The sequence below is a fragment of the Pseudoclavibacter helvolus genome (assembly GCF_049707175.1).
GTDB classification, from domain to species: Bacteria; Actinomycetota; Actinomycetes; order Actinomycetales; family Microbacteriaceae; genus Pseudoclavibacter; species Pseudoclavibacter helvolus_A.
In genome coordinates this window covers 1-112004 of the sequence record NZ_JBNAFM010000011.1, presented here as the reverse complement: position 1 = coordinate 112004, position 112004 = coordinate 1, and the positions used below count along the sequence as shown (strand labels likewise).

The 112004-nt window shown below is 69.8% G+C and carries 103 protein-coding genes, 1 pseudogene and 2 riboswitches; of the genes and pseudogenes, 71 read left to right on the top strand and 33 right to left on the bottom strand.

Annotated elements, in window-relative coordinates; all coding sequences use genetic code 11:
- The first annotated feature begins 272 nt into the window (after positions 1-272).
- The 5 genes from ACPYN9_RS10670 to ACPYN9_RS10650 all read left to right on the top strand — a co-directional run bounded on the left by ACPYN9_RS10670 (position 273) and on the right by ACPYN9_RS10650 (position 6180).
- Positions 273-1418 carry an amino acid ABC transporter permease gene (locus tag ACPYN9_RS10670; RefSeq protein WP_424466412.1) on the top strand — a complete coding sequence of 382 codons (1146 nt, stop codon included), beginning with the start codon at positions 273-275 and terminating at the stop codon, positions 1416-1418.
- The gene (locus ACPYN9_RS10665; RefSeq protein ID WP_424466410.1) at positions 1415-2233 is read left to right on the top strand and encodes an amino acid ABC transporter ATP-binding protein; all 819 of its coding nucleotides are present in this window, start codon (positions 1415-1417) and stop codon (positions 2231-2233) included. The genes ACPYN9_RS10670 and ACPYN9_RS10665 overlap by 4 nt, the downstream gene beginning before the upstream one ends.
- 104 nt (positions 2234-2337) lie before the next feature.
- Positions 2338-3360 carry an ABC transporter substrate-binding protein gene (locus tag ACPYN9_RS10660; protein WP_424466409.1) on the top strand — a complete coding sequence of 341 codons (1023 nt, stop codon included), beginning with the start codon at positions 2338-2340 and terminating at the stop codon, positions 3358-3360.
- Positions 3361-3374: 14 nt separating this feature from the next.
- Positions 3375-4856, top strand: a complete 1482-nt coding sequence (locus ACPYN9_RS10655; RefSeq protein ID WP_424466407.1) for an MFS transporter — start codon at positions 3375-3377, stop codon at positions 4854-4856.
- A 133-nt stretch (positions 4857-4989) separates the two neighbouring features.
- The gene (locus tag ACPYN9_RS10650; RefSeq protein WP_424466405.1) at positions 4990-6180 is read left to right on the top strand and encodes a hypothetical protein; all 1191 of its coding nucleotides are present in this window, start codon (positions 4990-4992) and stop codon (positions 6178-6180) included.
- A gap of 54 nt (positions 6181-6234) precedes the next feature.
- On the opposite strand, the gene ACPYN9_RS10645 is transcribed toward ACPYN9_RS10650, so the two are convergent.
- On the bottom strand, positions 6235-7281 hold the full coding sequence (locus ACPYN9_RS10645) for an alpha/beta hydrolase (protein WP_424466403.1): 1047 nt from the start codon (positions 7279-7281) through the stop codon (positions 6235-6237).
- Between the two features lie 96 nt (positions 7282-7377).
- On the opposite strand from ACPYN9_RS10645, the gene ACPYN9_RS10640 reads away from it, so the two are divergent.
- The 8 genes from ACPYN9_RS10640 to ACPYN9_RS10605 all read left to right on the top strand — a co-directional run bounded on the left by ACPYN9_RS10640 (position 7378) and on the right by ACPYN9_RS10605 (position 15149).
- Complete coding sequence (locus ACPYN9_RS10640) at positions 7378-8010, top strand: hypothetical protein (protein ID WP_424466401.1); 633 nt, start codon at positions 7378-7380, stop codon at positions 8008-8010.
- A gap of 52 nt (positions 8011-8062) precedes the next feature.
- Complete coding sequence (locus tag ACPYN9_RS10635) at positions 8063-8764, top strand: lysophospholipid acyltransferase family protein (RefSeq protein WP_424466399.1); 702 nt, start codon at positions 8063-8065, stop codon at positions 8762-8764.
- On the top strand, positions 8761-9954 hold the full coding sequence (locus ACPYN9_RS10630; RefSeq protein ID WP_424466398.1) for a glycosyltransferase: 1194 nt from the start codon (positions 8761-8763) through the stop codon (positions 9952-9954). The genes ACPYN9_RS10635 and ACPYN9_RS10630 overlap by 4 nt, the downstream gene beginning before the upstream one ends.
- A gap of 68 nt (positions 9955-10022) precedes the next feature.
- Positions 10023-10856, top strand: a complete 834-nt coding sequence (locus ACPYN9_RS10625; RefSeq protein WP_424466396.1) for a hypothetical protein — start codon at positions 10023-10025, stop codon at positions 10854-10856.
- 139 nt (positions 10857-10995) lie between these two features.
- On the top strand, positions 10996-11754 hold the full coding sequence (locus ACPYN9_RS10620) for a copper resistance CopC family protein (RefSeq protein ID WP_424466394.1): 759 nt from the start codon (positions 10996-10998) through the stop codon (positions 11752-11754).
- Positions 11755-11803: 49 nt separating this feature from the next.
- Positions 11804-12409: a copper chaperone PCu(A)C gene (locus ACPYN9_RS10615; RefSeq protein WP_424466392.1), complete on the top strand. Its 606-nt coding sequence runs from the start codon at positions 11804-11806 to the stop codon at positions 12407-12409.
- Complete coding sequence (locus ACPYN9_RS10610; RefSeq protein WP_424466390.1) at positions 12409-13650, top strand: Dyp-type peroxidase; 1242 nt, start codon at positions 12409-12411, stop codon at positions 13648-13650. Before ACPYN9_RS10615 ends, ACPYN9_RS10610 begins: the two co-directional genes overlap by 1 nt.
- Entirely contained in the window at positions 13608-15149 is a 1542-nt protein-coding gene (locus tag ACPYN9_RS10605) for a PepSY-associated TM helix domain-containing protein (RefSeq protein ID WP_424466388.1), read from the top strand. The genes ACPYN9_RS10610 and ACPYN9_RS10605 overlap by 43 nt, the downstream gene beginning before the upstream one ends.
- Here the strand turns inward: ACPYN9_RS10605 and ACPYN9_RS10600 are convergent.
- Complete coding sequence (locus tag ACPYN9_RS10600) at positions 15136-15585, bottom strand: MSMEG_6728 family protein (RefSeq protein ID WP_424466386.1); 450 nt, start codon at positions 15583-15585, stop codon at positions 15136-15138. The genes ACPYN9_RS10605 and ACPYN9_RS10600 overlap by 14 nt on opposite strands.
- Positions 15586-16068: 483 nt before the next feature.
- Here ACPYN9_RS10600 and ACPYN9_RS10595 point away from each other — a divergent pair, with 483 nt between their 5' ends.
- The 11 genes from ACPYN9_RS10595 to ACPYN9_RS10545 all read left to right on the top strand — a co-directional run bounded on the left by ACPYN9_RS10595 (position 16069) and on the right by ACPYN9_RS10545 (position 33413).
- Complete coding sequence (locus ACPYN9_RS10595; protein ID WP_424466384.1) at positions 16069-17766, top strand: ABC transporter substrate-binding protein; 1698 nt, start codon at positions 16069-16071, stop codon at positions 17764-17766.
- Between the two features lie 5 nt (positions 17767-17771).
- A complete protein-coding gene (locus ACPYN9_RS10590) occupies positions 17772-18746 on the top strand; it encodes an ABC transporter permease (RefSeq protein ID WP_424466382.1) in 975 nt (324 codons plus the stop codon).
- Positions 18743-19741 carry an ABC transporter permease gene (locus tag ACPYN9_RS10585; protein WP_424466380.1) on the top strand — a complete coding sequence of 333 codons (999 nt, stop codon included), beginning with the start codon at positions 18743-18745 and terminating at the stop codon, positions 19739-19741. Before ACPYN9_RS10590 ends, ACPYN9_RS10585 begins: the two co-directional genes overlap by 4 nt.
- Positions 19738-20622 carry an ABC transporter ATP-binding protein gene (locus ACPYN9_RS10580; RefSeq protein ID WP_424466378.1) on the top strand — a complete coding sequence of 295 codons (885 nt, stop codon included), beginning with the start codon at positions 19738-19740 and terminating at the stop codon, positions 20620-20622. Before ACPYN9_RS10585 ends, ACPYN9_RS10580 begins: the two co-directional genes overlap by 4 nt.
- Positions 20619-21515 (top strand): ATP-binding cassette domain-containing protein, encoded by an 897-nt coding sequence (locus tag ACPYN9_RS10575; RefSeq protein WP_424466376.1) that lies wholly within the window; start codon positions 20619-20621, stop codon positions 21513-21515. The genes ACPYN9_RS10580 and ACPYN9_RS10575 overlap by 4 nt, the downstream gene beginning before the upstream one ends.
- On the top strand, positions 21512-22804 hold the full coding sequence (locus ACPYN9_RS10570; RefSeq protein ID WP_424466374.1) for an alpha/beta fold hydrolase: 1293 nt from the start codon (positions 21512-21514) through the stop codon (positions 22802-22804). The genes ACPYN9_RS10575 and ACPYN9_RS10570 overlap by 4 nt, the downstream gene beginning before the upstream one ends.
- Positions 22801-24276, top strand: coding sequence for an aminopeptidase P family protein (locus tag ACPYN9_RS10565; RefSeq protein ID WP_424466372.1), 1476 nt, complete (start codon positions 22801-22803; stop codon positions 24274-24276). The genes ACPYN9_RS10570 and ACPYN9_RS10565 overlap by 4 nt, the downstream gene beginning before the upstream one ends.
- Complete coding sequence (locus tag ACPYN9_RS10560; protein ID WP_424466370.1) at positions 24269-26425, top strand: alpha-galactosidase; 2157 nt, start codon at positions 24269-24271, stop codon at positions 26423-26425. Before ACPYN9_RS10565 ends, ACPYN9_RS10560 begins: the two co-directional genes overlap by 8 nt.
- A gap of 27 nt (positions 26426-26452) precedes the next feature.
- Positions 26453-29398, top strand: coding sequence for a beta-L-arabinofuranosidase domain-containing protein (locus tag ACPYN9_RS10555; RefSeq protein WP_424466368.1), 2946 nt, complete (start codon positions 26453-26455; stop codon positions 29396-29398).
- Positions 29395-31446 carry a glycoside hydrolase family 127 protein gene (locus tag ACPYN9_RS10550; protein ID WP_424466366.1) on the top strand — a complete coding sequence of 684 codons (2052 nt, stop codon included), beginning with the start codon at positions 29395-29397 and terminating at the stop codon, positions 31444-31446. Before ACPYN9_RS10555 ends, ACPYN9_RS10550 begins: the two co-directional genes overlap by 4 nt.
- 320 nt (positions 31447-31766) lie before the next feature.
- Entirely contained in the window at positions 31767-33413 is a 1647-nt protein-coding gene (locus tag ACPYN9_RS10545; RefSeq protein WP_424466364.1) for a DUF222 domain-containing protein, read from the top strand.
- Positions 33414-33864: 451 nt separating this feature from the next.
- On the opposite strand, the gene ACPYN9_RS10540 is transcribed toward ACPYN9_RS10545, so the two are convergent.
- A complete protein-coding gene (locus ACPYN9_RS10540; protein ID WP_424466362.1) occupies positions 33865-34818 on the bottom strand; it encodes a manganese catalase family protein in 954 nt (317 codons plus the stop codon).
- A gap of 116 nt (positions 34819-34934) precedes the next feature.
- Positions 34935-36341 carry an APC family permease gene (locus ACPYN9_RS10535; RefSeq protein WP_424466360.1) on the bottom strand — a complete coding sequence of 469 codons (1407 nt, stop codon included), beginning with the start codon at positions 36339-36341 and terminating at the stop codon, positions 34935-34937.
- 171 nt (positions 36342-36512) lie between these two features.
- Positions 36513-36579, top strand: a riboswitch (guanidine-III (ykkC-III) riboswitch).
- A gap of 10 nt (positions 36580-36589) precedes the next feature.
- Here ACPYN9_RS10535 and ACPYN9_RS10530 point away from each other — a divergent pair.
- The 3 genes from ACPYN9_RS10530 (at position 36590) to ACPYN9_RS10520 (ending at position 38221) form a co-directional block, all read left to right on the top strand.
- Positions 36590-36904 carry a DMT family transporter gene (locus ACPYN9_RS10530; protein ID WP_424466358.1) on the top strand — a complete coding sequence of 105 codons (315 nt, stop codon included), beginning with the start codon at positions 36590-36592 and terminating at the stop codon, positions 36902-36904.
- 2 nt (positions 36905-36906) lie between these two features.
- Positions 36907-37260, top strand: a complete 354-nt coding sequence (locus ACPYN9_RS10525; protein ID WP_424466357.1) for a DMT family transporter — start codon at positions 36907-36909, stop codon at positions 37258-37260.
- 298 nt (positions 37261-37558) lie between these two features.
- Positions 37559-38221, top strand: coding sequence for a lytic transglycosylase domain-containing protein (locus ACPYN9_RS10520; protein ID WP_424466355.1), 663 nt, complete (start codon positions 37559-37561; stop codon positions 38219-38221).
- A gap of 22 nt (positions 38222-38243) precedes the next feature.
- Here the strand turns inward: ACPYN9_RS10520 and ACPYN9_RS10515 are convergent, their stop codons facing one another.
- The 3 genes from ACPYN9_RS10515 to ACPYN9_RS10505 form a co-directional block, all read right to left on the bottom strand.
- Positions 38244-38567 (bottom strand): ATP-dependent DNA ligase, encoded by a 324-nt coding sequence (locus ACPYN9_RS10515; RefSeq protein ID WP_424466353.1) that lies wholly within the window; start codon positions 38565-38567, stop codon positions 38244-38246.
- A gap of 100 nt (positions 38568-38667) precedes the next feature.
- Positions 38668-39249: a hypothetical protein gene (locus ACPYN9_RS10510; protein ID WP_424466351.1), complete on the bottom strand. Its 582-nt coding sequence runs from the start codon at positions 39247-39249 to the stop codon at positions 38668-38670.
- 112 nt (positions 39250-39361) lie between these two features.
- Positions 39362-40630, bottom strand: coding sequence for an ammonium transporter (locus tag ACPYN9_RS10505; protein ID WP_424466349.1), 1269 nt, complete (start codon positions 40628-40630; stop codon positions 39362-39364).
- A 244-nt stretch (positions 40631-40874) separates the two neighbouring features.
- Between ACPYN9_RS10505 and ACPYN9_RS10500 the strand changes: the two genes are divergently transcribed.
- The 9 genes from ACPYN9_RS10500 (at position 40875) to ACPYN9_RS10460 (ending at position 48413) form a co-directional block, all read left to right on the top strand.
- A complete protein-coding gene (locus ACPYN9_RS10500) occupies positions 40875-41738 on the top strand; it encodes a DUF1684 domain-containing protein (RefSeq protein WP_424466347.1) in 864 nt (287 codons plus the stop codon).
- Positions 41735-42835 (top strand): LLM class flavin-dependent oxidoreductase, encoded by a 1101-nt coding sequence (locus ACPYN9_RS10495; protein ID WP_424466345.1) that lies wholly within the window; start codon positions 41735-41737, stop codon positions 42833-42835. Before ACPYN9_RS10500 ends, ACPYN9_RS10495 begins: the two co-directional genes overlap by 4 nt.
- Entirely contained in the window at positions 42832-43929 is a 1098-nt protein-coding gene (locus ACPYN9_RS10490) for a GNAT family N-acetyltransferase (RefSeq protein WP_424466343.1), read from the top strand. Before ACPYN9_RS10495 ends, ACPYN9_RS10490 begins: the two co-directional genes overlap by 4 nt.
- A gap of 232 nt (positions 43930-44161) precedes the next feature.
- Positions 44162-44554, top strand: coding sequence for a hypothetical protein (locus tag ACPYN9_RS10485; RefSeq protein WP_424466341.1), 393 nt, complete (start codon positions 44162-44164; stop codon positions 44552-44554).
- A 62-nt stretch (positions 44555-44616) separates the two neighbouring features.
- Positions 44617-45180, top strand: coding sequence for an orotate phosphoribosyltransferase (pyrE, locus tag ACPYN9_RS10480; protein ID WP_424466339.1), 564 nt, complete (start codon positions 44617-44619; stop codon positions 45178-45180).
- Positions 45181-45191: 11 nt separating this feature from the next.
- The gene (locus ACPYN9_RS10475) at positions 45192-45734 is read left to right on the top strand and encodes a hypothetical protein (RefSeq protein WP_424466338.1); all 543 of its coding nucleotides are present in this window, start codon (positions 45192-45194) and stop codon (positions 45732-45734) included.
- A 23-nt stretch (positions 45735-45757) separates the two neighbouring features.
- Entirely contained in the window at positions 45758-46183 is a 426-nt protein-coding gene (locus ACPYN9_RS10470) for an SRPBCC family protein (RefSeq protein ID WP_424466336.1), read from the top strand.
- 103 nt (positions 46184-46286) lie between these two features.
- Positions 46287-46413: riboswitch (FMN riboswitch) on the top strand.
- Positions 46414-46514: 101 nt separating this feature from the next.
- Positions 46515-47324 carry an ABC transporter permease gene (locus ACPYN9_RS10465; protein WP_424466334.1) on the top strand — a complete coding sequence of 270 codons (810 nt, stop codon included), beginning with the start codon at positions 46515-46517 and terminating at the stop codon, positions 47322-47324.
- Between the two features lie 30 nt (positions 47325-47354).
- Entirely contained in the window at positions 47355-48413 is a 1059-nt protein-coding gene (locus ACPYN9_RS10460; RefSeq protein WP_424466332.1) for an ABC transporter substrate-binding protein, read from the top strand.
- Here ACPYN9_RS10460 and ACPYN9_RS10455 read toward each other — a convergent pair.
- The 4 genes from ACPYN9_RS10455 to ACPYN9_RS10440 form a co-directional block, all read right to left on the bottom strand.
- Positions 48385-50694 (bottom strand): beta-glucosidase family protein, encoded by a 2310-nt coding sequence (locus ACPYN9_RS10455; RefSeq protein ID WP_424466330.1) that lies wholly within the window; start codon positions 50692-50694, stop codon positions 48385-48387. The genes ACPYN9_RS10460 and ACPYN9_RS10455 overlap by 29 nt on opposite strands.
- Positions 50691-51602: a carbohydrate ABC transporter permease gene (locus ACPYN9_RS10450; protein ID WP_424466328.1), complete on the bottom strand. Its 912-nt coding sequence runs from the start codon at positions 51600-51602 to the stop codon at positions 50691-50693. The genes ACPYN9_RS10455 and ACPYN9_RS10450 overlap by 4 nt, the downstream gene beginning before the upstream one ends.
- A gap of 1 nt (position 51603) precedes the next feature.
- Complete coding sequence (locus tag ACPYN9_RS10445; RefSeq protein WP_424466326.1) at positions 51604-52518, bottom strand: carbohydrate ABC transporter permease; 915 nt, start codon at positions 52516-52518, stop codon at positions 51604-51606.
- A 61-nt stretch (positions 52519-52579) separates the two neighbouring features.
- Positions 52580-53905 carry an ABC transporter substrate-binding protein gene (locus tag ACPYN9_RS10440; protein ID WP_424466324.1) on the bottom strand — a complete coding sequence of 442 codons (1326 nt, stop codon included), beginning with the start codon at positions 53903-53905 and terminating at the stop codon, positions 52580-52582.
- 121 nt (positions 53906-54026) lie between these two features.
- On the opposite strand from ACPYN9_RS10440, the gene ACPYN9_RS10435 reads away from it, so the two are divergent.
- The 3 genes from ACPYN9_RS10435 to ACPYN9_RS10425 are packed head-to-tail and all read left to right on the top strand — an operon-like array spanning position 54027 to position 56744.
- Positions 54027-54689, top strand: coding sequence for a GntR family transcriptional regulator (locus tag ACPYN9_RS10435; protein ID WP_424466323.1), 663 nt, complete (start codon positions 54027-54029; stop codon positions 54687-54689).
- A complete protein-coding gene (locus ACPYN9_RS10430) occupies positions 54682-55611 on the top strand; it encodes a dihydrodipicolinate synthase family protein (RefSeq protein WP_424466321.1) in 930 nt (309 codons plus the stop codon). Before ACPYN9_RS10435 ends, ACPYN9_RS10430 begins: the two co-directional genes overlap by 8 nt.
- Positions 55608-56744: a mandelate racemase/muconate lactonizing enzyme family protein gene (locus ACPYN9_RS10425; RefSeq protein ID WP_424466319.1), complete on the top strand. Its 1137-nt coding sequence runs from the start codon at positions 55608-55610 to the stop codon at positions 56742-56744. Before ACPYN9_RS10430 ends, ACPYN9_RS10425 begins: the two co-directional genes overlap by 4 nt.
- On the opposite strand, the gene ACPYN9_RS10420 is transcribed toward ACPYN9_RS10425, so the two are convergent.
- Both ACPYN9_RS10420 and ACPYN9_RS10415 read right to left on the bottom strand, forming a co-directional pair.
- Complete coding sequence (locus tag ACPYN9_RS10420) at positions 56741-57397, bottom strand: TMEM175 family protein (protein WP_424466317.1); 657 nt, start codon at positions 57395-57397, stop codon at positions 56741-56743. The two genes, ACPYN9_RS10425 and ACPYN9_RS10420, sit on opposite strands and share 4 nt — an antisense overlap.
- 41 nt (positions 57398-57438) lie before the next feature.
- The gene (locus tag ACPYN9_RS10415) at positions 57439-58017 is read right to left on the bottom strand and encodes a sugar O-acetyltransferase (protein ID WP_424466316.1); all 579 of its coding nucleotides are present in this window, start codon (positions 58015-58017) and stop codon (positions 57439-57441) included.
- Positions 58018-58072: 55 nt separating this feature from the next.
- On the opposite strand from ACPYN9_RS10415, the gene ACPYN9_RS10410 reads away from it, so the two are divergent.
- Complete coding sequence (locus tag ACPYN9_RS10410; RefSeq protein WP_424466314.1) at positions 58073-59059, top strand: DNA-methyltransferase; 987 nt, start codon at positions 58073-58075, stop codon at positions 59057-59059.
- 123 nt (positions 59060-59182) lie between these two features.
- Here ACPYN9_RS10410 and ACPYN9_RS10405 read toward each other — a convergent pair whose 3' ends face one another.
- From ACPYN9_RS10405 to ACPYN9_RS10380, 6 genes and pseudogenes are all read right to left on the bottom strand, one after another.
- Positions 59183-60094 carry a DUF805 domain-containing protein gene (locus ACPYN9_RS10405; protein WP_424466313.1) on the bottom strand — a complete coding sequence of 304 codons (912 nt, stop codon included), beginning with the start codon at positions 60092-60094 and terminating at the stop codon, positions 59183-59185.
- Between the two features lie 40 nt (positions 60095-60134).
- A complete protein-coding gene (locus ACPYN9_RS10400; protein WP_424466311.1) occupies positions 60135-61301 on the bottom strand; it encodes a cysteine desulfurase family protein in 1167 nt (388 codons plus the stop codon).
- A 1-nt stretch (position 61302) separates the two neighbouring features.
- Entirely contained in the window at positions 61303-62211 is a 909-nt protein-coding gene (gene nadC, locus ACPYN9_RS10395; RefSeq protein WP_424466309.1) for a carboxylating nicotinate-nucleotide diphosphorylase, read from the bottom strand.
- Positions 62211-64049, bottom strand: coding sequence for an L-aspartate oxidase (locus ACPYN9_RS10390; protein WP_424466307.1), 1839 nt, complete (start codon positions 64047-64049; stop codon positions 62211-62213). The genes nadC and ACPYN9_RS10390 overlap by 1 nt, the downstream gene beginning before the upstream one ends.
- 1 nt (position 64050) lies before the next feature.
- A complete protein-coding gene (nadA, locus tag ACPYN9_RS10385; RefSeq protein WP_424466305.1) occupies positions 64051-65349 on the bottom strand; it encodes a quinolinate synthase NadA in 1299 nt (432 codons plus the stop codon).
- Positions 65350-65371: 22 nt separating this feature from the next.
- Positions 65372-66061: pseudogene (locus ACPYN9_RS10380) on the bottom strand (NUDIX hydrolase); the annotation flags it as partial.
- Between the two features lie 67 nt (positions 66062-66128).
- Here ACPYN9_RS10380 and ACPYN9_RS10375 point away from each other — a divergent pair.
- Positions 66129-66776, top strand: coding sequence for a TrmH family RNA methyltransferase (locus ACPYN9_RS10375; protein ID WP_424466303.1), 648 nt, complete (start codon positions 66129-66131; stop codon positions 66774-66776).
- Here the strand turns inward: ACPYN9_RS10375 and ACPYN9_RS10370 are convergent.
- Complete coding sequence (locus ACPYN9_RS10370) at positions 66773-67411, bottom strand: TetR family transcriptional regulator (RefSeq protein ID WP_424466301.1); 639 nt, start codon at positions 67409-67411, stop codon at positions 66773-66775. The two genes, ACPYN9_RS10375 and ACPYN9_RS10370, sit on opposite strands and share 4 nt — an antisense overlap.
- 68 nt (positions 67412-67479) lie before the next feature.
- Between ACPYN9_RS10370 and ACPYN9_RS10365 the strand changes: the two genes are divergently transcribed.
- Positions 67480-68118: a biotin transporter BioY gene (locus ACPYN9_RS10365; RefSeq protein WP_424466300.1), complete on the top strand. Its 639-nt coding sequence runs from the start codon at positions 67480-67482 to the stop codon at positions 68116-68118.
- A gap of 12 nt (positions 68119-68130) precedes the next feature.
- On the opposite strand, the gene ACPYN9_RS10360 is transcribed toward ACPYN9_RS10365, so the two are convergent.
- Entirely contained in the window at positions 68131-69117 is a 987-nt protein-coding gene (locus ACPYN9_RS10360) for an NAD(P)H-binding protein (RefSeq protein ID WP_424466298.1), read from the bottom strand.
- Between the two features lie 342 nt (positions 69118-69459).
- Between ACPYN9_RS10360 and ACPYN9_RS10355 the strand changes: the two genes are divergently transcribed.
- From ACPYN9_RS10355 to ACPYN9_RS10330, 6 genes are all read left to right on the top strand, one after another.
- Positions 69460-69549: a potassium-transporting ATPase subunit F gene (locus tag ACPYN9_RS10355; RefSeq protein WP_424466296.1), complete on the top strand. Its 90-nt coding sequence runs from the start codon at positions 69460-69462 to the stop codon at positions 69547-69549.
- Entirely contained in the window at positions 69549-71231 is a 1683-nt protein-coding gene (kdpA, locus tag ACPYN9_RS10350) for a potassium-transporting ATPase subunit KdpA (protein WP_424466295.1), read from the top strand. The genes ACPYN9_RS10355 and kdpA overlap by 1 nt, the downstream gene beginning before the upstream one ends.
- Before the next feature lie 2 nt (positions 71232-71233).
- Positions 71234-73357 (top strand): potassium-transporting ATPase subunit KdpB, encoded by a 2124-nt coding sequence (gene kdpB, locus ACPYN9_RS10345; RefSeq protein WP_424466458.1) that lies wholly within the window; start codon positions 71234-71236, stop codon positions 73355-73357.
- A 92-nt stretch (positions 73358-73449) separates the two neighbouring features.
- Positions 73450-74106 carry a potassium-transporting ATPase subunit KdpC gene (gene kdpC / locus ACPYN9_RS10340; protein ID WP_424466293.1) on the top strand — a complete coding sequence of 219 codons (657 nt, stop codon included), beginning with the start codon at positions 73450-73452 and terminating at the stop codon, positions 74104-74106.
- 3 nt (positions 74107-74109) lie between these two features.
- The gene (locus ACPYN9_RS10335) at positions 74110-76683 is read left to right on the top strand and encodes an ATP-binding protein (RefSeq protein WP_424466291.1); all 2574 of its coding nucleotides are present in this window, start codon (positions 74110-74112) and stop codon (positions 76681-76683) included.
- Positions 76680-77369 (top strand): response regulator transcription factor, encoded by a 690-nt coding sequence (locus ACPYN9_RS10330; RefSeq protein WP_424466289.1) that lies wholly within the window; start codon positions 76680-76682, stop codon positions 77367-77369. The genes ACPYN9_RS10335 and ACPYN9_RS10330 overlap by 4 nt, the downstream gene beginning before the upstream one ends.
- Before the next feature lie 12 nt (positions 77370-77381).
- Here the strand turns inward: ACPYN9_RS10330 and ACPYN9_RS10325 are convergent, their stop codons facing one another.
- Together ACPYN9_RS10325 and ACPYN9_RS10320 are read right to left on the bottom strand one after the other, a co-directional pair.
- Positions 77382-77675 carry a hypothetical protein gene (locus ACPYN9_RS10325; protein ID WP_424466287.1) on the bottom strand — a complete coding sequence of 98 codons (294 nt, stop codon included), beginning with the start codon at positions 77673-77675 and terminating at the stop codon, positions 77382-77384.
- Positions 77676-77825: 150 nt separating this feature from the next.
- Complete coding sequence (locus tag ACPYN9_RS10320) at positions 77826-77972, bottom strand: hypothetical protein (protein ID WP_424466285.1); 147 nt, start codon at positions 77970-77972, stop codon at positions 77826-77828.
- 140 nt (positions 77973-78112) lie between these two features.
- Between ACPYN9_RS10320 and ACPYN9_RS10315 the strand changes: the two genes are divergently transcribed.
- The gene (locus tag ACPYN9_RS10315) at positions 78113-78553 is read left to right on the top strand and encodes a GNAT family N-acetyltransferase (protein WP_424466283.1); all 441 of its coding nucleotides are present in this window, start codon (positions 78113-78115) and stop codon (positions 78551-78553) included.
- Positions 78554-78558: 5 nt separating this feature from the next.
- Here the strand turns inward: ACPYN9_RS10315 and ACPYN9_RS10310 are convergent, their stop codons facing one another.
- A complete protein-coding gene (locus tag ACPYN9_RS10310; RefSeq protein WP_424466281.1) occupies positions 78559-79173 on the bottom strand; it encodes a LysE/ArgO family amino acid transporter in 615 nt (204 codons plus the stop codon).
- 70 nt (positions 79174-79243) lie between these two features.
- Between ACPYN9_RS10310 and ACPYN9_RS10305 the strand changes: the two genes are divergently transcribed.
- Together ACPYN9_RS10305 and ACPYN9_RS10300 are read left to right on the top strand one after the other, a co-directional pair.
- Positions 79244-80161, top strand: a complete 918-nt coding sequence (locus ACPYN9_RS10305; RefSeq protein WP_424466279.1) for a LysR family transcriptional regulator ArgP — start codon at positions 79244-79246, stop codon at positions 80159-80161.
- 129 nt (positions 80162-80290) lie between these two features.
- Entirely contained in the window at positions 80291-81757 is a 1467-nt protein-coding gene (locus tag ACPYN9_RS10300) for an ice-binding family protein (RefSeq protein WP_424466277.1), read from the top strand.
- 150 nt (positions 81758-81907) lie between these two features.
- Here the strand turns inward: ACPYN9_RS10300 and ACPYN9_RS10295 are convergent, their stop codons facing one another.
- Positions 81908-82441, bottom strand: a complete 534-nt coding sequence (locus ACPYN9_RS10295; protein ID WP_424466275.1) for an SRPBCC family protein — start codon at positions 82439-82441, stop codon at positions 81908-81910.
- Positions 82442-82569: 128 nt separating this feature from the next.
- Between ACPYN9_RS10295 and ACPYN9_RS10290 the strand changes: the two genes are divergently transcribed.
- Positions 82570-82851 carry a hypothetical protein gene (locus tag ACPYN9_RS10290; RefSeq protein WP_424466274.1) on the top strand — a complete coding sequence of 94 codons (282 nt, stop codon included), beginning with the start codon at positions 82570-82572 and terminating at the stop codon, positions 82849-82851.
- Between the two features lie 27 nt (positions 82852-82878).
- On the opposite strand, the gene ACPYN9_RS10285 is transcribed toward ACPYN9_RS10290, so the two are convergent.
- Together ACPYN9_RS10285 and ACPYN9_RS10280 are read right to left on the bottom strand one after the other, a co-directional pair.
- The gene (locus ACPYN9_RS10285; RefSeq protein ID WP_424466272.1) at positions 82879-83889 is read right to left on the bottom strand and encodes an LLM class flavin-dependent oxidoreductase; all 1011 of its coding nucleotides are present in this window, start codon (positions 83887-83889) and stop codon (positions 82879-82881) included.
- A 69-nt stretch (positions 83890-83958) separates the two neighbouring features.
- On the bottom strand, positions 83959-84600 hold the full coding sequence (locus tag ACPYN9_RS10280) for an SRPBCC domain-containing protein (protein ID WP_424466270.1): 642 nt from the start codon (positions 84598-84600) through the stop codon (positions 83959-83961).
- Positions 84601-84710: 110 nt separating this feature from the next.
- Between ACPYN9_RS10280 and ACPYN9_RS10275 the strand changes: the two genes are divergently transcribed.
- Entirely contained in the window at positions 84711-86387 is a 1677-nt protein-coding gene (locus ACPYN9_RS10275) for a bifunctional 3'-5' exonuclease/DNA polymerase (protein ID WP_424466268.1), read from the top strand.
- Positions 86388-86396: 9 nt separating this feature from the next.
- Here ACPYN9_RS10275 and ACPYN9_RS10270 read toward each other — a convergent pair whose 3' ends face one another.
- The 4 genes from ACPYN9_RS10270 to ACPYN9_RS10255 form a co-directional block, all read right to left on the bottom strand.
- Positions 86397-87503 carry an AAA family ATPase gene (locus ACPYN9_RS10270; protein ID WP_424466267.1) on the bottom strand — a complete coding sequence of 369 codons (1107 nt, stop codon included), beginning with the start codon at positions 87501-87503 and terminating at the stop codon, positions 86397-86399.
- A gap of 39 nt (positions 87504-87542) precedes the next feature.
- The gene (locus ACPYN9_RS10265) at positions 87543-89708 is read right to left on the bottom strand and encodes a hypothetical protein (RefSeq protein ID WP_424466265.1); all 2166 of its coding nucleotides are present in this window, start codon (positions 89706-89708) and stop codon (positions 87543-87545) included.
- Between the two features lie 12 nt (positions 89709-89720).
- The gene (locus tag ACPYN9_RS10260; RefSeq protein WP_424466263.1) at positions 89721-90380 is read right to left on the bottom strand and encodes a response regulator transcription factor; all 660 of its coding nucleotides are present in this window, start codon (positions 90378-90380) and stop codon (positions 89721-89723) included.
- 237 nt (positions 90381-90617) lie between these two features.
- Complete coding sequence (locus ACPYN9_RS10255; RefSeq protein WP_424466262.1) at positions 90618-91988, bottom strand: NAD-dependent succinate-semialdehyde dehydrogenase; 1371 nt, start codon at positions 91986-91988, stop codon at positions 90618-90620.
- A gap of 186 nt (positions 91989-92174) precedes the next feature.
- Here ACPYN9_RS10255 and ACPYN9_RS10250 point away from each other — a divergent pair, with 186 nt between their 5' ends.
- The 10 genes from ACPYN9_RS10250 (at position 92175) to ACPYN9_RS10205 (ending at position 101223) form a co-directional block, all read left to right on the top strand.
- Positions 92175-93758, top strand: coding sequence for an AAA family ATPase (locus tag ACPYN9_RS10250; protein ID WP_424466260.1), 1584 nt, complete (start codon positions 92175-92177; stop codon positions 93756-93758).
- Between the two features lie 160 nt (positions 93759-93918).
- A complete protein-coding gene (locus ACPYN9_RS10245; protein WP_424466259.1) occupies positions 93919-94494 on the top strand; it encodes a MarR family winged helix-turn-helix transcriptional regulator in 576 nt (191 codons plus the stop codon).
- A 77-nt stretch (positions 94495-94571) separates the two neighbouring features.
- Positions 94572-94757, top strand: a complete 186-nt coding sequence (locus ACPYN9_RS10240; RefSeq protein WP_424466257.1) for a hypothetical protein — start codon at positions 94572-94574, stop codon at positions 94755-94757.
- Positions 94758-94798: 41 nt separating this feature from the next.
- Complete coding sequence (locus ACPYN9_RS10235) at positions 94799-95242, top strand: PaaI family thioesterase (protein ID WP_424466255.1); 444 nt, start codon at positions 94799-94801, stop codon at positions 95240-95242.
- Between the two features lie 84 nt (positions 95243-95326).
- Positions 95327-95764 carry a DUF3151 domain-containing protein gene (locus ACPYN9_RS10230; RefSeq protein ID WP_424466253.1) on the top strand — a complete coding sequence of 146 codons (438 nt, stop codon included), beginning with the start codon at positions 95327-95329 and terminating at the stop codon, positions 95762-95764.
- 157 nt (positions 95765-95921) lie between these two features.
- Positions 95922-97208, top strand: coding sequence for an adenylosuccinate synthase (locus tag ACPYN9_RS10225; RefSeq protein ID WP_424466251.1), 1287 nt, complete (start codon positions 95922-95924; stop codon positions 97206-97208).
- A 203-nt stretch (positions 97209-97411) separates the two neighbouring features.
- Entirely contained in the window at positions 97412-98182 is a 771-nt protein-coding gene (locus ACPYN9_RS10220; RefSeq protein WP_424466456.1) for an alpha/beta fold hydrolase, read from the top strand.
- 376 nt (positions 98183-98558) lie between these two features.
- A complete protein-coding gene (locus tag ACPYN9_RS10215) occupies positions 98559-98969 on the top strand; it encodes a DoxX family protein (protein ID WP_424466250.1) in 411 nt (136 codons plus the stop codon).
- A gap of 116 nt (positions 98970-99085) precedes the next feature.
- Entirely contained in the window at positions 99086-100639 is a 1554-nt protein-coding gene (locus ACPYN9_RS10210) for a CHAD domain-containing protein (protein WP_424466248.1), read from the top strand.
- Positions 100639-101223: a pyridoxamine 5'-phosphate oxidase family protein gene (locus ACPYN9_RS10205; RefSeq protein ID WP_424466246.1), complete on the top strand. Its 585-nt coding sequence runs from the start codon at positions 100639-100641 to the stop codon at positions 101221-101223. The genes ACPYN9_RS10210 and ACPYN9_RS10205 overlap by 1 nt, the downstream gene beginning before the upstream one ends.
- Positions 101224-101266: 43 nt before the next feature.
- On the opposite strand, the gene ACPYN9_RS10200 is transcribed toward ACPYN9_RS10205, so the two are convergent.
- Entirely contained in the window at positions 101267-102454 is a 1188-nt protein-coding gene (locus ACPYN9_RS10200; RefSeq protein WP_424466245.1) for an ROK family protein, read from the bottom strand.
- 168 nt (positions 102455-102622) lie between these two features.
- Here ACPYN9_RS10200 and ACPYN9_RS10195 point away from each other — a divergent pair, with 168 nt between their 5' ends.
- The 5 genes from ACPYN9_RS10195 (at position 102623) to ACPYN9_RS10175 (ending at position 108752) form a co-directional block, all read left to right on the top strand.
- A complete protein-coding gene (locus ACPYN9_RS10195) occupies positions 102623-104152 on the top strand; it encodes a sugar ABC transporter ATP-binding protein (RefSeq protein WP_424466243.1) in 1530 nt (509 codons plus the stop codon).
- Positions 104149-105243 carry an ABC transporter permease gene (locus ACPYN9_RS10190; protein WP_424466241.1) on the top strand — a complete coding sequence of 365 codons (1095 nt, stop codon included), beginning with the start codon at positions 104149-104151 and terminating at the stop codon, positions 105241-105243. The genes ACPYN9_RS10195 and ACPYN9_RS10190 overlap by 4 nt, the downstream gene beginning before the upstream one ends.
- Positions 105244-105341: 98 nt before the next feature.
- Positions 105342-106415: a substrate-binding domain-containing protein gene (locus tag ACPYN9_RS10185; protein ID WP_424466240.1), complete on the top strand. Its 1074-nt coding sequence runs from the start codon at positions 105342-105344 to the stop codon at positions 106413-106415.
- 87 nt (positions 106416-106502) lie between these two features.
- Positions 106503-107738 carry a Gfo/Idh/MocA family protein gene (locus tag ACPYN9_RS10180; protein WP_424466238.1) on the top strand — a complete coding sequence of 412 codons (1236 nt, stop codon included), beginning with the start codon at positions 106503-106505 and terminating at the stop codon, positions 107736-107738.
- A gap of 3 nt (positions 107739-107741) precedes the next feature.
- The gene (locus ACPYN9_RS10175; RefSeq protein WP_424466236.1) at positions 107742-108752 is read left to right on the top strand and encodes a sugar phosphate isomerase/epimerase family protein; all 1011 of its coding nucleotides are present in this window, start codon (positions 107742-107744) and stop codon (positions 108750-108752) included.
- A gap of 42 nt (positions 108753-108794) precedes the next feature.
- Here ACPYN9_RS10175 and ACPYN9_RS10170 read toward each other — a convergent pair whose 3' ends face one another.
- Positions 108795-109295 (bottom strand): Lrp/AsnC family transcriptional regulator, encoded by a 501-nt coding sequence (locus ACPYN9_RS10170; RefSeq protein ID WP_424466234.1) that lies wholly within the window; start codon positions 109293-109295, stop codon positions 108795-108797.
- A 90-nt stretch (positions 109296-109385) separates the two neighbouring features.
- On the opposite strand from ACPYN9_RS10170, the gene ACPYN9_RS10165 reads away from it, so the two are divergent.
- The 3 genes from ACPYN9_RS10165 (at position 109386) to deoC (ending at position 111798) form a co-directional block, all read left to right on the top strand.
- Positions 109386-110003, top strand: coding sequence for a YitT family protein (locus ACPYN9_RS10165; RefSeq protein ID WP_424466233.1), 618 nt, complete (start codon positions 109386-109388; stop codon positions 110001-110003).
- 677 nt (positions 110004-110680) lie between these two features.
- Positions 110681-111106, top strand: a complete 426-nt coding sequence (locus ACPYN9_RS10160) for an organic hydroperoxide resistance protein (protein WP_424466232.1) — start codon at positions 110681-110683, stop codon at positions 111104-111106.
- Positions 111106-111798 carry a deoxyribose-phosphate aldolase gene (gene deoC / locus ACPYN9_RS10155; protein ID WP_424466231.1) on the top strand — a complete coding sequence of 231 codons (693 nt, stop codon included), beginning with the start codon at positions 111106-111108 and terminating at the stop codon, positions 111796-111798. Before ACPYN9_RS10160 ends, deoC begins: the two co-directional genes overlap by 1 nt.
- Positions 111799-112004: the final 206 nt, after the last annotated feature.

The window sequence follows — 112004 nt, the reverse complement described above, 5'->3', positions numbered from 1 at the left end:
CCACCCCACAGGGGCGCTGAGACTGCTCTGCAGTGTCGCTGCGAGTGCACTGGACGGGCGTTGTGCGCGCACGCCCGCGCACCGCATCCGCTGGCCCCGCACCTGGCGACGGCGTGACGGAATGTGACGCAGAGCGGCGCCGCGCGACCGTCTCGGAAGTTCCGTGAACAGGGCGCATCGCCCGCGCATCCGTGTGCCCCTACCTTCTCGACATGCCCTCATATCTGAGGGCGAGCCCCTCGGACCCGAGGGTCCGCCGAGAGGAGAACGCGATGTCACAACTCGACACCGCACCAACCACCGACAGCACCTCGTCGACACCACCGGACGACGCCAAGCCGTTGAAGAGCCATCGCGTGCAGACGCTCGGCCCGGGCGAGCATCTCAAGGTCGTGCACCCGAAGCACTGGGTGCTGTGGATTCTCTCGGCCATCGCGGTGTTCGCGGTCGCCCAGTTCGCGTGGTCGCTCGTCACGAACCAGCGCTACGAGTGGAACGTCTTCGCTGAGTACTTCTTCAGCCCGATCGTCGTCAACGCGCTTATCTTGACCCTGCAGTTGACGGTGCTCTCGGGTGCGATCGGCTTCATCCTCGGTGCCCTGCTCGCGGTCGCGCGCCTTTCGAAGTCGCCGCTCCTGAACTCCCTGTCGTGGAGCTTCATCTGGTTCTTCCGCTCGGTGCCGCTCGTCGTGCAGCTGGTTGTCTGGTACAACCTCGGCTACCTGTACCCGACGCTCGGGCTGGGAACGCCGTTCACGACCGACTTCTGGCTCGTCGAGTTCCCGACCGTGCAGCTCATCTCCTCGTTCGCTGCGGCGACGCTCGGCCTCTCGCTCCACCAGGCCGCGTACTCGGCGGAGATCATCCGCGCCGGCATCCTCTCGGTTGACCAGGGCCAGCTCGAGGCATCCGCTGCGCTCGGGCTCCCGCGCCGGTACCGCTTCTTCCGCATCGTCCTGCCGCAAGCGGCCCGCGCCATCACGCCGAACGCGTTCAACGAGATCATCGGCCTCGTGAAGGGCACCTCGGTGGTGTTCGTTGTCGCGCTGCCCGAGCTGTTCTACACGGTGCAGGTCATCTACAACCGCAACCAGCGCATCATCCCGCTGCTGCTCGTCGCGGTCGTCTGGTACGCCATCATCACGACACTCCTCTCGATCGCGCAGTACTACATCGAGCGCCACTTCTCGAAGGGCGCCCACCGCGAGCTGCCACCGACGCCCATCCAGAAGGCGAAGGCCTGGATCTCCGAGAAGTGGGCGCTGCTCGACGACGAGAAGGCCGACGAAGATCCGGAGAAGCCCGACGGAACCGCAGCCGAGACCCAGAAGGCACTCGACCGGAAGAAGCACGGCATCCCGGCGGGGGCAACCGCGCCCGCAACGGCAGCAGCACGGAAGGACGTGAGCGAGGCATGAGCCAGGCAACCATCAACCGGAACGCTCAGGCGGAGCTCGAGCGCAGCAGCGCGGCATCCGGGCAGATCAGCGTGTGCGGGGTGAGCAAGTCGTACGGCGCGCACGAGGTGCTGCACGACATCGACCTCGAGATCGAACCAGGCGAGGTCGTCGCGCTGCTCGGCCCGTCCGGGTCCGGCAAGTCGACGCTGCTGCGCACCATCAACCACCTCGAGTCCGTCGACGGCGGCTCGATCCTCATCGATGGCGAGTACATCGGCTACGTCAGGAAGGGAGACCGCCTCTTCGAGCTGCGGGAAGCTGAAACGCTGCGCCGCCGCACGAGGGTCGGCATGGTCTTCCAGAACTTCAATCTGTTCCCGCACCTCACGGCGCTGCAGAACATCACGGCCGCGCCGGTCGCGCTGCAGCGGGCGTCGAGAGCGGATGCGGAGACCCAGGCGCGCACGCTGCTCCAGCGGGTGGGGCTCGAGGGCAAAGAGCACCACTATCCGCGGCAGCTCTCCGGCGGTCAGCAGCAGCGCGTTGCGATCGCGAGGGCGCTCGCGCTCAAGCCGGACGTGCTGCTCTTCGATGAGCCGACGAGCGCGCTCGACCCGGAGCTCGTGGGCGAGGTGCTCGACGTGATCCGTGAGCTCGCCCACGGCGGCACGACCCTCGTCATCGTGACGCACGAGATCGGCTTCGCCCGTGAGGTTGCTGACCGCATCGTGTTCCTCGATGCCGGCCGCATCATCGAGCAGGGCACGCCGGAGCAGGTGCTGACGAACCCGCAGCACCCCCGAACGCAGGACTTCATCCGCAAGGTGCTCTGAACCGCGGCTTCCCGCACTCCGGGCCCGGCGCATCCGGACCCGTCTTCTCACGACCCTGATTTTCCAACGCACACCAGCACATCCCCCCCCGAAAGGTGCCACTCATGGCAAAGCTCAACAAGAAGAAGGTCGGCGTCATCGCCGGCGGTGTGGCGGCGCTCGCCGTCATTGGAGTGGTCGCGACGACCCTCATCGTGAACGGCCAGTCGGCCCCCTCAACGGCGGCTGAGCCTGACGGCGCGCAGCCGGCCAGCGGCCTCATCGAGTTCGACCTGACCAGCGCGAACGTGGATGGGCGCCCGCAGATCGACCCGGTTCCCGAGGCGCTCGCGGCGCTCGAGGCGTCTGGCTGGGAGCCGGCGGAGGCCGGCAAGTTGACGGTCGTGGGCAGCGCGTACATCCCGCCGCTCAGCTTTCTCGCCGAAGACGACAACGTCACCCGCCTCGGCAGCGAGGCAGACTTCGCGCAGCTGATCGCCGATGGGCTCGGCCTCGAGCTCAAGGGCGAGGTCGCGGCGTGGGCCGACTGGCCCCTCGGCGTGCAGTCGGGCAAGTACGACCTCATCACCTCGAACGTGACGGTCACCGAGGAGCGCAAGGACCTCTTCGACTTCGCCACGTACCGCGAGGACGTGCTGGGCTTCTACGTGAAGGCCGACAGTGAGATCGAGTCGATCACTGAGGCGAAGGACGTCGCGGGCCTGTCGATCATCGTTGGCGCTGGCACCAACCAGGAGAAGATCCTCGTCGCCTGGGATGAGGAGAACCAGGCTGCGGGCCTTGAGCCGGTCGACTTCCAGTACTACGAGGACGACGCCGCAGGAACCCTCGCCCTCCAGTCCGGTCGAGTGGATGCGACCTTCGGCCCGAACGCGACGGCCGCGTTCAAGGCGGCGAGCGACGGCGAGACGAAGCTCGTCGGCACGATCAACGGCGGCTTCCCCGCCAACGCGCAGATCGCCGCAGGCACTGCGAAGGACAACGGCCTCATCGAAGCCGTATCGATCGTCCTCAACCACGCCATCGAGAACGGGCAGTACGACGCGATCCTCGACCGCTGGGGGCTGCAGGATGAGCGCATCGAGGTCTCCGAGGTGAACCCCGCGGGTCTGCCGCGCGAGGAGTAGTCATCTCGCTGCCCATGACGACGGAACCCGTCGCGTCCTCGCAGGCTGAGGGCGCGGCGGGTTCCGTCGCGCCGTCTGCGCCAAGCCGCGCCGAGGGTCTTGTGCTCGCGCTCGGGGTGGCGACCGCGTTCACGACCCTCCTCGACCAGGCTGTCTTCAGTTTCGCGGTGCCGAGCATTCAGCGCTCTCTGGACGCCGACCCGGCGCAGGTGCAGTGGCTGACGTCGTCGTATTCGCTCGCATTCGGGTTGGCGCTCGTGGGGGCCGGGCGTCTCGGCGATCTGCTCGGGCGTCGTTCGCTGTACATGCTGGGGTTGGTGCTGTTCGCCGTGTCCGGGTTCGCGGCCGCGTTGGCGGATGACGCGACAACCGTCATCGTGGCGCGTCTTGTGCAGGGGTTCGGCGCTGGCATTGTGAACCCGCAGGTGCTTGGCCTGTTCCAGGACACGTTCCGCGGCATCATGCGCTCGCGTGCGCTTTCGGGCTACACGACGGCAGGTTCGGCGGCCGGGCTGGTCGGCCCGCTGGGCGGGGGGATCCTGCTGACGGTGTTGCCGGATGCGACCGGCTGGCGCCTCGTGTTCCTCCTCGCCGTGCCGTTGGCGGTGGTGCTGGTCGTCGCGGCGGTGTTCGTGCTCCCGCGGCCGACGGCCGTGCGCGGCGGGATGCGCGTCGCGTTGGGGCACGTGGATGCGGTGGGCGTGGTGCTGTTGGGCGCCGGCACGCTGGCGCTGCTGGTCGCGGCGGCGAGCGGGGGCTGGGTGCTTGTGGTGCTCGCCGCGGCCGCGGTGGTGCTCTTCGGAGGGTTCGCGCTGTGGGAGCGGCGCGCCTACGCGAAGGGGTTGGCGGCGGTGCTGCATCCGGCGCTGGTGCGCAGTCGCGGCTATCTGTTGGGGACCGCGGTCGCGACGCTGACCTTCGGGTCGGCGCTCGGCTTGGGGTTGCTCACCACCCTCTTCCTCATCAGCGGGATCGGCTACTCGCCCTTCACGGCGGCGCTGCTGCTGACGCCGCGCGCGCTGGGGATGGTGCTGGGCTCGATGCTGAGCTGGCGGCTCGTGCGACGCTTCGGTCGCGGCGGCATCACGTGGGTGCTCGGGCTGGCCCTGCTTGCGGTCACGGCCGAGGTGGCGCTCGTGGCGACGGGCACGGAGGGGCTGATTCTGCTCGGCGTCGCCGGTGCCGGGGCGCTGCAGGGCTTCTTCGCGGGGCTGACCACACCTTCGAACCAGTCGTTGACGCTGAACGAGGCACCCGCCGGGGTGAACGGTGTGGCGGCCGGGTTCTTCCAGCTCAGCCAGCGCCTCTCCGCGGCGCTCGCCCTGTCGGTGTATGCGGGCACGTACCTGGCGGTCTCGGCGTCGATGCCGGCGAGCTTCGCCTTTGGCGCCGCCGCCTCGATCACGATCGCCGCATCCCTCGGTGCGATGCTCGTCTCGGCGGCTGACGCGCGCACCAGGTCCCCGGGCGTTTCGCCAGAACCCACGGGAAGCTAACGTCGCTTCCGACCAAAATCTCCCCAGAATACGAGTCTCCGTAGCCCAGCGAGCCCTGCGCTCATACATTGAGCGAGCCAGTCGACCACCGCGTCCTGGCACCGTGTTTCACCCCCTAAACTCGGAGGCTCAGTTGACCGATCCAACCCCATCTTCAGCACAGTCGGGCGTCGGCCGCCGGCAGATCGTCGCGGGCGCCGCCTGGACCATTCCGGCCATCGCGTTCGCGACCGCGACGCCGTCCTTCGCGGCCAGCCGATGCGTGCCGAACCGCACGCACGAGGCGAGCCGTCCCGCGGTCGGCACGAGCCCGAACCGTGCGTCGTCGGAGTGGACGGTGCCCGCAGGTGTGACCCGCGTCGAGTACGAGGTCGTCGGCGCGCAGGGCGGCAGCGACGGCAACGACGTCGGCCGTGGTTCGAAGGTGACCGGCTTCCTCACGGTCACTCCCGGGCAGGTGCTCACGCTCATCGTGGGTCAGGGTGGGTACGCTTCCCCCGACTACGGCATCACGGCGACCGGCATCCCCGGCGGTCAGGGCTTCGGCAACGGAGGAAACTCCGGTGCGAACCCGAGCCTGTTGAACACCTTCAACTCCGGTTCCGGCGGCGGAGGGTCGGCCATCCTGGTTGGCACCGCTCCGATCGTCGTCGCGGGTGGCGGTGGCGGTGGCGGTGATGGCATTGGCATCCAGATGCCCAATGTGAACCCGAACCCCTTCACGTACGGGCCGCGAACGGGCGGCAACGGTGGCGACCCGGGCGGCTCAGCGGTAAACCGCGTGGGCACCTGGACGACCAGAGGGCGTCAGATCACCTTCAACGGCGGCGCGGGCGCGAACGGGGCCGTCGGCGGGGCCGGCGGGGCGACGTCGGCCGCGTACCCGGCGTCGCCACCGCCCACCGACTACTCGACCTTGGCGGGCAGCGCTGGCGGCAACTACGTCGCAGGCGCTGGCGGCAACGGCGGCAACGGTGCGGCGGTCACGTCGACGGTCGCCTTGAACCCGGACAACGGCGGCAGCCAGGTCGCGCGAGGCGGCACCACGGGCGGTGGCGGTGGCGGTGGATACGCGGGTGGTGGCGGCGGCGGCACGATCGCTGTCGGCTACGGCATCGCGGGCACTCCCTCTGTGGCCAACCCTGCGGCGCAGTTCGCCTCGTCCTCCGGCGGCGGTGGCGGGTCGAGCTTCGTCAGCCCCACGGCGGTCGGCGGTGTTACGTCGAGCGTGGGACTGTTCGAACTCGGACCTGCGCCGGTCGACGCCACAACCGCGCGAACACCGGGCTCCATCACGCTGAAGTACTGCGCGCCGACGGTCTGACCTCGTCGAATGCCAACGCCCGCGCTCACCGATCGGTGAGCGCGGGCGTTCGTGTCACTGCCGCGCCGTGACCGCCTTCAGGAACGTGACGGTCGACCGCAGCGCGGCCTGCGCATCCGCCCCCTCGAGCTTGAACTGGTACTCGTGCTGGAGCGCCGGCTGGTGGTCGTCTGGGTAGAAGACGGTCGTGACCGGCACCCCCAAGACCTGCAGCCTCTCGGCGAACGGCTCCGACTGATACGGGGTGAGGGGGTCGGCGTTACCACCTGAGATCCAGGTCTGCGGGAAGTCTGCGGTCACCCAGTTGATGGTCGACATCTCTCGCCCGCCGGGGGTGTCGACCCAGTTTCGGTCGCCCTGGTACGCCCAGAGCGCGACTCGGAAGCCGTAGCCGCCCAGGCCAGGGGCGTCCGGGATGCCGCTCACGTCGTAGATGCCGCAGTTGAGCACCACCCCGGCAAGTTGGTCAGAGCTGAGCGCGGGGGAGACCCCCACCTGCTTCGCGTACTCGGGGTTCGTCGACATCGTTGCGAGCTGGCTCGCGAACTGGGCTCCGGCGGAGTCACCGGCCAAGACGATGCGGCTCGGGTCGATGTTGTACGCGGCCGCGTGCTCAGTGAGGTGCGCGAGCGCGTCGTTGAGCTGCGTCAGCGCCGTCGGGTAGGTGGCCTCCGGAGCGACCGTGTAGTTGAGCGCTACGGTGGTGAAGCCCTCGGCGGCGAGGATCTGCACGTACGGGTCGACGTTCTGTTTGCTGCCGGAGATCCACGCACCCCCGTGGATCCACACGACGGTGGGCAAGGGCTCGGTCGTGCCCGCGGGGAAGTAGAGGTCGAAGGTCGTGTCGGCGCCGTCATCGCCGTACGACAGGTCGAGCTGCGACTGCAGGCTGTCGGCGGTCGGCGCGAACGTCTCCATCTCGGCGATCGTCCGCTTCGCGTCGAGCTCGAAGAGCGCGCGGATGAGCATGGCCGCAGGCCACGGGGTCGACACCCAGATGATCGCGCCGACCAGGCCGGCCGACACCACCCCGAGCGGCACTGTCCTGCTCTTGCGCCGATACCAGGGTCTCTTCGACGTGACACGCGGGGGGATGCTCACGCGGCCATTCTTCCAGCACAGTTCGATGCATACGCACGTCACCGTGTTGTCGGCGGGACTCGGCATGCAATAGGTTGCAGAGCATCCCCTCCCTCGATGCGGCGACGCAGCGCCGACCGCCCGAAACGGCAGCGCTCGCGCGAGCATCCCGACGCCGATAGGCAGCGCATGTACGCCCTCCTCGTGATCCTCCAGACAGTGGTGCTTCCGCTCGTCTTCGGCGGGGTCCACCTGGGGGTCGCGGGTGGCAACCCGGCGCTCGTCTTCGGCATCTGGTTCGCGTTCTGGGGCGTCGGCTCGCGCCTCATCGTCGCCGGCATCAGCCAGCTCGCCAACCCGCGCCGCACGACCCAGACCATCCTCGGCGCATCAGGCGAAGGCGACCAGGGCAGCGACGACGAGCTCGCCGAGGCCGCGTCGACGCCCGCGGGGACGACGACCGCGGGCACGGCGACCAGCACGCTGCAGGCCCCCGCGACGACGCAGGTCGTCCAGGAACTCGGGCTCGCGAACCTCAGCCTGGGAACCGTGGCGCTCGTCTCTTCGCTCGTGCCGGGCTGGGGGCTGCTCGGCGCGCTCCCCGGTGCCATCTACCTGGGGCTCGCAGGCATCCGACACCTCATCAAGCGCGGCAAGGGAACCAACGAGCTCGTCGCGACCTGGACCGACCTGCTGGTGTTCCTGATCGTCGTCGGCGGCGTCATCGCCGCCGCGATGCGCGCTTGGTGAGCTGCGCGCTTCCCGGCTCGTCGCTCCGCTCGCTGCGATAGCGTCGAGCACCATGATGCTTCGCCTGGCTCGCGTGCTGCTCGTGCGCAGCGCCGTGCGCGACGTGCGGACGGGGTTGCTCTCGATCGCGGTCGCCGGGCAGCGTCCGACCGGCGGGGCCGTGATCGCGGCGAACCACGGCTCGTGGTGGGATGCGTACCTGATCGGCCTCTACGCCAGGAACGTCGGCGTCGACGTCGCCGTCATGATGGGCGACGAGCAGCTGCAGCGCTTCCCATTCCTGAGGCTCATCGGGGCGGTGCCGCCGCGGGCACTTCGCACGCTCGCCGATCGCGCGCACCGGGGCGACTGGGCGCTGATCTTCCCCGAGGGCGAGCTGCGAGCGGGGCGAGGCCTGGCGGCGCTGCGCCCGGGCGCCGAGTGGGTCGCGAGGCGCGCCGGGGTGCCGCTCGTGCCCGTCGCCATCAGGGTCGTGCTGCGTGGGGCAGCGAAACCCGAGGCGTTCATCCGCTTCGGAGCGCCGGTGCGCCCGGAACAGCTCCCGGTCGCGCTCGGCTCGATGCTCGAGGAGCTCGATCGAGCCCTCGACGCCGCCGACCCAGCCCTTCCGCTGCCTGGGTATCGCATCGTCTTCGATGCGCGCCGCTTCCGCCGCGATCGCGTCGGCTTCGCCGGGCGGATGCTCGCCTACCTGACCAGGCCGCAGCGTTCGGGGTCGCGCGGCGCTGGTGAAGAGCCGCGGAGCGGCAGGTGATCGGGCGGGTCGTCGCCGGGGTCTCCTCGGCGTACCTGCTTGCCCGGGGCATGGTGCTCCTCGCCAACCTGTGCACGCAGCCGAGCTTGCGCGCGAGGCGCGGCGCAGCATCCGCCGCGTCAGCGAAGACCGCGGCCGGCGCACCTCGGGTCACGCTGCTGATTCCCGCCCGCGACGAGGCGGAGACCTTCCGCGTGACGATGCCCGGCTTCCTCGCCCAGGGCGCCCACGAGGTGGTGGTGCTCGACGACGAGTCTGCCGACGCGACGCGCAGCCTCGCCGAGGAGGCCGGGGCGCGGGTGCTCGCCGGCACGCCGCGCCCCGACGGCTGGACCGGCAAGAACTGGGCGTGCGCGCAGCTCGCCGAGGCGGCTGGGGCCGCTGCGGCGGGTTCGGCGCACGCCGTCGCACAGCAGCCGAACGACGACGTGCTCATCTTCACCGACGCCGACGTCCGCTGGAATCCGGGGGCGCTCGACGCGCTGCTCACCACGATGCGTGCAACTCGCGCCGACCTTCTGACGGTGTTCCCCCGGCAGGAGGCCGGCACCCTCGGCGAGCGGCTCGTCACGCCGCTCAACGACGCGGTGGTGCTCGGCTCGGTTCCCGTCGCGCTGCAGCATCGGCGCGCGCCGGTCGTCGCGAACGGGCAGGTGATGGCCTTCACTCGCGGCGCCTACGAACGCATCGGCGGGCACGCGGCGGTGCGCGGCGAGCTCGTCGAGGACATGCGCCTCGCCGAGCGGATGCGTGCGGCGGGCGGCAGGGTCGTCGTCGCGCGGGGCGGAACAGCCATCGGTGTTCGCATGTACGACGGCTACCGCAGCTCGGTTCGGGGCTTCGCGAAGTCGCTCCTCGGCCTCCACCGCGGCTCGCGTGCGCTGATGGCCGCGACGAGCTTGCTCACGCTGTGTGTCTACACGGCGCCGTGGGTGCTGCTGCTTCTTGCCCGGCGAGGCCAGACGACGGGCGGCGCCGGCGCCGGGGGTGGCACGGCGCGCCTCCTCCACATCGTGCGCGTCGCCGGGCTGCTCGACCGGGCGCTCGTGAACGTCGTTACGGGCCGCCGAGGGCTGCTCGACCTGGCAGAGGGCCTGCTCGGGCCGATCAGCCCTCTGCTTGTGCTCCCGGTCTACGCCTTGGCCGGCCGTCGCCGCGTGTCGTGGAAGGGGCGCGAGTACCCGGCCTGACGCCTGAGGCCTGCGCTGCGCAGGCGCCCGCGTCTACGTGTCGTAGAAGCCGGGCGTAGACTTCTGGGGTGACGTCCCCCGGCCCGCAGACCCGCTTCGCGGGAGACGTGGACCCGGGTACGTGGTCGCGCCGCGGCGACCGCGACCTCGACCTCGACGACACTCTCGATCTCGATCTCGATCTCACCGCGCCCGTCGATGCGCGGCCTCGAGATGCCGCGCGCCTGCGCCGCGTCCGGCTCGCCTTCCTCGCCGCCACGGTTTCCACGTTCATCGCCCTCGCCTCGCACGTCCTCGCGGGCGGCGGCATGCCCGGTGTCCTCGGCGTCGCGTTCCCGTTCGGGCTCGCCGTGCTGGCGTGCCTGCTGCTCGCGCGCATCCGCACCGACTCGCTCAGGCTGGGGCTGTCGGTGGGCGCGAGCCAGTTCCTGTTCCACACGCTGTTCGTCCTGGGTACGCCGCCGACGGCGGGCGGGGCGACGGATGCGCATGCGGGCCACGCCGGGCACGGCCAGCTCGCTGCGGCCTCCGCGATGGCCGACTTCGCCTCGACCGCGGGCGCCGGCGCGCCTGCCGCGGCGGTGCACCTCGGCCACGACGGCCCGCTCATGTGGGCGATGCACGCGCTCGCGGCGGCGCTGACGGCGCTTGCCCTGTACTTCGGCGAGGCCCTCGTCTCTGCCCTCACGAGGGCGAAGGCTGCGGCCGCGGAGCTGCTGCCGCACCTCGTGCGCTCGCTGCTCTTGCTCCACGCGCGGGCTGTGCGCCCCGCCGTGGTCGCCGACTCGACCCCGCTCGAGCTGCCCTGGGTGCCGGCGCTGACGGTGCGCGTCGAACGCGCGCAGCGCAGGCGTGGCCCACCCGCGCTCGCGATGACCTCAGCATTCGCGACCTCGAACTGACACCGCCCCCGTAGCCTGCCAGCCCTGCTGGCGGGCCCTGTCCGGTGCTGTTCGGCGTCGATCATTCTCCGTCCGCGACGACGCGCGCCTTCGGCGTGCCGCTTCGCGCGCGGGCGGACAGACCCGAGGAACTCTCGAGATGTCTTTCGACTCAGCATCACTTCCCACGACCACCACACGACTCCTCAGCTCCACCGCCCCGCGGCGAGTGTTCGGGCTCGCCGCCGCCGTAGCGGCGCTCATCCTGGCGTGCCTCCTGGGCTTCGCCGGTGCGGCGCCGGCGCAGGCACACGACCAGCTCATCCAGAGCTCGCCCACACCCGACCAGGCGCTCGACGAGGCGCCGACGCAGATTGCGCTCACCTACTCCGCGAACATCATGGAGATCGGGCCGATGATCGTCCTCCAGGACGCGGCCGGCACCACGTGGCCGACCGGCGAGCCCCTCATCGACGGCCCGAACGTCACGAGCACCGTCGACGATGCCCTGCCAGACGGCACGTACGCCATCAACTGGCGCGTCGTCTCGTCCGACGGGCATCCCATCACGGGGACGATCCCGTTCACGGTCGGCGATCCGGCGGCAGCGGATGCGCCTGCCGCCGCGTCGACGCCGGCTCCCGAGCCGACCCCATCGGCCACCACGGTTTCGCCCACGGAGACCGAGTCGCCCTCCGGCGCGACGACGGAACCGACGGCCGAGGCCGCCTCGAGGTCGCCGCTCGACGTGCCGCGGATGCTCCTCATCGGCGGTCTCGGCGCGTTGGTCGCGCTCGGCATCGCTTGGGTGATCGTCCGCTCGCGCAAGGGCGCGGCGCCAGCCGCCGGCCAGGGAGACGTCGGCCAGCCAGACGCCCTCCCGCGCGACCCCGCCCCGCAGGACGACGATGCGCGCTGACGCCGCCGTCCACATCCCCTCCACACTGCTTCGCAAAGGAACTTCTGACATGACCATCACCAGCACCGCTCGTCGTCGACCCCTGACCGGGGCGGCCATCTTCGTCACCGCGGCCCTCGCCCTCACCGGGTGCTCGGCCGGGACCCTCTCGGCCGATTCGGCCGCTGACGCCCCCACCACGCCAGCCGCCGAGGCCGTCGTCGTCGAGAACGCCTGGGTCAAGGCGGCCGACTCCGGCATGTCGGCCGCCTTCGGCGAGATCGAGAACGTCGGGGAGGGCGAGGTGACGATCGTGTCGGTCGCGAGCCCCGCATCCACGGCCCTCGAGCTCCACGAGACCGTCGAGAACGAGACGGGCGAGATGACGATGCGCGAGAAGGGCGGTGGGTTCACGATCGCTCCCGGCGAGACGCTGATGCTCGAGCCCGGTGGAAACCACATCATGCTCATGGACCTGCCCGAGCCGATCGTCGCGGGCGACGAGGTCACGTTCACGCTCACGTTCTCGGACGATTCGACGCTCGAGGTCACGGCCCCGGCGAAGGACTACGCGGGCGCCAACGAAAACTACGACGACGGCGGCGACATGAGCGGCGACATGGACATGGACCACGGCGACCACGGCGACCACGGCGACCACGCGGACCACAACTGATGGCGGGCGACCAGGCCGCTGGTCGCCCGCGCCCGTCCCGGCGGCAGCTGCTCTTCGGAGGAGCTGTCGCCGGGTTCGGGGCGGCCGCGGCCATCGGTGCTGACCAGCTGCTGGGGATCGCGGATGCGCCCGCCCAGGCCGCGAGCGCGGAACCGGAGGGGCTCATCCCGGGTGCGGATGTCGTGCCGTTCCACGGCGCGCACCAGGCTGGGATCGCGACGCCCCCACAGGCGCACGCGACCCTCATCGCGCTCGATCTGCGCGACGGCGTCGATCGGGAGGCGCTCAGACGGCTCATGCAGCTGCTCACCGACGACGCGGCGAGGCTCACGCGCGGCGAGCCGGCGCTCGCCGACTCGGAGCCGGAGCTCGCGCGCGTGCCCGCGAACCTGACCGTGACGTTCGGGTTCGGCCCTGAGTTCGTGCGCCGCGCATCCACCGCCGCAACGCAGGCGCCTGCCTGGCTGAGGCCCCTGCCGGCCTTCGGGATCGACCGCCTCGAGCCGTCGTGGAGTGACGGGGACCTGCTGCTGCAGATCGCGGCGGACGACCCGTTCACGGTCGCGCACGCCCAGCGCATGCTGCTCAAAGACACCCGCAGCTTCGCAACCGTGCGCTGGACGCAGCCCGGGTTCCGCCGCGCCAGGGGATCGGAGGCGCCGGCCACGACCATGCGCAACCTCTTCGGGCAGATCGACGGCACCGTCAACCCGGCGCCGCCGACGGTGGACTTCGAGCAGCTCGTGTGGATGCGCGACGGCGTCTTCGCGGGCGGCACCGGGATGGTGGTGCGGCGCATCCGCATGGACCTCGACAAATGGGACCGGCTCGACCGCGGCGGTCGGGAGCAGTCGGTGGGGCGCACGCTCTCGAGCGGGGCACCCCTCACCGGGCAGGAGGAGCACGACGAGCCCGACTTCGCGGCGAAGAACGCGGCGGGCTTCCCGGTGATCGCCGCGTTCTCGCACATCCGGCGCGCCCGATCCGACAACAGGGGCGAGCGGTTCTTCCGCCGCGCGTACAACTACGACGACGCCCCCACCGGTGACGAGGTCTCGAACTCAGGGCTCCTGTTCATCGCCTTCCAGGCCGACGTCGATGCGCAGTTCGTGCCCATCCAGCGGCGGCTCGACGAGCTCGACCTGCTCAACGAGTGGACCACGCCCATCGGGTCGGCCGTGTTCGTCGTGCCGCCCGGATGCGCGGAGGGCGGTTACGTCGGCGAGGGGATCCTGCGGTGAGCGGCAGCTTGGCGGCCACGCGCCGCGCACCCGGGTCTCCGACGCGCCGGGCCGCTCGCGGCGGATGGTTCGGGCAGCTCCTCCTGCGGCTGCACTTCTTCGCCGGAGTGTTCGTCGGGCCGTTCATTCTCGTGGCGGCCGTGAGCGGAGCCCTCTACGCGCTGGCACCCCAGCTCGAACAGCTCGTGTACGACCACGAGCTGCACGCGCCCGTCGCCAGCAGCTCCCTGCCGCTCGCCGAGCAGATCAGGGCAGCGGATGCGTACGTGGGTGCCGATGCGTCCGCGTCCGCGTCGATCGTGGCCGTCCGGCCAGCTCCGAGCCCCGGCGACACGACGCGGGTCATGTACGCCGATGCCAGCCTGGGGGAGAGCACGACCCGAGCGGTGTTCGTCGACCCCGCGACCGCCGAGATCCGCGGTGACCTTCCGGTGTACGGCACGTCCGGCTCACTGCCGCTGCGCACCTGGATCTCAGACCTGCACCGCAGTCTCCACCTCGGCGACTTCGGCAGGCTCTACAGCGAGCTCGCAGCGTCCTGGCTTGGCATCGTGGCGCTCGCGGGTGCGGGGCTCTGGCTTGCCAGCTTCCGCCGAGCGGCTCGCGCCAAGCGTGTGGCTCAGCAGCGTGAGCTGCTGCGCCCGAGCCTCGGGGCAACCGGGTTCAGGCGCACACGCAGCCTGCATGCATCCACCGGAGTCTGGGTGCTTCTCGGCGCGCTCTTCCTCTCGGTCACGGGCATCACGTGGTCGCAGTACGGCGGGGCCAACTTCACAGAGCTGAGGGCGAGCGTGGGTTGGACGACGCCCTCGCTCAGCACGAGCCTCGACGGCGGCAGCGGGGCGGCAGCTGCCGACGAGCACGCGGGCCACGGTCACGCGCCGCCGACGAGCGAAGGGGCCGGCGCGCCGGGCCCACTTGCACCGGAACCAGGTGCGCCGAGCCCGGGCGCCTACGACTCGGTGCTGTCGGTTGCCCGTGAGGTGAACGTCAACACGGGGCTGGTCGAAATTAGGCCGCCCTCCGCGCCCGGCACGGCGTGGGTCGTGCAGGAGATCCAGCGCAGCTTCCCGACCGAGGTGGATGCGGTGGCGATCGACGGGCGGACCATGCAGGTCACCGATCGTGTCGACTTCGCCGACTTCGGCGTGGTGGCGAAGCTCAGCCGCTGGGGCATCGACCTGCACATGGGTTCGATGTTCGGCCTCGCGAACCAGCTGGCGCTCTTCGCGCTCGCGGTTGGTATCGCGGCGATGGTGGTGTGGGGCTACGCGATGTGGTGGCAGCGGAGGCCCCGCCACGACCCTGCGCGAGTCGTCGGCGCCGCCCCGCCGCGGGGTGCGGTTCGGGGCGCCCCGTGGTGGGGCGTGCTCGTTGTGCTCGCGGTGTCCGTGGCGCTCGGGGTCTTCCTGCCGCTCATGGGTGCGTCGCTGGCCGCCTTCGTGCTGGGTGATGCGGTCATCGGGTGCATCGCGAGGCGCCGGCTCAGTTCGCCGTGACGCCGGGCCACACGTAGTCGAGTCCGCGTTCGGTGTCGGGGAAGAGCGCGCCGTAGAACGCTTCGTCTTTCGAGATGAGCTTCGAGCGGTGCGACTCGTGCAGGGCCTCGTCGCCGAGCCACGGCGGAGGGGTGGGCGTCAGAAAGCCCGCGCCTCCGCCCTCCGCCGCGACTTCGAAGACGGCGAGCGTCTTCTCGGCGCACGTGTCCGCGTATCCGCGCCCTACCCATTCGGCGCAGAAGGCGCCTTGGTAGTCGAGCAGGGTGCGCTCGTAGCCGATCCACATCTTCACCACGGGGTGCTGCTGCCACCCGTACCCGGGAACGGTGAGCGCCTTCATGACCTGCAGGGTCTCGACGCGCTGCTTGCCGAGGCGTTGCCGGTCGAGGACCCGCGCTGATTCGGCGAAGTCTGCGTACGGGAGGAAGGTCTGCATCAGCCCGTTGTACAGGCCGGAGATCGGTGGATGCGGGGAGTTGGCCGCCCGCCGAGCGGGTCCGATCAGGGGTCAGGAAGGGGCTCCGCGACGCGCGCGGGCCTTGCGGGCCCCGTAGTGCTGTGTGATACGTTACCCCGACTCGAGCGACCGATCCCCCTGGTTGCAGTGACCGACGGAGTTCACATGTTCATCTCACGCACGCTCCCCGTGCCTGCGCTCCTGCAGTGTGGTCGTGAGTTCACGCCGGCGAAACATTCCTCGCACTCGAGGGAAACGTTTGGGGTGTCGTATGGGGATGTGCCTCCCACTGGCCCCCGCCCGAGTCGCAGTGATATGTCACATTCCATTTGGGAGGTCACGGCGGCCAAACGCGGCCGTCTCCGCATGTTGTGAATGTGATCGCTCTCATTGCTCGCGGCGACGCGATCGAGAGCACAAGCCCTCGTCTTCGTCGTGAAGACCATCTGAGAGGAAAACCCCGTGAAGAAAAGAAGAATCGCCGGCGCCCTGGCGCTCGCTACGACCTCGATCATGCTGCTGAGCGCCTGCGGCGGAGGCGCGGCCCCGCAGGCCGACAGCGGCGCAAGCGGAGAGCCCGTCGCCGGCGGCACGGTGCACATGCTGCAGAACGCGGATTTCTCCTACCTCGACCCGGCACGCGGTTTCGACGGCGGCGTCAACGCCTTCTACCGGCTCATCTACCGCGGCCTCACGATGCAGGCGGCCGGCGACGCCGAAGACCCCAACGCGATCGTCGCCGACCTCGCTGAGGGCCTCGGCGAGCAGTCCGAGGACGGCCTCAAGTGGACCTACACGCTCAAGGACGGCCTGAAGTTCGACAACGGCGACCCGATCACTTCCGCTGAGGTGAAGTTCGGCATCTCGCGGGCCTGGGACCCCGAGATCGGCATCGGCTCGCCGTACCTCAAGCAGGTCATCGACGCCCCCGAGGGCTACGAGGGCCCGTACGTCACGGGCGACCTGCCCACGATCGAGACGCCGGATGAGAAGACCATCGTCTTCAACCTCAAGGCTCCCTTCCCCGAGTTCGACAATGTGCTCGCGCAGGCGAACGCGGTTCCGTTCCCCGTCGGCACGGGCGGCGGCAGCGAGTTCATCAACGACATCATCGCCTCAGGCCCCTACACGCTCGAGAGCTACACCCCCGGGACGGTCATCAACCTCGTGCGCAACGAGAACTGGGACCCCGCGACGGACGACGTGCGCAAGGCGTACCCGGACGAGTGGCAGTTCGACATCGGCCTCGACCCGGCCACGATCGACGAGCGCATGATCGCCGGTCAGTCGACCGACATCAACGCGATCTCCGGCGTCATCCAGGCGGCGAGCCTCCCGCGTCTGCAGACGCCGCAGCTGCAGGAGCGCACGGCGCTCTCCCCGGCGTACTGCACGACCTACATGTCGATGAACACGACGAAGGACGCCTTCAAGGACGTCAAGGTGCGCCAGGCGGTCAACTACGCGCTCGACCGGGCCGCGATCCAGAACGCGTCGGGCGGTAACCAGCTCGCTGACCCCGCGACCGCGATCATCCCCCCTGCCGTGAACGGCCACCTCGAATACGACCTGTACCCGAGCGAGGGCGGCGACTTCACGGGCAACCCCACTGAGGCGAAGAAGCTCCTCGAGGAGGCGGGCGTCGGCGACGGCTTCTCGTTCACCCTCGACGTGCGCTCCAACCCCAAGGCGCAGGCACAGGCTGAGGCCATCCAGCAGGCGCTCTCGCCGCTCGGCATCGACGTGGCGCTGAACGTCATCGACGTCTCCACCTACTACGAGACCATCGGAACGACCTCGCAGCAGAACGACGCGGCTATCACCGGCTGGTGCCCCGACTGGGCGTCCAGCGCGAGCACCTTCCTCCCGCCGCTGTTCGACGGGCGCAACATCACCGAGAAGGGCAACTCGAACCTGGCGCAGATCAACGATCCGGCGATCAACGAGCGCATCGACGAGATCAAGGCGATGACCGACCTCGAGGCGGCCAACACCGCCTGGGGTGAGCTCGACAAGCAGATCATGGAGCTCGCACCCATCGCCCCGCTGGTGCTCGAGAAGGGCGTCTTCCTACCGGGTGAGAACATCGCCGGCTACTACCCGAGCACGAGCATGACCGACCTCACGATCGTCGGACTCGCGGACCCGTCTAAGGGCTAATCACCATGACCTTCTCGTCGACCGAACTTGAGGTCGAGGGCACGGCGGGTGGTGATCCAGGTCTCACGGAGACGCTGGATGCGCCACCCGCCTCGCGCCGTCGGCTCGCACGCGCCTTCCTCCGGGACTGGGGCGCGGTGCTCTCGAGCGCGTACATCGTGCTCATCATCCTCATGGCCCTCACGGCTCCGCTGCTCGTCAAGCTGAGCGGATGGGACCCGTACGCGTTCGATCAGAGCGCGATCGACCCGAACCTCGGGGGCGTGCCCCTCGGGCCGTGGGGCGGCATCAGCGCCGAGCACTGGTTCGGCGTCGAGCCGGGCAGCGGGCGGGACATCTTCGCCCGCATCGTCTACGGCGCGCAGGTCTCGATGACTATCGCACTGTCGGCGACCGCGCTCACAAGCGTGCTCGGCATCGTGTTCGGGCTGCTGTCTGGGTACTTCGGCGGGTGGGTCGACACGATCATCTCCCGCGTCATGGAGTTCCTCATGGCGTTCCCGGCGCTGATCTTCATGATCGCGGTGCTCTCGGCCCTCCCGGCCGACAACCGGCAGCTCCTGCTGGTGCTCGTCATCTCCGTTTTCGGCTGGCCGTACCTGGCCCGCATCGTGCGCGGGCAGACGATGTCGATCAAGCAGCGCGAGTACGTCGAGTCGGCGAAGGCGTCTGGCGCGTCGAGCCTGCAGATCATCTTCCGGGAGATCCTGCCCAACCTGCGTTCGACGATCATCGTCATGACCACGTTGGCGATCCCCGGCTACGTCGGCACCGAGGCGGGGCTCTCGTTCCTCGGCGTCGGCGTGGTCCCGCCAACGCCCTCCTGGGGGCAGATGATCGCGAGTTCCGTCGGCTGGTACGCCGTCGACCCGATGTACTTCCTCATCCCCGGCGTCTTCCTGTTCCTGCTCGTGCTCTCGTTCACCGTGCTCGGTGACCGCATCAAGAAGCTCGCCGAGTCCGGGGAGGCGCGCTCATGACCCGTTTCGCCATCAACCGCCTGCTCGGCATGGTCCTCGTGCTGTTCCTGGTGTGCCTGTTCACGTTCGTCGTGTTCTTCGTGCTCTCGCCAGACCCGGCCGTGCAGATCTGCGGTAAGAACTGCACGCCGGAGCGCATCGACCAGATCCGCGAGAACCTCGGCCTCGACCTGCCGTTCTGGACGCAGTTCTGGACCTTCATCGGCGGCCTCCTGTTCGGGCGCACGTACGAGTCGAGCGGTGCCGTCATCGAATGCGCCGCGCCCTGCCTCGGTTACTCGTTCCAGTCGAGCCAGCCGGTCACCGAGATGATCCTGCAGCGTCTGCCCGTCTCCGCCACCGTCGCCATCGGTGCCGCAGTGCTCTGGCTCCTCGCCGGCGTGATGGGCGGCGTGATCAGCGCCGTCAAGGAGGGGAAGTTCGCAGATCGCTTCATCGCTGGGCTCACGCTCGGCGGCATGTCGATTCCGAACTACGTGCTCGCCCTGCTGCTGCAGTTCGTGCTGGTCGTGTCGCTCGGCTGGCTGCCGTTCCCGCAGGCCGTGCCGTTCCTCGACAACCCCGTGCAGTGGTTTCTGAACTTCATCATGCCGTGGGTGGTGCTCTCCATCGGTTACGCGGCGACCTACACGCGACTCACTCGCGCGAACGTCATCGACACGCTGCAGGAGAACTACGTGCGCACCGCGAGGGCGAAGGGCCTGCGGCCGAGCCTCGTGTGGCGCCGCCACGCGCTGCGTCCCGCGCTGACCCCCATCGTCACGATCTTCGGAATGGACTTCGCCGGGCTCCTCGGCGGGGCCCTCATCACCGAGACCGTGTTCGGCATCAACGGCGTCGGCAAGCTCGCGGCCGACTCCATCACGAAGAACGACCAGCCCGTCATCATGGGCGTCACCCTGCTGGCGGCGTTCCTCGTGGTCGTCGGCAACATGGTCGTCGATCTCCTGTACTCCGTCATCGACCCCCGGGTCAGAGTTGGAGCGTCGAAATGAATGCACCCACCAGCACTCCGCAGGGCGCCGGACCGCTGCTCAGCGTCCGCGACCTCACGGTCTCGTTCGAGACCGCCGGGGGCACGGCAGAGGTCGTGCAGAGCATCGACTTCGACGTGCCGCGCGGCGGCGCCCTCGGCATCGTCGGCGAGTCGGGTTCGGGCAAGTCGATGACCAGCCTCGCCATCATGGGGCTGCTGCCGAAGGGCGCGCGGCGTTCCGGCTCGCTGGTTTTCGACGGCCAGGAGCTCAGCACGCTGCGCGAGCCGGCGATGCGCGCCATCCGCGGCGACCGCATCGCGATGATCTTCCAGGATCCGCTCTCCTCCCTCAATCCCTACTACACGGTCGGCACGCAGATCGCCGAGGCCTACCGCTCGCACCGCTCCGGCGTGAGCCGGGCGGCGGCCAAGAAGGTGGCCATCGAGGCGATGGAGCGCGTCCACATCCGCGACGCCGCCCGCAGGGTCGACCACTACCCGCATCAGTTCTCGGGCGGCATGCGCCAGCGCGTCATGATCGCGATGGCGTTGAGCATGGAGCCCGACCTGATCATCGCCGACGAGCCCACGACGGCGCTCGATGTGACCGTGCAGGCGCAGATCCTCGACCTCCTCACGGAGATCAGGACGGAGACGGGTGCCGGCATGATCCTCATCACCCACGACCTGGCCGTCGTGAGCGAGGTCGCCGACCAGATCGTGGTCATGCAGCAGGGCGCGCTCGTCGAGTCTGGCAGCGTCGAGGAAATCTTCACCGACCCGCAGGAGCCGTACACACGCCTGCTGCTGGACGCCGTGCCCCGCATCGACGACGAGATCGGCCTGCTGCGCACCACGACCGTGCCGGTGCAGACGCTGCGCGAGGAGGAGACACGATGAGCCCCCAGGAACCACTGCTGCGCGCGCAGCACCTCGTTCGAGAGTTCAGCACGGATTCGGGCGGAGGGCAGTTCTCGAAGAGCAAGAGCTTCCGCGCCGTCGACGACGTGTCGCTCGAGGTGCACCAGGGCGAGACGCTCGCGCTCGTCGGTGAATCCGGCTCCGGCAAGTCGACGACGGCCAGGCTGGTGGCGCGCCTCATGGACGTCACGAGCGGCACCGTCGAGTTCCAGGGGCAGGATGTGAGCACGATCAAGGGCAGGGAGCTGCACGCCTTCCGTGGCGAGGTGCAGGTCGTGTTCCAGGACCCCTTCTCGTCGCTGAACCCGCGGCACACCGTCGAGCGGCTCATCACGGCGCCGCTCGTGTACCAGAAGCGCTCGATCCCGGGCGGGGCCAGGAACTTCGCGAGGGGCCTCATGGAGCGCGTGGGCCTGAACCCTGACCACTCGGGCCGCTACGCCGCCCAGTTCTCGGGCGGCCAGGCGCAGCGCATCGGCATCGCCCGTGCGCTCGCCGTCGGACCGAAGCTCGTCATCTGCGACGAGGCGGTCTCGGCGCTCGACGTGTCGGTGCAGGCGCAGGTCATCAACCTGCTCAGGCAGCTGCAGGAGGAGGAAGGCTTCAGCTACCTCTTCATCGCGCACGACCTGGCCGTTGTGCGGCAGATCGCGACACGCGTGGCGGTCATGAGTCAGGGGCGCATCGTGGAGGTCGGCGAACGCGACCAGGTGTTCGAGCGTCCGAGCCACGAGTACACGCGCACCCTGCTCGCCGCCGTCCCGCGCATCAATCCGGAGTGGGATGCGCGCCGCAAGAAGAACGAGCGCGCCCGCAGACGCAGGGAGCGCGAAGCGCAGGAAGCGCAGGAAGTGCAGGAGGAGCAGGGATGAGCCACGTCGTCGAGTACGCACTGCCCGGTATCTGGGTGCGCGAGCAGAGCATCCGCGTGCCCCTCGACTGGTGGGACGCGGAGGCGGGAGAGATCTCGGTCTTCGTGCGCGAGCTGGTCGACCCAGATCGGCGGCGTGAGGAGCTGCCGCTGCTGACCTACCTGCAGGGCGGCCCGGGCGGCGCGAATCCGCGCCCGGTCGACGCATCCGGTTGGATCGGCGAGGCGCTGCAGCACTACCGGATCGTGCTGGTCGACCAGCGCGGCACGGGGCGGAGCACGCCCATCGACGCGCACACCATCGCGGCGTTCGGCGACGGCGTGCTCGGTGCCGACTACCTCGCGCATTTCCGGGCTGACTCCATCGTGCGCGACCTCGAGCAGGTGCGCACCTTGCTGTACGGCGGGACGAAGTGGGCGACGCTGGCGCAGAGCTACGGCGGCTGGCTGACCCTCGCCTACCTCTCCCACGCGCCGGGCGCCATCGCCGCGAGCTACGTGTGCGGCGGCATCCCGGGTACGCCCGCGGATGCGGAGGAGGTCTACCGGCGCACCTTCACGCGGGTGGAGCAGAAGAACGCGGAGTTCGCGAGACGCTACCCGCAGGACGTCGCCGTGGTCGCCGCGATCGCGGACCGCCTCTCGGGTGAGGACGTGCGGCTTCCGGACGGCGACCGCCTGACGGTGCAGCGCTTCCAGTCGCTCGGCATCGACTTCGGCATGAAGCCGGGCTTCGAGCGCATGCACTGGCTGCTCGACGACGCGTTCACCCCGGATGGCCGCCTCAGCGAGTCCTTCCTCGCGCAGGTGCTCGCGCGCACGTCGAGTGCAGGCAACCCGCTGTTCTGGACCCTGCAGGAGTCGATCTACGGCGACGAGCAGAGCGGCGCGACCAACTGGGCCGCGCAACGCGAGCGGGACCGCCGCCCGCAGTTCGACGTCGACCGCCGGCCGCTGCTCTTCACGGGCGAGATGGCGTTCCCTTGGATGTTCGACGAGGTTCGCCTGCTGCGGGGTTTCCGCGATGCCGTGCACGAGCTCGCGAGCAGGGAGCGCTGGAGTCGCCTCTACGACTTCGACGCGCTCGCCGCCAACGAGGCCCCGGTCGCGGCCGCGGTCTACTACGACGACATGTACGTGGACGCCCACCTGCAGCTCGACACGCTTTCGCGCGTCGGCAACTCCGTCAGCTGGGTGACCAACGAGTTCGAGCACGACGGGATCGGTTCGGGGCGCACCTTCACGCGCCTGCGCGAGCTGGTCCGTGACCGAGGAGGAGAGCGACGATGAGCGCAGCGAACACGAACACGAACACGAACACGAACACCGCCACCGCCACCGGTAGGCCCCCGTACGCGGGCACGCGCTACCCGAAGCTCGCGAGCATCCCCGCGTTCACCGACTTCATCGCGAGGGACTGGGGCAGCGTGGATGCCCCCGTCGCGCTCACCGAGGGCGCGGCGGCGGCCGCGGCGTCGCACCGGGCGCGGCTCAGCGCCCGCTTCCCCACGGCGACGATCGTCGTGTCGAGCGGGGTCGCCCCGGTGCGCAACGACGACTGCAATTACGGCTTCCGCGCGAACAGCGACTTCGTGTGGCTCACGGGCTGCCAGGTCGAGGGCGCGACGCTGGTGCTGCATCCGTCATCTGGAGGGCACGACGCGACCCTCTACCTGCCCGCGCCGTTCCGCCCTGGAGACGCTGGCTTCTTCAGCAACGCGAACCACGGCGAGCTCTGGGTCGGGGCATCGCCCGGTATCCCGCAGTGGGCCGAGGCGCTGCAGCTCGAGGTGCGCCCCATCGAGGAGCTCGCGGTGCCGAAGGGGGTCCGAGGTGCCCTCGCGAGCGCCTCGGTGTCGTCGGCGACGCTCGACGCGCTCTCGCTCCTGCGGTCGCCCGATGTTGACCGAGAGCTCTCGAACTTGCGCATGGTGAAGGACGACTGGGAGATCGCGCAGCTGCGCCGCGCCGTCGACGACACGGTGAGTGGATTCGCGGCGGTCGTGCGCGAGGTCCCGCGGGCCATCGCGGACGGGCTGGGGGAGCGTTGGCTGCAGGGCACCTTCGACCGGCACGCGCGCACCTTCGGCAACGGGCCCGGCTACTCGACGATCGTCGGATCCGGGCCGCACGCCCCGATCCTCCACTGGGTGCGTTGCGACGGCCCGGTGCTCCCCGACGCGGCGCTGCTGCTCGACATGGGGGTCGAGACGAACTCGCTCTACACCGCCGACGTGACCCGCACCATTCCCGCGAGCGGAACGTTCTCGGCCGAGCAGCGGGCCGCCCACGACCTCGTCGAGAAGGCGCATCGGGCGGGCATGGCCCAGATCAGGCCCGGCGTTCCCTACCTGGACTTCCACTTCGCGGCGATGGAGGTGATCGCCCAGGGCCTGCACGATTGGGGAATGCTGCCCGTCTCGGTCGACGAGGCGCTCTCGCCTCAGGGGCAGCAGCACCGCAGGTACCTGGCGTGCGGCGTCGGCCACCACCTGGGGCTCGACGTGCACGACTGCAGCCACTCGGAGTACGAGGACTACATGGGCGCCGACCTCGAGGCCGGCGTCGTCATGACCGTCGAACCGGGACTCTACTTCCACGCGAACGACGAGACGGTGCCTCCGGAGCTGCGCGGGATCGGGGTGCGGCTCGAAGATGACCTGCTCGTCACGGCCGACGGCCACGAGGTGCTCTCCGACGGCCTCCCCATCGACGCTGACGGGGTCGAGCGGTGGACGCGCGAACAGCTCGGCCGTGCCTGACGCATCCACTGCGATCGTCGAGCACCTGCGCTGCGGCGGGGTGAGCGTCGTCGTCGAGCGCCGGGGCGACGAGCTGCCGTGCGTCCTGCACTGGGGCGCCGACCTCGGCGAGCTCGAGGAGCGGGACCTGGCGTCGTTCGCCGCGGCGAACCGCACGGTGCTGGGCTCTGACACGCTCGACGAGGAGCTGCGGGTCTCGCTGCTCCCTGAGGCGTCCCGAGGGTGGTTCGGCAGGCCTGGCCTGCGGGGGCACCGCGACGGTCGCAGCTTCTCGCCGCGCTTCCGGGTCACGGAAGCGCGGCGAGCGCGAGCCGCCGGGAGCGAGCACCTGGTCTGGATCGCCGAGGACCCGGCCGCTGCGCTGCGGGTGCGGCTGACCCTCGAGCTCGCACCGAGCGGCCTGCTGCGCCTGCAGGCCGGGCTGCAGAATCTCGGATCGACGACGTTCACCCTCGAGGCGCTCGAACTCGCCCTGCCCGTGCCGCCGGCGGCCGACGAGATCCTCGAGCACACCGGCAGGCACCTCCTCGAGCGGCAGGAGCAGCGCAGCCGCTTCCAGCCGGGCACCCACCTGCGCGAGAGCCGGCGTGCCCGCGGGCACGACGCGACGATGCTGCTCGCCGCCGGGGTTCCTGGATGCTCCGCGAGGGGCGGCGAGGTGTGGGGCGTGCACGTCGGCTGGTCTGGCAACACCTCGGTCGCCGCCGAGCGCGTGCAACCGACCGGCGCGCGCGTGCTCATGGGCGGCGAGCTGCTGCTCGCGGGGGAGGGCGCGCTCGCGCCAGGCGACGAGTACACCTCGCCGTGGCTGTGGGCCTCCTGCGGCGACGGCACCGACGCGCTCGCCGCCAGGTTCCACGACCACCTGCGGGCCAGGCCGGAGCACCCGAGCTCACCTCGCAAGGTCCTCCTCAACGTGTGGGAGGCGGTCTACTTCGATCACAGCCTGCCCCGGCTGCTCGAGCTCGCCGAACGCGCGGCCGAGGTCGGCGTCGAACGCTTCGTGCTCGACGACGGCTGGTTCGAGGGCCGCCGCGATGCCACCGCCGGCCTCGGCGACTGGCGGGTCGACCGTGCCGTCTGGCCCGACGGGCTCTGGCCGCTGGTCACGCGCATCCACGAGCTGGGCATGGACTTCGGGCTGTGGTTCGAACCCGAGATGGTGAGCCCCGACTCCGAGCTTGGACGCGCGCATCCAGAGTGGATGCTGCAGCCCGGCGACGGCAGGCTCCCGGCCCCCTCGCGCTCGCAGCAGGTGCTCAACCTGTCCGACGACGGCGCGTTCCCGCACGTGCTCGCGGCGATGGATGCGCTGCTCACCGAGTACCCGATCGCCTACGTCAAGTGGGACCACAACCGGGACCTCGCCGAGGCGGGCGACGCCTCCACCGGGCGCGCCGCCGTCCGCGCGCAGACGCACGCGGCCTACCGGCTGCTCGACGAGCTGCGCGCCAGGCACCCCACGGTGGAGTTCGAGTCGTGCTCCGGAGGTGGGGGCCGCGCCGACCTCGGCATCATGTCGCGTGTCGAACGGCTCTGGGCGTCCGACACGATCGACGCCCTCGAACGCGTCGGCATCGAGGCGGCGACCGGGCTGCTGCTGCCGCCGGAGCTGATCGGCTCCCACATCGGCGCCGCGCGCTCGCACACCACCTCGAGGACCCACGACCTCGCCTTCCGAGGGGCGCAGGCCATCTTCGGCCACCTCGGTATCGAGTGGGACCTCACCCGAATCACGGACGCCGAGGCCCGCGAGCTCGCCGAGTGGGTGGCCCTCTACAAGCAGTGGCGCCCCCTGCTCCACAGCGGCCGCGTCGTGCACGGCGACCCGGCCGACGACGCCATCGCCATCCGGGGCGTCGTGTCGCACGACCGCACGGAAGCGCTCTTCGCGGTCACGCAGCTGCGCGCGGGCCTGTCATACCCGCCGGGTCGCCTGCGCATCCCCGGCCTCGACGAGCGCCTCCGGTACCGGGTCGGCCTCCTGCATCCCGCCGATGCCGTCGGCCCGCACAAGCCCGGGGTCGACGGCTGGTGGCGGGGCGAGACGATCCTCGCGGGCAGCATCCTCACCACGGCCGGCCTGCAGCTACCGCCGCAGCACCCCGAGCACACCGTGCTGCTCTCCCTCACTTCTCACCCTTCCTGACGTCCCGCGTCCCCCGAACGGAGCAGCATGACCTCTCACACCCCATCTCCCCGCACCGAGCGGATCGCCCCGCCCCTCGCGACACCCTTCGGGCTCGGCGACGTCGCCATCGACGACTCGAGCGTCTTCGCGCGAGCACGCGACGAGCTGCTGCACCTCGCCCGCGTCTACCCGGTCGACCGGCTCCTCGCCGTCTTCCGGGCCAATGCGGGCCTCGACACGCGAGGGGCGGATGCGCCCGGCACGTGGGAGGACTTCGGGCATCCGCTGGAGGAGGCGTGGGGCGAGGCCGACTACCCCGGCCGCGAGCACGCGCAGACCGCGAACCTGCTGCGCGGCCACTACGCGGGCCACTTCCTCTCGATGCTGTCGATCGCCGCCGCGGGGGAACGGGACCCGGCGCTGCTCGCCAAGGTGGAGGCGTGCGTGGAGGGGCTCGCCGAGGTGCAGGCGGCGCTCGCCGCGACCGGCCGCTTCTCGCATCCCGGGTTCCTCGCCGCCTACGGGGAATGGCAGTTCGCGCGCCTCGAGTCGTACGCCCCATACGGAGAGATCTGGGCCCCGTACTACACGTGCCACAAGATCATGGCCGGGCTCCTCGACGCCCACGAGCTCGCCGGCAGCGCTCTCGCGCTCGAGGTCGTCACGCGCATGGGCCACTGGGTGCACGCGCGCCTCGCGAAGCTCGAGCCGGCGCAGCGGCAGCGCATGTGGTCGCTGTACATCGCGGGAGAGTTCGGGGGCATGAATGAGACCATGGCCCGCCTCAGCGCCGTGGCCGACGAGCCCACCTTCCTCGAGACAGCGGCCTTCTTCGACACGGAGGCGCTCCTCGAGGCCGGCGCCGCGCACGACGACATCCTCACGAAAATGCACGCCAACCAGCACCTGCCGCAGCTCGTCGGGTACGTGCACGAGTTCGAGCTGACCGGGGAGCGCCGCTACCTCGACGCCGTCCTCGGTCTGTGGGACCAGATCGTGCCGGGTCGGACGTTCGCGCACGGCGGCACGGGCGAGAGCGAGCTGTGGGGGCCACCCGACACGGTCGCCGGCAACATCGGCCAGCGCAACGCGGAGACCTGCGCGACCTACAACCTGCTCAAGATCGCCGCCCTGCTCTTCCAGCACACCCTCGACCCCCGTTACTTCGACTACGCCGAGCGCGCCGTGCTCAACCACATCCTCGGCTCGCGGAAGGCCGTCGACTCGGACACGAGCCCCGAGGTGACCTACATGTTCCCGGTGCACCCCGGCGCGGTCAGGGAGTACGACAACGTCGGCACCTGCTGCGGAGGCACGGGGCTCGAGAACCACGTCAAGTACCAGGAGTCGATCTTCTTCTCGGCCGGGCGGGAGCTGTGGGTCACCCTGCCAACCGCGTCGACCCTCAACTGGGGCAGTGCCGGGATGCGCGTGCGGCTGAGCACGGGCCTGCCCGCGGCGGGCGACCTGGCGCTCTCTTTTGAAGCGCTCCCGGGCGACGCGGAAGCCGGTGGGTCGGATGCGGGGGCGGATCACGGGGCGGGCGTGGGTGAGGGCATGGGTGTGGGTGCGGTGCACCTCCGCATCCCGAGCTGGGTCGCCGGCCCCGTGGTCGTGCGGCTCAACGGCGAGCCGCTCGAGGTTGACGCCCTCCCCGGCACCTTCGCCACGATCCGCCGCGAGTTCCGGCACGGCGACGTGATCTCGGTAGAGCTGCCGATGGCGCTCGTCTCGACGCCGACGATCGACGATCCTCGACTCCACCACCTGCAGCTCGGTCCGTCGGTGCTGCTCGCGAGGTCGGAGGCGACGACGTCGCTGCAGCTCGGCCTGCTCGGGCGGCGCCTGCTCGACGGGACGGTGCGCGGCGACGTGGATGCGGGCGCCGGCGCGAGCGGCGAGGCCCCGGTGCGGTTCGCTGACGCCCCGGTGCGGTTCGCTGGGCTCGACTTCGAGCCCAGTTGGTCTGGGGGCGATTCGCGGTTCCACATGTACGTTCGGTCCGCGGACGAGACCATCGCCTTCGCCGGCCACGACTCCGGGGTGCCGAACCGGGCGGACTCGTCCGGGGGCACATTCCTCGACGCGCTCTGGGACCTGGCTCCGTTCGCCGACCGGTCGGCGTTCCTCGACGCGGTGTTCGAGACTGCGCGGGCAACCAGGGCGAAGGGGCTGCTCTCGGGCGCCGAGCTCGAGGCCGCGCTGCGCACCGCGGGCGAGGCAGACGTCGCCGGCGACGGGCAACGCCGCATCTCGACGGTGACGGTGGCTGATGGGGTCGCGGACGGCGGGGCGGCGGGCGAGCTCGGCCCGCGCGACACTGCAACCACGCTCGATGGTGCACCGGCGACGCTCACCGCCTGGACCATCGGCGACGCGTCCGAGGACCCGCCCATGCCGCCGGCGGTCAGCATCCGCGTCGACATCGACCCCGCACCCTCCGGCTGGTTCACCGCGAAGCCGGTCATCACCCTCGAGGCCGTGCTGCTCGACGCGCGGACCACGCCCGCCAAGCTCGGCATCGAAGCGCGCGTCGACGACGGGGACTGGCAGCCGTACGACGGCCCGTTCGCGATCGGCTCCGACGGCGTGCACACGGTCACGGCGCGGGCCACCGGCGCTGACGGCCAGCGCGGCTACGCCAGCCGAGAGCTCAGCGTGGACACGAACGCGCCCGAGGTCCGGGTGCGTCTCAAGGAGCTCGGCAGCAGCGTCGAGGTGACCTTCTTCGCCGACGACGACGTGTCCGGCGTCGAACGCATCCAGTGGGAAGGGCCCGGCACGTTCTGGGGCACCTTCCAGGAGGCGTTCGTGCGCGCCCTCACCGATGAGGCGCAGGTGCTCGAGTACGCCGCCACCGACCGTGCTGGCAACGAGGGGCCACGCCAGCGCCTCGTCCTGCCGGCGGTCGGGCAGGCGCCGGCGGTCGGGCAGGCGCCGGCGGTCGGGCAGGCGCCGACAGGGAACACGACGGGCCAGGCGGAGTCGTGACCGCCCGCCCGGCCCCGCTCCGCCAGGTGCGCATCCACGACGCGTTCTGGTCGCCGCGCATTCGGCAGGTCCGCGACGCCATGCTCCCGCACCTGTTCGAGCAGTTCCGCACGGTCGGCCACCTCGAGGCGCTCGGCGGCACCTGGTCGCGCGACGGAGCACCGCACCTGTTCTGGGACAGCGACATCGGCAAATGGATCGAGGCGGCCAGCAACGTGCTCGCCACCGACGACGACCCCGCGCTCAGCGCGCAGGTCGAGGAACTCATCGACCTCCTCGAGGCCGCGCAGCAGCCGGACGGGTACCTCAACTCGTACTTCACGACGGTCGCGCCGGAGCGACGTTTCACCGACCTGCGCGACTCCCACGAGCTGTACTGCGCGGGCCACCTGCTCGAAGGCGCCGTCGCCTACGCACAGGCCACGGGCCGCGAACGGATGCTCGACATCCTCATCCGCTACATCGACCTCATCGAGCGCATCTTCGGCGCCGGCGAAGGGCAGCTGCGCGGCTACGACGGGCACCAGGAGATCGAGCTGGCCCTCGTCAAGCTGTGGCGATACACGGGGCAGGACCGCTACCTCGACCTCGCCAGGTACTTCATCGACGAGCGGGGCGCGACACCCAGGTACTTCGACCAGGAGGTCGCCGCGCGCGGCGGCCCCGGACACTTCGGGCTTGGTTTCCCAGGCACGCGAAGCGAGCTCGAGACCGAGCACGACTACTTCCAGTCGCACCTCCCCGTTCGAGCGCAGACCCAGGTCGTCGGGCACGCCGTCCGGGCCATGTACCTGCTCAGCGCGGTCGCCGACCTCGCGCTCGCGGACGGTGACGCGAGCCTCCTCGCCACGAACCGCAGGCTCTGGCAGGCAGTCACCACGCGCCGCATGTACGTGACGGGCGGGCTCGGGTCCTCCAGCGAGAACGAGGGGTTCACGAGCGACTTCGACCTCCCGAACCTGACGTCGTACGCCGAGACCTGCGCGGCCATCGGCCTCGTCCTCTGGGCGGAACGCAGCGCCAGGGCCGACCCCGACTCGCGCTACTTCGACGTCGCGGAGCGAGCCCTCTACAACGCCGTCCTCGCGGGCGTGAGCAGCGACGGCACGGCCTTCTTCTACGACAACCCGCTCGCGAGCGACGGCGACCGGAACCGCTCGAGCTGGTTCGGGGTGGCCTGCTGCCCGCCAAACGTCGCCAGGCTGCTCACCTCGCTCGGTGGGTACGTGTACAGCCTGGAGGTTGGCGAGGGTGGTGGCGAGGGCGAGGGCGAGGGCGAGGGCGAGGGCAAGGGCAGTGGCGACGGCGAGGGCGGTGGCGACGGCGTCGGCGGTGGCGACGGCGAGCGTGGCGCGGGCCGTGGCGGCGGCGCGGGTGACGGTGATGGCGGTGGCGAGCGCGGGGCAGGGATGACTGCGGCAGGCGTGACTGCGGTGACCGTCAACCTGCTCATCGGCAGCACCCTGCGCTTCGAGAGCGGTGGGGTGGCGGCAGAGCTGCGCCTCCGGAGTGAGCTGCCCTGGAACGGGCGGGCGAGCCTCAGCCTCGACCTGCACGGGGCCGACCGGCTGCCGCTCGAGCTGCGCATCCGCATCCCCGACTGGGCGGAGGGCGCGCAGATCAGGGCGGCCGGAGCCCCCGTGGGGTTTGAAGTGCAGCGCGGGTACGCGGTCGTGCGGCGTGAGTTCCTCGACGGGGAGACGCTCGAGATCGACGTGCCCTTCGGGGCCCGGCGGGAACGTGCTGACCCCAGGGTCGCCGACGCGGTCGGGAAGGTGGTGGTCGCGCGAGGGCCGCTCGTCTACGCGGCCGAAGGCGTCGACAACGCGCATCCGCTCGACGGCGTGCCGCTGCCCGACGCGAGCCCGATCGAGGTGCGGGAGGGGGTCGAGCATCCGAGCGGCCCGCTCACCGAGCTGACCGCGAGCCTCAACGAGGAGACGCGGCTGACCCTGGTGCCCTACTTCTCGTGGGGCAACCGCGGGCCGGGCGCGATGCGCGTGTGGCTGCCGGCGAGCGCGTCGTCGCGAGACCGCGTCGTCCGCTGACCCCGGGGTGGGGTGTGCGCGGCGGTGGCCTGGCGTGGCGGCCGAGGCGTGTGGCGGCGGCCTGAGTGTGGCGCTCGAGGCGTGTGGCGGTGGCGGTGGCCTGAGTGTGGCGTGCAAGGCGTGTGGCGGTGCGCTGTGCGTGCTGGTGGCCAGAGTGTGCTGGTGGCTTGTGCGCACTCCTGGCCCAGGCGTGCCGCGCGGGTCGCGCGCCGGTAGGAACCTGGGCGGGTGTAGCCGGCACCGCTGCCCCGATTTCGTAGATTTACGCGGATTTTTCGGACCGGACCAAGAATGTCGGTGGTCGGGTGGATGCTGGTCGCATGATCGATGAGGAGCTCGCGACGCGTATCCCGGAGGGGTGGAAGCCACCCGCTTGGGTGGTCGACCGCGTGCGCGAGCTCGAGCGCTTCCTGGTTGTCCGGCTCGTCGCCGATGCCGACTCGGCGCTGGCCATGGCGCAGGCGGAGCAGGCGCGCGTCTATGCGCTGGCGGCGCGGACGGCGGTCGCGGAAGACGAGCGAGCCGGCACGCTGGAGCAGGAGTGGGCGCTGCGCTCGTGGAAGGCGGAGATCGCGGCGGTCACGAATTCGTCGCGGCAGGCGGTCGCGGGCATCATGGGTCGGTCCGCGGTGCTCACGGAAGACTTCCCGCTCGTGCACGAGGCGCTCGCGGCCGGTGAGGTGTCGATGGCGCACGCTCGCATCGTGTGCGAGGCGGGCACGATCGTTGTGCACGATGATCCGGCCGAGCAGGCCGCGCGGCGCGAGCTGTTTGTGCAGGTGGCGCTCGAGAAGGCGAGGTCGACGTCGCCGGGCAGGCTGAAGGACTTCGCGTTGAAGCAGGCGGAGCGGCTGACGTCGTCGTCGTTGGAGCAGCGCTACGAGCAGGCGATGAGGTCGCGGGCCGTGATCGTCACCCGGGAAGCGGACGGCATGGGGGCGCTCGGGGTGCGGCACTCCCTGCCGGTGCTGACGGCCATCGACGGGCGGCTCTCCGACATGGCGAGGGCCATCATCGGGGCGAGAAGCGACGAGTCTGACGACGCGCGAACGTTCCACCAGGTGCGGGCCGACGTGTTCGCCGAGCTGCTGCTGACCGGCGAGCTGACGTCGTGCGCGCAGGCCGCGGGCATCAGCGCGACGGCGTCAGTCACGATGCCGGCGCTTGCGATGCTTGACGCCAGGCAGGGCGACGGCACCCCCTGCGACACTTCGCCCGCGCTCCTCGACGGGGTCACTCCGATCCCGATGAGCGTCGCGCGCGAGATCGCCGCGACGGCGCCCGCGTTCGAGCGCATCTTGACGCATCCGATCACGGGCACCGTGGTCGAGGTCGACCGTTACCGGCCGACGGAGGCGATGCGGGCCTGGCTGCGGGCACGAGACGTGCACTGCCGCTTCCCGGGGTGCCGGCTTCCCGCCGAGAACTGCGACCTCGACCACACGATCCCCGCCTCGGAGGGTGGGCCGACGAGCCTCGGCAACCTCGCCGACCTTTGCCGGTGGAATCACACGGTCAAGGGCAACACCGCCTGGCGGGTGCGTCAACTCCCGGGCGGGGTCCTCGAGTGGACGTCGCCGGCCGGCATCGTCCTGCGTGATGTCCCCGAGCCCCGCGGGGTGACCTTCGGGCCATCCGCGCCGGGAGCGCCCGGCCTGAAGGTCGGCGGCCGCACGTACCGGGCGGACTCGCCGGGCAGCGGTCGCGCCCCCGGGTCTGGGCAGGAATCCGACCCGGGGTCTGGTCCCGCGGGGTCGGGACCGGCGGGGTCGGGGCTCGCAGGGTCTGGGCCACCGGGGTCTGGTCCGGCGGGGTCTGAGGTCGCGGGGTCTAGTCCCGCGGGGTCTAGTCACGCGGGTCTTGGTCCCACGGGGTCAGGGCCAGTGGGGTCTGGACCACCGGGGCCAGGGCCCGACCCTGGTGGGGAGTCCGGGCTGGACCCCGGCTTGGAACCGCCGCCGTTTTAGCCGGTTTGGTCGTTTTGGCCGGTTTCGCCGGGTTCGCGGCCTTCGCCGGGTTGGGGTTGCTAGCGTCTTGAGTTCGCGGGTTCGGAGGCCGCTCGTCCTTGCTCGAGTTTCGAGTTGAGGATGAAGGTTTTCCGAGTATTGGTCACGCTGACCGCTGACCGCTGACCGCTGACCGCTGACCGCTGACCGCTGGCGGCTGGCGGCTGGCGGCTGACCGCGGCCCTGAGTCCTGCCCGGTCCCGGTCCGCGGCCCTGAGCCCTGCGCGGTCCCGGTCCCGGTCTCGGTCTCGGTGCGCGGTGCGCGGTCCGCGGTCCCGAGCCTGCCCGGTCCCGGTCTCGGTCCCGGTCCCGGTCTCGGTCCCGGTCCCCGTCCCCGTCCCCGTCCCGGTCCCAGTCCCGGTCCCAGTCCCGGTCCCGGTCCCCGTCCCGGTCCCAGTCCTGGGTCCCGTGGCTACGTGGTGGTCGGCCCGTAGAAGCCGTTGACTTCGGAGAGCTCGAGCTCGGCGGTGGCCTGCACGAGGGCGAGGAGGTCGGCGTCGAGCCCCGGGGCGAACTCCTCGAGGCGTTCGTCAGCGATGAACGAGGGAGCGCCGGCGGGAGCCTGCTCGGAGGCGTCGAGCGTCGTGCCGTCGTTCGAGGGGGATGCGCCCTGGAAGATCTTGCCCGCCTCGGACTTGCCGTCGAGGTCGAACGAGTACTGCTTGCTCTGCAGCCCGAGATCGATGAGCTTCTTGACTTCGGGGAACGACTCGGCGTTGGTCTTCGGGATCGGCAGCAGGGCGTTCCACTTGACGCCGAGCGTTTCGAGCGCCTTCGCGTAGGCATTCTCGTGCGCCTGGTCGCGCACGATGAGGTACGCGATCGTGGCCCGTGCCGTGGGGTTGTCGGTCATCTCGTAGATGCGGCACTTCTGCAGGCGCCCCGTCGACTCGAGCATGAGGTTGTAGAGCAGGTCGAGGGGGAGGTTGCCGGAGTTGTAGACGTAGCTGCCGCTCCACGGGTTGCCGGCCGCGTCCACCGGCAGAGCGCCCTGCGCGCCGACGAGGTAGTGGTGGATGTTGCTCGTGTCGAGGGCAATGTTGAGGGGCGTCGCCCCGCCTGCGCCCGGCTTGTCGACGGGGTCGGTGAGCTTGCCCGTGTACTCGGGGGAGCCGTCGAGGAGTCGCGAGATGGTGGTGCCGATGAGTTCGACGTGGCTGATCTCCTCGGTGCCGATGCCCTGGATGAGGTCCCGGTATGGCTTGGCGGTTGGGCCGCGGAAGTTCATGGCCTGGAAGAGGTACTGCATCATGGTGCGCATCTCACCGAACTGCCCGCCGAGCCCCTCCTGCAGGGCGTTGGCGGCCGCGGGGTCCGGCTCTCCGTCTGCGATGTCGTTGATCCAGGTCTGTGCGTGGAAGTACATGGGGGAGTCTCCTCGTCATCGAGCACGGCACCAGGGGGGCGTCGTTGGCCTCACCAGACCAGCCGGGCCTGGGTTTCCCCGAGGGGTATCGCGAACCGAGCGGAGGGTGTAGAACCCTAGACCCCCGGGCTGTCCGGGCTGTCCGTGCTGTTCGTGCTGTCTGCGCTGGCTGCGTTAGCCGTGCCACCCGCGCGTCGCCTCGCGAACCGCAGCACGGCGTAGGTGGCGGCCCCGACCGCGACGATGATGCCGCCCCGCAGCCACACCTCGCCGCTCTGCTGGGTGAGGAGCACGATGCACGAGACGATCGCGAGCACGGGCAGCGCCGTCCAGGCCTTGAAGTGCGTGTGGTCGACCTTGTCGCGTCGGAGCACGAGCACCGCCAGGTTCGTGCTGATGAACACGATGAGCAGCAGGATCACGACGGTCTCGGCGAGCACTGCCACGCCACCCGTCGCGGTGAGCGCGATCGCGCAGGCCGTCGTGACGACGATCGCGACCCAGGGCGTGCGACGCCCGGGGAGCACGCGTCCGAGCATCCGCGGCAGAAGGCCCTGGCCGGCCATGCCGTAGGTGAGGCGGCTCGCCATGATCATGGTGAGCAGGGCCCCGTTGGCGACCGCGATGAGGGCGATCGCGCTGAACAGCCAGGCGGGCACCGGCACCCCGGTGGCCTCGATCACGTCGAGCAGCGGCCCCGTCGACTCGGCGAGCTCGCCCGACGGCACGGCGATGGATGCGGCCGTGCCGACGAGCATGTACATCACGCTGGCGGTCAGGAGCGAGAAGAACAGCGCCTTCGGGTACACCCTCGACGGTTCCCGCACCTCCTCGATGAGGTTCGCCGACGTCTCGAAGCCGACGTACGAGTAGTAGGCGAGGAGGGCGGCCCCGAGGACGGCGGGGAACGGGTCGATGTCGTCGCCGAAGGTCACGGCCCTGCCAATGTCGCCACCGCCGCCGGCGACCAGCACCCCGACGAGCACCACCACGAGCACGAGGCCCGTCAGCTCGATGCACGTCATGACGATGTTGGAGCGCAGCGACTCCTTGATGCCGCGCAGGTTGACGAGCGCGATCAGCACGAGCAGGAGGGATGCGCCGATGACGGGCGGCAGGTCGATGAACGTCGCCAGGTAGTCGCCGCTGAAGGCGAGCGCCAAGCTCGCGGCGCTCACCACCCCGGCCGCGAGCATGCAGAAGCCGACCATGAACGACACGAACTCCGAGCGGTACGCGCGTTGCGCGAAGACGGCCGACCCGCCCGCCTTCGGGTACTTCGTGACGAGCTCGGCGTAGGACGCCGCCGTCAGCAGCGCGAGCACGAGGGCCACGAGCAGCGGCAGCCAAGTGACGCCGCCGACCTGTCCCGAGATGGTGCCGACGAGGGCGTAGATGCCAGCCCCGAGCACGTCGCCGAGGATGAAGACGAAGAGCAGCAGCCCGGTCACGTCGCGTTTAAGAGCCGGCGTCGCCGGCGAGGACTGTGTCGGGGGCTGTGTGGGGGGACGTGTGGGGGACATGTCCCGAGTCTGTGCCGCCGCCCGAAGCCTCGACCCGCCCTTGTCAGGTGGGCGCGGGTGTGCATCACCCGCCCTGCGCATCCGCTGCCCTGTGCATCACCTGCCCTGTGCATCACCTGCGCAGGCGCGACCGCCCTGGCCATCGGTGCGCGCTGTTGCTACCGTTGACCTTCGAAGCCCCGGAGTCGGGCTTGCGGACGAGGGAGCAGTACCCGCACCACGACAAGACTGACTCAGAAGGAGCCGTCGTGGCTTGGTTGGTGTTGATTCTGTCCGGGATGCTCGAGGCTGTGTGGGCCTCAGCCCTCTCCGCCTCGAAGGGGTTCAAGAAGCCGGTCCCCGTCGTGGTGTTCCTCGTGTCCCTCATCGTCAGCATGGCTGGCCTCGCGTGGGCCATGACGCAGCTGCCGACCGGCACCGCGTACGCCGTCTGGGTGGGCATCGGCGCCACCCTCACCGTCGTCTGGGCGATGATCACGAAGCAGGAGCGCGTCTCCGTCGCCCGGGTCCTGCTGCTCCTGCTGCTCGTCGGCTCCGTCGTCGGCCTCAAGGTGGTGAGCTGACCATGGCATGGATCGCGCTCGTCGTCAGCGGCATCCTCGAGGCCGTGTGGGCGACCGCCCTCGGCCAGTCCCAGGGGTTCACGCAGCCCGTCCCGACCGTCGTGTTCTTCGTCGGCCTTGTCCTCAGCATGCTCGGGCTCGGCTGGGCCGCCGCCCGCATCCCCATCGGCACGGCCTACGCCGTCTGGGTCGGCATCGGCGCGGCCCTCACCGTCATCTACGCGATGGCGACCGGCGACGAAGCCTTCTCGCCCTGGAAGGCCGTCTTCATCTCCGGCATCATCCTTGCCGTCATCGGCCTCAAGCTCGTGCCCGAGAAGAAGGCGCTGCCAGCCCCGGACGCCGCGCGAGACTGACCTCCTCCGCGAGCATCCTGAAGTCCTCGGCGAGCATCCAGTCGAGCGGGCGAGGTCGCACGTACCCTGGTTCTTTGCGCATAGGCCGGCTCCGGCCGGCCCGCGAAGAACCACAGCAGCCGACCCAGGAAGGGCCAGCATCATCACCTCGCCCGCAAGCGCTCCCGCTCGCACCCGCCTCCTCCTCGCGCTCGGCGCCGGAGTCGCCTCGGCCTCGCTGCTGACCGGATGCGCGGGCTCCTTCTTCTCGCCGGCGTACGGCGAGGACGAGGTCGGCGACGGGGTGCAGGAGCAGCTGGTGCAGACCGAGCCCTTCCTTGATCCGACGGCCGAGGGCTACCCGGCGGCGCCCCAGCAGCTGCTCCCCGAGTCGGCCGGGTACGGGATCTGGGATGTGCCGGTCGCCGAGCTCCCCTCGCCCGCGTGGGTGCAGGCGACGTCGGAGGCGACGGGCATCCCGGCGCGGGCCCTCTCTGCCTACGCGGGGGCCGCGATCCGCGTCTCGGAGACCCGCCCCGAATGCGGCATCGGCTGGAACACTCTCGCCGGAATCGGCGCCGTCGAGTCGCGGCACGGCACCTACGGCGGCTCCCGGGTCGCCGACACCGGCCAGGTCGAGCCCCCGATCATCGGCGTGCCCCTGGACGGCAGCGAGGGCTTCCTCGCCATCCCAGACACCGACGGCGGCGCCCTCGACGGCGACACCGAATGGGATCGCGCCGTCGGCCCCATGCAGTTCATCCCCGAGACGTGGGCGAAGTACGGCCAGGACGCGAACTTCGACGGCGTCGCCGACCCGCACCACATCGACGACGCCGTGCAGACGGCCGCCGCCTACCTCTGCGAGCGCGGCGGCGACCTGACGACCGACGACGGCTGGAACACCGCCATCTCCGCCTACAACCTCCCCGCCGAGTACGCGCGCGAGGTCGCCGCCTACGCCGAGCTCTACGCGTCCTAGCGGCGAGGCCTCACGGCTTCGACTACGCGAGGCCGGAGGGCGAGATCAGCCCGAACTCGTCGGGGCTCGGCGCCACGACGCCGCCCGGACTGTTGGCCATGCGGAGGAGCCGTTCGATGACGTCCCGGTCAAGGTCCCTGGGACGCTCGCCCCGGTAGTTGAACAGCACGGGAACGTTGGCGCTCATCCACACCGTGTCTCGGCCGCCGCCGGCGACCGCCTCGTTGCGCCAGCTCAGCAGGAACGCCTCGCCGCGCCGGAGCTTCAGGGAGACGACGGCTTCGAGGTGCGCGAGCACTCGATCGTCGAATTCGGCTGGTGTGTTGTCATAGATGAAGGTGCCCATAGTGTGTGTCGGGGCGGAAGCGTCGAGCGTTTCCGCGCCAGATGACGCTAATAAAACGGGCAGTTAGACCTGAATCTCTTGACTTAATGCGGATGCTCGCCTATGAGCCGGGTGGGGGCTCCAGGCAGGGGATCGCCATGGTCGCCACGAAGGCCCCGTCGGAGCGCATGGCCGGCGGCGCCGCCTCATCGAAGATCACGGCCTCGCCCTCGGCGAGATCGGCCTCGCCGACCCGCAGCCGCCCGCTGATCAGGTAGATGGCCCGCACGTCGGCATCGAACTCAATCGGGTCGCTCACGAAGACGCGACCGAGAATGATGGGTTGCATCTCTGTCTTCCGCGTCACCCGCAGCAGCCTGGTGCTCTTCGCACGGCCGATGGAGCTGCGCAGCAGCAGGAGCGGCGACGTTGACTCGACCACGATCTGGTGGTCGGCCCGCACCTTTTCCTGCCGCGTCCCATCCACGAGCCGCAGCTGCGGCCCGCTGATGCCCAACCAGTGGTCGACCGTGCCCTCAGGCCGGTGCAGCGACTTCACGTTCCGCTTCACGTCGACCAGCGACAGGCTCCACCTCGGGTCGACCACGTCGTCGGGGTCGCGCCAGATCTCGTGGACGCTCCCGGAGCGGAGGTCGGTGCCGAGCCGTTCCCGGGGCAGCGACTGCGGCGTGACGATCTTCATCGAACGGCGTCCAATCTGGGGCGGAATGTCCGGAAGGTGGCGGCCAGTCGGGAAACTGAGCCGCCACCTTCATGGTCGGTGAGCGGTCGCTCGGCGAGCGAGGCGGCGGGCGCTACACGCGCGCATCCTCCAGCACGTAGCCCGCCTCACCGTGCGACACGGTGTCGAGGCCGGCGATCTCGTCCTCGTCCTTGACCCGGAAGCCGATCGTCTTGTGGATGACGAACCCGATGACGAACGCCCCGACGAACGAGTAGGCCATGACCGCGAAGGCCGCGATTGCCTGCACGAGCAGCTGCGTGCCGTCTCCGCCGAGGAAGAGGCCGGTGCCGTTCGCGAAGAAGCCCAGGTAGAGGGTTCCGATGAGGCCGCCGACGAGGTGGATGCCCACGACGTCGAGCGAGTCGTCGAGACCCAGCTTGAACTTCAGGTCGATCGCCATGGCGCAGACCGCGCCGGCGATGACGCCGAGGAGGATCGCCCAGACAGGGTCGAGGGATGCGCAGGCCGGGGTGATCGCAACGAGGCCGGCCACGGCACCGGATGCGGCACCGACCGAGGTGGGCTTGCCGTCGCGGATCTTCTCGACCACGAGCCACGCGAGGAGCGCCGCCGCGGGGGCCGCGATCGTGTTGATGACGGCGAGGGCCGCCACCCCGTCGGCCGCGAGCTCCGAGCCGGCGTTGAAGCCGAACCAGCCGAACCAGAGGAGGCCGGCGCCGAGGAGCACAAACGGCGGGTTGTGGGGCACGTGCGCTCCCTTGCCGAAGCCGACCCGGCGGCCGAGCACGAGGGCCAGCGCGAGGGCCGCGGCACCGGCACAGATGTGCACCGCCGTGCCTCCGGCGAAGTCGATGACCCCGACCCCGAACGTCTCCTGCAGGCCGTACGTAATCCATCCGCCGTAGGCGAAGGAGCCGTCATCGGCGAGGCCGAAGTTGAAGACCCAGCTGGCGACCGGGAAGTAGACGACCGTCGCCCAGATCCCGGCGAAGATCATCCACGAGCCGAACTTCGCCCGGTCGGCGATCGCGCCGGAGACGAGGGCGACGGTGATGATCGCGAAGGTCGCCTGGAAGGCGGCGAACGCGAGCGGCGGATACGCGGCGCCTTCCGGGACCTCGAGGAGGCTCGAGAGGCCCATCGCCGATGGGTCGATCGCGAAGAGCGGGCTCAGGCCCTCCGCCTGGGGGAAGGCGATCGAGTAGCCGTACAGCACCCACAGCACGCCGATCAGGCCGATCGCACCGAAGCTCATCATCATCATGCTGATCACGCTCTTCGCTTTCACCAGGCCGCCGTAGAAGAAGGCCAGCCCTGGTGTCATCAGCAGCACGAGCGCCGCCGCGAAGAGGATGAATGCGGTATTTCCTTGATCCATCGTTGTAGACCTCTCTGCAAGGGGACGCACGTGGGCGTCGGGTGCACTCATGGTGCGCTCGCGCTGTTTCACCTGCGCGGCGGTGGTGTTACGCGGGCGAACGGAGTGTGTTGCGGTTGTGTTTCCGCAACGTCGCGGGAAAGCGCCTGTGACGAGAGCCCCGCCTTGCGCAATGTGACGCCCTGAGTAGCCCGGCGTAGCGCTCACCTAACGGTCGCGGGCGGCGTCTGCCTACCATCCCGGCATGAGCATCTCGGCTTCCCCCACCCTCGCCCGCGACGGCGGCGTCGACCGCGCCCAGTTCAACCGCGACTGGGAACAGTGGCACGTGGCGCACGAGCAGCGGCGCACCGACGGGCACGGGTTCCTCGCCGTGACCAGCCTCACCTTCCTCACCGAAGCACCGCAGCGCATCGACGGCATCCCCGGCGCCTGGTCGCTCGAAGCCGGGCAGGCCATCGTCGACCTCGCCGACGGCGAAACGCTCGAGGCAGACGGCCTCCTGCTTCAGGGCCCCAGGCTCCACCGCTTCCCCTGCATCGCCGAACGCGACGGCGTCTCCGCCCGAGCCGGCAAGGTGCTCATCGAGATCGCCAAGCGCGGGGGCTTCACCATTGTGCGCCCCCGCGACCCCGACTACGGCTACCTCGCGGCCTACACGGGAACCCCGACCTACCTCCCCAACCTGCGCTGGCGCGCCGAGGGAACCTTCGAGGCCTTCGACGAGCCCCGCGAAGTCACCGTCGGCGCCGCCGTCGAGGGGCTGGAGCACGTCTACGCCTCCCCGGGCAAGGTCACGTTCGAGCTGCGCGGCGAGCAGTTCTCGCTGACGGCGTTCAACGGGCACGAGCCCGGCTCGCTGCTCGTGCTGTTCACGGATGCGACGAGCGGCCTCACGACGTACGCCGCCAACCGCGCGCTCACGATCCCGGCACCGGATGCGGAGGGGCGCGTGATCGTCGATTTCAACCGCGCCGTGAACCTCCCCTGTGCCTACACCGTCCTCGCGACCTGCCCCTTGCCGCCATCCGAGAACCGCCTCCCCGTCGGCATCGAGGCCGGCGAGAAGACACCCCTCGCGAAGGCGGGCGAGGACGCAGACTCGTGAGGTTTCAGGTCCTCGACATCGTCCCGTACGTCGCCAACCCGGTCACGGGCGAGCAGCTGAGCCCCTCGGAGCGCCTCCACGAGACCCTCGAGTTCGCGGTGCGGGCCGAGCAGCTCGGTTTCGACGCCTTCTCGGTCGGCGAGCGGCATGCCGGTCGCTTCCTGTCGTCGTCCCCGAGCGTGCTCCTCGGAGCCATCGCCGCGCAGACGTCGACGATCCGCCTGCAGACCGGCGTGACCGTGCTGTCGATCCTCGACCCGGTGCGAGTCGCCGAGGACTTCGCGACCATCGACCAGCTGTCGCGCGGACGCCTCGAGATCACGATCGGGAAGGGCAACGAGGTCGCCCAGTTCCCGCTCTTTGGCCTCGAGATCGACGACCAGTGGGAGCTGCTCGCCGAGAAGTACGCGCTCCTGCGCGAGCTGTGGCGGCAGACCGACTTCGACTGGCCCGGCAGCGAGTTCACGCGTCCGCTCACGAAGGTCACGACCCTGCCCAGGCCGTACGCCGGCCCGCCGCGCGTCTGGCACGGCTCCGCGACGACTCTCGCCTCCGCCGCACTTGCCGCGAAGTGGGGCGACCCGCTCTTCTCGGCGAACGCCATCCAGCCGCTGCGCAACTACGAGGTGCTCGTGCGCCACTATCGCGACGAGTTTGAGCGCCATGGACACGACCCCAGCACCGCGTACGTTGGTGCCGGCGCCGGCTCGCTGTTCATCGCCAGAACCTCCCAGGAGGCGAAGGAGCAGTACGGCCCCGTGTACGAGGCCCTCGTCGCCGCCACGAACGTGCCTGGCAACAACTCCATCTTCCGCGACATCGACCACGCCATCGCCGACGGGCCCGCCCTCGTCGGCAGCCCCCAGCAGGTGATCGACAAGATCGCCCGCTTCCACGAGGCCTTCGACCACGACCTGCAGTCGATCAGCCTGCCGACGACCCTCACGCACGACGCGCAGCTCGAGCAGCTCGACACCTTCGCGAGCGAGGTCATCCCTGCGCTCCGTGACGCGTTCCCGACGACCCTCTGGGGCGACGGCGATGCGCAGCGCGATCACGCCTTCAGCGCAGGGGCCGTGGGAGCCTCCGCCGCATGACCCAGACCGCACCCGTGCCGACCTCCGGTCGAAGCGTCGCGCGACCGCTCGCGCACCCACTCGTGCTCGTCCGCGAGGCCCTGCCCGCCGACTGGCCCGAGGTCGTGCGCGTCAGCGAGGCCGCGTTCGCGGCCGGACCATACGGGCACCTGCCCGTCGGCGAGGAGCGGCGGCGCTTCGTGCGCGACGTCGAGGCACGGGCCGCCGCAGGCAGCGTGCTCGTCGCCGAGGGCCAGGGAGACCTGGGTGGCGAGATCCTCGGCACCCTCAGCATCGCCCGCGCCGGAACGGGCCCCGCACGGCTCGCCGTCGGCGACGAGGCCGAAGTACGCCTCCTCGCCGTGTCCCCGACCGCGCAGCGGCTCGGCGTCGCACGCAAGCTCATGCTCGCCGCGAGCGAGACCGCACTCGGCTGGGGCGCATCCGCCCTCGTGCTCGACACCGGGCGCGAGAACCTCGCCGCCCAGGCGCTCTACGAGGGCCTCGGCTATCAGCGCACCAACGAGCCGAACGAGGCGCAGGCGGCCGAGGGGCGCATCCCCCACATCGACTACCGCCTCCAGCTGCAACCTGACGTCGACCACGATCCCGGCGTCGTCGTGCGCCTCGTGCACCCGAACGAGATCGACGCCGTCGCCGAGCTCTCGCTGCGCGCCTACGAGCTCGAGTACACGCTTTCTGGCAGCTACCGCGACGACATCGTCGCCGTCCGCGACCGCGCCACCGCCCACCAGGTGTGGGTTGCCGTGGATGCGCGGAGCGGCGCCCTGCTCGGCTCGGTCGTCACCCCCAAGCCGGGGGAGCACCTCACCGAGCTGCCCGAGAGCGCCCACGAGCTTGACTTCCGGCTGCTCGCCGTCGACCCGGATGCCCGCGGGCGCGGGGTCGGCGCGGTGCTCACGAAGCTCGTCATCGAACTCGCCCGCCTCCGCGGCCTCCGTCGCGTCGTGATGAACAGCGGGCCGCAGATGGTGCGAGCGCACCGGCTGTACGAGCGCCTCGGGTTCAGGGCCCTCGAGTCGCGCGTTCGCACGGTCGACCCGGGCGACGGGCGCGAGCCGTTCCAGCTGCTCGCCTTCACGATCGACGTCTGAGCCTCACACCCCTGCGGCGCGGCGTCACGGGCCACGGGCCCCGGGCCGGCACAGGCGAGCACACGCGCGACCGCGAAGTCGGAGGGTCCTCCCAGCTGGCGGGCCGCCGTCGGCCCCGGCCGCGCATCCACCCCGTCATCACGCGGCTCGCAGAGTTCCCTGAGAATGACCGTGCCGGTCTCGGATGCCCGCGGCGCGCCCCCTTCAAGTTGACAGGCCCCCGGGGTGCTTGATGCCGTTGGAGCACAGCACCACGCAGGACCAGCACAGCACCACGCACGACCAGCACAGCACCGCGCAGGACCAGCACAGCACCGCGCAGGACCAGCTCGACTCGCAGCACCGGAGGCATCCCGAGACAACGAAGGCCAGCCACAAGTCGGCCGGAGGAGGCGTGATGAAGACGAACAGCGTGACAGAGACCCACGGCCACGACACCACCACCGGGATCCAGGATCCGATGAGTGCCCGCGAAGGCGCACCCGGACCGGCGATCGCAGCGGGCAGCCCGCGGCCGCCGAGGTGGGACGAGCACGGGCTGCCCACCGGCGCCGCCCTCCTCGAATGGCGCAGAGCGCACCCCGACGCGACGATCGCCGACGCGGTGGCCGTGCCCCGCCTCTGAGCCAGACCCGGGGCCGGCCCCGCTGTAGCTCGCCCCTCGGCGGGCGATTAGGCTTGAGGACCGTGACGACAGACCGCGACGCCCTCATCGAACTCATCCGCGACGAAGCCGTGTTCCACGGCGACTTCACCCTCACGAGCGGGAAGAAGGCGACGTACTACATCGACCTCCGCAAGCTGAGCCTCGACCACCGCGCCTCCCCGCTCATGGGCCGCGTGCTGCTCGACCTCGTCGCCGAGTTTGAGACCCTCACCGGCGAGCCCATCGACGCGGTCGGCGGCCTCACGATGGGCGCAGACCCCCTCGCCAGCGCCGTCATGCACCAGGGGCTCGCCCAGGGCAAGGTCGTCAACGCCTTCGTCGTTCGCAAGGAGCCCAAGGACCACGGCCGCGGCCGGCAGGTTGAGGGGCCGGACCTCGAAGGCAAGCGGGTCGTCGTGCTCGAAGACACATCAACGACCGGCGGGTCGCCGCTCAAGGCCATCGAGGCCCTCAAGGAGGTCGGCGCCATCGTCGTCGGCGTCGCCGTCATCGTCGACCGTGCCACCGAGGCGCAGGGCATCATCGAAGCCGCCGGCTACCCGTACCGCGCCGCCATCGGCCTCGAAGACCTGGGCCTCGCGTAGGCGCTGACCGCGTGACCGAGCCAGACGCCATCCCCGCGAAGCGCCGCAACCGCGCCGTGCTCGGGGCCCTCACCGCGGTCCTCCTGCTCGGCGGGGTGGCCCTCGGCGTCTGGCTCCAGCCCTTCGGCGACGGTGCCCCGGCGCCGGAGGCGTCGACCACCCCGCTCACCGAAGTGCCGCTCCCCGGCGTCGACGCGTCGCTCCTCGAACCCGGCCAGTGCTTCCAGAACTACGTGTCCGCGTGGGAGCCCCGCTTCGACGTCGTCGACTGCGGCGTCGAGCACTCCGGCCAGCTGCTCGCCGACGTCGAAGCGGCCGCATTCGCCGGCGACGACGCGTACCCGGGCGAGGAAGCCCTCCGCGACCGCGCGCAGATCACCTGCCAGGCACCCGACGTGCTCGACACGGCCGCTGCGGCCTCCGTCCCCGGCCTCGTCATCGAAGCCAGCTACCCGCTCGACCAGGCCGACTGGGACACGGGGCTCCGCGGCTACCGCTGCTTCGCCTCCACGCCAGGCGAGACCACGACGGGTTCGCTCGCGGCTGGCGGATAGCTCGCGGCGGCTACGCTCATCGCATGACCTTCGTGAGTGAATCCATCGACATCGACGTGCCCGTCGACGTGCTCTTCAGCCTCTACGCCGAGCCGGAGTCGCTCCCGAGCGTCCTCAGCATCGTGAAGCACGTCGAAGTGCTCGGCCCCGACCTCATTCGCTGGGACGTCGAGCTCGTCGGACAGCGTCGCTCGATCGACGCTCGCGTCGTCGTCAACGAGCCAGGCAAGCGCCTGCGCTGGGAGTCGGTCGAGGGGCGGAAGTCGTTCGCCGCCGAGGTGCGCACCGAGTCGATCTCGGCCGCGAGCACGCGAGTGACCGTGGATGCGGAGTTCGACGCGGGTGGGGTCGCCGAACGTCTCGGCCTCGCCAAGCCGATCGCCGCCGCCGCCATCGCCAACGAGCTCCGCAACGCCAAGAAGACCGCGGAGGCGCAGGCCGCGCAGTAAGGCGGCCCCGCCCGGCACACAGGTGAGCTCGGGCTGTTCGCTTGACGCGGAGCGTCACGTTCTCGCACTTCCCGGGGACCTGTCGTAGTCTGACGGCAGAGTCCACGTGCTCCGGGGTCGGTGTAATTCCGAGCCGGCGGTGATAGTCCGCGACCTGCTCCCGCAAGGGGGTGGCTGATCTGGTGAAATTCCGGAACCGACGGTGAAAGTCCGGAAGGGAGGCGCACGTGACGGCACGCCTCGGCGTACCGTCAGCTCGTGGAACCCGCTGACCCGTTCGGCGAGCCCACGCGCCTCGTCATCCCCGGAGCTTTCCACGAAAGCCGGGTAGATGAACACGACGTCAGCACGCATCCTCGCACCGTTCTCGGTGGCGGTCGCGGTGCTCGCGGTGTGGTGGCTCGTCACAACCGCCGGGCTCATCTCGCCCCAGTTCCTCCCGGCCCCCGGCCAACTGGCCGAGCGCTTCTGGCTCGACGTGACCAAGGGGCCCATGCTCGCCCACGCCTGGGTGACACTCTCGGCCGCCCTCCTCGGCAGCCTCCTCGCCATCCTCGTCGCCGTTCCCCTCGGCTATCTCATCGCCCGCCTCCCGTGGGTCGACGTGGCCATCACCCCCTACGTGGCCGCCTCGCAGGCCGTCCCGGCAATCGCCCTGGCCCCGCTGCTGGTGCTGTGGATCGGCTACGGGCTCGCCCCGACCGTGGTGCTCTGCGCGATCATGTCGTTCTTCCCCATGATCGTCACGACAGTCCTCGGCGTGCGCCAGCTCCCGCAGGATGTCATCGAGGCGGGACGCATCGACGGTGCCAACTGGTACCAGCTGCTGTGGTGGGTCGAGGCCCCGCTCTCCCTCCCGAGCGTGCTCGCCGGCATCCGAGCCGGCGTGACCCTCTCCATCACCGGCGCCGTGGTCGGCGAGTTCACCATGGGCGGCAGGGGCCTCGGCATGCTCCTCACCCTCAACCGCGACGCCAACGACATCCCCGGCATCTTCTCGACCCTGCTCATGCTGGTCCTCCTCGCCGTCGCCCTCTACATCGGCATGCGCCTCTTCCAGAACGCGGTCACCTGGAACGACGACGAACCCAAGACGAAGCGACGCGCCCGCGTGCTCGCCGACGAACCACTCCCCGCCTGACCTGCACCTGCTCTCAACCAGGAGACGACCATGAATACTCACCTCACCAGCTCCGGCCGCGGCTCGCGCGCCCTGCGCTCCCTCATCGCCGCGGGCGCCGTTGCCGCCGTGGCCGTCCTCGCCGGATGCTCGCCCTCGGCCGACGGCAACGCCACCGACGCGACGGCCGAGCCGGCGGGCGCCGTGACGATCGGCCTGACGTACACCCCGAACATTCAGTTCGTGCCGTTCTACGTGGCCGAGGCGAAGGGCTTCTTCGAGGACGAGGGCGTCGACGTCGAGCTGCGCCACCACGGCGAGGGTGAGGACCTCTTCGGGGCCCTCGCGAACGGCACCGAGGACTTCGTGTACGCGGGCGGCGACGAGATCACGCAGGCGCGCGCCGCCGACATCCCGGTCACCTCAGTCGCGACCCTCTACAACACCTACCCGGCGACGCTCATCGTGCCGGCGGACTCCGACATCACGACGGCCGCGGATGCGCGCGGCAAGACGATCGGCACGCCCGGCCCCTACGGCCAGACGTACTTCGCGCTCCTCTCGCTGCTGCAGAGCAACGGGCTGACCTCCGATGACGTCAAGATCGAGCACATCGGCTACACGCAGCAGGCCGCCCTCACGACGGGCGCCGTCGACGGCGTCATGGGCTACGTCAACAACGATGCCGTGCAGTTCGAGAAGGCCGGCTTCCCGGTGCGCACCATCGAGATCGCGCCGGCGGACGCTCCGACCCTCGTCGGCCCGTCGTTGGGCGTCGCCGACTCGATCATCGAGGGCGACGACTCCACGATCTCGCCCGTGCTCGAGGCGCTGGCCCTCGCGACGCAGTACGTGATCGACAACCCCGAGGAGTCGATCGACATCGCCGCCGAGTACATCCCGACCCTCTACACGGACGAGGCGAAGAGCGACGCGCTTGCGACCCTCGAGGCGACCATCCCGTTCCTGTCGGCGCAGGATGGCCAGCCCCTGTTCACCAACGACGCCGAGGTGTGGGCGACGATGGCGACCTTCATGGACGAGCAGGGCCTGCTCGAGAAGCCCCTCGAGGGCGACGCGTTCACGAACGCGTACGTGCCGCAGGGCTAGGCGGTCCCTCCAGCTCGACCTCCACGGCGAACCCTTCGTCGCCCACCGATCGCGCCACGATGAAGCGCACCGGGCCGGGGGTCACCACGCGCCGCGCGTCGCTGTCGGCGTAGGCCGTGACGTCCGCGTGGATCCGGATGCGCAGCTCGACGCTCGACCCCGGTGCGACGCCGGTCTTGGCGAAGGCCACGAGCCTGCGCTCCGGGAGCACGACGGACCGCCCGCGCTGCTCCAGGTAGACCTGCACGACCTCGTTGGCGTGGCGGTCGCCGTCGTTGCTGAGCCGGACCGGAAGGTCGAGGTGTCCGTCGGTGCGCATCGTCGACGGCACGGGCCCCGCGAGCTGCCACGAGCTGGCGCCGTAGCCGAGCCCGTGGCCGAAGGGGAACGCCGGGGTGGGGTCGACGACGGTGATGCCGTCGGCCTTTTGCCCGAGCGTCGGCTGCAGGTAGGTCGTGAAGACGCGGGGGTCGCGCGGGATCTGCACGGGCAGGCGTCCGGAGGGCTCGACTCGGCCGCTGAGCAGGCCGCTGATCGCGGAGGCGCCTTCGACCCCGGGCAGGAACGCCTGCACGATCGAGTCCGCGCGGCCCACGTACCGTCCGAGCGCGTAGGGGCGGCCGGAGACGACAACGAGCACCACGGGTGTGCCCGTGGCGAGGACGCGTTCGACGAGCTCGCCCTGCTGCCCTGGAAGCTCGAGGTCGTACGCGTCGCATCCCTCACCCGAGGTTCCCGCGCCGAACAGCCCGGAGCGATCGCCGACCGCGACAATCGCGAGGTCGCTGGCCGCGGCCAGGGCCACCGCCTCGTCGAGACCCGCGGAGGGTGCTCCGAGAATCGAGGCTCCCTCCGCATGCGTGAATTCCGCGGCGGGGAACTCGGCTTCGATGGCGGCGCGCAGCGATGCGATCGGCAGGCCTGGGTCGAGCTCCGGATGCGCGGAGAGCACGTGGTTCGGGAACGCGTAGCAGCCGAGCATCGTGACGGGGGAGTCGAAGATGGGGCCGAGCAGTGCCACGCGCGCTCCGGCGTCGAGGCGCAGCGGCAGGCGACGCTGGTCGTTGGCGAGGAGGACGACGGACTCGTCCGCGAGCCGCCGTGCCACGTCGCGGTTGGCGTCGGAGTCGAAGGTCAGGGCCTGCCCTGGCTGCGGCACGAGCCGACGGTCGGGGTCGAGCAGCCCGAGCTCGATCTTCTGCAGCAGCACTCGCCGTGCCGCCTCGTCGATGAGGGCGGAGAGCTCCGGGTCAGTCTCCGCGCGAGCCGCGAGCGCGTCTTCGTAGGAGACGCTGAACGGCAGCTCGACATCGATGCCGGCTCGCAGCGCCAGCAGGCCCGCCTCGAGGTTGTCTCGCGCGACCCCATGGGTCGAGGCGAGGAAGGGAATGGCCCAGTAGTCGGAGACGACCGTGCCCGTGAAGCCCCAGGTGTCGCGGAGGAGGTGTCGCAGCAGACTCGGGTCTGCGGCGACGGGTACTCCGTCGATGTCGGTGTAGGAGTTCATCACCGAGCGGGCCCCGCCATCGACCAGTGCCGCCTCGAACGGCGGCAGCAGCACGTCGGCCAGCTCGCGCCGCCCGACCGACACGGGGGCGTGGTTGCGGCCTCCCCGGGATGCGCTGTAGGCGACGAAGTGTTTGAGCGTCGCGATGACGCCCGCCGACTCGAGCCCGCGCACGTAGGCGGTGCCGAGCCGGCCCACGAGGTGTGGGTCCTCGCCCATCGTCTCCTCAACGCGACCCCACCGGTAGTCCCGGGCGACATCCAGCACGGGCGCCAGCCCCTGATGGATGCCCGCGGCCCGCAGATCCTCGCCGATGCGCGTCGCCATCTGCTCGACGAGCCCCGGGTTGAAGCTCGCACCCCAGGCGAGCGGGGTCGGATACGCGGTGGCGGTCAGCGTGGCAAACCCGGTCAGGCACTCCTCGTGGGCGATCGCCGGGATGCCGAGCCGCTGCGCTTCGACGACTCGCGTCTGCAGGGCGCGCAGCCGCTCGAGCCCGTCGGCGGGGGAGACGGGGCCCGTGCCGTAGGCGCGCGTGATGTGGCCGATGCCGTGGGCGATGCGCTCGTTGAGCGTCTTGTCGTCCGTGATCGAGTCCTGCATCGGCGCGACGCTGGTGCCGGCCGTGTTCGCATCCGACGCGTCCTGCGGCCAGATCGAGCCGAGCTGCGCGACCTTCTCGCGAACCGTGAGGGCGGCGAGCAGCGCGTCGGCCCGCTCGTCGTGGGGGAGCGCGGTGTCCGCCCAGGGCCTCGTCTGCTCGCCCGCGCTCATCCCTTGACCGCTCCCGCGCTGAGGCCCTGCACGAGGTACTTCTGCACGTAGGCGAAGACCGCGACGACGGGAACCACGGCGACGACGCCACCTGCCGCGAGCGCGCCGAAGTCGGTACCGAACTCACCGAGCAGGTAGCTGAGGCCGACCGGGATCGTGAACTGGTCCTGCGACGTGATGAACATGATCGCGAAGAGGAAGTTGTTCCAGGCGCTGATGAACGCGAAGGAGCCGACGGCCACGATGCCCGGCTTCAGCAGCGGCAAGACGACGGTGATGAACGCGCGGAAGCGCGAGCATCCGTCGACCCACGCCTGCTCCTCGAGGTCGATGGGCACGTTCCGGATGAACCCGGCCATGAGCACGAGCGACAGCGGCAGCTGGAACACCGTGTCGGAGATGATCAGCGCCCACAGCGAGTTGGTGAGGCCGAGGCCGTTGAACACCTGGAACAGCGGAATCAGCAGCATGGCGCCGGGGATGAACTGGGTGCAGAGCATGATCAGGACGAAGGCCGACTTACCTCGGAACGCGAAGCGGGCGAGGGCGTAACCGCCGAGCAGGCCGATGACCGTGGAGATGATGAGGCTCGCGCCGGCGACGTACAGGCTGTTCAGGAAGAAGACCCCGAAGCCGTTCCCGTTCCACACCTTGATGAAGTGGTCGAAGGTGATCGGCCACGGCACGAGCGACGTCGACCCCGCGGGGCGGAAGGCGAAGAGCAGCATCCAGTAGAACGGGACCAGGGTGAAGATCAGCGCGATCGTCAGCGGCACCCCGAGCAGGAGGCGGTCGAGGAGGGACTTGGGTCGGGGCTTGTTGAGCGGGGCTTCCCGCTTGCTCGGCTTCGCCTCGGGCTCGGCGGAAGCCGGGACCCCTTGGGGCTGAGCGATCGTGGTGAGGGACATTTCAGTTCTCCCGTCCGAAGCGGTTGGCTCGGAGATAGATCACGGTGAACACGATGAGGATCACGAACGCGACGACGGTCAGCGCGGAGCCGTAGCCGAACTCGCGGTCGAAGATGGCGGTCTGGGCGACGTAGAGGGGCAGCGTCGTCGTCGAGCCGGCCGGGCCTCCGCCGGTGAGCGTGAAGAGGAGGTCGACGTTGTTGAACTCCCACACGGCCCTGAGCAGCGTGGCGATGACGACGGCCTGGCGGACGTGCGGCCAGGTGATCGAGACGAACTTGCGGATGCGGCCCGCGCCGTCCATCTCCGCCGACTCGTAGAGGTCGTTGGGCACCGACTGCAGGTCGGCGAGGATCAGGATTGCGAAGAAGGGAGCGCCCTTCCACAGCTCGGCGAGCACGGCGGCCCAGAACGCGGTGCCCTCACCCGAGAGCAGCGAGGTGCCGTACTGCACGAGACCCATGTCGGCGAGGTACCGGCCGAGGCCGGTCGTGGGGTTGTAGATGAGGAGCCAGATGGTCGTGGTGAGGATGCCCGCGACGGCCCATGGCGTGAAGACGAGGGACCTGACGATGCCTCGGCCCTTGAAGGCCTGGTTGATGAGCAGCGCCAGGATCATGCCGAAGATGAACTGCAGGCCGACCTCGACGATCACCCACTGGAACGTGAAGCCGATGCTGCGCCAGAACTTCTCGTCGGCGGCGATGTCGACGAAGTTGTCGAGCCCGACGAAGCCGTTGTAGATCGGGAAAGTCGGGTTGTACTGCTGCAGGCTGTAGTAGAAGACGCTGCCGACCGGGTAGACGAGGAAGATCACAACCAGCGCGGCGGCTGGGGCGATCAGCGCGTAGGGGTACCACTTCGTGCGGTTCTTCCTCACCCGAGGGGGCGTGGATTGGGGGAGCGTTTTCGTCATCATTTCCTTTCCGCCGTGGCGGGAGAGAGAGCTCCCGCCACGGCGTGGCTTGACCGCAGGATCAAGAAGTGAGCTCGAGGTACCGCTCGTTGGCTTCGGTGAGGGCATCCGCCCACTTGGTGCAGAACTCGGTGACCGTCATCTGGTCCTGCAGCACGCGCTGCCAGTCGGGGAGCATCTCGGTGCCCGTGATGGAGGTCCACTCGGGCAGGTAGTAGGGGACGTTCATCGAGACCGCGTCGGGGCGTTGGCTGGCCTCGATGGCAGCGGTGATCGCCGGGTTGTCCTGCACCCACTGGTCCTCGAAGACGGCGGTGTTGCCCGGGATGTAGCCGGAGGCCTCCGCCCAGAAGCTGTTGCCTTCCTCGCCCATGGTGTACTCGAGGAACTTCGCGGCGGCCTCCTTGTGCTCGCTCTGCTCGAACATCGCGAAGCCGGTGGTGAGCCGCCCGATCACCTCGACTCCGTTCTCGGCGGCGTAGGGGGTGTTCACCGCGATCTGCTCGGGCTGGAGGGTCTGCAGCATGGTCGGGTAGGAGCCGATGGAGTGGCTGAGCATGCCAGCGCCGCCGCCGGTGAACTGGGCGATCATCACCTTGAAGTCAGCGGTGAGGTCGCTCTCGGCGGTCGTCGTCTTGTACAGGCCCGCGTACTTCTCTGCCGCTTCGATGATGGCGGGGTCGTCGAGCGTCGCCTTGCCGTTTTCGTCGAAGATCTCTGAGATGCCGGCTCGGGTGTAGACCATCTCCATGAACTGCGGGAAGAAGCCGTTGCCGCCGCGGATCGTGTAGCCAAACTGTCCCGAGGAGGGGTCGGTCAACGCGGTGGCCGCCGCGTCGAACTCGTCCCACGTCTCTGGAACCTCGAGCCCGGCATCCGCCAGCCAGTCTGCGCGGTAGTAGATGGTGTCGGCGATGGCCGTCGCGGGCGTCATGTAGAGCACGCCGTCCGGGGCAGCCTTGCGCGTGCTGTCGACGAGGCCGGGGTCGAGCTGCTCTTCCCAGCCGCCCTCCGAGATGAGGTCGTCGAGCGGGGCGAGCGCGCCCTGGGCGACGAGGCCGGAGAGGTCGGACGCCTTCGGTGTCACGAGGTCAGGCGTCGAGTCGGTGGCGATCGCCGTGCCGATCTTCTGCATGTAGGAGTCGGTCGGCAGGCCGAGGTACTCGATCTTGATGTCCGGGTTCTCGGCCTCGAACATCGAGATGAGCTCCTTGAGGCTCTCCGTGCGCTCCGGGCGGGTGTCGGTGTCCCACAGCTGGAGCGTCACAACGCCGTCCTCTCCGACGTCGCCCCCGCCGACGCAGGCGGTGAGCGCCAGCGTTGCGGTGAGAGCGCCAGCGAGCGCTGCGGTGGTGAGCTTCCGTCTCCGGGGGTGAGAACGCGTCATTGCGATTCCTTTCATGGCCTCGTTGCCGTTGCATCGTCAATCGGTGATGCGGTCGATCATATACTAGACACCATACATGGTCGATCAGAACATGCTAGGGTCGACCTCGAAGGAGGGCCACATGAGCTTTGAACCCCTGGCCCCAATGGCGACACCGCTGTCGCGCACTGGGCATGTTGTCGAATCGCTGAGAAAATCGATCCTCGCTGGAACGCTTCGGGCCGGACAGCCGTTGGTGGAGGCCGAGCTTGCCGCGAGCTTCGGTGTCTCCAAGACGCCCGTGCGCGAAGCGCTGAAGACCCTGGCCGGGCTCGGTCTCGTCTCGATGATGGAGTACCGCGGCGCCGTCGTTCGCTCCGTTGACTCCGACATGGCGCGGGCCGTGTTCGAGGTGCGCTGCCTGCTCGAGCCGGAGGCCGTGCGGCTCGCGGTCGCCGCCGGCATCGACGTGGAGGCCGCGCGCCGAGCGCTCGAGAGGTCAGAGGCCGCCGCAGACAGCGCCGAACGCAGCATCGCGAACCGCGACTTCCACCGCCTCACCTACGCGAACTGCGGCAACTCGCTGCTGCTCTCAATGCTCGACGACCTCCGCGACCAGACGGCGCTCATCAGCGTGACGGCCTGGCAGAACGGCATCACCTGGGTCCACGAAGCGCACGAGCACGACGCGATCCTCGAGGCCGCAGAACGCGGCGACGCGGAGGAGGCGAAGCGACTCGTCGATCTTCACATCCGGCGCTTCACCAAACACGCGCTCGCTCTTCTGGAGGAACACAATGCATGAGACAGCTACCCGCCTCGCGGACGTCGTCGCCATCCCGGTAACCCCGTTCGTCGACGGGGCCATCGACTTCGACACGCTCCGCACCGTCCTCGACCGGATGCTCGACGCCGGGGTCACCGTGCTCACTCCCAACGGGAACACGGGCGAGTTCTACGCCCTGCGCCACGACGAGCGGCGCCAGGTCCTCCACGCGGTCGCCGAGCACGCCAACGGCAGAGCGCTGATCGTCGCCGGAATCGGGCTCGACACCGACACCGCGATCGCCGACGGCCGCGCCGCCGCCGACGCCGGAGCCGAGATGGTCATGGTCCACCAGCCCGTGCATCCCTACATCTCCCGCCAGGGGTGGCTCGACTACCACGCGACGATCGCCGACGCGCTCCCCGAGCTGGGCGTCGTCCTCTACGTCCGCAACCCCTGGGTCGACGGAGAAATGATCGCCGAGCTGGTGCAGCGCAGTCCGAACGTCGTCGGCGTGAAGTACGCGGTCGCCGACCCGGTCATGTTCGCGCGCGTCCGAAGCGCGGCCCCGCAGCTCGTGTGGATCGCCGGCCTCGCCGAACCGTACGCGCTGTCCTACTTCGCCCACGGGGCGACCGGCTTCACCTCCGGGCTCGTCTGCGTCAACCCCGGACTGTCTCTCGACCTGCTGCGCGCGCTGCAGGCCAGCGACCTGGTCACGGCCCGCCGCCTCACCGAGTCGATCCGCGAGTTCGAGGAACTCCGTGCGCTCGACTCGAACGCCAACAACGTCAGCGTCATCAAAGAGGCGCTCGCGCAGCTCGGCGTCGGCTCGCGCGCCGTGCGGCCCCCGAGCGCCCAGGTAGATGCGGCAACGGCGGCGCACGTGGCGCGCATCCTCGCCGCGTGGTCGGTTGAGCACGAGTTGCAGCCGCGCGCCGACCTCGCAGCCAGCGCATGAGGATCGTCGGACTCGAAGCCTTCCTGTCCCGCGTCGGCGACCGGCCCAGGGTGCTGGTGCGCCTCGACACCGACGAGGGCATCTCGGGGTGGGGCGAGGCCTATAACCACGGGCCGGACGAGGCGCTGTTCCCGATCTTCCAGTTCCTGCTCACGCAGATCGAGAACGAGGACCCGACGCGGGTCGAGCACGTCACGCAGAAGATGCTGCGCCTCGCGCGCTTCCCCCAGGGTGCGATCGGTCTCGCCGCCATCGCGGCCATCGACCACGCGCTGTGGGAGATCAGCGCGGTCGCCCTCGGGGTGCCCGTGTACCGGCTGCTCGGCGGGCGAGTGCGCGACAAGGTCGGGGTCTACTGCGGGCTGTACTCGGCACCCGACCCCGAAGACGTGCGCGACCGCACGGCCGAGCTCAACGAGACCTACGGGTTCACGTCGTTCAAGCTGAGCCCCTGGCGCGGCGACATCCACGAGCGCCGGTGGGGCCTCGTCGTCGACGAGGTGGCGTCCTACTTCGCGGCGGTGCGCGAGCAGTCCGACCCGCGCTGGGACTTCGGATTCGACGCGCACGCCCAGATCTTCGAGCCCCACAAGGCGATCGAGCTCGGCAACGCCCTGGCCCCGTACCAGCCGATGTTCTTCGAGGAACCCCTCCGGCCCGAGCACCTCGCCTCCTGGGGGCACCTGCGCAGCAAGCTCCAGGTTCCCCTGGCGACCGGCGAAAGCCTGTATTCGGCCCACGAGTTCCTGGCGCTCTTCAACGCCAACGGCGTCGACATCGCGCAACCCGACATCGCCGTCGTCGGTGGGCTCTCGCAGATGCGTCGCATCGCGACCGTCGCCGAGGTCCACAACGTCATGCTCGCGCCGCACAACCCGATGGGCCCGCTCGCGACCGCGCACAACGTGCACTTCGCGGCCGCGTGCAGCAACTTCCTCACCCTCGAGTACAAGTTCGACGACACCACCTGGTGCCCAGACCCGTACGTGCCCGAGGGTGGCTACCTGAACCTCCGCGACGACCGACCGGGCTGGGGCGTGACGATCGACGAGGACGCGCTGCGCGCATCCGACACTACCGTCTGGCACCGAGCGCTGAACGTGCGCCCAGACGGGTCGTGGGGCTGGGCCTAGCTCGGGGTCGCCGCCGAGTCCTCGCCGTCACGCGCGGCCATCCGCTTCTGGATGGCCGACGTGACGGGGCCCGTGAGGAGTAGCAGTAGCCACGTGTACCGCGCCGGGTCTGGGCCGTAGAGGAACGCAACCGGGATCGACAGCGCAAACACGGCGGGCACGACAAACGTAAAGGCCGAGCGGCGCCGCGCGGCCGCCGAGTTCTCGGTGAGCCCGCGCCGCACCGCGACAACCCAGATCATGTGCTGGGCGAGCGACGCGCAGATAATGCTGACCGCGTAGGCGACCACGGGCAGCGGCTGCGTGTCGAGCGTCGACTCGCTCATCGCCGCGGTCGTGAACGGCAGCACGACGATGAAGAACATTGCCACGATGTTGGCGTTGAGGAGCGCCCCGTCGAGGGCCGACACCTGGCCCATGAGCCGGTGGTTGACCTTCCAGAAGTTGGCGATCACGAAGAAGCTGATCGTGAACGCGAGCAGCTGGCCGAGCACGCCCGACCCGGACAGCGCATCCCAGCTCGCCCAGTGATCCGCCGTCGGCGGCTCGATGCCCACGATGAGAATCGTAATCGCCACCGCGTAAATGGCGTCGAAGAAGGTCAGCCCTCGGTCGAACTCGGTCGTGCCGCGTGCGTAGGTGCGTGAAGCCATGTGGGGGATGCTCCGTGCTCGTGAGGGGGGTGGTCCGGGGGCTACCCGAGGGTGCGGATGACCTTCGCCGGGTTGCCAACGGCGACGACGTTCGCGGGAAGGTCTTTCGTGACGACGGCACCCGCCCCGACGACGGTGTTCTCGCCGATCGTGACGCCGGGGCAGACGATCACTCCGCCACCGAGCCACACATTGTCGCCGAGCGTGATCGGCTCGCCCGCCTCGTAGCCCGCCCTGCGGGGTTCGGGGTCGAGCGGATGCGTGGGCGTCAGCAGCTGCACGTTGGGCCCGATCTGGCAGTGCGCCCCGATCGTGATCGGCGTCACATCGAGCGCCACGAGGCCCACGTTGATGAAGGTGCCGGCCCCGATCGAGATGTTTGAGCCGTAGTCGACGTACAGGGGAGCCTTCACGGCGACATCCGCGCCCAGATCACCGATGAGGTCCGCCAGGATCTCTGAGGCGCGGGCCCCGTCGACGGGGAACGTCGCGTTGTACTCAGCCTGCAACCTCGTCGCGCGCTCCGCCCCCGCCGACAGCTCAGCGTCGTCCGCGTGGTACAGATCGCCCGCGAGCATCCGCTGCTTCATGGTCCGGCCGTCGTTGAAGTTCACCGTCATGGCACAAGACCCTAGCCTGCACCCCCACAGGCCAGAGGCACGTTAATCTCGACACGTGACCTCGCTGTGGAACGCCGCCGGCCCCGACCTCGTGGTGCACGGCGACAACCTCGACGCCATGCGCCGCCTCCCCGACGGCGCCTTCCAGGTCATCTACCTCGACCCGCCCTTCAACACCGGCAAGCAGCAGAAGCGGCAGTCGATCAGGGTCAAGCGGCAGTCGCCAGCGGAGGAGGCCGTCGAGGCGGCGGAGCTCGGCGAGGCCCTCGCGCACGACGAAGCGCCCGCATCCACACCGATCACCCGCACCGGGTTCCAAGGCCGCAGCTACGAGCACACCCTCGGAGAGCTGTCCGCGTTCAACGACGAGTTCGCCGACTACTGGGGGTTCCTCGAACCGCGGCTCGTGGAGGCGTGGCGGCTCCTCGACGAGACCGGCACCCTCTACCTGCACCTCGACTACCGCGAAGCGCACTACGCGAAGGTCGTGCTCGACGCGCTCGTGGGGCGAGACAAGTTCCTCAACGAGATCATCTGGGCCTACGACTACGGCGCGCGCACCTCCAAGCGGTGGCCCTCGAAGCACGACACGATCCTCGTCTACGTCAAAGACCCGAAGCGCTACCACTTCGACTCCACCGAGGTCGACCGCGAGCCCTACATGGCTCCGGGCCTCGTGACCGAAGCGAAACGCGAGCGCGGCAAGCTACCCACCGACGTGTGGTGGCACACGATCGTCTCCCCAACCGGCAAGGAACGCACCGGCTACGCCACACAAAAGCCGGCCGGCCTGCTCCGCCGCATGATCCGCGCCTCGAGCCGCGAGGGCGACTGGGTCGCCGACTTCTTCGGCGGCTCAGGAACGACGGCCGCCGTCGCCCGCGAGACCGGGCGCCGCTTCGTGACCGTCGACGCATCTGTGGATGCGCTCCGCACCATGCGCGGGCGCCTCGGCCCCGAGGGCGTCGAGTACCGAAAACTAACGAAGGACGGCTCGCGGCTCCTCTCCGCAGCGCCAAAACGGGCCAAGCGCGGCCGCTGAGTCGCGGCGACGCCCGGCCCGTTCCGGATGTGATTAGCCCGTGTCGGGTGTCCTGGCCTGTCTCGGATGTACCCGGCCCGACTCGGAAGCAATGGGCCTGGCTCGGATGCAATGGGACTGTGCTCAGCGAGCCTGCCCGTCGCCATCGGCGGGCGCCGTGCCCGCCTCCGGCGTTGCGTCCGGGCGTGCGTCCGGGCGTGCGTACGGGTCTGCCTGTGGCGCCGAGTAAGAGGGCAGGGCCGTGTACTGGCCGCGCGTCTGGTGGCCGTGCATCTGCTGCTGCGGGGCGGGCTGCGCGTCCTGCGGGAACTGGCTGGGCGCCGACTGTGCGGAGGGCTGCTGTGCGGATGGCTGCTGCTCGTAGGGCTGTTGTTCGTAGGGCTGCTGGCCGTATGCCTGCTGCCCGAATGGCTGCTGCCCATAGGGCTGCTGGCCGTACGCCTGCTGGACATTTTGCTGGCCGTAAGCCTGCTGGCCATACTGCTGCTGCGCGTACTGCTGCTGCGCGTACTGCTGCTGCGGGTACTGCTGGCCGTACTGCTGCGCGGGGTACTGCTGCCCGTAGGGCTGCGTCGGTGCCCCGAACTGACCGGCCGTGTCGAAGCGCGCGCCAGCCGGCACCGACGGCAGGCAGGCGAACACGAGAAGGGCGATCGGGCCGAGGAACGGGAAGAGCCCGATCAACGCGAAGAATCCCGAGAAGTTGGCGTCGTGCAGGCGACGCACCGTGATCGAGATCGACGGCAGCAGGAGCGCGAGGTTCACGAGCCAGGTCAGCAGTCCAAAGACGACGCCGAGAGCGGCCACGCCTCTGTTACCGTACTGGCCCCCGACATCGAAGCCGGAGCCGACGATGCTCAAGATCGTCGGGACACCGGCAGCCACCAGGAACGCCCACCAGTACTCGCTGCGGCTCGCCCGCCCGCGGTACACGAACGTCTTCAGGACAAAGCGCTTGATCGCCTCGGGGAACGGAGCCCCGTAGTAGGGCTGGTCGAGTGCCGGAGCGCCGGCCTGGGGGGTTCCGTAGGTCATGTCATCCTCAGTGCTCGCGGGAGTGGTGCAACGTCACACCTTATTGCAGCGCTCTCGGACGCGTCGGGGAGGCGACCCTCGCGACGACCTTCGTGACGACCTTCGCGACGATCTCGGCCAGCGCCGCGGCGACCCCCTCGAGGTCCGCCCGCGTCGTGGATGCTCCCCACGTGAACCGCAGAGCCGTCCGCGCCTCGTCCCCCTCGTAGCCGAGGGCGAGCAGCACGTGCGACGGCTCGTCGTGGCCCGCCGCGCAGGCCGCCCCCGCCGAGGCCAGCACACCCCGCTGCTCAAGCTCAAGCAGCACCGTCTCCCCGTTCACCCCGGGCACCACGAACGAGGCATGCCGGGGGAGGCGAGCGGATGCGTGCCCCGTCAGCCACGCGTCCGGGATGCTCGTGAGCACGTTCGCGATGAACGCGTCGCGCGCAGCCCCCGCCGGGCGCTCCGCATCGGCCAGGCGCAGCGCCACCGCGAAGGCGACCGCGAACGCCACGTTCTCCGTGCCAGAGCGGCGCCCCCGCTCCTGCCCGCCACCATGAAGGAGCGGCTCCAGCGCCACGCGCGAGCGGACCGCAAGCACACCGACGCCCTTCGGGGCGCCGAGCTTGTGGCCCGAGACGCTGAGCGCATCCACGCCCGTCGCCGCCATCGACACGTCGAGCGAGCCAGCGGCCTGCACGGCGTCGGCGTGGAACGGCACCCCGCGGGCCTGCGCGACCCCCGTGAGCGCGGCGACGTCCTGCACCGTGCCCACCTCGTTGTTCGCCGTCGCGAGCGAGACGAGAGTTGTGTCGTGGCGGAGGGTCTCCGCCAAGGCCGCCTCGGTGACCCGGCCCCGCGCATCCAGCTCGACGAACGTCGCCTCGAAGCCATGGAAGCGCACGAGGTAGTCGACGGAGGCGAGCACCGACTCGTGCTCGATACGGCTCGTCACAAGGTGCCTGCCCCGCGGGTTCGCGAGGGCGATGCCCTTCACCGCGAGATTGTTCGCCTCGGTGCCGCCCGACGTGAAGACCACCTCGGAGGCCCGGCAGCCGAGCACCGCCGCGACGCTCCTCCGCGCGTCCACAAGGGCCGCGGCCGCCTCCTCGCCCAGCCGGTGCGTGCTCGACGGGTTGCCGAACGCCCCCGTTAGGAACGGCCAGGCGGCGGCGAGCGCTTCCTCGCGCACCGGGGAGGTCGCCGCCGCGTCGAGGTGCAGCATCTCAGGCGCCGGCTCGCGCCGAGGTGACGATCTCGGGTGCGACGTCGACGGTCATATCGAGCCCGAGGTCGACGGCGGGCGCGCTGTGCGTGAGGGCACCGACCGAGATGACGTCGACCCCCGTCTCGGCGATCGCCGCCACCGAGTCGAGCGTCACTCCGCCGCTCGCCTCGACCGTCGCCCGGCCCGCGATGAGGTCGACGCCCTCACGCAGCTCCGCGAGCGAGAAATTGTCGAGCATGATCGTGTCGACCCCCGCCGCGAGCACCGGGGCGATCTGGTCGAGGCGGTCGACCTCCACCTCGACGTGCGTTGTGTGGCCGAGCCTAGCCCTCGCGGCGAGCAGCGCCTCGGTGAGCGGCGCCTCGGTGAGCCCGAGGCCCGACTGCTGCACGAGCACAGCCAGGTGGTTGTCCTTCGCCATCACCGCGTCCGACAGCGAGAAGCGGTGATTCCTGCCTCCGCCGCTCGCAACCGCATGCCGCTCGAAGGCCCGCAGCCCCGGCGTCGTCTTGCGGGTGTCGGTGATGCGGGCGTCCGTGTGCGCGACGGCGTCCACGTACCTCCGGGTCAGCGTCGCGATGCCGCACATGCGTTGCGCGAAGTTCAGCGCCACCCGCTCCGCCGTGAGCACCGACCTTGCGGGGCCGGTCACCGTGGCCAGAGTTTGCCCCGGCCGGAACACGTCGCCGTCGCCCGCGTGCCGCTCAACCTCGACGCGCGCATCCGTCAGCCGAAACGCCGCCGCGAACACGTCCATGCCCGAGAGCACGCCCGCCTCGCGCGCCACGAGCGTGGCGCTCGCGGTGGCCTTCGCCGGGATGAGCGTTTCGACCGTGATGTCACCCCACGGGGCGTCCTCGAGCAGGGCAGCCGTCACGGCAGTGGTGATGTGGGCGGAGGTCAGCATCAGAGCACCATGGCCTTCTGTGGGAGGGGCGACTTGGAGTGGGAGACGGGGGGCCCGGCGCGCCACACTGGCTCGTCGACGCGGAAATGCGCGCCGAGCGACGCCGTGCGAGCCTTCGCCGCCGTGACCGTCAGACGGGCGAGCAGCAGCAGGTTGTCGTCTTCACGGTCGGCGACCGTGGTGGCTTGGGTGCGGGTGTGGGTGTGGGCTTGGGTGTGGGCCCCGGGTTGGTGTCTGCTCGCGGCCCAGGCGTCGATGGTGCGCCCGGCGTTCTCGAGCGTGGTGCCCTCGCGGTGCAGTCCCGCGGAGGCCCACATGAGGTCCTGGAGGGCGGCCCGCGAGAAGGTCGGAACGGCATCGTTCGCCAACGTGTGACCAGTAGGCGTGCAAATTCGGCGCGAATCGGCTGTCGACGGCCTCGCACGGCGCATATTGCACTCTTGTTGGACAGTGCGGGGATTGAGAGTGGCCGCAGCAGTTGGGGCAGCGGCAGCGGCAGCAGCGGCAGCAGCGGCAGCAGCGGCAGAAGTGGCAGCACCTGCGTCGGCGGCCAGCGCCTCCGCAACGCGGCGCCCGAACACGGCCCCCTCGAGCAGCGAGTTCGAGGCGAGCCGGTTCGCCCCGTGCACCCCGGTGCGTGCCGTCTCGCCCGCAGCGTAGAGGCCCGGGATGCTCGTGCGTCCGTCCAGGTCGGTCACGACCCCGCCCATGAGGTAGTGCGCCGCCGGGGTGACCGGCACCGTCTCGCTCGACCAGTCGATGCCGCTCTCGTCGATGCGGGCGGTGATGCTCGGGAAGCGACGCTCGAGGAACGCTCGGCCGAGGTGCCGGGCGTCGAGGCGCACCGGGCGGCCGCCCTGTCTCGCCATCTCGTCGGCGATGGCTCGCGCCACGACGTCTCGCGGGGCGAGCTCGGCGTCGGGATGCATGCCGAGCAGGAACCGCTCGCCCGCCTCGTTCCGCAACACCGCCCCTTCGCCCCGCACGGCCTCCGAGATGAGGGCCCCACCCGACCCGGCGAGCACCGTCGGATGGAACTGCACGAACTCCAGGTCGGCGACGGCGGCCCCGGCCCGCCAGGCGGCGGCGATGCCATCGCCCGTCGCGACCTCGGGGTTGCTGGTGTGGGCGAAGAGCTGCCCCGCGCCGCCGGTCGCCAGCACCACCGCGTCGGCGGCGAACAGACGTGGGGCGGTGCCGTCAGCCTGGTCGCGGCCCTGGAGCCACGCGCCGACCACGCGCGAAGCCGCCGAGACCTCGGGCTCGGGCTGCCTCGGCGCTGGCTCCTGGGCCCCTTGGGCGCCCTGGGCCACCTGGGCAAGCTCGACGAGGAAGTGGTGCTCGAGCAGCCGGAGCTCGCCCCGGTCCGCGGCCGCCCGCACCGCTGAGCTCAACGCCCGCTGGAGCTCGCGTCCCGTCGCGTCGCCGAACGCGTGCAGGATGCGCGGATGCGCGTGCGCAGCCTCGAGCCCACGCGCGAGCTCGCCCGGCCGGTCGTCGCTCGCGGACGGAACCCGGTCGAAGCGCGCGCCGAGGGCAAGCAGGTCGCGGATGCGCGCATCCGCCCACTCGCACAGCACCTCGACCGCTCGCCGGTCGCCGAGCCCGGCACCCGCGGCGAGGGTGTCGCACACGTGCGAGGCGACCGAGTCGCGAGCGTCACCCTCGTCGAGGACCGCCGCGATGCCGCCCTGCGCCCGCGCCGTCGCCGTGTCGTCGAGCGTCGACTTCGTCGCGACGGTCACCTCGTGTCCGTCCGCGCTCGCGGCGAGCGCCGCGGTCAGTCCCGCGATGCCGCCGCCGACGATGAGCACCCGAAGGCGGCCGCTCCCTTGCACCTCAGGACGCCATCGTCGTGTCGGGCCTCGCCGCTAGCATCCGCTCGACCGCGACCCTGGCGGGCTCCGCGACCGACGCCGGCACGCTGATCTGGTTGCGCACCTCGCCCGCCACGAGCCCTTCGAGCACCCAGGCGATGTAGCTGGGGTGGATGCGGTACATCGTCGAGCACGGGCACACGACGGGGTCGAGGCAGAAGATCGTGTGCTGCGGGTACTCGGCGGCGAGGCGCTGCACGAGGTTGATCTCCGTGCCGATCGCGAACACCGAGCCGTCGGGGGCCGCCGCGATCGCCTTCGTGATGTAGTCGGTGGACCCGTACTCGTCGGCCGCGTCGACGATCGCCATCGGGCATTCGGGGTGCACGATGACGCGCACGTCGGGGTAGTCGGCGCGCGCCTTCTCGATCTGCGCGACCGTGAAGCGCTTGTGGACGGAGCAGAAGCCGTTCCAGAGGATGACCTTGGCGGTGTCGAGGGTCTCTGGCGTCTGACCGCCGAGAGGGCGGCGCGAGTTCCAGAGCGGCATTTCCTCGAGCGGCACGCCCATCGCCTTCGCCGTGTTGCGGCCGAGGTGCTGGTCGGGGAAGAACAGCACCCGCTGCCCGCGCTCGAAGGCCCAGGCGAGCACGGTCTCTGCGTTGGACGAGGTGCAGACGATGCCGCCGTTGCGCCCACAGAACGCCTTGAGTTCGGCCGACGAGTTCATGTAGGTGACCGGGACGACCGGCACGCGGCCGTCCGCGTCAGCCTCGGTGCCGTAGAGCTCGGCGAGCTGCTCCCAGCATTCCTCGACGGAGTCGCTGTCGGCCATGTCTGCCATGGAGCATCCTGCGGCGAGGTTCGGCAGGATCACAACCTGCTCAGGCGCCGACACGATGTCGGCCGTCTCGGCCATGAAGTGGACGCCGCAGAACACGATCGCCTCGGCCTCCGGCTTCGCCTTGGCGGCGTTCGCGAGCTGGAACGAGTCGCCGATGAAGTCGGCGTACTGCACGACCTCGTCGCGCTGGTAGAAGTGGCCGAGGATCACGACCCGGTCGCCGAGCTCCGCCTTGGCGGCGACGATGCGGTCGTGGATCTCCGCCTCACTCGCGGTCCGGTACTCCTCCGGCAGCAGCTCCTGCCGCGGCGCCGTCGTCGGCAGCCGGTCGGCCATGGACGCCCCAGGACCGTAGGACGGTGCTTGCAGGTCGAACGCCCACGGGGACTTGGTGAGCTCCGGCGAGCAGCTCTTGCCCGCCTGGTCGCCGTTCTGGATGCGCGTGATCGTGGTGTGCACTGAGGCGGTCGTCGTCATGGCTGGCGTCTTTCTGGGGGATGTACCGGTAGAGCTTCGGTGGTCGGTGCCTGGTGCCGGCGAGGGTCTCGCCGGTTTCGACGAGGGTTCGGGAGGCGAGCAGGTCGCGGCGGAAGTTCGCGGCGTCGAGCGGTCGCCCGAGCACGGCCTCGTAGACCTCGCGCAGCTGCGCGATGGTGAAGGATGCGCCGAGGAAGCTGTGCGCGATGGAGCTGTACTCGACCTTGGTGCGGAGGCGCCAGAGGGCGTAGTCGATGATGCGGCGATGGTCGAAGGCGAGCGGTGGGAGGTCGTCGACGGGGTGCCAGCGCACGTTGTCGCCGAGGTGGGCTGAGCTCGCTTCCTCGTTGCCGACGAGCGCCCAGTAGACGACGGAGACGACTCGCGGGTCGTCGCCGAAGACGCGGTCGGCGTCGCCGAAGGCGTAGAGCTGCTCGAGGTACTTCGGGGCGAGGCGCATGGTCTCGAAGAGGGTGCGCGAGGCGGCGGCCCCGAGGTCTTCGTCGCCGAGGGGCCCGCCGGGAAGCGCGAGGAGGTCGATGAACGGCTGCCGCTGTCGTCGCACGAGCGGCACCCAGATCGTGGGGGCGGGGTATCGCGCGGATGCGGGCGGTGATGGGCGCAACGCGAAGATCACCGTCGAGACGGCGAGGGTCGCCCTGGCAGCTGCCATCTGCGTCGCTCCCTGCTCTTTGCGGTTGCCCCGACGCATTCGACGGGCACTTAGAGTCGACTTGACTCTAAGTGCAGTGTACGCCACGTCCGCCTAGGCTGTGGCGGTGAGCGATGCGCAGCAGTTCGGCAGTGAAGACGCGGCCCCGCACGGCGTGGGGCCCTGGCCCGGCGGGCGTGAGGCGTGGCCCGAAGGGCCCTGGTTCGATGCGGAGCTGCTCGAGCACGGCGATCGCCGCAATGTCATCGACCGGTACCGGTACTGGTCGATGGAGGCGATCGTCGCCGACCTCGACACGAAGCGGCACGCGTTTCACGTCGCCATCGAGAACTGGCAGCACGACATGAACATCGGCTCGATCGTGCGCAGCGCGAACGCCTTCGCAGCCGACACGGTGCACATCGTCGGTAAGCGCCGCTGGAACAAGCGGGGTGCCATGGTGACCGACCGCTACCAGCACGTCGTCCACCACGAGACGGTCGAGGCCTTCATTGAGTGGGCGAGGGCTGAGGAGATGCCCGTGCTCGCGATCGACAACGTTCCGGGATGCGTGCCGATCGAGACGTACGAGCTGCCCGAGCGGTGCGTGCTGCTCTTCGGGCAGGAGGGTCCCGGCGTCTCAGAGGAGGCGATCGAGGTTTCGGATGCGGTGCTCGAGATCTCGCAGTTCGGCTCGACCCGGTCGATCAACGCGTCTGCTGCCGCCGCCGTCGCCATGCACACCTGGGTGCTGCAGCACGTCGACTTCGCCTAGTTGCCGAGGGCAGCAGCGCCCGCGATGATGAGCTCGAGTCCGGCCGCGAAGGCGACCCCTGGCGCCTGCAGGGTGAACGGGTCGATCGCGCGTCCGTGAAGAGCGCCGGCCGCGCCCGCTGCACCCGCTGCGCCGACCGCGGCCGCGTGGGCCCGCTGCTGCTCGTGGAATGCCTGCCCGATCGTGTAGTGCACAACGGCCTCTCCGCACGAGCGGCTTCCGCGCGCATCCAGCCCGAAGTCGCTCGCCGCGGCCTCCGAGATCATCTTGAGGAGGTCGACGGCCAGGAGGTCCAGGGCGAACGAGCTCGAGACGAGCTCAGCGCCATCCCGTCGCGAGAGCAGGGCGGTGCGCAGCTGCGTTGCGAGGGCGCGCGTCCTTCCGTCAGTGGCGAGGAGCCACGTTTCGGCGGCGAGGGGTTGCAGGATGCGGTCGCTCACTGCTGCGAGCAGCGACTGCTTGTTGGGGAAGTGCCAGTAGAGCGCGCTCGGCTGCACCTCAAGGTTGTCGCTGATGCGGCGCATCGACAGGTTGGGGAGGCCGTGCTCGTCGAGCACCTCGAGCGCCGTCGTGACGATCTCGATGCGGCTGAGCTTCTCGGGGCTCGGATCTCCGGCTGGACCTCGGGGTGTCATGTCGCTAATCTACTGAACACTGTTCACTGAACACTGTTCAGGAGTTTCGCGAGAAAGGTCCCACCCCCATGAGCACCGAATCGATCAGCGCCAGCAGGCCCTCCGTCGCCGGCGACGCACCCCGCGTTCTCGCCGACCTCGTCACGAGAACCGGTCGCACCTCGCAGGCGCACGACGCGTTCCGAAGCGTCGCGCTCCGCAACGTCGCGCTTGTGCTCGGCGGCACCCTCTTCCTCATCGCCGCGGGCTTCATCGTCATCCCGCTGCCCTTCACGCCGGTACCGGTCTCCCTCGCGACCTTCGCGGTGCTCCTGACCGGTGCGGCGCTCGGGCCAGCTCGCGGGGCAGCGAGTGCTGGGCTCTACCTCGCCCTCGGCGCTCTCGGGGCCCCGATCTTCGCCGACGGCGCCTCCGGCGTGCTCTTCCCGTCGTTCGGCTACATCGTGGGCTACGTGCTCGCCGCCGCCGTCGTCGGCTCGCTGGCGCGTCGTCGCGCTGACCGCCATGTGGTGTCGACGGTCGGCGCCTCGGTGCTCGGCACGCTGCTCGTCTACGCGGCTGGCGTGCCCTGGCTCGCGGTCTCGCTCGGGGTCGATGTGGGAACGGCCCTCGCCCTCGGCGTCCTCCCCTTCCTCCTCGGCGACGCGATCAAGATCGTGGCCGTCAGCGCGCTGCTGCCGTCGGCGTGGAAGCTGCTGAAGCGCTGATCGCGCCGGCGATCAGACCGACGTCGCAGCCCAGGACGGGTCGCCAGGCAAGGGTCCCATCGGGTCTCGCTGAGATGCGGGGATCGTGACGTCGGGGCTCGCGACGGAGCGCCGCAGCGCTTCGCCCACGGTCACGAGGCGACGGCCTCCCTCGGGCAGCAGGTCGGAGACCCAGGTGCTGTCGTCGGCCACCATGTCCTCGCGGAGGCTCTCCATGAGCGAGGTCACGGTCGACGGCGGCACGTCCGTGATGAGCGTCGCGAGCTTGGCGACCATCGGCTCGGGCAGCCCGGGCAAGATGACCTGCTGGCGCGGCTTTCCGACGGCGTCCGCATAGCGGTCGATGAGCTTCGGGTAAGGGAGCTGCTCGCCCCCGCCGATCGAGTACGCGCGCGTCGAGACGTCTGCGGTCAGCGCACCGCTCACGGCCCGCGCCAGATCGACGACCGCGATCGGCTCGACCGCGCTCTGCATCCAGGCAGGCACAACCGTGACCGGGAGGCGGGCCGCCAGCTGGGCCATCAGCTCGAAGCTCGTGGAGCTCGCCCCGAGCACCATCGCCGCGCGCAGCGTCACGACGACCCCATCCGCGGAGGCCAGCTCGCGCTCGACCTCCAGGCGCGACGTGAGGTGCTCCGAGAGCTCCTCCTCCGGCACCGGAGGGATGATGCCCGAGACGTAGACGATGCGCTCGACCCCAGCGGCATCCGCCGCCGCTCGCACGAGCCGAGCCGCCTCAAGATCCGCCTCGCGAAAGTCGTCGCTCGCCATGCCATGGACGAGGTAGAGAATCGCGTCGACCTTGCCCGAGACTGCACGGTCGACCGACGCCCGATCGAGCACGTCGAGCTCAACACGGCGCACCCGCTCAGCCCACCAGAACCCATCCAGGTCACCCGGCTTCCGCGCCCCGGCAATGACCTCCATGCCCGCGTCCAGCAAGACCGGAATAACCCGGCTACCGATATACCCCGTCGCGCCCATCACCAGTACGTTCATCGTTCAGTGCCTGCTTCCCCGAGGCCATGACGGCGCCGGCACTCATCATCGCCGTGCAACCTGCGAGCCAAACCCGGCTCCCAGGAAAGACGCCCGCGACGCAGCGCGACGTACGGGTTCCGTGAGGATGCGCGGCCGCCCCGTATGGATTCCGTGAGGGGCACGCTCCGGGGGTCGCGGTAGGAGTTGGATCAAGCACTGCGCCTGAACGGCGCGCAGCCCGACAACCCCCGTCGGGTGCAGACCTCCGAACGGAGCCCAAGTGCTTGACGTCGTCTTCGTCGCGGGCGTGATCGCCCTCTTCGCCGCCATCGGCCTTCTCGGCAAGGCGGTGGAGAAGCTGTGATCGTCTTCGAGCTCGTCGCGGCCGCGCTCGGCATCGCCGCGATCGCCTACCTCGTGGCGGCCCTCGTGCATCCCGAGCGCTTCTGATGGACGCCCCCGTGCTGCTCCGGGCAGTCCTCGCGTTCCTCACACTCGCCCTCATCCTCGCCGCCCTCTACCGTCCCCTCGGGGACTACCTCGCGTGGGTCTACTCGTCGCCGAACGACTGGCGACCGGAGCGGGTCGCCTACCGGCTCATGGGCGTCGACCCGGCATCGCCGCAGACCTGGCAGTCCTACCTGCGCGGGGTGCTCGCCTTCTCTGCCGTCGGCGTGCTCCTCGTCTACCTGCTCCAGCGAACCCAGGAATGGCTGCCCTACTCGCTTGGCCTTCCCGCCCCATCCGAGCACCTCTCGTTCAACACCGCCGCCTCGTTCGTCGCCAACACGAACTGGCAGTCGTACTCGCCCGAGCTGACCCTCGGCTACAGCGTGCAGCTCCTGGCCCTCACCGTGCAGAACTTCGTCTCGGCCGCCGTCGGGCTCGCCGTTGCGATCGCCCTCGTCCGGGGGCTCGCCGCGCGTCGCTCCGGCACCCTCGGCAACTTCTGGGTCGACCTCCTCCGCGGCACCCTGCGCGTGCTCCTCCCCATCTCCACGATCGCCGCCCTCGCACTCCTCGCCGCCGGCGTCATCCAGAACTTCAACGGGTTCACCGACGTCACCACCCTCACCGGCGCGACGCAGTCGATCCCCGGCGGGCCCGTCGCGTCGCAGGAAGCCATCAAACTCGTCGGCACCAACGGCGGCGGGTTCTTCAACACCAACTCCGCGCATCCCTTCGAGAACCCCAACGCGGCCACGAACCTGCTGCAGGTTGTGCTCATGCTCGCCATCCCGTTCTCCCTGCCACGGACCTTCGGGCGCCTCGTCGGCGACCGCCGCCAGGGCTACGCGGTGCTCGCCGTCATGGCCACCATCTTCACGGTGTCGTTCGCGGTCCTCACCGCGGTCGAATCCGCGGCCATGGGTGCGGCACCGGATGCGGCCGGAGGCGCCATGGAAGGCAAGGAGCAGCGCTTCGGCGTCGTCGGATCGACGCTCTTCGCCACCACCAGCACCGGCACGTCAACGGGCGCCGTCAACTCCATGCACGACTCCTACACCGCACTCGGCGGCATGCTGCCGATGCTCAACATGATGCTCGGCGAGATCGCGCCGGGCGGCGTCGGCTCCGGCCTCTACGCGATGCTGGTGCTCGCCATCATCGCCGTGTTCATCGCCGGCCTCCTCATCGGCCGCACCCCCGAGTACCTGGGCAAGAAGATTGGGCCGCGCGAGATCAAGCTCGCGAGCCTCTACATCCTCGTCACCCCCGCCCTCGTGCTCACCGGGGTCGCGCTGAGCTTCGCCATCCCGGGCCTCCGCGCCGACCTCGAGGCCACCTCCATCTGGAACCCGGGCGTGCACGGCCTCTCCGAGGTGCTCTACGCCATCACCTCGGCCGCCAACAACAACGGCTCCGCATTCGCCGGGCTCACCGCGAACACCCCGTGGCTCAACACGTCCCTCGGCGTCGTCATGCTCCTCGGCCGCTTCGTTCCCATCGTGTTTGTGCTCGCCCTCGCCGGCTCCCTCGCGGCGCAGGACAAGGTGCCGGCGACCGTCGGAACGCTCCCCACCCACCGCCCGCAGTTCGTCGGGCTCCTCACCGGCGTCAGCGTCCTCATCACGGCGCTCACCTACTTCCCCGTGCTCGCGCTCGGACCCCTCGCAGAAGGACTCTCGTGACCATGCCCTCCACCCCGTACCTGGCGTCCCTGCCAGGGGCGTTCCGCAAGCTCGACCCGCGCCAGCAGTGGCGAAACCCGGTGATGTTCATCGTCTGGGTCGGCGCAGCCTTCACGACCGCCCTCGCGATCGCCGAGCCGTTCCTCGGTGGCCCGGCCGACTCCGGCGGGACCGCCATCCCCACCACCTTCACGTGGGCCATCGCGGTCTGGCTGTGGCTCACGGTGCTCTTCGCGAACCTCGCCGAGTCGGTCGCCGAGGGGCGAGGCAAAGCACAGGCCGAGACGCTGCGCCAGACCCGGACGAGCACCGTCGCGCACCGCGTCGACGCGTACGACGCCGCGCAGGGCACCGACCCGTCGGCCAGCTCCGTCGCGACCAGCGACGTCTCGTCCGCCGACCTCGTGCTCGGCGACGTCGTCACGGTCTCGGCCGGCGAGCTGATCCCGGGCGACGGCGACATTGTTTGGGGCATCGCCTCAGTTGACGAGTCGGCCATCACGGGGGAGTCGGCACCCGTCATCCGCGAGTCGGGTGGCGACCGCAGCGCCGTCACCGGCGGCACCAGGGTGCTGTCGGACCGCATCGTCGTGCGCATCACCTCGAAGCCGGGGGAGACGTTCGTCGACCGGATGATCGCCCTCGTCGAGGGAGCGTCCAGGCAGAAGACGCCGAACGAGATCGCGCTCTCCATCCTCCTCGCGTCGCTCTCGATCGTGTTTGTCATTGTCGCGCTCACGCTCAACCCCATCGCCTCCTACGCTGCCAAGCCCGTCAGCATCACCGTGCTCATCGCGCTCCTCGTCTGCCTGATCCCGACCACCATCGGGGCGCTCCTCTCGGCCATCGGCATCGCAGGCATGGACCGCCTCGTGCAACGCAACGTGCTCGCCATGTCTGGGCGCGCCGTCGAAGCCGCCGGCGACGTGACGACCCTGCTGCTCGACAAGACCGGCACGATCACCTACGGCAACCGCCGCGCGTCGGAGTTCGTGCGCATGGCGGGAGTGCGCGACCAGGACCTGGTGCGGGCCGCCGCGCTGTCGTCGCTCGCCGACCCCACCCCGGAAGGGGTCTCCATCGTCGAGCTCGCGGCCCAGCAGGGTGTCGACGTCGGCGCGCCCGCGGAGGGCGGCGGTCGCGGCGAGATTGTGCCGTTCACCGCGCAGACCCGCATGTCCGGGCTCGACCTGGCCGACGGCTCGCGCATCCGCAAGGGAGCTGGGTCGGCGGTGGCGGCCTGGCTTGCCGCCGAGGGCTCGCCCGTCGAAGCCTCGCAGCTGCGGGAGCTCGAGGAGGCGACCACCCGAGTCTCCCAGAGCGGGGGAACCCCGCTCGTGGTCGCCGTGATGGATGCGCCCGGCCAGCAGGCGAGCGCGGGCCGAGGCCGCGTGCTCGGGGTCGTGCACCTCAAGGACGTCGTGAAGGAGGGGCTCAGCGAGCGGTTCGCAGAGCTGCGTTCCATGGGGATCCGCACCGTCATGGTGACCGGCGACAACCCGCTCACGGCGGCCGCCATCGCGAAAGAAGCGGGGGTCGACGACTTCCTCGCCGAGGCGACGCCCGAGCAGAAGCTGGCGTACATCCGGCGCGAGCAGGAAGGCGGCAACCTCGTCGCGATGACCGGTGACGGCACGAACGACGCCCCGGCGCTCGCGCAGGCCGACGTCGGCGTGGCCATGAACACGGGCACCTCGGCCGCTAAGGAGGCCGGGAACATGGTCGACCTCGACTCCGACCCCACCAAGCTCATCGACGTCGTGCGCATCGGCAAGCAGCTGCTCATCACGAGGGGCGCGCTCACGACCTTCTCCATCTCGAACGACATCGCGAAGTACTTCGCGATCATCCCGGCCATGTTCATGGGCGTGTTCCCGGGCCTCGGGGTGCTGAACATCATGGGGCTCCACTCGCCGGCCTCTGCGGTGCTGTCGGCGATCGTCTTTAACGCGGTGGTCATTGTGCTACTGGTCCCGCTCGCCCTGCGGGGCGTGAAGTACCGGCCGGCGAACGCAGCGAGCACGCTCGGCCGCAACCTCCTCGTCTACGGACTCGGCGGCGTCATCGCGCCCTTCATCGGCATCTGGCTCATCGACCTCGTCGTGCGCCTCATCCCGGGCTTCTGACCAGGCATCCAGTGGCCCGAACATCCACCGGCCCGAACATCCTCTGGCCCCGAACTCACCTCTGACCCTCGACAGATTCGACAGGACACCACATGAACTCCTCCACTCGCGCCACGGTGCGCACCACCGGTGTCGCCGTGCGGGCGATGCTGCTCTTCACCGTCGTGCTGGGTATCGCCTACACGCTCGTGATCACGGGCCTCGGCCAGCTCGCCCTCGGGGCGCAGGCGAACGGCTCGATGCTCGACGACAGCCGCGGCGAGGCCACAGGCTCCAGCCTGCTCGGGCAGTCGTTCGTCGACGCCGATGGGGCCCCGCTGCCCGAGTTCTTCCAGTCACGGCCGTCGGCCGCCGGTGACGGCTACGACGCGGGCGCCTCCTCCGGCTCCAACCTGGGGCCGGAGAACGCGGACCTCGTCGCCGCCATCGAGGAGCGCCGCGCCCAGATCTCCGAGTTCAACGGGGTTCCGCCCGAAGCGGTGCCGGCCGACGCGGTGACCGCCTCAGCGTCGGGGCTCGACCCGCACATCAGCCCCGAGTACGCGGCGCTGCAGGTTGCACGGGTCGCTGCGGCGCGCGGGCTCGAACCCGACGAGGTACGTACGCTGGTCGCAGCGCACACGACGGGCCCGCTTCTCGGATTTCTGGGGCAGGCCAGCGTCAACGTGCTCGAGCTCAACCTGGCCCTCGACGAGCTCGGCGCGGCGACGATCGACACCACCTCGACCCCGGGCAGCAAGGAGCAGTGAGCCATGGCGAAGCGGGGACGGCTGCGGGTGCTGCTCGGCGCCGCCCCCGGCGTCGGCAAGACCTTCGCCATGCTGCACGAGGGCAGGCGGATGCGGGAGGCCGGCGGCGACGTGGTCGTCGCGGTCGTCGAGACCCACGGCAGGGCTGCGACCGCGGCAGCCGCGGAGGGGTTCGAGACCCTGGAGCGCGCCACGATCATCCACCGCGGCGTGACGCTGTCCGAGATGGACGTGGATGCTGTGCTCGCGCGTGCCCCTGAGGTTGCGTTGGTCGACGAGCTCGCCCACACCAACGCCCCTGGCTCCCGCAACGAGAAGCGATGGGAGGACGTCGAGGAGCTGCTCGTAGCCGGCATCGACGTGCTGTCGACGGTCAACATTCAGCACATCGAGTCGCTCAACGACGTCGTCGAACAGATCACCGGGGCACCGCAGCGTGAGACCATCCCCGACGAGGTGCTTCGGCGCGCCGACCAGGTCGAGGTCGTCGACCTGTCGCCGCAGGCCCTGCGCGACCGCCTCTCCGGCGGCCTCGTCTACCCGGCAGAGCGGGTCGACGCGGCGCTCTCCAACTACTTCCGGCTCGGCAACCTCACCGCCCTGCGCGAGCTCGCCCTGCTGTGGCTCGCCGACGACGTTGACCAGTCGCTGCAGAGCTACCGCGACGAGCACGGCATCGACTCAACGTGGGAAGCGCGCGAGCGCGTCGTCGTGACGCTCACCGGCGGGCCTGAGGGCGAGACGCTGCTGCGGCGCGGCGCGCGCATCGCGGCGAGATCGGGCAGCGGGGAGCTGCTCGCGCTGCACGTCACGAGCCAGGACGGGCTGCGGGCGGGCGACCCCGCCCACCTGGCGCGCCAGCGGTCGCTGGTGGAGCAGCTCGGTGGCACGTACCACCAGGTGGTCGGGGAGGACATCCCCGCCTCGCTTATCGAGTTCGCGAGGTCCGTCAACGCCACCCAGCTGGTCATCGGCGTGAGCCGACGAAGCCGACTCGCGGCGCTGCTCACCGGCCCGAGCGTCGGCAGCACGGTCACGCGCGAGGCCGGCAGCATCGACGTGCACATCGTGAACCACGACGCCGCCGGTGGAGGACTCCGGCTGCCGAGACTCGGGGGCGCGCTCACCCTGCGGCGTCGAGTCGCCGGGTTCGCGCTCGCACTCGCCGCGGGGCCGCTCCTCACCTGGCTCCTGTCGTCGCTCGGCAGCGTCGACTCGTTCACGACCCACGCCCTCAGCTATCAGCTCCTGGTCGTCGCGGTCGCCCTCGTCGGCGGACTATGGCCCGCCCTGTTCGCCGCGGTGCTCTCCGGCATCACCCTCGACTTCTTCTTCGTCGCGCCCTTCGGCACCGTCCTCATCACCGAGCCGAGCCACCTCATCGCGATCGTGCTCTACGTCGTCATCGCGGCGCTCGTGAGCCTCGTCGTCGACCGTGCAGCGAGGAAGACGCGGGAAGCGCGGCGCGCGGCCGCCGAGTCGCAGCTCCTGCAGACCGTTGCCGGCAGCGTGCTCCGGGGCCAGAACTCGATGCAGGCCCTCGTCGAGCGCACCCGCGAGGCGTTCGGTCTCGCCGGGGTGCGGCTCGTCGACACCCGGCTTGTCGACACCGGGGCGCAGGATGCGGGCGGCGAGGTGCTCGCCAGCTGCGGGGAACCGGTGCGCGGCAACCGCCACACGGCAGTGCCGGTGCTCGCCGCCTCCTCGACGAAGGGCGGCGTCGTGCTGGAGCTGCACGGCAGGGAGCTCGACGCCTCCGAACGCCGCCTGCTGACGGTCATCGTCGCGCAGCTCGGCGCATCCCTCGAACACCGCGACCTGCGCGACGCGGCCGACGAGGTCGCCCCGCTCGCCGCATCCGACAAGGTGCGACGCGCCCTCCTCTCGGCGCTCAGCCACGACCTTCGGCGCCCACTCGCCGCGGCGACGGCAGCCGTCACCGGGCTGCGCTCGGCGGGCGAGCAGCTCAGCGCCGACGACCGCGCGGAACTCCTCGAGGCCGCAGACGAGAGCCTCGGCACCCTCGCCTCGCTCGTGACCGACCTGCTCGACGTGAGCCGCCTGCAGTCAGGCGCCCTGGCCGTCACGATCCTGCCAACCGACCCTGCCGACGTCATCGTCCCAGCGCTCGACGAGCTACAGCTCGGCCCCGACGACATCGAACTGGCGCTCGACCCGAACGCCGCATCCGCTGCCGCCGACCCCGCCCTGCTGCAGCGGGTGCTCGTGAACCTCCTCGCCAACGCCGTTCGCCACGCCCCACCGAACCGACGCGTGCGGCTCGCGACGAGCGAGTTCGGCGGCAACGTGCAGATCAGGGTCGTCGACCACGGCCCAGGCATTCCGGCGGAGCGGCGCGACGACGTGTTCGTGCCGTTCCAACGCCTCGGCGACACCGACAACACGACGGGGCTCGGGCTCGGGCTCGCGATCTCGAAGGGCTTCGTCGAGGGAATGCACGGCACACTGGTGCCGGAGGACACCCCCGGAGGAGGGCTGACGATGGTCGTGACGCTTCCGGTCGCGCTCCCCGACGTGGACGTTGACGCGGCTCGGAACCAGGAAGGGCACGCATGAAGATCCTGATCGCCGACGACGACCCGCAGCTGCTGAGAGCGCTCCGCATCACCCTCACCGCCAAGGGGTACGAGGTGCTGGTCGCCCGCGACGGCGCTGAAGCGATCGCCCTGGCCATCGACAGCCACCCCGACCTCTACCTTCTTGACCTCGGCATGCCGGCGCTCGACGGACTCGAGGTCATCCAGGCGATCCGTGGATGGTCCGAGGCGCCGATCCTCGTCGTCTCGGGTCGCAGCGGCGCGGGCGACAAGGTCGACGCGCTCGACGCGGGTGCCGACGACTACGTCACCAAGCCGTTCTCGGTCGACGAGCTGCTGGCGCGCATCCGGGCACTGTCGCGCCGCGTGCCCCAGGGCGATGCGGAGCCCGTCGTGACGTTCGGCGAGGTGTCGGTCGACCTGGCCGCGAAGAGCGTCGTGCGAACGGTGGACGGGGAGGCGACGCATGTCCGCTTGACACCGACGGAGTGGCAGGTGCTCGAGCTACTTGTGCGCAACGCGGGACGGCTCGTGACCCGGCAGATGCTGCTCACCAGCATCTGGGGTTCGGAGCACGTCAACGACACGGGCTATCTCCGGCTGTACCTCTCGCAGCTCCGCAAGAAGCTCGAACCCGTGCCGTCCGCCCCGAAGCACCTGCTCACCGAGGCGGGCATGGGCTACCGCCTCGTGGTCTCGCCGTAGCTGTCGCTTGCTCTAGCCGTCGGTGGGGGCCGCTAGGCTCGCCTCTTCTGCGCTGGGGAAATTGATGTCGTCGGCGTTCACGTCGATGTCGCCGACGTCGTCTGGCCCGCCGGTGCCCGGGCGCACGTTCACCTGATCGGTGTCGATGTCGTGGTCGACCTGGCCGTCGACCTCGTCGACCCGCTCCGTCGTCGTCTCCTGCTTCTCCTGCGTCTCGGTGTCGCTGCCGGGGGAGTAACTGGTGTCCTTCTCGAGCTGTTCGCTCTTCGAGAGGCTGTCGTCGTTGTCATGCAGCTGATGGCTCATTCGGCGAGCCTGGGGTCTCGTGCTGAGAGGTCCCGGGGTTGCGGATGCACGCGGGCCGTGAGTGTCGCGAGGACGAACCGGCCGCACGGGTGTGGCCCACGTCGCGGGAGCGTCGCGGGCCACGGCTGCGATCCGGATTCGGACCGGTGGTCAGTCTTCTTCCGGTTCGAAGGTCGACGCGTCTGGGTCGTAGCCGACCGCGACCCCGTCGTCGGAGTTCGGGATCGTGCCGTCCTCGCCGAGACCGCCCGGCTTCTCTTCGCCGTCGCTGTCGTGGGAGATCTTCTGGTCGCTCATCATTGGCCTTCCGGTCGGGGGTCTACCTTGACTTGGGGTGACGATAGCGCTCGCGGCTGGGGAGTGCTCGGGCTGCACGGGCCGGCCGCGAGGGGTTCAGCACCGGGTTGTGCCGCCAGCAGCGTGCTTATGATCGGGCGGTGATCTCGATTCGGCCGGCGACCGTCCCCGACCTCCCCGCGCTGCTCGACATCTGGCGTCGTTCGGTCGAGGCGACGCACACCTTCCTCTCTCCCGCAGATGTTGACGCCATCGCGGACGACGTGGTGCGCTACCTGCCCCAGATGTCAGACCTGCGGGTCGCCGAGCTCGGGGGCCGTCTTGTCGGCTTCGTCGCGCTCGAGGACGGCGTTCTCGAGATGCTCTTCGTCGATGCGGATGCGCAGGGCGGCGGAGTCGGGAGCGCGCTCCTCGACTCGGTTCTCGCGGGTCGCCGGGTCACGCGGGTTGATGTTAATGAGCAGAATCCGATCGGACGCTCCTTCTACGCACGTCGAGGGTTCGTCGAGATCGGCAGGTCGGAGGTGGACGGAGAAGGGCGGCCGTTTCCCGTCCTGCACCTCCAGCTCAGCGTTCGTTAAGGCTGTCAGAGACCGAGCAGCAGCGAGACCGCGATGGCGGCCATCACGAGGGCAATGATCGCGTCCAGGATGCGCCACGCGGCCGGCCGCGCGAAGACCGGCTGCAGCAGACGGGCGCCGTAGCCGAGCGCCGCGAACCAGACGATGCTGGCGACCGCGGCGCCGGCCCCGAAGAGCCAGCGGGCCTCGCCGTGCGTGTTCGCGACCGACCCGAGCAGCACGACGGTGTCGAGGTACACGTGCGGGTTCAGCCACGTGAGCGCGAGCACCGTGAGCACCGTTGGGAGGAGCGCCGGCGACGTCTGCTCGCCCGCCGCATCCATCGCCTTCGGCTTGATCGCTCGGCGCGCCGCGAGCACGGTGTAGCCGAGCAGGAACGCCGCGCCCGCGATGCGCACCACGGTCGTCAGCCACGGCAGAGCGGCGAAGACGATGCCGGCGCCGCCGATGCCGAGCAGGATCAGCAGGGCGTCTGAGAGTGCGCAGACGGCGACCACCGCGAACACGTGCCTCCGCAGGAGCCCCTGCCGCAGCACGAACGCGTTCTGCGCGCCGATCGCCACGATCAGCGAGAGGCCGAAGCCGAAGCCGGCGAGCGGGGTGAGGAGATCGAAGGTCATGCGGCGACGATATTGTGGCGGCGCATCACGACGCCAGCTTATGTTTCTTGTGCATCATTAGCATGGCTTCATGTTGAGCTCATCGCAGGCCTTCGACCCGCAGCGCCTCGCGGCCCTTCGCGCCGCCGTCGAATCGGGCACGTTCGAAGCCGCTGCCCGCGAGCTGCGGGTCACGCCGTCGGCCATCAGCCAGCGCATCAAGTCGCTCGAGAGCCAGACCGGGCGGGTGCTGCTGCAACGCAGCAAGCCGGTCACCCCGACCGAGTCGGGGGAGGTGCTGCTGCGCCTCGCACGGCAGCTGGATGCGCTCGGCAGGGAGGCGTCGAGCGTCCTCGGCCGCCTGGGGCGTGCATCCGGTGGACCCACGGACGGCAACGGGCCCCAGCTCGAACGCTTGCCGATCGCTGTCAACGCCGACTCCCTCGCCACCTGGCTTCTACCGGCCCTCGCGCCCCTCGCCGGGGAGATCGCCTTCGACCTGCACCGAGCCGACGAGACGCAGACGACCGAGCTGCTGCGGCGGGGCGCCGTGACGGCGGCCATCACCGCTGACCCCGTGCCCGTGCAGGGCTGCAGCTCGACGCGGCTCGGAGCGATGCGGTACGTGCCGATGGCCTCACCCGAATTCGCGAGGCGCTGGTTCGGCGGCGGACGCACGCTCGCGCAGGAGCTCACCCTCGCCCCGGTCGTCGTGTTCGACCGTGCCGACACACTCCAGGACCGCTACCTGCGCGGCCTCGGCGTCGACCCGACGGTCCCGCCGTGCCACTACGTGCCGTCGTCAGCCGACTTCGTGCGCGCCATCCGGCTCGGATTCGGGTGGGGGCTCGTGCCCCAGCAGCAGCTTGAGGAAGGCGATTCGCTCGTCGAGATCGACCCAGGGGCGTCGATCGACGTGCCCCTCTTCTGGCAGCAGTGGCAGCTGCACACGGATGCGCTCGAACGCGCCGCGCACGCCGTGGCAGAGGCGTCGTCCCGAGCGCTCTGACGGCGGACGCGGTGACCAACTCTGCGGTCCGCACCCCACAAGCGCAAGGGCCAAAAGTCTCCTCACCGGTCAAATAGTCTCCGCCATACCGTCGCAGACAGCGCGCCCCAAGCCCCATAGGAGGCTCCCATGGCCAATCCCCCCACCCACAGCAGACCCCGCTGGTCGCCTCGGCGCACGCAGCTGGTGGTGCTCAGCGGGTCGGCCTTCGCCATCGCGGCCCTCCTGCCATCGGTGCTCGGCAGCCAGCCCGCTCAGGCCATCGGCACCGCCGTCGACCTCGGCACCGCCGAGAGCTACTCGGTGCTCGCGGGGCAGGCCGTCTCGAACACCGGGCCAAGCGAGCTCGGCGGAGACCTCGGTGTGAACCCCGGAACGGCCCTCACCGGCTTCCCGCCAGGCATCGTGCTCGGCGACGTGCACGCAACCGACGCGAACTCCCTGCAAGCACAAGCCGACGTCACGACCGCCTACAACGCGCTCGCGGGGCAGGCAGACGACGCGCCCATCACCGCCGACCTCGGCGGGCAGACCCTCACGGCAGGCGTCTACGAAGCCAGCAGCACCGCAGGCATCACCGGCACCCTGTCGCTCGACGCGGAAGGCGACTCCGACGCGGTGTTCATCTTCCAAATCGGATCAGCCCTCACGACGGCCCCCAACAGCACCGTTGCGCTCCTCAACGGAGCCCAGGCGTGCAACGTGTTCTGGCAGATCGGCAGCTCAGCGACGCTCGACACCAACACCACCTTCGTCGGCTCGATCCTCGCCCTCACCTCCATCACCGTGAACACCGGATCAACGGTCGACGGGCGCGCCCTCGCCAGAAACGGCTCCGTCACCCTCGACACGAACACCTTCACGAACAGCGAATGCACGACGGACGCGACGACCGTGCCCACAGCGACCACGACCCCGCCGGCAACCACGACCCCGCCGACGGAGACCGCTGGGCCGACGGAGACCGCTGGGCCGACGGAGACCGCTGGGCCGACGGAGACCGCTGGGCCGACGGAGACTGCGACGCCCACGGTGACTGCTGGGCCGACGGAGACCGCGACGCCCACGGAGACTGCTGGGCCGACGGAGACCGCGGCGCCCACGGTGCCGCCCACCGAGACGACGACCCCCACGGCGACACCGACCGAGACGGCGACACCCACCGTGACTCCGACGGTGACGCCGACCGAGACAGCGACTCCGACGGTGACGCCGACCGAGACAGCGACTCCGACGGTGACGCCGACGCAGACGGCGACACCCACCGTGACGCCGACCGAAACGGCGACCCCAACGGTCACGCCGACCGAGACAGCGGCACCCACCGTGACTCCGACCGTCACTCCGACGTCGACGCCCACTGGGACAATGACCGTCACTCCGAGCGCATCCGCGCCTTCATCGACCTCGACCGCAGGGCCGACCTCGACCTCGACCGTGCCCCCGGCCGCACCGGGAACCCCCGGCTCGCCTGACCTCGCCGTGACCGGCGCCGACGGCACCGGCCCGTGGCTGATCGGAGGCGCCGCCGTCCTGATCGCCGGCGGGACGCTGCTGATCGCCAGCCTCCGTCGACGCGGCCACCGCGACGCCTAATCAGCGCCAGGCCTGCGCCTGACCAGCGCCTGACTAGCGCCTGGCCCAGGCCTGACAAGCTCCGCCCCGAAGCGCCTCGGCGTGCACACCATGTGCCCGCCGAGGCGCTTCGGCGCTCGCCTCGTTAGTCGCGCGCTCTAGCCGCGCGCGTTAGCCGCGCGTCTCGCCGCCGACCGCGGCGAGCACGACCGGGTCTTCGCATCCCTCGGCGAACCCGCGGATGCGCCGGTCGATGTCGCGCTGCAGCACAAACGCCCCGATTCGTTCGGCGACGGGTGCGAGCCATTTCGGCTTGCACGCGAAGTTGTAGCGCCAGACCGCGAGCGTCGCGGGACGCCCGGCGGATTCGCCCTCGCCCCTGCCCCCGCCCTCGCCCTCGCCCTCTGGCGCTGGCGTGAACCTCCAACCGCCCCCGAGGCGCTCGAAGAACCACGATCCCTTCGTCATCTTCATGCCCACGTTCGATGGTGGGTTGTAGGAGACGTACTCGCTGACCATGCGGAACCCCAGGCGCTGCACCGTGAAGGTGCGGACCCCCTTCGCCGGACGTTCGGCCCCGTCGAGGAAGTGCTGACGGCGGATGAACGGATCCCACCGCATCCGCACCCGCCCCGTGGTCTGTGACACGGCGAAGGCGACCGCCGGGCTGACGGGCACGATGCAACGGGACTCGACGACGGGCATGCCCCATCGTGACACGCGCGCGCTCGGTTCCCCAGAGACGCGGAGGAACGCATGCTTGCCTTGAATTTCACGACTTCCGCAGGCGAACCCTGCGGGCAGCTCCGCACGCCGACGCCGGGAGAGCCACGATGAAAGACAACCAGCACAGCGACGAACGCCTCGGGGACTCGCCAGCGGGCGACCCCGTCGGCGACCCCGCCGATCTCAGCGCGAGCGAGGAGAAGTCCGGAGCCGAGCCGGTCAGCGGGCACGGCGACCTGCTCGGTGCCGTCGGGAAACTCGCGAACGTGTTCGCGTTCGGCAAGCCTTCCGACGCATCCGCGGCCGCCGCGACCGCCGACGGGGTGCTGCCCAGCGACCCCGACGACGACGGAACCGGTGGAACCGGTGGAGCCCGGCGCGCCCCCTAGCCGCTAGCCTCCAACCCCCGAGCCGGGTCAGCGCGGCGAGACTGCGCTCTCGGTGAGCCGCATCGCGTCGGCCGTGATCTCGAGCGAACGGACGCGGTCGGCGCTCTGCAGTGCGCCGTGCCCGACGATCAGTTCGTCCGCGCCCGTCGCCTCGGCGAACTCGGTGAGGTAGTCGCGCACCTCCGCACCCGTCCCGACTGCCGTGTACCGCATCATGTTCGCGATCTGCTGCCCCTGCGGGCTCGCGATGATCTGGTCGATCTGCTCGTCGCTGAAGTCAGAGTTCGGGCCGCGGAGCAGGATGCTGCGCAGGCGCGAACGGCGGGACCGCGTGAACTGCTCCTGCGCATCCGCCGCATCGTCGGCCGCGACCACGTTGACCCCCACGATGAGGTGCGGCGCGGCGAGCTGCTCCGACGGCTGGAACTGCTCACGGTACAGCGCGACCGCCTGGAACAACTGGTCGGGCGCGAAATGCGACGCGAACGCGTACGGCAACCCCAGCTGCGCCGCGAGCTGCGCCCCGAAGAGGCTGGAGCCGAGGATGTACAGGGGCACGTTCGTCCCACCGCCGGGCACGGCCTGCACCCCCGGGATCGTGGACTCGCCGCGCAGGAACGCCTGCAGCTCGAGCACGTCCTGCGGGAACTCGTTCGACGAGGTCGGCGAGCGGCGCAGGGCCCGGAACGTCGCCTGATCGCTGCCGGGGGCGCGCCCCAGGCCGAGGTCGATACGGCCCGGGTACAGGGTCGCGAGGGTGCCGAACTGCTCCGCGATGACGAGCGGCGAGTGGTTGGGGAGCATGACGCCGCCCGCGCCGAGTCGGATGGTCGAGGTCTGCGATGCAACGTGCCCGATGAGCACGCTCGTCGCGCTCGACGCGATCGTTGGCATGTTGTGGTGCTCGGCGTACCAGACGCGGCGGTAGCCGGAGCGTTCTGCGGCCTGCGCGAGCTCGACGCTCGCCTGGAAGCTCTCCCCGACGGTCTGTCCGGGGGCGATGGGCGCGAGGTCAAGGATTGAGAGAGGAACAGTCACCTTGAAGGAAACCGCCGAGCGGGGTTGCATGTTCCCGGCGTCTCAGCATCGCGTGTCGCGGGAGGGGCGTCACTCGCCGCCGAGGTAGAAGGATGCGGTGCGCGCCGCCGCCTCGTGCGCGTCGTCGGGGTCGGCCCCGGCGCTGAGGTGGGCGATGCACCACCGCTCCGACGCGGCCTCCACGAAGCGCCTCCCCCCGTCCGACTCGTTGAACGCTGCCATGACTGACTGCACGTCCACGTCGTCGTCGCCGAGCGCGAGCGCGAGGGCCGTGAGCGCGCCGTCCCAGCCGATGCCCGTGGCGGCGGGACCGTACTGCGCCCAGTGCTCGTTATCGGGCACCACGTGCCGCAGCGAGAGCCGGGTGCCTGAGGCAGTCGGCTCGAGGGTCAGGCCGACGTGGCTGAGATCACCGTCGTACTCCCAGGTCACCTGCAGCTCGCGGTGCGGCTCGCAGCGCTCGATGGTGCCGGAAGTTCCGCTCGCGGTCAGTCGGTACCTCCCGCCGCGCAGGAGCTGCCCCTCGAGGGGCTCGAACCAGCGGACAAGTCCGTCCGGCGTCGTGCAGGACGACCAGATCGCGGCCGACGAGTTCGGGAAGATGCGCTCGAGCGTGACGACGTAGCTCGTGCCATCTCGCGCGACGCTGCGCGTGACGGTCTCGAGGCTCTCGGTTGACGCTCCGGCGGGGGCTACCGGTTTCGTTTCCATGGCCCAAGGATGCTCGCGCTTCTTGTGGAACACCGCATACCCGGGGAATTGCCACCGCCTCAGACCCGCGCCGGTCACGTCGTGTCGGTGGTCTGCCCCACAATGAACGGATGCACATCCTGGTCACGTCGCTCGAGCGCGGCTTCGCGCTCGACGAGGTGCGCCTGGAGCCGCAGGCGGGCGGCGCATCCCGGTCCGAGTCCGCCAACACCCCGACAGTCACCACCCCGACAGTCACCACCGTCCCCGACATCGTCGGGCTCGCGCAGCACGTCTCCGAGCGTGAGCGCACGGCCCCACCCGGCGACCCCATCCGCTGGGTATGGAACAGCCAGGACATCGTGCCGCGGCTCCTCGCCCACGGGGTGCGCGTCGGCCGGTGCCACGACCTTCGCCTGGCCGGGCGCATCCTCATCACCGCCGGCTACCTCGACGCCCGCTTCGACGTCGCGGACGCGCGGGGCGGCGCGCAGCCCGGCGAGGGGCTCTTCGACCTCGACGCCGAGCATCCGGGCACCCCCGAGGCGACGCGCGAGCTCTTCGAAGCGCAGCTCGCCGCCATCGCCGCCGCCGACCAGCAGAGCGGCCGCCGAGGGGCCCTGTCCTTCCTCGTGAGCGTCGAGAGCGCCGGCGCGCTCGTCGCCGCCGAGCTCCGGGCGGCGGGCATGCCCTTCAGCGTCGAGCGGCACGAGCAGGTGCTCGTGGAGGCGCTCGGGGCGAGGGGCGCGGCAGGCCGCCCCTCGAAGCTCGAGGCGGCGGCCTCCGCCGTCCGGGCCACCCTCGGCGAGCCGACCCTCAACGTCGACTCGCCGAAAGACCTCCTCGCCGCGCTTCGCCGTGCCGGGCTCGACGTGGCGAGCACCAGCAAGTGGGAGCTGTGGGGCAAGGAGCACCCGGTGGTCGACGCCCTGCTGCACTACAAGCGCCTCCATCGCCTCTTCACGGCGAACGGATGGACGTGGCGCGACGAGTGGATTCGCGGCGGCCGCTTCCGCCCCGACTACGTGCCGGGCGGCGTCGTCACGGGCCGCTGGGCCACCAGCGGCGGAGGGGCGATGCAGCTCCCGAAGGAGGTCCGCAGCGCCGTCGTCGCCGACCGCGGCTGGAAGCTCATCGTGGCCGACGCGGCGCAGCTCGAGCCGCGCATCCTCGCAGCCATGAGCGGCGATGAGGCAATGGCCCGCGCCGGCGCCCAGCGCGACATGTACACGGCCTTCGTCGACAAGGGGGTCGTGCCCGACCGCGACAGTGCGAAGGTCGCGATGCTCGGCGCCATGTACGGCGCGACCAGCGGCCAGAGCGCCGTGCTGCTGCCCGGCCTCGAACGCGCGTACCCGCGCGCCATGGCGCTCGTCGCGTCCGCGGCGAGGTCGGGGGAGCGCGGCGAGCAAGTGCAAACCTGGCTCGGGCGCACCTCGCCGTGGCCACCCGCCGAGTTCTCGCCTCGCGACTTCGGTCGCTTCACGCGCAACTTCATCGTGCAGGGCACGGCAGCCGAGTGGGCGCTCACCTGGATGGCGGGCATCAGGCAGCGCCTGGCACGGCTGGGAGACCCGAGCGGAGGACGCGCGGGCACCGTCGTCGACGCGCCGCTCGAGCAGAGCCCCCACCTCGCCTACTTCCTGCACGACGAGGTCGTCGTGCACGCGCCCGCCGAGCTCGCCGAGCTCGCCGCCGCAGAAGTCGTCGCCGCGGCCGCTGAGGCAGGGCGGCTGCTCTTCGCGGGGAGCCAGGTCACGTTCCCCGTCGTCGCGCACGTCGTCGACAGTTACGGCGAGGCGAAGTAGCGGCGGTACTCAGCGCTTCGGCCACACCCAGTTCGGCCCCTCGAACTGCAATTGCCCGCGGATGCTCGTGGAGCCCACTTCCTTCTCGAGCTCGATGATGTTCGCCTCGGCTCGCAGCTCGTCCACGAGCGTCTGAGCGTGCGTGACCACGATGACCTGTGTGTGCTCCGCCGCGCGATTGATCAGCCCGGCCAGCGTCGGCAGAAGGCTCGGGTGCAGGCTCGCCTCGGGCTCGTTGAGCACCAGTAGCTCCGGCATGCGGGGCGACAGCAGTGCTGTCGCGAGCAGGATCATGCGGAGCGTGCCGTCGGACAGCTCGCGCGCATCCAACGACCTCGCGAGGCCCGGCTGAGACATAACGAGCCTGGCCATGCCCGACTCGTCTTCCGCGATGCCGACGCGTGAGCCTGGGAACGCCGCATCGATGGCGGCGTGGAACGCCTTCGCGTTGCCGACGCGCTGCACCGTCGCAACCGCGGCCGGCAGACGTGAGCCGTCGTCCGGTAGCACGGGCGTGAAGGTCGCGGGACTCGGCAGCCTCGCCGGCGCCGCCGCGTCGGTGCGGAGGTAGTCGAGGAACCGCCAGCCGCGCGCCGACTCGCGCAGCGCGTACAGCTCGGGCGCCGTCGACGGATCGGCGAGCGTCGCGAGCATCGACTCCGCGTCGCGCACACTCCACTCGGCGCGCACCAGCCTGAAGTCGGCGTCGCGCACCTTGACCAGGTTGCCGCGCCGCTCCACAAGCGTCGTCGAGGGGCGCAGCAGCTCGCCAGACCAGACGAGCTCGCTCTTGACGACCGGGTCGAACGGGAAGTCCGAGATGACGGGGATGCCGAGGTCGATCGCATACGAGAGCCCCGAGGTGCGCAGGCCGAGCTTGAGCGTGACCTGCTGCCCCCGCGTCCGCTCGGCGGCGTGCAGGGCCGCGCTCAGGCCACCCTCCATCGCCAGCGACGAGAGGGCGCCCTCTCGGATGATGTCGTGCAGCAGCCGCAGCGATCGGTAGAGGTTCGACTTTCCGCTGCCGTTTGCGCCCGTGATGACGTTCAGCCGCTCCAGCCCGACCGTCACGCTCTTGATGGACCGGTAGTTCTCGACGGCGAGGAGTTCAAGCATGAGCTCACGCTAGAGGTCCCCGCCGACATTCCGCGGCGTTCAACTCACGAAGTGCAGCGTGCTGCGCGTCGTGGCGCGCTGCACGAAGACGGAGACGCGGGCTCCGCGGGTCGGTGTGTCGTCGTTGATCTGGACCTGCAGGGGAGCGTGCGCCCGGCGGACGGTCACAACGTCGCCTCCTTCCGCTTCAGCGAGGTGGGCTGCGATCTGCTCGATCGTCGCGGGCGAGAGCGCCCCGGTTTCGGAAGCGTCGTCGAGCAGGGTGACGCTGACGCCTCGCCCGCGAGCGGCGTCCACCGCGAGCGCGAGGTCTCCGGTCGCCAGCACCGGCGAGCGCATCCGGTCGCGGATGCGTGCCTCCGCCTGGCTCGCGGCGTCCAGCTGCGCTGGGCTGAGCGCCGTGGCCGTGACGATCTGCTGCAGCACCGAACGGGCGGCCCCGGCCACCCACTCACGTTCCTGCTCGACGGTCTCGAGGGCGACGGAGGCCGCCTGAATCTGCTGCAGCGCCCGCGCCTCGTCTCGGCGCAGGGCGGCCACGGCGTCGCTCTCCTGCCGCAGCCGCCACCACCAGATCAGCGCAACGCCGATCATGATCGTTGGCAACCAGCGCGGACCCTGCAGGGTGTGGAAGCCGCCGTGGTGCCAGGCCCAGCCCAGGCCGACGGCACCCATGCTGGCGAAGCCGATGAGGCCGGGGAGCACGCGGCCCCTGACGATCAGGTAGGCGCAGAGCAACGAGGCCACATCGAGCGTGAACTGCCACTTCGGCATGTCGGGGGTCGCCTGTGGGAGAAGCAGAAACGACGTCACGAGGGGCAGGGAGGCGACGCACCAGGTCAGGGGCATTGTCAACCGCATGCCGAGGGCCAGGCTGGCCGCCGCCGCCCCGACGAGGATGTTTGCGGTCACGGTCCACAGCGGGTGCGCCTGCACCTCGAGGGTCGTGAGGCTGATGACGACGCCGATGGCCCAGAAGGCCAGCAGCGCGCTCGCTCCGCCACGGTCTCTCGTGACCGGCGACGCGGGTTGCCGGGGTGTGGAGGCGCTGACGGCCCGCCCGGACACCCAGCGCAGCGTGACGGTCGTTCCCACCCCGGGCGTCGTGTCGACGGTCGCCGTCGCGCCAGGATGCTGTTCGACCCGATTCAGGATGCTCCCCCGAAGCCCGAGGCGATCCTCAGGCACGTCTGCCAAAACGAACCCGGGCCCGGTGTCGCGGTACCGCAGCTCGACGGTGTCGCCCCAGGCAGTGAGGCTGGCCGAACGTGTGACGCCCCTCGCCGCTGCTGAGCCCGCGTAGACCGCGGAGTTCTGGGCCGCCTGCTCGAAGGCGGAGGTGAGGTCCTTCGCAATGTGTGCCGGCAGGGTCTGCATCGCGCTGCGCGGCACGGACAGCTGCCAGGAGGCGCCGGACCGCCGCGCGACCGCCTCGAGCTGTTCGCCGAGTTCGCGCAGTGCGACAGGCGGCCGCGCGTCGCCCTCCGGGTCTGCGCGGAGCCCTGCCAGCGCCCGCCCCGCGAGCCCGCGAAGGTCGTCGGAGACCCTGCCGCCGGAGTTCGCGGCGGCGGCGAGCGTCCCGAGCACGTCGTCGTGGACGAACGCGGCGAAGTCCTGGCGCGACTGCAGCCTCGAGCGCATCCGCTCCGACGCGTTGCTGGCCGAGGCGGTCGCCGTGGCACCCGAGATCGTGGCGGCGCGGAGCGCGTCGAGCTCGCTCCGCAGCTGGTCGAACACCGGCGGGATCGGTGCAAGGAACAAGGGCACCAGGAGCGCCACCGTACTCGTGTCGGCCAGGCCACCCGCCGCGAGCAGCGACAGCGGGTAGCTCAGGATGCCGAGCGCGGCGCAGAGCACCCCCGCCCACCTGCCGTGTCGGAAGGTGACGACGATCGAGGCGCTCAGCCAGACGGCCCAGCTCCACGGCAGTGTCGAGGCGAGCTCGCTCGGCGCGAAGACGAGCCACAGTCCCTGCTGGAGCAGGCAGAGCGAGACGAGCAGGGCATCCCGCAGCCACGGCGCCTGCCGAGGCGCGCGCATCGAGAACGACGCCACAGCGCCGCCGACCACGGCCGCCAGCAGCACGTTGAGCCACAACGGTGCCTGCGTCAGCATGGCGGGGGTGCTCATCGCGAGTTGCACCGCGAGGGCAAGCGATGCGACGTTGGCGAGCCGCGTGAGGAAGACGGAGGACCGGGAGCGCATCGTGCCGCGAGACTACTCTGGGCCCGGCGCGGGGGGATCGAGGTAGCCGTCCTCGACGGCTCGGTGGAAGAGATCGAGCTTGGTGGATGCGCCGCGGCCGACCGTGCGGTACTTGCGTCGGATGTGCTTGACATGGTCCGCGACCGTCGCCCGTGAGATGAAGAGGGTGGCGGCGACGTCGGAGGCGGGGAGCCCGGCAGCGTAGAGCTCGAGCACCTCGACTTCTCGAGGCGAGAGATGCGCGGCTGGCAGCTCAGGGTCGCTCGAGATCGCCGAGGCCCACTCGGGCGTGCCGAGGGTCTCCCCGGCGTGTACGAGCAGGATCGCCTCGACGAGGGTCGCGAGGGGCTCGGACTTCCTGATCATCCCCGCGACGTTGGCGCGGGCTGCGGCGCGCACGCTGTCCGGATTCTTGCCGGACGTGTAGGCGATCACCTCGGCCCCAGTGGGCGCCAGCGTCGCGACGTTCTCCGCGACGCTACTGCCGTCACCGAGCCGCAGATCGAGCAGCACGACGTCGAGCGGCATCGAGGCGAGGCTGCGCGCCGTCGGCCCGTGGGCTGCGACGCCGATGCTCGGGCTGGCGGAGAAGTGCATCTCGAGCCCTTGTCGGACGACCTCGTGGTCGTCGACGACGCCGACTCTGACGATCGGACTGTGGGTCGTTGGCACGTTCCGATCCTATGTCGCAGCCAGTGGCCGGAAAGGTGGAAGATCCCCACTGTGGGGGATACCGGACCGTGTCTACCAAATGGTTGGGTGAGTACATGCACTGCAGCGCGCCCATGGCGCGATGCAAACGCGTTCGGGGGAGCGCTTGTGCAGGGGGGAGAACAGCGCGGCACCGCTTCGGGGGAAGTGGTGCCGCGCTTCTCGTTGTTGAGCGGTCGCAGGCGTGACGCCGGCGCGCTACTTGACTTGACGGATGAGCTTCTTGTTGACGAACTCCTCGATGCCGAGCGAGCCGAGCTCCCGGCCGAAGCCCGAGCGCTTCACGCCGCCGAACGGCAGCTCGGGGCTGTCGAGGCCCACGCCGTTGATGTAGACCATGCCGGCCTCGATGGCGTCCGCGACGCGCTGCGCCTGCTCCTGGTCGGTCGTGAAGAGGTACGAGCCGAGGCCGAAGGGCGTGGCGTTCGCGAGCTCGATCGCTTCCTCCTCGCTGCTGACCTTGTAGAGGGCGGCGACGGGGCCGAAGAACTCCTCGGTGTAGGCGTCGTTGTCCGGCGTGACGCCCGCGAGCACGGTCGACTCGAAGAAGTTGCCGTTGTGGCCGCCGCCGGCGAGCAGCTGAGCACCCTGGGCGACTGCCCGCTCGACCTGCTCGGCCAGGTTCTTCGTGGCAGGGGCCGACGAGAGGGGCCCGAGCTCCGCGTCGTCCTTCGTCGGGTCGACGGGGGCGACGGCGGTCATCGCGGCCGTGAACTTCTCCGCGAACTCGTCGTAGAGCGAGTCGATGACGATCATGCGCTTCGCCCCGTTGCAGGCCTGCCCCGAGTTGTCGAGGCGTGCTGCGACGGCGGCTTCGACGGCCTCGTCGACGCTGTCTGTGCTGAGCAGGATGAACGGGTCGGACCCGCCGAGCTCCAGCACGACCTTCTTCAGGTTGCGGCCCGCGATCTCGGCGACGGCCGCGCCCGCGCGCTCCGACCCGGTGAGGGAGACGCCGTGGATGCGGTCGTCGGCGATGATGTCGGCGATCTGTTCGTTCGTGGCGAAGATGTTGACGTAGGCCCCCTGCGGGAAGCCGGCGTCGGCGAAGATCTGCTCGAGCGCCGAGGCTGACTCGGGGCATTGGCCTGCGTGCTTCAGCAGAATCGGGTTGCCGAGGACGAGGTTCGGGCCAGCGAAGCGGGCGACCTGGTAGTACGGGAAGTTCCACGGCATGATGCCGAGCAGTGGGCCGATCGCGGTGCGGCGGATGAGGGCCGTGCCCTCACCTCCAAGCAGCTCGATCGGGGCGTCCTTCAGGAACTCCTCCGCGTTGTCGGCGTAGTACTGGAGGATGTCGGCGCTGAAGTCGACCTCACCGTACGACTGCTCGATGGGCTTGCCCATCTCGCGGGTGATGATCTCGGCGAGCTCCTCGCGGCGCTCGCGGTGCAGTTCGGCGGCGCGGCTCATGAGCGCCGCTCGCTCCGCGACGGTGCTGGGCTTCGACCAGGTTCGGTACGCAGTGTCGACGCTCTGCAGTGCCGTCTCGATGCCGTCGGCGGTGACGAGCGGGAATTCCTCGCCCTGCTCGCCGGTCGCTGGGTTCACAACTACGTAGGTGCTCAAACTCACTCCAGACATTGGATGCGTGCGCGCAACATCGCGCGATTGGGTGAAGCCTAGGAGATGCGGCCTTGGAAACCCAGGGTCCGGGCCGAATTAACTGAATATCGTTTATTTACGGAGTGCGCACCGAGCGGCGCCGTTCTAGGCTCTCGTTCGGTGGGATGCGCCCGCCGGTAAGGGGATGACATGAGCGAGACGCACCACGACGACGAGTTTCTGCGGTCCTTCAGGCGCTTCCTCGATCGCGTCAACGCGTTGCCGGCCGAGCACGCTGCGCAGCGCACGCCGTTCGGGGACGAGCTCAGCGGGTTCCTCGGTCGAGATGCCGAGGAGATCCCGGTAGTCGTCGAGGAGTTCGCGAGCTACCGCATCGTCGATGCCGACATTGCCCTCGAAGACGTCGCGAACCGTGGCGAGGCGAGCCTGATCGGGGTCGCCGGCGGGTCAGCGCACGCGCACGCTGGCCTCGCGGAGCTCATCTCGAGTCCCCACATGCCCTTCAAAGCGGGGCCGGCTGAGTTCGCGGAGAAGGCGACCGGGCCGAGCTCGACGAGGCAGGTCGTGAGCTTCGGGGCACGCCTCTTCACCTACCGGGGCGCTCGCGTCGTCGTCATGCAGCGCGCGGCCCGACCTGACATGGGCCGTCCCCAGGGGCAACTCGAGGTGCTCACCGCCGCCGACCCGTCACTGGTCTCCGCCCTCCTCAGCGAGGTCCGCGCGCTCATGGTCGAGCGCAGCGTGCTGCGAGGCAAGGTGCTGGCGTTCGAGAGCAGCGACTTCCGGATGGATGCGGGCGCGTCCTTCCTCGAGCGTCCGAACGTCAGCGAGAGCGACGTGATCCTGCCGTACGGCGTACTGGAGTCGATCGCCGCGCACGTCATCGAGATCGGCCGTCAGCGCGAGACGCTGCTCGCTGCCGGTCAGCACCTGAAGCGGGGCGTCCTGCTGTACGGCCCTCCGGGAACCGGCAAGACGCTCACGGTCAGGCACCTGCTGAGCCGAACCGAGGGCGTGACGGCCGTGCTGCTGACCGGGTCGAGCATCCAGCACATCTCGGCGGCGGCCGAGTTGGCACGCACCCTGCAGCCGTCGATCGTCGTGCTCGAGGACATCGACCTCGTCGCTATGGAGCGTCACTCCTCGCCCCAGCCGCTCCTCTTCGAGGTGCTCGACGCGCTCGACGGGCTCGACGGGGACGCCGACGTGGCCTTCATCATGACGACCAACCGGGTGCAGGTGCTCGAACGTGCGCTCGTGTCACGTCCCGGCCGAGTCGACCTCGCCGTCGAGATCGGGCTTCCCGGCGGACCCGAGCGGTTCCGGCTCCTCGAGAAGTACGCTGCGGGACTGCCGTTCAGTCAAAAGGCGCTCATGGAGGCCTCGTCGCGGGCCGAGCAGACCACGGGCTCTTTCGCGAAGGAGCTCGTGCGGCGAGCCGTGCTCGCCGCGGCCAGGCACGGGGTCGAGCCCGACGACGCCAGCCTGCTGTCCGAGCTCGACGACTTGCTGTCTGCGCAGTCGGCGCTCACCCGGCGTCTGCTCGGCGATGGCAGCGAACCGGATGCGGGCGACGAGGGAGGCGGCGACCCCGCCGGCGCAATGGGGACCAAGGCGGCGGCGGCCCTCACGGAGGGCACAGATGCCACCAGCTTCGATGGGTCGTACGTGCCGCTCAGCGCGACGTCGACCTTCGGCTGGACCGCGGAGGTCGCGGAGACCGGTGACGTGTACCGACCGTACGCCGGTGACCCCGACGCGAAGAGCGACTGAGGGGGCGATCGGTGAGGCCTGCGGGTGTCGCCCGGACGCGTTCGACAGAAAACGATCATCACGGTGACCGATCTGTGTTTTCGCCCCCGAAGACGCATCCACCTTTGCTAGTTTATTGAACTAGTTTCCTGGCGTGTGGAGTGCCAGGCCGAGGAGGATCATGGCGCAGAAGCCTGCCGAGCGCTCATCCGGCTACTGGTACCCGTCGGGTGGCGAGCACGCGACCTCGGTCGACGTGCTCAACCTGCTCAGGGAGTACCGCGAAGCGGAGGCGAAGATGCGCGCCAGGACGAGGTCGTCCATGCGCATGAACGAGAACGACCTCATCGCGCTGCGGTTCCTGTTGCAGCAGCAGCGTCGGGGTCAGATCGTGATGCAGAAGGACCTCGGCGAGCGGCTCAACATCTCGTCGGCATCGGTGACCGGGCTCGTCGATCGGCTTGTGAAGAGCGGGCACGTCGAGCGGCGACCGCACCCCACTGACCGGCGGGCGTCGATCATCGCGCCGACGGGGGAGTCCGATAAGGAGGTCCGCGAGACGCTCGGCCTCATGCATCAGCGGATGATCGCTGTTGTCGACTCCCTCACCACGCAGGAGCTCGACGGGGTCGCTAAGTTCCTCACCGGTATGGTCAGCTCGGTCGAGGCTCCGTCGTCCACGCACGGTGGTGAGCACGAGGCAGCAGGCGAGCAGCCGCAGGCGGGCGGGGAGCCCGCACTCGCCGCGCGCGCGTAGCGACGCCGGGTTCTACGCACCCGCGGGGGCGCTGTCAATGCTTGGGAGCAGATCATTTAGTTAAATAAGCTACATATATGTTCGGATACCGACGAAGGCTCGACCGCACCGCAGGGGCCGACGCTCGTCGACGGGCAGAAGATCGATACTGGGACGTCTACCAGCGCACCGTTATGCCGGGTGAGCTGCTCGCGCTCTGCTTCGTCGGGGCCACCGTCTCCATCGGGGTGGCCGTCACATTCTTCACCTTCATGCCCTGGTAGAGTGTGCTCCCATCTCGGGGGCCGCGGCGCAAGGGAGCGACATGACCGACCGTGCAACGATGACCGGACTTGAGCAGCTGCGAGCCCACCTCGCGAGCGGGGCACAGATCGCCCCCATCGCCGCGCATTTCGGCATGTCCGTCGTGAGCTTCGACGAAGGCGAGGTCGTCTTCGAGGGAGTGCCCGATCGCACGCACTACAACCCGATCGGGACCGTCCACGGCGGATTCGCGGCGACGCTCCTCGACTCGGCCTGCGGCACCGCCGTCCACACGACGCTCCGCCCGGGGCAGGCGTACACGTCGCTGGAGATCAAGGTCAGCTTTCTGCGGCCCATGACGGTCGAGACGGGCCCCGTCCGCGTGCGCGGCCGCGTCGTCAAGGCAGGCGCGAGGGCAGCGTTCGTCGAAGCGGAACTGCGAGACGCCAACGAGGTGCTGCTCGCCACAGCGACGAGCACCTGCGCCATCTTCCCGCTGGCGTGACCTGGCAGCCCGCGACCGAGCCAGCAGTCCACAGATTCGCCGACCCTGCCGGTCCAGACGCGCGACGGGATAGAATCGGGTCCCGTGACCGGAACCAATCTCCTCGGCATCCCCGAGACACGCCTCGCCGCTGAGCCAGAAGTCGTCGACGACCTCACGAACCTGCCGCACGACCAGGCCGCGCTCGCCGCCATCGTCGAGAAGCACCCGGCCTCGTCACTGGCATGGGCGGCCCTCGCAGACGCGGCGCACGCCGACGGCAACACCATCGGTGCCTACGCCTACGCTCGCGTCGGCTACCACCGCGGGCTCGACGCCCTCCGCAAAGCGGGATGGCGAGGCCAGGGTCCAGTGCCCTGGTCACACGAACCCAACCGTGGAGTCCTGCGCGCGTTCTACGCGCTGCGGCGCAGCGCCGCCGAGATCGGCGAGGCGGGCGAACCCGAGCGCCTCGCCGAACTGTTGCACGACGCCGACCCGCAGGCCATCGCCGAGATCGAACGGATGCACGCGGGCAGTTAGCCGCGCATCCGCTGCAGGCCAGCATCCGCTGCCAGCAGCCCGGCACCACACGCAGGGAACAAGGGGAGGGCCGCCGGGCGGCCAACCCAACGCGCGGCCTCGGCCACGCACACGACAGGCGCGAGCTGCGCCGATCCGACAGAGAACAGGGGCACACATGCCAGGCGTAGCGATTATCGGCGGCCAGTGGGGCGACGAAGGCAAGGGCAAGGCAACCGACCTCCTCGGCGACCGCATCGACTACGTCGTGAAGTTCAACGGCGGCAACAACGCAGGTCACACGGTCGTGATCGGCAACGAGAAGTACGCGCTGCACCTGCTGCCCTCCGGCATCCTCACGCCAGGAGTGACCCCGGTCATCGGCAACGGCGTCGTCATCGACCTCGACGTGCTGTTCCACGAGATCGACCACCTCGAGGAACGCGGCGTCGACACCTCGAAGCTCCGCGTCTCCGCGAACGCGCACCTCATCACCGGCTACCACACCACCCTCGACAAGGTCACCGAGCGCTTCCTCGGTAAGCGCCAGATCGGCACCACCGGTCGCGGCATCGGCCCCGCCTACGCCGACAAGATCAACCGCATCGGCATCCGCGTCCAGGACCTCTTCGACGAGAACATCCTCCGCCAGAAGGTCGAAGCCGCGCTGTTCGGCAAGAACCACCTGCTCGTGAAGGTCTACAACCGCCGCGCGATCACCGTGAACGAGATCGTGGATGCGCTCCTCGTGCACGCCGAGCGCCTGCGCCCCATGGTCGGCGACACCTCGCTCGAGCTCTACGACGCCCTCAACGCGGGCCGCAACGTCGTCTTCGAGGGTGGCCAGGCCACGATGCTCGACGTCGACCACGGCACCTACCCCTACGTCACGTCCTCTTCGTCGACCGCCGGCGGCGCATCCACTGGCGCCGGAGTCGGACCCACCCAGATCAACCGCATCATCGGCATCGTCAAGGCCTACATCACGCGCGTCGGCGCTGGCCCCTTCCCCACCGAACTGTTCGACGAGTGGGGCGAGCTGCTCCGCACGCGCGGCGGCGAGTTCGGCACCACCACCGGCCGCCCCCGGCGCACCGGCTGGTACGACGTGCCCGTCGCCCGCTACACGGCGCGCATCAACGGCGTCACCGACTTCGTCATGACGAAGCTCGACGTGCTCAGCGGCATCGAGCGCATCCCGGTCTGCGTCGCCTACGACGTCGACGGCGTCCGCTTCGACGAGATGCCCGTGTCGCAATCCGACATCCACCACGCCAAGCCCATCTACGAGTACTTCGACGGCTGGACGGAAGACCTCTCCAGCTGCCGCACCTTCGACGAGCTGCCCGAGAACGCCCAGCTCTACGTGAAGGCGCTCGAGCGTCTCTCCGGCGCCCGCATCTCGGCGATCGGCGTCGGCCCGAAGCGCGACGAGATCATCCAGATCCACGACCTCATCGACTGACTCCCCGACCGGCAGATCGCCCGAAAGCTCGGCTGACGGGAGCCCGGACGCGACCCCACCCCGGGGAAGCGTCCGGGCTTCCTGCATGCCCCCGCGTCGCCGCGTTGCGGGCGTGCGCTCGGCGGCTCCCAGCTCCTGAGACAATCGACGACGTGAATAGCGCACCCGCCGCCCTGACCGTGCTGCCCGACCCCCAGTTCGTGATGGTCGGCGACGGCCACCGCATCGCCACCTACACCTGGGGTGACACCGACGCGCAGACGGTCGTCGTCGTCCACGGCTTCGCATCGAGCACGAAAGACAACTGGGTCGCCACGGGCTGGGTGCGCGACCTGCTGCGCGCCGGCTACCGCGTGCTCGGACTCGACCAGCGCGGGCACGGGCAGAGCGACAAACCCCACGAGGGCCGCGACTACGACATTCGCACGCTGGCCTCCGACGTCGAAGCCGTGCTGGACGCCTACCTCGTCGACACGGCCCTCTACGTCGGCTACTCGCTCGGCGCCCGCGTCGGCTGGGAGGTGGCGCAGGACTTCGCCGACCGGATCCCGCGCGTCGTGCTCGGCGGCGTGCCCGACGGGGTGCCGCTCGGGCGCCTCGACATCGGACAAGTCCGCGAGTTCGTCGACCACGGCACGCCGGTGCAGGACCCGGTGACGCAGAACTACCTCGCCCTCACCGAGCGCGTCGGCGGCAACGACCTGCGGGCGCTGCTCGCGATCGCCGAAGGCATGCGGGCATCTGGCAAGGCCGACCCAGACCTGGGCCGAGTGCCGCAGCAGCCGGTGCTGTTCGCGACGGGGTCACGCGACGGCATCATCGAAGGGTCCAAGGCGCTCGCAGCCGCCGCACCGCAAGGACGCTTCTTCGAAATCCCCGACCGGCACCACTTCAACGCGCCAGGCTCCCGCGACTTCCGCGCGGCGGCGCTCGCCTTCCTCGCCGAAGAGCACGCCGACGCCGACCCCAGCTGACAGGCACGCGGCGCGCCCGCGAACCGGGGGCGTCGGTGCACGCGACCCGCGGCAGCGCCGCGGTTGAGGGTGGGGGACGGTTCCGAGAACGGGGCAGCTCCGGACTCGAGTGGCCTCGATGTCCTGACACTCAGAGTGACGTGGCGGTCGTGTGCGGCGCGGAGGGCTCGTGCACGCTTCCCTCGTCACGCTGACTGCGCGGCGACGCCCGCTGCTCGTCGCTCGCCCGCTCGCCGGGACTGCTGGCGAGACTGCTTCCGGCAGATGACGGCTCGGTCCGTCGGCCCCGCTTGGTCTGCCGGTCGCGGTGCGACATAGTCGAGATCGACCGGCGCTGCCTGGGACCGCGCTCGGCCGGGAGGCCAAAGATGTTCGCATGGCGAACGCACTGCAGCACCGTTCTCGGACCACGAGCGGGGTCATCCCCTGGATCGTCGTCCTGCCCTTCACTCTTTCTGGGGTGGTCCACCTCGTGAAGCCCTCCGTGTTTGAAGCGATCATTCCCAAGCCGATCCGCGGGCGCGCCCGAGAGCTCGTGGTGGCCTCCGGCGTCGCTGAGCTCGCCTGCGCACTCGGACTCCTGCACCCCGCGACCCGGGCCGTCTCCGGCCTGGCGAGCGCCGCCGTGCTGCTCGCCGTCTGGCCAGCCAACGCGCAGATGAGCGTCGACCTCGGGCGCCGCGCACTTCGCAAGCGAAACACCGGGTCCGCGCTCGCGTTTGCGGTCTCGGTCGCGCGCCTTCCTCTGCAGGTGCCGCTCATTAGGGCGGCCCTACGAGCGCGGTGACCTCAGCGCCGAGTCCGCGGAGCGCCGGTCGTGGGCCGCCCCCGCCTTGCCCCGCCGCCCGATGCCGAGGCGTCCGGCCTCGCCTGGCGCTGAGCTGCGGACGCTAGCCTTTCCGGATGGGCATCGAAGTGCAGGGCGAGCAGACGCGACAGCCGACGCAGCAACGGGAGGTTGAGCGGAAGTACGACATTCCGGACGACGCGGGCGCCCCCGACTTTTCGGCGCTCGGCGGCGGCCTGACCGCGGGCGAGCCCAGCACCGAGAAGCTGATCGCCGAGTACGTCGATACCCCAGACCTCGCGATCCTCGGCGCTCGGTGCGTGCTGCGTCGCCGAACCGGTGGTGACGACGAGGGGTGGCATCTGAAGCGGCCCCGAAGCGGTGACGAGCGCATCGAGCTGCACGCGCCCGTGGGCGCGCCGCGGCGGGTGCCGCCGGAGCTGCGGGCCGAGTTCGCCGAGATCCTCGGAGATCGACCCGTGCTGCCGCTCGTGGAGCTGACCACGTTGCGCACGACGACCGAGATCCGGGGGAGTGCCGCCGACGACGCGGGGCCGGTCGTCGCGCTCGTCTGCGAGGACGCGGTGCACGCCCGTGTTGTTCGCCTCGGCTCCCAGCGCGAGCTCGAGTGGCGTGAGTTTGAGGTCGAGCTTGTCGACGATGCAGATCTGACGGTCTTCGACGAGATCGAACGGGTGCTGTTCGCGGCCGGCCTGGTCCCGTCGGTGCACCGGTCGAAGATGGTGCGCTCGCTCGCCGGGGTTGAGCCGGCTCAACCGATCTCGGCCCGCGGCTCGGTCGGCGACGCGGTAGTCGCCGCACTCGCGTCGTGCTTCGGTGAGCTACAGGCGAACGAGGCGCTCGCCCGCTCGAATGCGCCAGATGCCGTGCATCAGGCGAGAGTCGCCGTGCGTCGACTGCGGAGCCTGCTCACCGTGTTCCGCGAGGTCTTCGACGACGGCGCGACCGACGCGTTGCGTGATGAGCTGCGCTGGGCGGGTCGTGTCCTGGGTGATCCCCGTGATGCGGAGGTGCTCGCGGAGCTGCTTGGCGCTGAGCTCGACGCGCTCGCCGAGGATGAGACTGAACTGCGTGTCGATGAGGTCCGGCGACGCGTGCTCGCCTGGCTGGACGTGCGCCATGCGGAGGCATTCGGGGCGTTCTCAGCGGCGGTTGATGCTCGGCGTTGGGACGCCCTGCACGCCGCGGTGGTCGAGTTCCTCGCCGATCCGCCGTTCGCGGCGAGGGCGGAGCTGCGCGCGGGAGGCGCCATGCGGCGTGCGCTCCGGGACGCGATGCGACGAGTGGAGGCGCGCACGGACCGTGCGCGGAAGAAGCCGGCCAGGGTCGAGCGCTGGCATGACGTGCGCAAGGCGGTGAAGGCGGTTCGCTACGGCTTCGAGGCGTTGGAGGGCGTGCCCGGTCTGAAGCCCGGGGGTGAGCGGAAGGCGTGGAAGCGGGCCGCGAAGGCGTTCGGTGTGGTGCAGGACGGGGCGCTGCTCGAGGAGGAGCTGTCGGCGCTGATCGACCGGGTCCAGGCGGAGGCGGGCGACGGGGTGGAGTGGCCAGGTGAGTCGGTCGAGGTGCTCGAGATCGCCCGGGAGCGCGTCCGCGACCGCCGCGATGCCGACCTCACGGCTGCCCGCGATCTCCTCGACGAGCTCGTCTGATGTCGCAGGCTCACGCATTCGACCTGGCGAGCGCCAGTCAGATCTGGGAGGCGCTCGAGGCCGCGGCGGCGCACCGCACTCCGTTCACGCTCGGGTACCTCGGCACGAGCGGCGCCGCCGGCCAGCCGCATGTGCGCGCGGTCATCGTCAGGGATGTGGACGCCGGGTCTGGCACGATCTTCTTCTCGACGCACGCGCTCTCGGCGAAGGTGGGGCAGCTCGAGGAGAATCCGCTCGCAGCCATCACGTTCTATGACGAGGTTGCGGATGTGCAGCTGCGCGTCGAGGGGCGGGCGGAGGTCATCGCCGATGAGGGGCTCCGCCGTGCCGCGTGGAGCTCGTTCGGCGACGGAACCCGAGGGCTGTTCGCAGCCCCCGGCCGCCCGGGAATGCCGTTGCCGCCCGCGACCGACGCGCGCGATGAGGGCGATGAGGGCGAGGAATCTTCGTCCTACGCGCGGTTCGCGTGGGTCGCGCTGCGCGTCGGGTACATGGATGCGGTCGACCTGTCGGGCGCCGAGCACCTGCGGTACGTCTTCACGCGGAGCGGCACCGCCTGGCATGCTGAGCGGGTTGTGCCGTAGCGGCGAGCCTGACCGCGTCCACGGACCGCGTTGCAGGCACGCACTACGCGAGTGCGGCGTCGATGGCGTCGGCTGAGAGCACGTGGTCGATGGCGAGCGCGCTCGCGCCGAGGATGGCGGCTTCCCCCCTTGCTCTGGAGGCGACGACCCTGAGGTGCTGGGTCGCGAGCGGCAGGGAGCGCGAGTAGACGACCTCGCGAATGCCTGCCATGAGCTGTTCGCCAGCTTCGGCGATGCTGCCGCCGATAACGATCATCGACGGGTTGAGCATGCTGACGCAGGCGGCAAGCACGGTGCCGACATCGCGTCCCGCCTGGCGGAGCGCGCGCGCAGCGCTGAGGTCACCCGATCGCACGAGGGCGACGATCTGCGCGCTGCCGGAGACCTCGATGCCCTCGTCGCGGAGTCTTCGAGCGATGGCGTCACTGCCTGCGACGGCCTCGAGGCAGCCGAGGTTGCCGCAGCGGCACGGGGTGTTCTCGCCGCCTGGCACGGCGATGTGGCCGATGTCGCCGGCCGCGCCCCGCGCGCCTCGCCGGAGGGAGCCGTCGGCGATGATGCCAGAACCGATGCCGGTCGCGACCTTCACGAACAGCAGGTCTGAGACGTCGGCCCATTCGCTGCGGTGCTCGCCGAGGGCCATGATGTTGACGTCGTTGTCGACGAGCACCGGTGCGTCGAAGTGCGTTCCGAGGCGGCCCGCGACGTCGGCGTCGTCCCACCCCGGCATGATGGGCGGGTTGATGGGGCGCCCCGAGCTGAACTCGACGGGGCCGGGGAGGCCGACGCCCACGCTCACGAGTTCGCGTCGACCGCGGCCGGAGTCGGAGAGGAGCTCGTCGCCCTTGTCGCAGATCCAGGCGAGCACCTTGTCGGGTCCGAGGTCGATGGGCAGCTTGTCCTCGGCATCGGCGATGATGTTCGACGCCAGGTCGGTGAGCGCGATGCGGGCGTGGGTGGCGCCGAGGTCGACGGCGAGCACGACTCGGCTCTCTGGCGAGAACGCGAAGACCGCGGGCGGTCTGCCGCCCGTCGAGTGTGCTTCGCCGACGGTCACGATGAGGCCGGCGGTCATGAGCATGTCGATGCGCGTCGCGACCGTGGAGCGGGCCTGCCCGGTGACGGATGCGAGCTCGGCGCGTGTGCGCGGGGCGCCGTCGCGAAGCATCTGGAAGAGCTCTCCTGGGCCTGGCTGGCGTGACGCTGGCTTGGGCAGCTGTTCGATGACCATGGGCCGTCTCCCTTCTCGGTTTCGCAGTCGTGGGGTGCGACTTCGACACGTTACCGCGCGGCTCGTCAACGTTGACGCAAAGCTTCCGTGGAGTGACGTGTCTCAATTGTGCAACAGGCTAGCGACTTTTGCTTGACCGTCGACAAAAGTACCGGTAGCTTTCGACACATGGTCAACGAAGACCCAACATCGGGTCCATCCCCCCTCCTGCAGATGCGCGGCATCGTGAAGCAGTTCCCCGGCGCGCGGGCTCTCGACGGTGTCGACCTCGACGTCCTCCCTGGTGAGGTGCACTGCCTGCTTGGCCAGAACGGCGCGGGCAAGTCCACGCTCATCAAGGTCCTCGCTGGCGCACACCAGCCCACCGAGGGGCAGCTGCTGCTCGATGGCGAGCCCATCACCATCCCCAACCCCGTCGCAGCCCTCGGGCTGGGCATCGCGACGATGTACCAGGAGCTCGACGTCGTCGACGGGCTGACGGTTGCCGAGAACGTCTACCTCGGCCACGAGCTCGACACGGCGGGTGTCTCGCGGCGGGGCGAGGCGAAGCAGCGCACCCGAGAGATCCTCGCGCGGCTCGGCCACTCTGAGATCTCGCCGACGACCGAGGTCGGCGAGCTGTCGGCCGCGGGCAAGCAGATCGTCTCGATGGCCAGGGCGCTGTCGCACGACGCCCGCATCATCGTCATGGACGAGCCCTCAGCCGTGCTCGACTCGGAGGAGGTCGCGAACCTCTTCCGCGTGGTCGAGGAGCTCACCAAGGCGGGCGTCGCGATCATCTACATCTCGCATCGCTTGGAAGAGATCCGCACCATTGGCGACCGCATCACGGTCCTGAAGGACGGCCGCACCGTCGCCCAGAACCTCCCCGTCAGCGAGACGCCGACGGCCGAGCTCATCACGCTCATGACGGGCCGCAAGGTCGAATACCTGTTCCCGGAGTCGCCGGAGCTTCCGGCGGATGCACCGGTGCTGCTCGACGTGCAGGGGCTCGCGCTCGACGAGGTCTTCTCCGACGTCTCGTTCACCGTCTCCGCAGGCGAGATTGTCGGCTTCGCCGGACTCGTCGGGGCTGGCCGCAGTGAGATCATGGAGACCATCTACGGTGCGCGTAAGGCGACGGGCGGCACGGTCACCGTGGAGGGCAAGCCGCTGAAGCGCGGCTCGGTCACCGCCGCGGTGAACGCGGGAATCGGGCTGGCGCCGGAAGAGCGCAAGAGCCAGGGCCTCCTGCTCGACGAGCCCGTCTACCGCAACATCACCCTCTCGACCTTCCAGCGTTTCGCCTCGTTCTCGTGGTTGAAAGAGGGCGACGAGCGTCGGGCTGCGAAGGAGCAGGCGGAGTACCTCGACCTGCGGCCGGTCGGTGTCGAACGTGACATCCGCACCCTCTCCGGAGGTAACCAGCAGAAGGCGATGCTCGCCCGCTGGTTGGTCCACGGCTGCCGGGTCCTGCTGCTCGATGAGCCGACGCGAGGCGTGGATGTGGGTGCGCGAGCCGAGATCTACGCCCTGATCCGCAAGCTGGCAGACGAAGGGGCTGCCGTGGTGGTCGTCTCGAGTGAGATTCCAGAAGTGCTCGGCCTCGCCGACCGGGTGCTCGTCGTCTCGGAAGGACGAGTCGTCCACCAAGGCCCCGCATCCGCTCTCGATGAGCACGCCGTACTCGACATGGTTATGGAAAGCAGCGCAGCATGAGCACACAGACCCCCCAGTCTTCCGCCCCGAACGGCGGCTCGCCGTACGACGAGGGCGCGCCAGCGGCCCCGGCAGCGAACGAGAGCTCGCGCGTCGAGCACGAAGTGGCCAGCGACAACGCCAAGCGCGGCGGGTTCTTCCGCGGCAGCTCCGCCCGCAACTTCGGCCTCATTCTGGCGCTGGTCGTGCTCTGCATCGCAGGCACGGTCTCGGCGGGGGAGCGCTTCGCCAGCGTCGACAACCTCATGGTTGTGCTGAGTCAGGCGTCGATCATCGGCGTTCTCTCCATCGGCATGACGTTTGTCATCACGGCCGGCGGCATCGACCTCTCTGTCGGGTCCGTGCTCGGGCTCGCCTCGGTGTGGGCGACGACCCTCTCGACGCAGGCCTACGCCGAAGCCTGGGGCTGGTGGGTCATCGTGCTCACGTCGCTCCTCGTGGGCCTGGGCGCCGGCGTCGTCAACGGCGTCCTCATCGCCTACGGCAAGGTCGTGGCGTTCATCGCGACGCTCGCCATGATGGTGGCCGCGCGAGGCTTCGCGGAGCTGATCGCAGGTCGCCGCACGCAGATCGTCAACGTCGACTCGTTCCTCGAGACGTTCCGCGGTGACCTCCTCGGCATCCCCGTCATCGTGTGGATCTTCGTGCTCGTCGCCGTCGGCGGCTGGTTCCTGCTCAACCGCACGACCTTCGGTCGCCGCACGGTCGCCGTCGGCGGCAACCCCGAGGCGGCTCGCCTCGCCGGCATCAAGGTCAAGCGGCACACGATGTACCTCTACGCGTTGGTCGGCCTGACCGCGGGTATCGCCTCGGTCATGATGCTCGCCCGCACGACGGCCGGATCGTCCACCAACGGAATGCTGTACGAGCTAGATGCGATCGCGGCGGTCGTCGTCGGTGGCACCCTGCTCGTCGGCGGTCGCGGAACGATCGTGGGCACCGTGCTCGGCGTGCTCATCTTCGCCACGCTCACCAACATCTTCATCCAGGCGAACCTGGACAGCTCCGTCCAGGCCATCGCGAAGGGCGCGATCATCGTCGTCGCCGTCCTCCTCCAGCAGCGCTTCTCATCCCGCGCGAAGACATCCTGACCCGCTCCCCGCAGGCGCGGCCCCGTCCGCGCCTCACCGACCGCACCATGCACAACCAACCGAACCTCACCAGTAGGACAGCATCAAAGGAGATCCCCATGTCCACGAGTTCCTTCAGGAAGACAGCTTCCCGGAAGCGCCGGATCCTCGCAGCGGGAGCGACGGCGGCCTCGGCGCTGCTGCTGCTCACCGGCTGCCTCTCGAACACCCCGGCGGCGACCGGGGGCGACACGGCTACGGGCGGCAACGCCACCGCATCCGACAACGACGCGCCTGGCGAGCCGCTGGTGATCGGGTTCTCGGCTCCCGCCGCCGACCACGGCTGGATGGGCGCCATCACCTCCGCCGCCGAAGCTGAGGCAGCCAAGTACGAGGACGTCGAGCTGCGCGTCGCAGAGGGCACGAACGACGTGAACCTGCAGATCAGCCAGATCGAGGGCTTCATCAACGACGGCGTCGACGCCATCGTGCTGCTGCCCTTCGACGGCGCAGCGCTGACCGAGGTCGCCACGAAGGCGATGGAGGCGGGCATCCCCGTCATCAACGTCGACCGTGAGTTCACGAGCCCGTTCGCTGCACGCACCACCGTGCTCGGTGACAACTACGGCATGGGCGTCAGCGCAGGCACGTACATGTGCGAGCAGCTCGGCGACAAGCCCGACGCCGTCGTCGCTGAGATCGCAGGCATCGACTCGCTCCCGCTCACGCAGGACCGCAGCCAGGGCTTCGCCGACGCGCTCGGCGACTGTGGACTCGAGGTCTCGAACCGCGTTGCCGCTGACTTCACTGTGCAGGGTGGCGAGCAGGCCGCGACCAACCTCCTCCAGGCGGCTCCGCAGATCGACGCCATCTGGAACCACGACGACGACCAGGGAGTCGGTGTGCTGTCGGCCATCGAGAACGCCAACCGTGACGAGTTCTTCCTCGTTGGCGGGGCCGGCTCGGCGAACGTGATGCGCGAGATCCAGGAAGGCGACAGCGTCATCCAGGCGACCGTCATCTACCCGTCGACGCAGGCTGCAGACGGCGTCAAGCTCGCGCGCCTCATCGCGCACGACCGCTCGCTCGGCGACCTCTCGTCGCACAGCGTCCCGCGTCTCGTGCAGCTCTACGCGCCTGTCGTGACGAGTGAGAACGTCGACGAGTACATCGACACGGCGTTCGAGTCGTAGCCAGTCGCCCACACTGTCCACGCGGGGCGGAGCTCTCCTCCTCTCTGACTCCGCCCCGCGTTGGCCTCCCGAACGAAAGAGTGAACAATGAGTCAAGACGCACAGCAGGAGCTGGGCATCGGCATGGTCGGCTACGCCTTCATGGGGGCCGCGCACTCGCAGGCCTGGCGGAACGCCCCGAAGTTCTTCGACCTTCCTCTCGCGCCCCGCATGCGTGTGGTGGCCGGTCGGAACGCCGAGAAGGCGGCCCAGGCGGCCGAGAAGCTCGGCTGGGCGTCGAGCACGACTGACTGGCGCGAGCTGCTGACTCGCGACGACGTGCAGCTCATCGACATTTGCTCGCCAGGTGACACCCACGCGGAGATCGCCATCGCCGCGCTTGAGGCGGGCAAGCACGTGCTGTGCGAGAAGCCGCTCGCCAACACGGTCGCAGAGGCTGAGCGGATGAACGCGGCCGCGGTTGCCGCGGAGGCGCAGGGGGTCCGAGCGATGGTGGGCTTCACCTACCGTCGGGTGCCCGCGATCCGTCTCGCGCAGCAGCTCGTGGCCGAGGGTCGCATCGGCGACATCCGCCAGGTGCGGGCGCAGTACCTGCAGGACTGGCTGGCCGACGAGAACGCGCCCTTGTCGTGGCGTCTCGATAAGGAGAAGGCGGGGTCTGGCGCCCTCGGCGACATCGGCGCCCACATCGTCGACCTCACCCACTTCATCACCGGCCAGCAGCTGAGTGGTGTCTCGGGGCTGGTGGAGACGTTCGTGAGCGAGCGCCCCGTCGCCGATGACTTCTCGGGGCTTTCCGGTACTGGAGGCACCGAGCGGGGCCCGGTCACGGTCGACGACGCTGCGGTCTTCTTCGGCCGCCTCCAGAGCGGGGCGATCGCCGTCTTCGAGGCGACGCGCTTCGCCTACGGCCGCAAGAACGCCATTCGCCTCGAGATCAACGGCACCAAGGGCTCGCTGGCGTTCGACTTCGAGGACATGAACGTGCTCGAGTACTTCGATGCGACCGCAGACCAGACGACCGCCGGGTACACGCGCATCATCGTCACCGACCCAGACCACCACCCGTTCATCAAGGCCTGGTGGCCGGCCGGGCATGGTCTCGGCTACGAGCACGCGTTCACGCACCAGGCCGTGGAACTCATCGAGGATATTGCGGCGCACCGCTCGCCCGCGCCATCGTTCGCCGACGGCCTCGCCGTCCAGCGCGTCCTCGCGGCCGTCGAAGAGAGCTCAGCGAACGGCAGCGCGTGGGTCTCGATCCCCGTGCCGTCCGACACGCCGACCCAGACCACCGTCGATCCAGAACTCCAGAGGAGCTAGTCCATGTCTCGTCCTGTCACGTTGTTCACCGGTCAGTGGGCTGATCTGCCGTTCGAGGAGGTCGCCAGGCTCGCGGGGGAGTGGGGGTATGACGGCCTCGAGATTGCCTGTTGGGGTGATCATCTGGATCCGTGGCGGTGGGATGACGCGGAGTACGTCCAAGGTCGGCTCGACATCCTTGAGCGCAACGGCTTGAAGGTGTGGACGATCTCGAACCACCTGAAGGGGCAGGTGGTGTGTGATGATCCGATCGATGAGCGCCATCGGGACATCGTGTCCGACCGGGTGTGGGGCGATGGTGATCCGGAGGGGGTGCGTCAGCGCGCCGCGGAGGAGCTGAAGAACACGGCCCGCCTGGCCGCAGCGCTGGGCGTGAAGACGGTGACGGGGTTCACGGGGTCGAGCATTTGGAAGTACGTGGCGATGTTCCCTCCGGCGACGGAGGCGATGGTGGATGCGGGCTATCGGGACTTCGCGGACCGGTGGAACCCGATCCTGGACGTGTTCGAGGAGGTCGGGGTCAGGTTCGCGCACGAGGTGCATCCCTCGGAGATCGCGTATGACTATTGGACGACGAAGCGTGCGTTGGAGGCGATCGGGCATCGGGAGTCGTTCGGGTTGAACTGGGATCCGTCGCACATGGTGTGGCAGGACATCGATCCGGTGGGGTTCTTGTGGGATTTCCAGGACCGTATCTTCCACGTGCATTGCAAGGACACGAAGAAGCGCTTGTCGAATGGTCGGAATGGTCGGTTGTCGTCGCATTTGCCGTGGTCGGATCCGCGGCGTGGGTGGGACTTCATCTCGACCGGGCATGGGGATGTGCCGTGGGAGGACTGTTTCCGCATGTTGAACGCGATCGGTTACGAGGGCCCGTTGTCGGTGGAGTGGGAGGACGCGGGCATGGACCGCCTCGTCGGCGCCCCCGAAGCGCTGGAGTTCGTGCGCAAGCTGTCCTCGTACCGCCCGTCGGAGGCGGCGTTCGACTCCGCGTTCTCCACGAAACAGGACTGACCGGGCAAGCAGGACTGACCAGGCAAGACTGGGCAGGCAGCGCTACGAGCGCTCCGGCCGACGCGCATCCTCGACCATGTCGTCGAGGATGCGCGTCAGCCGGTACGGCACCACCTCAGAGAGCGACACCGTCGTGCTGGTACGGGTCACGCCCGGCAGGTCCAGCAGCGCGCGAGTCACCCGGTGCAGGTCGCTCGTGTCCTTCGCGACGAGCCGGACCAGGAGGTCCGCGTCTCCCGTCGTCGAGTGGACCTCCACGACCTGGGCGATCTCGCCGAGGCGGGCGTAGGCCTCATCTGCCGCGTTCTGGCTCAGCGAAAGGGCGACGAATGCGGTGAGCGGGTAGCCGAGCGAGGCCGCGTCGAGCCGCCGGCTGACCGGCGCCAGCATGCCCTCCTGCTCAAGCCTGGAGAGCCGCGCGTGCACCGTATTGCGTGCGACCCCGAGTTCGCGGGCCAGGGCGAGCACAGAGGCGCCCGGCTCGACATCCAGCGCTCGCACGATGCGTGCATCCAGGGCGTCAAAGCGATGCTGATTGGGCATATTTGCTCTTCCTACTGATGGAACTACGCATTTTGATCAACCGTCGGGGGTTGTGTTGCGCAGACTACCCGCACTCGAGAAACTCTGCGCATGCCTGAACTCGTCGCGCCCCCACGACATCGCGCTGTCGACGACATCGCGGGCCTCGCCGTCGGTGCGCTCGTGGTCTCGTTCGGCCTCTTCCTGCTGAAATCCGGGGGACTGGTCACGGGTGGGACCGCCGGCCTGTCGCTGCTGCTCGGGTACGTGCTGCCGGTGCCGTTCGGTGTCATCTTCGTGGTCGTCAACCTGCCCTTCTTTGCCCTCGCCGCGAAGGGAAAAGGGTGGCGCTTCGTGGTGCGAAGCCTGGTCTCGATCGGTCTCGTCTCCTGGCTCGCGTCGCTGCACGCGACGGCCCTCGGCGTCGGGCAGCTCCACCTGCATCCCGTGTACGCGGCGGTGCTCGGGAACGTGCTCTGCGGCGTTGGGCTCCTGATCCTGTTCCGTCACAACTCGAGCCTCGGCGGGTTCACGGTCGTCGCGCTGGTGATTCAGGAGCGGTTCGGCATTCGGGCGGGGTACGTGCTCCTCGCGCTCGACCTGCTCGTCGTCCTGACGTCGTTCTCGGTCATCGACCCGATGCTGGTGCTCATCTCGGCGCTGGGGGCCGGGATCCTGAGTCTCATCATCATGCTCAATCACCGGCCGGGCAGATACCTCGGGTCGTGACCTCGCTCCGAACGTGAAAAGGGCGGCGAACCCGGAGGTTCACCGCCCTTCGACTCCCAGGAGGTCGCCTCGCATGCGCGCGAGTGCCTCATGAAAGTAGTGATGGGCACCAACCTCCCCCGAAGTTGGTGCCCATCGTCCCCTGCCGCGGTCGCCTTGGCGAGTAGTGCAGTTGGGCGTCGTTCCCCGATGACGCCCACCCCGGTGTCGATTGGGGCCTGCCGTTCCTCTAACCCGGCGTTACACGCCGGCGCGGGGAGTTTTTGGTTGCTCTCTGTTCCGTTGTGGATCGCGAGCCAAGGCTCTCGATCGGGGGGATGTGTTGGCGTTACCTCCGAAAGCAGCTTCACTTTCATGTTGCAGTTCGGATGGAGCCTGTAGCGCTCATCACGAGAAGGAAACTAACACGAGATGCGGCAGGGAATGCACTCCTCGGGGGGTCTCAATAGGCGCATTTAGTCCATGGATATCGTCCGACGGCCATCTGGTTGGTCGGTCACCCAGAAACCCGTTCTGACCAAGCTTCTTAAGCCCTGCGGGAATGGACCGATCCACGACTCTATGCGAGAGAATCGACTTTCATTCGGTTTACTGAGATCGGCGCAGATGCTGTGTGATATTCCACTATTTCGGGGCACGCTGAGCGGCCCTGACGGAAGACATGGTTGCATTGAGCCATGACGACTCCTGTGTACACCGCAATTGCCCACGCTTCCGGTGGTGGCCGTGACGGCCACGTGCGTTCGGAAGACGACCGCATCGATCTCGACACGCGTCCTCCCAAGGAAATGGGTGGCAGCGGCGAGGGCACCAACCCGGAGCAGCTCTTCGCTGCCGGCTACTCGGCCTGCTTCCTCGGCGCGTTCCACGCAGCCGGAAAGCAGCTCGGCAAGGACACCAAGGACGCCGCCGTCTCCACGTCGGTGGGCATCGGCAAGCGCGAGCCCACCGGCTTCGAGCTGTCCGTGGTCCACGACGTCTACGCTCCGAACCTCAGCGAAGAGGAGACCGCCGAGGTCGCCCGCGTCGCGCATGAGGACATCTGCCCGTACTCCCACGCGACCCGCGGCAACGTCGACGTGCAGATCAACGTCGTCAGCTGATGACCGAGCTGAACGAGCGAGCTGGACACGACGAGCAGGTCACGCGAGCCGAGCTCGCCGGCATCGTCGATCACACGCTCCTGAAGACCGACGCGACGCCAGAGCAGGTGTCTGCGCTCCTCGACGAAGCGAAGGTGCTCGGGGCCTTCTCCATCTGCGTCTCGCCGAACATGCTGCCGGTGCAGGGTGAGGCGGGCGGCGTGAAGATCGCGACCGTCATTGGCTTCCCGTCTGGGAAGCACCACTCGGCGATTAAGGCCGCGGAGGCGGCCAGGGCCGTCGCTGATGGCGCTGACGAGCTCGACATGGTCATTGATATCGGCATGCTGAAGGCCGGCCGGGCCGACCTTGTGCAGTCTGACGTCGCCGCGGTGCGCGAGGCCGCGCCCGGCGCGCTCCTCAAGGTCATCATCGAGTCGGCGGCTCTGACCGACGACCAGATCGTGGCCGCCTGCGAGGCCTCCGAGGCTGCGGGTGCCGACTACGTCAAGACGTCGACGGGCTTCTCGGCCGCCGGCGGCGCATCCACGCACGCCGTCGCGCTGATGCGCAAGACAGTTGGCGAGCGGCTCGGGGTGAAGGCGTCTGGTGGCATCCGCTCGACCGCCGACGCGCTGGCCATGGTCGAGGCTGGGGCATCGCGTCTCGGCCTCTCTGGAACGGCTGCGGTGCTCGACGGCCTGCCTGCCTGAAGTTGCTGGTGACCACCCGCAACTGAACGCGCACGCCCGACGAGGCCCGCGCTCCCGACTTCGGGGGTGCGGGCCTCGGTGCACTGCGGTCCGGTGCGGGCGGCGCGGGTGTCGGTTCGGTCGCCTAGTTGTATTGACCTGGGACGTTGTGAACGCTTGATGGTTTGAGGGAAACGAAAACCTCCGTGAGGATGTGGGTTACCACA

Coding starts and splice junctions, on each gene's coding strand:
- ACPYN9_RS10670 (WP_424466412.1), top strand. CDS start 273: ATGTCACAACTCGACACCGCACCAACCACCGACAGCACCTCGTCGACA.
- ACPYN9_RS10665 (WP_424466410.1), top strand. CDS start 1,415: ATGAGCCAGGCAACCATCAACCGGAACGCTCAGGCGGAGCTCGAGCGC.
- ACPYN9_RS10660 (WP_424466409.1), top strand. CDS start 2,338: ATGGCAAAGCTCAACAAGAAGAAGGTCGGCGTCATCGCCGGCGGTGTG.
- ACPYN9_RS10655 (WP_424466407.1), top strand. CDS start 3,375: ATGACGACGGAACCCGTCGCGTCCTCGCAGGCTGAGGGCGCGGCGGGT.
- ACPYN9_RS10640 (WP_424466401.1), top strand. CDS start 7,378: ATGCGGCGACGCAGCGCCGACCGCCCGAAACGGCAGCGCTCGCGCGAG.
- ACPYN9_RS10635 (WP_424466399.1), top strand. CDS start 8,063: ATGATGCTTCGCCTGGCTCGCGTGCTGCTCGTGCGCAGCGCCGTGCGC.
- ACPYN9_RS10620 (WP_424466394.1), top strand. CDS start 10,996: ATGTCTTTCGACTCAGCATCACTTCCCACGACCACCACACGACTCCTC.
- ACPYN9_RS10615 (WP_424466392.1), top strand. CDS start 11,804: ATGACCATCACCAGCACCGCTCGTCGTCGACCCCTGACCGGGGCGGCC.
- ACPYN9_RS10610 (WP_424466390.1), top strand. CDS start 12,409: ATGGCGGGCGACCAGGCCGCTGGTCGCCCGCGCCCGTCCCGGCGGCAG.
- ACPYN9_RS10605 (WP_424466388.1), top strand. CDS start 13,608: ATGCGCGGAGGGCGGTTACGTCGGCGAGGGGATCCTGCGGTGAGCGGC.
- ACPYN9_RS10600 (WP_424466386.1), bottom strand. CDS start 15,585: ATGCAGACCTTCCTCCCGTACGCAGACTTCGCCGAATCAGCGCGGGTC.
- ACPYN9_RS10590 (WP_424466382.1), top strand. CDS start 17,772: ATGACCTTCTCGTCGACCGAACTTGAGGTCGAGGGCACGGCGGGTGGT.
- ACPYN9_RS10585 (WP_424466380.1), top strand. CDS start 18,743: ATGACCCGTTTCGCCATCAACCGCCTGCTCGGCATGGTCCTCGTGCTG.
- ACPYN9_RS10580 (WP_424466378.1), top strand. CDS start 19,738: ATGAATGCACCCACCAGCACTCCGCAGGGCGCCGGACCGCTGCTCAGC.
- ACPYN9_RS10575 (WP_424466376.1), top strand. CDS start 20,619: ATGAGCCCCCAGGAACCACTGCTGCGCGCGCAGCACCTCGTTCGAGAG.
- ACPYN9_RS10570 (WP_424466374.1), top strand. CDS start 21,512: ATGAGCCACGTCGTCGAGTACGCACTGCCCGGTATCTGGGTGCGCGAG.
- ACPYN9_RS10565 (WP_424466372.1), top strand. CDS start 22,801: ATGAGCGCAGCGAACACGAACACGAACACGAACACGAACACCGCCACC.
- ACPYN9_RS10555 (WP_424466368.1), top strand. CDS start 26,453: ATGACCTCTCACACCCCATCTCCCCGCACCGAGCGGATCGCCCCGCCC.
- ACPYN9_RS10545 (WP_424466364.1), top strand. CDS start 31,767: ATGATCGATGAGGAGCTCGCGACGCGTATCCCGGAGGGGTGGAAGCCA.
- ACPYN9_RS10540 (WP_424466362.1), bottom strand. CDS start 34,818: ATGTACTTCCACGCACAGACCTGGATCAACGACATCGCAGACGGAGAG.
- ACPYN9_RS10535 (WP_424466360.1), bottom strand. CDS start 36,341: ATGTCCCCCACACGTCCCCCCACACAGCCCCCGACACAGTCCTCGCCG.
- ACPYN9_RS10525 (WP_424466357.1), top strand. CDS start 36,907: ATGGCATGGATCGCGCTCGTCGTCAGCGGCATCCTCGAGGCCGTGTGG.
- ACPYN9_RS10515 (WP_424466353.1), bottom strand. CDS start 38,567: ATGGGCACCTTCATCTATGACAACACACCAGCCGAATTCGACGATCGA.
- ACPYN9_RS10510 (WP_424466351.1), bottom strand. CDS start 39,249: ATGAAGATCGTCACGCCGCAGTCGCTGCCCCGGGAACGGCTCGGCACC.
- ACPYN9_RS10505 (WP_424466349.1), bottom strand. CDS start 40,630: ATGGATCAAGGAAATACCGCATTCATCCTCTTCGCGGCGGCGCTCGTG.
- ACPYN9_RS10500 (WP_424466347.1), top strand. CDS start 40,875: ATGAGCATCTCGGCTTCCCCCACCCTCGCCCGCGACGGCGGCGTCGAC.
- ACPYN9_RS10490 (WP_424466343.1), top strand. CDS start 42,832: ATGACCCAGACCGCACCCGTGCCGACCTCCGGTCGAAGCGTCGCGCGA.
- ACPYN9_RS10485 (WP_424466341.1), top strand. CDS start 44,162: ATGCCGTTGGAGCACAGCACCACGCAGGACCAGCACAGCACCACGCAC.
- ACPYN9_RS10470 (WP_424466336.1), top strand. CDS start 45,758: ATGACCTTCGTGAGTGAATCCATCGACATCGACGTGCCCGTCGACGTG.
- ACPYN9_RS10465 (WP_424466334.1), top strand. CDS start 46,515: ATGAACACGACGTCAGCACGCATCCTCGCACCGTTCTCGGTGGCGGTC.
- ACPYN9_RS10460 (WP_424466332.1), top strand. CDS start 47,355: ATGAATACTCACCTCACCAGCTCCGGCCGCGGCTCGCGCGCCCTGCGC.
- ACPYN9_RS10455 (WP_424466330.1), bottom strand. CDS start 50,694: ATGAGCGCGGGCGAGCAGACGAGGCCCTGGGCGGACACCGCGCTCCCC.
- ACPYN9_RS10450 (WP_424466328.1), bottom strand. CDS start 51,602: ATGTCCCTCACCACGATCGCTCAGCCCCAAGGGGTCCCGGCTTCCGCC.
- ACPYN9_RS10445 (WP_424466326.1), bottom strand. CDS start 52,518: ATGACGAAAACGCTCCCCCAATCCACGCCCCCTCGGGTGAGGAAGAAC.
- ACPYN9_RS10440 (WP_424466324.1), bottom strand. CDS start 53,905: ATGACGCGTTCTCACCCCCGGAGACGGAAGCTCACCACCGCAGCGCTC.
- ACPYN9_RS10435 (WP_424466323.1), top strand. CDS start 54,027: ATGAGCTTTGAACCCCTGGCCCCAATGGCGACACCGCTGTCGCGCACT.
- ACPYN9_RS10430 (WP_424466321.1), top strand. CDS start 54,682: ATGCATGAGACAGCTACCCGCCTCGCGGACGTCGTCGCCATCCCGGTA.
- ACPYN9_RS10425 (WP_424466319.1), top strand. CDS start 55,608: ATGAGGATCGTCGGACTCGAAGCCTTCCTGTCCCGCGTCGGCGACCGG.
- ACPYN9_RS10420 (WP_424466317.1), bottom strand. CDS start 57,397: ATGGCTTCACGCACCTACGCACGCGGCACGACCGAGTTCGACCGAGGG.
- ACPYN9_RS10415 (WP_424466316.1), bottom strand. CDS start 58,017: ATGACGGTGAACTTCAACGACGGCCGGACCATGAAGCAGCGGATGCTC.
- ACPYN9_RS10405 (WP_424466313.1), bottom strand. CDS start 60,094: ATGACCTACGGAACCCCCCAGGCCGGCGCTCCGGCACTCGACCAGCCC.
- ACPYN9_RS10400 (WP_424466311.1), bottom strand. CDS start 61,301: ATGCTGCACCTCGACGCGGCGGCGACCTCCCCGGTGCGCGAGGAAGCG.
- nadC (WP_424466309.1), bottom strand. CDS start 62,211: ATGCTGACCTCCGCCCACATCACCACTGCCGTGACGGCTGCCCTGCTC.
- nadA (WP_424466305.1), bottom strand. CDS start 65,349: ATGACGACGACCGCCTCAGTGCACACCACGATCACGCGCATCCAGAAC.
- ACPYN9_RS10370 (WP_424466301.1), bottom strand. CDS start 67,411: ATGACACCCCGAGGTCCAGCCGGAGATCCGAGCCCCGAGAAGCTCAGC.
- ACPYN9_RS10365 (WP_424466300.1), top strand. CDS start 67,480: ATGAGCACCGAATCGATCAGCGCCAGCAGGCCCTCCGTCGCCGGCGAC.
- ACPYN9_RS10360 (WP_424466298.1), bottom strand. CDS start 69,117: ATGAACGTACTGGTGATGGGCGCGACGGGGTATATCGGTAGCCGGGTT.
- kdpA (WP_424466295.1), top strand. CDS start 69,549: ATGGACGCCCCCGTGCTGCTCCGGGCAGTCCTCGCGTTCCTCACACTC.
- kdpB (WP_424466458.1), top strand. CDS start 71,234: ATGCCCTCCACCCCGTACCTGGCGTCCCTGCCAGGGGCGTTCCGCAAG.
- kdpC (WP_424466293.1), top strand. CDS start 73,450: ATGAACTCCTCCACTCGCGCCACGGTGCGCACCACCGGTGTCGCCGTG.
- ACPYN9_RS10335 (WP_424466291.1), top strand. CDS start 74,110: ATGGCGAAGCGGGGACGGCTGCGGGTGCTGCTCGGCGCCGCCCCCGGC.
- ACPYN9_RS10330 (WP_424466289.1), top strand. CDS start 76,680: ATGAAGATCCTGATCGCCGACGACGACCCGCAGCTGCTGAGAGCGCTC.
- ACPYN9_RS10325 (WP_424466287.1), bottom strand. CDS start 77,675: ATGAGCCATCAGCTGCATGACAACGACGACAGCCTCTCGAAGAGCGAA.
- ACPYN9_RS10320 (WP_424466285.1), bottom strand. CDS start 77,972: ATGAGCGACCAGAAGATCTCCCACGACAGCGACGGCGAAGAGAAGCCG.
- ACPYN9_RS10310 (WP_424466281.1), bottom strand. CDS start 79,173: ATGACCTTCGATCTCCTCACCCCGCTCGCCGGCTTCGGCTTCGGCCTC.
- ACPYN9_RS10305 (WP_424466279.1), top strand. CDS start 79,244: ATGTTGAGCTCATCGCAGGCCTTCGACCCGCAGCGCCTCGCGGCCCTT.
- ACPYN9_RS10300 (WP_424466277.1), top strand. CDS start 80,291: ATGGCCAATCCCCCCACCCACAGCAGACCCCGCTGGTCGCCTCGGCGC.
- ACPYN9_RS10295 (WP_424466275.1), bottom strand. CDS start 82,441: ATGCCCGTCGTCGAGTCCCGTTGCATCGTGCCCGTCAGCCCGGCGGTC.
- ACPYN9_RS10290 (WP_424466274.1), top strand. CDS start 82,570: ATGAAAGACAACCAGCACAGCGACGAACGCCTCGGGGACTCGCCAGCG.
- ACPYN9_RS10280 (WP_424466270.1), bottom strand. CDS start 84,600: ATGGAAACGAAACCGGTAGCCCCCGCCGGAGCGTCAACCGAGAGCCTC.
- ACPYN9_RS10275 (WP_424466268.1), top strand. CDS start 84,711: ATGCACATCCTGGTCACGTCGCTCGAGCGCGGCTTCGCGCTCGACGAG.
- ACPYN9_RS10270 (WP_424466267.1), bottom strand. CDS start 87,503: ATGCTTGAACTCCTCGCCGTCGAGAACTACCGGTCCATCAAGAGCGTG.
- ACPYN9_RS10265 (WP_424466265.1), bottom strand. CDS start 89,708: ATGCGCTCCCGGTCCTCCGTCTTCCTCACGCGGCTCGCCAACGTCGCA.
- ACPYN9_RS10250 (WP_424466260.1), top strand. CDS start 92,175: ATGAGCGAGACGCACCACGACGACGAGTTTCTGCGGTCCTTCAGGCGC.
- ACPYN9_RS10245 (WP_424466259.1), top strand. CDS start 93,919: ATGGCGCAGAAGCCTGCCGAGCGCTCATCCGGCTACTGGTACCCGTCG.
- ACPYN9_RS10240 (WP_424466257.1), top strand. CDS start 94,572: ATGTTCGGATACCGACGAAGGCTCGACCGCACCGCAGGGGCCGACGCT.
- ACPYN9_RS10235 (WP_424466255.1), top strand. CDS start 94,799: ATGACCGACCGTGCAACGATGACCGGACTTGAGCAGCTGCGAGCCCAC.
- ACPYN9_RS10225 (WP_424466251.1), top strand. CDS start 95,922: ATGCCAGGCGTAGCGATTATCGGCGGCCAGTGGGGCGACGAAGGCAAG.
- ACPYN9_RS10220 (WP_424466456.1), top strand. CDS start 97,412: ATGGTCGGCGACGGCCACCGCATCGCCACCTACACCTGGGGTGACACC.
- ACPYN9_RS10215 (WP_424466250.1), top strand. CDS start 98,559: ATGGCGAACGCACTGCAGCACCGTTCTCGGACCACGAGCGGGGTCATC.
- ACPYN9_RS10210 (WP_424466248.1), top strand. CDS start 99,086: ATGGGCATCGAAGTGCAGGGCGAGCAGACGCGACAGCCGACGCAGCAA.
- ACPYN9_RS10205 (WP_424466246.1), top strand. CDS start 100,639: ATGTCGCAGGCTCACGCATTCGACCTGGCGAGCGCCAGTCAGATCTGG.
- ACPYN9_RS10200 (WP_424466245.1), bottom strand. CDS start 102,454: ATGGTCATCGAACAGCTGCCCAAGCCAGCGTCACGCCAGCCAGGCCCA.
- ACPYN9_RS10195 (WP_424466243.1), top strand. CDS start 102,623: ATGGTCAACGAAGACCCAACATCGGGTCCATCCCCCCTCCTGCAGATG.
- ACPYN9_RS10190 (WP_424466241.1), top strand. CDS start 104,149: ATGAGCACACAGACCCCCCAGTCTTCCGCCCCGAACGGCGGCTCGCCG.
- ACPYN9_RS10185 (WP_424466240.1), top strand. CDS start 105,342: ATGTCCACGAGTTCCTTCAGGAAGACAGCTTCCCGGAAGCGCCGGATC.
- ACPYN9_RS10180 (WP_424466238.1), top strand. CDS start 106,503: ATGAGTCAAGACGCACAGCAGGAGCTGGGCATCGGCATGGTCGGCTAC.
- ACPYN9_RS10175 (WP_424466236.1), top strand. CDS start 107,742: ATGTCTCGTCCTGTCACGTTGTTCACCGGTCAGTGGGCTGATCTGCCG.
- ACPYN9_RS10170 (WP_424466234.1), bottom strand. CDS start 109,295: ATGCCCAATCAGCATCGCTTTGACGCCCTGGATGCACGCATCGTGCGA.
- ACPYN9_RS10165 (WP_424466233.1), top strand. CDS start 109,386: ATGCCTGAACTCGTCGCGCCCCCACGACATCGCGCTGTCGACGACATC.
- ACPYN9_RS10160 (WP_424466232.1), top strand. CDS start 110,681: ATGACGACTCCTGTGTACACCGCAATTGCCCACGCTTCCGGTGGTGGC.
- deoC (WP_424466231.1), top strand. CDS start 111,106: ATGACCGAGCTGAACGAGCGAGCTGGACACGACGAGCAGGTCACGCGA.